Here is a 115,343-nt window from a genome sequence, read left to right on the forward strand (position 1 = left end):
GAACCGTTAAAAGAGCCAAACAACACCGCTCTTTCAACTCCTTCGGGCTTCGACGAACTGAAGCGTAACCGCTGTCGAAAACTGCGTAACTCTTTGTTTACCAAGGAGTTTTCCGTTTCGACTGCGCCGGAAGTGGGGCGAATTATAGACAGATATAATTCGCCGTCAACACCTATTTTCAGCTTTACTCGGATTTAAGCGTAATACGCGCAAATGCCTTCTTTCCGGCCTGGCAAACATGGGTCGCGCCCAGTGCGTATATAAAGCTGCGATCAACCACTTCACCATCAATACGCACACCACCCGAACCGAGCAGATCACGCGCGACCGCTGAGTTCTTCACCAGCCCCGCCTTATTAAGCACAGCTGCAATCGGCATATCCTCAGTCGCAGTCAGCTCGATCTCTGGCAAATCATCCGGCAACTCGCCTTCCTTCATACGGTTACCCGCAGCACGGTGAGCATTCGCCGCAGCTTCTTCACCATGGAAACGCGCAACAATCTCTTCAGCCAGCTGGATCTTGATATCCCGCGGATTGGCGCCAGCTTCAACATCTGCACGCAGCGCATCGATCTCATCCATGGAGCGGAAGCTGAGCAGCTCGAAGTAACGCCACATCAGCACGTCCGGAATCGAAACCAGCTTGCCGTACATGACACCCGGCGCTTCCTGGATACCGACGTAGTTGCCCAACGACTTGGACATCTTCTTCACGCCATCCAACCCTTCGAGCAATGGCATAGTCAGAATGCACTGAGCCTCCTGACCATAACTGCGCTGCAGCTCTCGCCCCATCAGCAGGTTGAACTTCTGATCGGTGCCACCCAGCTCGACGTCCGCGCGCAATGCAACCGAGTCATACCCCTGAACCAGCGGATACAGGAACTCGTGGATAGCGATTGGCTGATTGGTCGAATAACGCTTGTCGAAGTCGTCACGCTCAAGCATCCGCGCCACAGTGTATTGCGAGGTCAGACGAATGAAATCCGCAGGCCCCATCTGATCCATCCAGGTGGAGTTGAAAGCCACCTCGGTTTTCGCCGGATCAAGAATCTTGAACACCTGAGTCTTATAGGTCTCGGCATTTTCGAGAACCTGCTCACGCGTCAACGGAGGACGGGTAGCACTCTTGCCACTCGGATCACCGATCATCCCGGTGAAGTCACCTATAAGGAAGATCACCTGGTGACCCAGATCCTGGAACTGGCGCAGCTTATTAATAAGCACCGTGTGGCCCAGGTGCAAATCCGGCGCAGTCGGATCGAAGCCAGCCTTAATACGCAGCGGCTGGCCGCGCTTGAGCTTCTCGATCAGCTCGGACTCGACCAACAGTTCTTCCGCACCACGTTTGATCAGCGCTAGCTGCTCTTCAACCGACTTCATAACAGACCCGCAAGGCTCAGATTCAAAGGGAACCAACCATACAAGATCGCGCACCAAATACAAGTTTTGCCCGGCGCACGGACGCCAATCCGCGAACAGAGCATTCGCGACTTGCTTAAGAGATGATTTGGTTATATTTTATACAGTTATTTCATCTTCATCATGTCATTCATCTTTTCCAATTCATCTTTTCCAAAGTCAAATTACCTATGACCACAGAACCGTCTAAAGCGCCGCCGCTTTATCCGAAGACCCACCTGCTCGCGGCAAGTGGCATTGCCGCCCTCCTCAGCCTGGCGCTCCTGGTATTCCCTTCCAGTGACGTTGAAGCCAAAAAGACAACCCTGAGTCTTGAACTGGAACGTCCCGCAGAACAACTGACACAAGATCAAGACGCTGCTGACGCCGTTCAAGCCACAAACGAGCCGGCCGAATCTCCATTCGCCCAGATCGAAGACAGTACCGACGATAGCAAGGAAACGGCCAAAGCAGCCCCGGCACCGGTGGTTGAAGAGAAGAAAGCGCCAGGCCACCGGGAAGTGATCGTTGCCAAAGGCGACACGCTCTCCACATTGTTCGAGAAAGTCGGGCTTCCAGCGGCTTCGGTGCACGACGTATTGGCCAGCGACAAGCAAGCCAAGCAGTTCACCCAGCTCAAACACGGCCAGAAACTCGAATTCGAACTGGGCCGCGACGGCCAGTTGACCAATCTGCACAGCAAGATCAACGACGTTGAAAGCATCAGCCTGAGCAAAAACGCCAAGGGCTATACCTTTAACCGCATTACAGCCAAGCCAACCGTGCGCTCCGCCTATGTTCACGGCGTGATCAACAGCTCGCTTTCGCAATCCGCAGCGCGTGCCGGCCTGTCCCACAGCCTCACCATGGACATGGCCAGCGTGTTTGGCTACGACGTCGACTTCGCCCAGGATATTCGCCAGGGTGACGAGTTCGATGTGATCTACGAACAGAAAGTCGTCAACGGCAAAGCTGTCGGCAATGGCCCCATTCTTTCCGCCCGCTTCACCAACCGCGGCAAGACGTACACCGCCGTGCGTTACACCAACAAGCAAGGTAACAGCAGCTACTACACGGCCGAAGGTAACAGCATGCGCAAGGCGTTCATTCGTACGCCGGTGGACTTCGCCCGTATTAGCTCGCGTTTCTCCATGGGTCGCAAGCATCCAATTCTGAACAAAATTCGCGCGCACAAAGGCGTCGACTACGCAGCGCCTCGCGGTACGCCGATCAAGGCAGCCGGTGACGGTAAAGTACTACTGGCCGGTCGCCGCGGTGGTTACGGCAACACCGTTATCATTCAGCACGGCAACACCTACCGCACGCTGTACGGACACATGCAAGGCTTCGCCAAAGGCATCAAGACTGGCGGCAACGTCAAGCAGGGCCAGGTGATTGGCTATATCGGCACTACCGGACTCTCGACCGGCCCGCACTTGCACTACGAGTTCCAGGTCAACGGAGTTCACGTCGACCCGCTGGGTCAGAAACTGCCAATGGCCGATCCGATCGCCAAGTCTGAGCGCGCGCGCTTCCTGCAGCAGAGCCAGCCGCTGATGGCGCGCATGGAGCAAGAAAAAGCCACCCTGCTGGCTTCGAGCAAACGCTAAGCCATGGCGCTCTATATAGGTGTGATGTCCGGTACCAGCCTTGATGGCCTGGACATTGCGCTGATCGAGCAAGCACCGGCGATCAAACTGATCGCCACGCACTACATTCCCATGCCCGAATCCCTGCGCACCGAGCTGCTTGGCTTGTGCGCCAGCGGACCCGACGAGATAGCCCGCAGCGCCATCGCCCAGCAAAACTGGGTAAAGCTGGCCGCCCAGGGCATCAACACCCTGCTTGCAGATCAACACCTGAAACCTGACGACATCCGAGCGATTGGTAGCCACGGCCAGACCATTCGCCACGAGCCCGCACGCGGTTTCACCGTGCAGATCGGCAACCCCGCCCTGCTGACTGAACTGACCGGAATCACTGTCGTCAGTGACTTTCGTAGCCGCGACGTGGCTGCAGGCGGGCAAGGTGCGCCGCTGGTTCCAGCCTTCCATGAAGCCTTGTTTGACGAGCACAGCGGCAACCGTGCGGTCTTGAATGTTGGCGGTTTCAGCAATCTCAGCCTGATAGAGACCGGCAAACCCGTCTCGGGCTTTGACTGCGGCCCAGGCAATGTCCTGCTGGACGCCTGGATTCACCAGCAGCGCGGTGAGACCTTCGACCGTGACGGCCAGTGGGCTGCAAGCGGCACCGTAGAGCCTGTACTGCTGAAAGCCCTGTTGAGCGATCCGTTCTTCCTGACCAAGGGCCCCAAAAGCACCGGCCGCGAAGTGTTCAACCTGCAATGGCTGACACAACACCTGGCGTGCCTACCCACATTTGCTGCACAAGACGTGCAAGCCACGTTGCTTGAACTGACAGCGCTGACCATCGTCGAATCGCTACAAGCCGCACAAGCCGATACGCAAGAGCTGCTGGTCTGTGGTGGCGGCGCCCATAACGCGACGCTGATGGCCCGCCTCGCCAGCCTGCTGCCAGACGCCAAGGTCAGCAGCACTGCAGCCTACGGCGTAGACCCGGACTGGGTCGAAGCCATGGCCTTCGCCTGGTTGGCCCATTGCTGCCTCGAAAGTATCCCGGCCAATCGCCCAAGTGTCACCGGCGCTCGCGGTTTACGCGTCCTCGGCGCCATCTACCCCGCCTGAACACCAGACAGCAAAACGCCGCAAAGCCGTGAGGCCATGCGGCGCTTGGTGATGCGGTGAGGTGCGATCAGATCGAAAACGAAGAGCCGCAACCACAGGTCGTGGTGGCATTCGGATTCTTGATCACGAAACGCGAACCTTCCAGACCTTCCTGATAATCCACCTCGGCACCTGCCAGGTACTGGAAGCTCATTGGATCGACGACCAGGCTAACGCCTTCGCGCTCGACGATGGTGTCGTCATCGGCCACTTCTTCATCGAATGTGAAGCCGTACTGAAACCCTGAACAACCGCCGCCCGTAACGAATACGCGCAGCTTCAAGCGATCATTACCCTCTTCATCGACCAGGCTCTTCACCTTGTGCGCGGCACCGTGGGTGAATTGCAAAGCCGTGGGGGTGAAGGATTCGACGCTCATGCTGACTATCTCCCGGCGTTACGCCGCCATAATGCGTGATGACGCGCATTATCCGCTTCTCCCAGAAAATCGGTCAACTATTGTTACGGTATATCAATCAACACAATTGTCAGCCCGAATACAAAAAGGCCCGTTAAACGGGCCTTTCTGCTGAGCGGGATAAAGCCTTAAGGCAGCATGCCTGCATGGGACAGACCCAAGCGCTCGTCCAGACCAAACAGGATGTTCAGGTTCTGTACCGCCTGACCCGACGCGCCTTTGACCAAATTGTCGATCACCGACAGCACCACTACCAGATCGCCATCCTGCGGACGATGAACCGCAATACGGCAAACGTTGGCACCCCGCACGCTACGGGTTTCCGGATGACTGCCAGCCGGCATGACATCGACGAACGGTTCGTTGGCGTAGCGTTTTTCAAACAACGCCTGCAAGTCCACGGAGCGGTCGACCACGGTTGCATAGAGTGTGGAGTGAATACCGCGAATCATCGGCGTCAGGTGCGGCACGAAAGTCAGGCCAACGTCCTTGCCCGCTGCGCGACGCAGCCCCTGGCGAATCTCAGGCAAGTGACGATGCCCTTTAACGGCATAGGCTTTCATGCTCTCGGAGGTTTCGGAATACAGCGAACCGACGCTTGCACCACGACCCGCACCGCTGACACCCGACTTGCAGTCCGCAATCAGACGCGAAGTATCGGCAAGGCCAGCTTCGAGCAACGGCAGGAAGCCCAGTTGCGTGGCGGTTGGGTAGCAACCCGGAACCGCGATCAAACGTGCTTGCCTGATCTGCTCGCGATTGACTTCCGGCAAGCCGTAGACCGCTTCTTCCAGCAACTCTGGCGCACCGTGCGGCTGACCATACCACTTGGCCCATTCGTCCGCGTCCTGCAGGCGGAAGTCCGCCGACAGGTCGATGACCTTGGTCCCGGCTGCCAGCAATTCACCGGCCAGCGCATGCGCTACACCGTGCGGAGTGGCGAAGAACACCACATCGCAGGCACCGAGGGTTTTGATGTCCGGAATACTGAACGCCAGGCCGTCGTAGTGGCCTCGCAGGTTCGGGTACATGTCGGCAACGGCCAGGCCTGCCTCGGACCGGGAAGTGATCACTACCACTTCAGCTTGCGGATGTTGCGCCAACAGACGCAGCAATTCGACACCGGTGTAACCCGTGCCGCCGACGATACCGACCTTGACCATAAACCTGCCCTCAACGAACCCACTGGAAAGCCGTCGATAATAGGGCGCGCACCGCCCTGCGACAACCGTCAAGGTGACGTACGGAGGCCCAAGCCTCTACTATTCGGGCTACCGTGAACCTGGGAAAAATCAAAAATGCTTTATCTGTGGCTCAAATCGCTTCACATCGTCAGCATGGTCTGCTGGTTTGCCGGCCTGTTTTACCTGCCGCGCCTGTTCGTCTACCACGCTCAAAGTGAAGACAGCATCAGCAAGGAACGCTTCAGCATCATGGAGCGCAAACTGTACCGCGGGATCATGGGCCCGGCGATGATCGCCACGCTGGCCTTCGGGATCTGGTTGATCAGCCTCAACCCCAGCGCCTACTTCGGACAAGGTGCCTGGATGCATGCCAAATTGACCCTGGTAGTGATCCTGATCGGCTATCACCACATGTGCGGTGCACAGGTAAAACGATTTGCCCGTGGCGAAAACACCCGCAGCCATGTCTTTTATCGCTGGTTCAATGAAGTGCCAGTTCTGATATTGCTGGCTATTGTAATTCTGGTCGTCGTACGGCCGTTCTAATCATAATTAGCCGCAACTTATCGGGGTACTTCCAATGTCGCTGCCCGCTTTGCTCGAACAACGTTTGCGTCTGCCTGTCGTGGCAGCACCGATGTTCCTGATTTCCAATCCACAGTTGGTACTCGCCTGCTGCCGCAATGGTGTGGTCGGCAGCTTTCCAGCGCTGAACCAGCGTGAAAGCAGCGGCTTCAAAGCCTGGTTGGAGGAAATCGAAGCGGGTCTGGGGCTATTGGAAAATCCTGCGCCATATGCGGTGAACCTGATCGTTCACAACAGCAATCCGCGCCTGCAAGCGGACCTGGCAATCTGCATCGAACACAAGGTTCCGATCGTGATCACCAGCCTTGGGGCAGTGAAAGAGCTGGTCGATGCGGTGCACGGCTATGGTGGCCTGGTTTTCCACGACGTGACGACTCGACGCCATGCGGAAAAAGCTGCCGAGGCCGGCGTCGATGGCTTGATCGCCGTAGCGGCAGGCGCCGGTGGCCATGCCGGGACCTGGAGCCCGTTTTCGCTGATTGCCGAGATTCGTCAGTTCTTCGACAAAACACTGCTGCTGGCCGGCTGCCTGAACCACGGCCACGAGATTCTCGCCGCGCAACTGCTCGGTGCGGATCTGGCCTACTTCGGCACACGCTTTATCGGCACCACCGAAAGCCACGCCCCTGAAGCCTATAAAGAGATGCTGCTGAGCTCCAGGGCTGCCGACATTGTCCATACACCAGCGGTGTCCGGGGTGCCGGCAAGCTTCATGCGCCAAAGCCTGATAAACGCCGGTTTCGACGTAGACGCACTGCAAGGCAAAGGTGAAGTCAACTTCGGCGCCAAACTCAAACCTTTGAGCGATGAAGCCAAAGCCTGGAAAACCGTCTGGTCCGCAGGCCAAGGCGTGGGTGAAATCGATGACCTGCCAAGCGTCGATCAACTGGTCGCAAGGCTGGACGCCGAGTACCGCAAGGCGCAGGAATACGCAGCTCAACTACCCAAACGCTGGCCGCGCTAACGCACAAGGTTTGGCCAGCCGGTTCTGGCTGGCTTAAACTGCCGAGCACAGCCCCCAGACTCGCGACAAGGATGCCCCGGCATGAGCGAATACCGTTTCAAGATCGTCTTCGACGGAGCCCTGCTTCCGGGCGTTGACATCACTACCGCGAAACTCAATCTCGCCGAGCTGTTCAAAAGCGACGTCGCGGCCATCGAGCGCCTGTTCAGCGGAAAGCCTGTCGCGCTCAAGCACGACCTGTCCCACGCAGACGCACAAACCTATCTGAATGCCCTGTCGAAAACCGGCATCGATGCACGCATTGAAGCCGAGCCGTCGATCGAGCTCAATCTGACCGACGTTCACGATTCATCGTCCGCCACTTACACGGCGCCCACGCTCGGTGACAACGAATCACCCTATAGCCCTCCTCGCGCGCCCGTTGGTGAAGCGCTGCCAGAATTTTCGGAACTCAAGGTGTTTAGCGTACAGGGCCGAATCGGGCGCCTGCGTTATCTCGCGTGGTCATTGGTGGCGCTGCTGATCATGGGGGCTATCGCTGGCGTTTTTGGACTCAGCCTGCTGAGCGGCAATCAAATGCTGCTTAGCACGATTGTATGTGTCGTCGCGTTCGTGGCGTACCTCTACATAAACATCACCATCAGCGTGCAACGCCTGCACGATCTTGGCTGGTCCGGCTGGTTGTGGTTTCTGAACCTGGTGCCCTTTATCGGCAGCCTGTTTCCATTTGCACTCGCGGCGCTACCAGGAAACGTCGGGGCGAATCGCTATGGTGCGCCGCAGCCCCCCAACAGCACGGCCGTCAAAGTTCTGTGCGGGCTATGGCTGGTAGTGATTGCGGTGGTTTTTGTCGGCGCGCTTGCCGGTGGCCTCAGCACCCTGACCGAAGAATACGAAAGCACCTCGACCAGCAGTTATGGAAGCAGTGAGCCGGCTGATGCGGTTGAGGTAGACGATGCGGCGAAAGCAGCTCAGCCCCCTGTAGACTATGAGAAAGAATAAACGCGCTCGGTTCCTGTGACATCTCTGTCCACAGGCCGCAAGCCGTTGCGATGGAGAATTGCATGACCCGTTACGCTCTGATCACTGGCGCCTCCAGCGGCATCGGCCTGGCCATGGCCGAAGCGCTGGCGCGACGTGGCCGAAGCCTGATTCTGGTGGCCCGTCAACGTGATCAGCTGGAAAGTATTGCCATCGAACTGACCCAGCGTTTTGGCGTCGAGGTGCTGTTCCGCGCCTGTGACCTGGGTGAACCGCTGCGCCTGTCCGGTTTTCTGCTGGAACTCGAAGAGGGTGACCGACAGATCGACCTGCTGGTCAATTGCGCCGGCATCGGTACCTGCGGCCCGTTTCTGGCTCAGGACTGGATGACCGAACAAGACTTGATCGAAGTGAATATCCTCGCCCTGACTCGCCTGTGCCATGCCATTGGCAACAGCATGGCCTTGCAGGGCGGCGGGCAGATTCTGAACGTCGCCTCGATGGCCGCCTTCAATCCAGGCCCCTGGATGAGCACCTACTACGCCAGCAAGGCGTATGTACTGCACTTCTCCGAAGGCTTGCGGGTCGAGCTGAAGAAGTGCGCGGTCAAGGTCTCGGTCCTTTGTCCCGGCCCGACGCGCACGGCGTTTTTCCGCACCGCGCAACTGGATACCGACAAACTGGCCAACAGCAAAATGCTGATGAGCCCCGAGGAAGTAGCCCTCTACACGGTGCGCGCACTGGAGAAGAACCGCGCAATCATCATTCCCGGACGCCGCAATCGCTGGTTCGCGCTTTTGCCACGCTTCGGCTCGCGCTGGCTGACCCGAACCATCGTAGGCATGGTCAACAAGGCGCACTGTCCGCGCTGAGCATCACTAAAAGTAAAGGTAACAGGCTGGGCTCGGGCATCTCCCGTGAGTACACTCAGCCCGGACCAACACAATGGAGAAACAGCTGTGGATACTCTGTTCACCAAAATCATCAACAGAGAAATACCCGCCAAGATCATTTACGAGGATGACCAGGTCCTGGCCTTCCACGACATCGCCCCGCAGGCACCCGTGCATTTCCTGGTAGTCCCGAAAAAGCCGGTGCGCACGCTCAACGACCTCACCGAGGACGATAAAGCTCTAGCCGGGCACATTCTGTTCACCGCCCAGCGCCTGGCACTGGAGCTGGGCTGCGAAGAAGGCTTTCGCGTGGTCATGAACTGCAATGAACTGGGCGGCCAGACCGTCTACCACATTCATATGCACGTGCTGGGTCAGCGCCAGATGCACTGGCCGCCGGGCTGATTACCAGATAGCCAAAAGATCGCAGCCTGCGGCAGCTCCTACACTACCCATCTGTAGGAGCTGCCGCAGGCTGCGATCTTTTGCTTTTAGTGCAAACAGCCAACATGACCCAGCGCAAACCTAATCCGGCCGATTGCGGTAAACTGGCCGCCGAGATTCTTCCCGGAGGTCAGCATGACTACCCAACGTCACTACTCGCCGATTGACCGTCTTCTATTGCAAGCCGACACTGCCATGCGCACGTTGCTGCCCTTCAGTGGCCAGCCTTGCCGCCCGTCGCCGGCCATCGTGCAGCCAGAGGCGAAAATGAGCGACGAAGACACCCGGCACGTCGCCGGCCTGATGCGCATCAACCACACCGGTGAAGTCTGTGCCCAGGCGCTGTACCAAGGCCAGGCCCTGACTGCCAAGCTGCCGCAAGTGCGTGAGGCGATGGAGCACGCAGCCGAAGAAGAGATCGATCATCTGGTCTGGTGCGAACAGCGCATCCGCCAACTGGGCAGCCACACCAGCATCCTCAATCCATTGTTCTACGGTATGTCGTTCGGTATCGGCGCCGTCGCCGGGCTGATCAGCGACAAAGTCAGCCTGGGTTTCGTTGCGGCGACTGAAGATCAGGTGTGCAAACACTTGAACGAGCACCTTGAGCAACTGCCAGTCGAGGACGAGAAGTCCCGGGCCATTCTTGAGCAGATGCGCATTGATGAAGAGCAGCACGCCGAAAGCGCGCTGGACGCCGGAGGCTTCCGCTTCCCGGCGCCGGTAAAATTCGGCATGAGCCTGATGGCCAAGGTCATGACCAAAAGTACCTACCGGATCTGACCCACAAAATCATCGGACACAAAAAAGGGCGCTATCTCAGCGCCCTTTCTTTTGCCTTCGATCTTTATTTCAAAGATCAGTTCGACATGTTGCGGGCGTAGAAAATCTCGAGCATTTCGTGTTTCACACGCTCAGTCACCTGAGCTCGTTGCTCAGAGGACAAGTTGCTGGTGGCGTCGCCGAACAGGTAGTTATCCAGTTCGAAGTTCTTCAGCAGCATTTTGGTGTGGAACAGGTTTTCCTGGTACACGTTCACGTCGGTCATCTGATACGCGTCGCGAGTGTCGTCGGAGAGGTAGTTCTGAATCGAGTTGATCTCGTGATCGATGAAGTGCTTCTTGCCTTCGATGTCACGGGTGAAGCCGCGCACGCGGTAATCCACGGTCACGATATCCGAATCGAACTGGTGAATCAGAAAGTTGAGCGCCTTAAGCGGTGAAATGACGCCACAAGTCGACACATCAATATCCACACGGAAAGTTGCAATACCGTCCACCGGATGGATTTCCGGGTAGGTGTGCACCGTGATGTGGCTCTTGTCGAGGTGGGCCAGGATGATTTCGGGCAACGGGCCCGGCGACTCTTCAATCTGACTGTCGGTCGGGGTCACCGGCTCTTCAGAGATCAGAATCGTGACGCTGGCGCCCTGGGGTTCATAGTCCTGACTGGCGATGTTCAGGATGTTGGCACCAATGATATCGACAACTTCTGTGAGGATCTGCGTCAGGCGCTTGGCGTTGTACTCTTTATTGATGTACTCAACGTAAGCCTGCTGGTCTTGCGGAGTTTCCGCATAGCAGATGTCATAGATGTTGAAGCTCAAGGTCTTTGTCAGGTTATTGAACCCATGGAGCTTGAGTTTGCTTTTCACCGTTTAAGAACTCTCTATGTATGCGGCCCGGCCGCGTGATCAAGCATGCCCGTCAGATGCGAACAACGCACCAGCGTAGGACGGTTAACACCTCTTCGCGATGGCGATTTTGGTTGTCTGTTCGGGAGTGTGATCTGTCGGTTGACCGATCACGGCCCTGAAAAAAGTGGCGCATTATGCAGACCTGGGCCACTGATCGCCAGAGTCTGCACTGCATTTATGATAGTTGAATGTCGAATCAACCGAGTTCGATGATTTCGTAGTCGTGGGTGATGGCTACGCCTGCCGCACCGAGCATGATCGACGCTGAGCAATACTTCTCGGCCGACAGCTCAATGGCGCGTTTCACCTGGGCTTCTTTCAGCGCCCGGCCCTTGACCACGAAGTGCATGTGAATTTTGGTGAAGACCTTGGGATCTTCTGTCGCACGCTCGGCTTCGAGGAAGGCTTCGCAGCTCTCAACGGCCTGGCGGGACTTCTTCAGGATGCTGACCACGTCGAAATTGCTGCAACCGCCCACACCGAGCAGGAGCATTTCCATCGGACGTACACCCAGGTTCCGACCGCCGGCTTCAGGCGGACCGTCCATGACCACCACGTGACCGCTACCGGACTCACCGAGGAACATGGCTTCGCCAGCCCATTGGATGCGTGCCTTCATCGCCAAGACTCCACTGTTAAAAAAGGGTCGCCAGCTTAGCACAGGGCCTTCGGTTGACAGCGACTGGCATCAGCGCAAGCAACACACTTACAGTATTGATAAATTATCGAATAACGACGGAATGTGTCTGTTAAGCTGGCGCCAATTTCATGGCGCTTAATCTGCTGTTTTTTCGGCCGTCATCAGCGATTCATAAAAAAAACCACAACACACCGTGCAGTCTTTTCGGGATACAACCATGGTTGCTATTACCCCAACACACAAAATCAAGAACCTCGACAAGTTGTTGATGCATTGCCAGCGCCGTCGCTATCAGGCCAAGAGCAATATCATTTGCGCTGGCGATCGTTCGGATACGTTGTTTTTCATCATCAAGGGCTCGGTCACCATCCTCATCGAGGACGACGATGGCCGGGAAATGATCATCGCCTACCTCAATGCCGGGGACTTCTTCGGCGAACTGGGTCTGTTCGAACAAGCCGGGCAAGAACAGGAACGCAGCGCCTGGGTTCGCGCCAAGGTCGAATGCGAAGTGGCCGAGATCAGCTACAGCAAGTTCCGCGAGCTGTCCCAGCAAGACCCGGACATTCTCTACGTACTCAGTGGCCAGATTGCCCAGCGTTTGCGCAATACCACACGCAAGGTCGGCGACCTGGCGTTCTTCGACGTCACCGGCCGGGTTGCGCGCTGCTTGCTGGAGCTGTGCAAACAGCCCGACGCCATGACGCACCCGGACGGCATGCAGATTAAGGTTACCCGCCAGGAAATCGGCCGGATCGTCGGTTGCTCGCGGGAAATGGTCGGGCGCGTGCTCAAGGACCTGGAAGAACGCAACCTGGTCAACGTCAAAGGCAAGACCATGGTGGTATTCGGTACCCGCTAAGCCGACATCACCTCGGAGAGCATTTTCCGATACAGGGTGTCCAGCCGCGCGATGGCATCCGGGGCGGCAAATTGTTCATGCAGGGCGATATGGCTCTGCGCGCGAACCCGCTGCTCCAGCCTGCAAGCCTCGTTAAAACGGTTCACCGCCTCGACCATTGACTCGCGCTCATCGTCCAGCAACAGCGCACCATGCACCAAACCCACCGGGCGCTGACCACCCTTGCTCTGGCGCCAGCGCTGAGCGGTGCCGACCATTTTGCGGCCATCGAGATTGACGTTGAAACGCCCATCACAGAAAGCGCCCTCGACTTCACCCAATGAAGGCGTGCCGCCGAGCTCCGTCAGCAGCGCGCAAATAGGGTCACATAGACGCCGATAAGCGGTTTCGATCCGACCGTGGTCACCTTCGCTACGCGGCGGTGCATACACCAGCGCGATATTGACCGTCGCAGCCGACTGCGGCACCGGCTCACCACCGGTTTCACGTAACAGAACCGGCCAACCATTTGCCGCCGAGGCCTGGCAAGCGGTCTCGAACCCCGGTAAACGGCTCAAGCGCCGAGGCATGACCAGCGCGCGATCGCTCGGCTGCCAGAACAACAAACCAAACTCCTGGTCGCCGGCACATACCGTCGCCAACAAATCCTGCTCGGCACGCAGACCGGCTTCGACAGTCAAGGCAATGGGGTGAGTCATGGCAGTGCGAATCCTTTGCGGTGGATACAAAAAAGCCGGCAACGCCGGCTTCTTCATTGAATCAGGTTCAGTCGAGTGTAGAACCGCTGACCGCCACGCCACGCTCTGGAAAGAACAAGCGTTGCAGTTCAGTGCCCGGGTTCTCGGCGCGCATGAATGCTTCACCGACCAGGAACGAATACACCTCGCTGATTTCCATCAGCTCGACATCGGCGCGATTGAGGATGCCACTTTCAGTAATGACCAGGCGATCGCGCGGGATGCGCGGCAGCAGATCGAGTGTGGTTTCCAGGCTGACATCAAAGGTGTGCAGATTGCGATTATTCACGCCGACCAGCGGAGTATCGAGAACCTTCAAGGCCCGCTCCAGCTCATCGCCGTCGTGGACTTCGACCAGCACGTCGAGGCCAACGCCTTTAGCGACGGCTGCCAGTTCGGCCATTTTCACGTCATCCAGCGCAGCAACGATCAACAGCACACAATCGGCGCCCAGCGCACGGGCTTCGACGATCTGATAAGGATCGATCATGAAGTCTTTGCGAATCACCGGCAGCTTGCACGCCGCACGCGCCTGCTGCAGGTAAATGTCGGCACCCTGGAAGAAATCGATATCGGTCAGCACCGAGAGGCACGTTGCCCCGCCCTTCTCGTAGTCCCTGGCGATTTCGGCCGGCACGAAGTGCTCGCGAATCACACCCTTGCTCGGTGAAGCCTTCTTGATTTCCGCAATCACTGCCGGGTGTTTGAGCTTGGCCTGGGCGATCAGCGCCTCGGCAAAGCCACGCGGGGCATCGGCCACTCTGGCCAGCGCTTCCAGCTCGGCAAGTGTCACGCGAGCGCTACGCTCGGCCACTTCCTCGACTTTACGGGCGAGAATTTTCTCCAGAACCGTCGGTACACTCATGCCTCATTCTCCACTCTGAATACCGCGGTAAACGCACCCAATTCTTCAAGCTTTTCACGTGCAAGGCCGGTATGCAGCGCGTCATGAGCCAGGGCAATGCCCTCTTTCAGGCTGACCGCATGATCAGCGGCGTACAACGCAGCACCGGCATTGAGCACAATCATTTCTGCGGCTTTCTGACCGTTCTCGGTTTTGCGGCGCCCCAAGGCATCGCGAATCAGTTCAAGCGAGGCCGCCGGGCTTTCCACCGCCAGGCCGTGCAGGCTCTGGCTCTTCATGCCCAAGTCTTCAGGTTCGACCCAATATTCGCTGATCTGGTCATTCTTCAATTCCGCCACAAAGGTGGGCGCCGCCAGACTGAACTCGTCCAGGCCATCCTTCGAATGCACCACCAGCACATGTTTGCTGCCCATGCGCTGCAAGACTTCGGCTAACGGTCGGCACAACGCCTGACTGAACACGCCCACCACCTGATGCTTCACGCCGGCCGGATTCGTAAGCGGGCCGAGCATGTTGAACAGTGTACGCAAGCCAAGATCACGGCGCGGGCCGGCGGCGTGTTTCATCGCACCGTGATGCGATTGGGCGAACATGAAGCCGATGCCGACATTGTCGATGCAACGCGCCACTTGAACCGGCGTCAGGTTCAGGTAAATCCCGGCGGCCTCCAGCAAGTCGGCGCTGCCGCTTTTGCCCGATACCGCACGGTTACCGTGCTTGGCCACGGTGCAACCCGCCGCCGCCACCACGAACGAAGAAGCCGTCGAAACGTTGAAGATGTTCGCACCATCACCGCCGGTGCCGACTACATCGACAACACCGTCGAGGGTTTTCAGCTCGACCTTGTCCGCCAGCTCACGCATGACCGAGACGGCGCCGACGATCTCGTCGATGCTCTCGCTTTTCATGCGCATTGCCATCATGAACGCGCCAATCTGCGCGTCTGTGCATTGCCCGGTCATGATTTCGCGCATCACATCGCGCATTTCATCAGTGCTCAGGTCCAGATGGCCGACGATACGGCTCAAGGCAGTCTTGATATCCATGGAAAGTCCTTAGCGCGTGCCGCCGGTTTGTTTGAGGAAGTTGGCGAACAGCTCGTGGCCCTGCTCGGTCAAGATTGACTCGGGGTGAAATTGCACCCCTTCGATGTTCAATGTCTTGTGGCGCAACCCCATGATCTCATCGACCGAGCCGTCTTCGAGCTGAGTCCAGGCGGTCAGCTCCAGGCAATCGGGCAAAGTTTCACGCTTCACAATCAGCGAGTGATAGCGAGTGACCGTCAGCGGACGGTTCAGACCTTCGAACACACCCTTGTCCTCGTGGAATACCGGGCTAGTCTTACCATGCATAACCTGGCGGGCCCGCACGACATCACCACCGAACGCCTGGCCGATGGATTGATGACCCAGGCAAACGCCGAGAATCGGCAGCTTGCCGGCGAAGTACTTGATGGCCTCGATGGACACGCCGGCTTCGGTCGGGGTGCATGGACCGGGAGAGACGACGATACGCTCGGGTTTGAGCGCTTCGATTTCGGCGATGGTCAGCTCATCGTTGCGCACAACCTTGACCTCAGAGCCTAGCTCACCAAGGTACTGCACAACGTTGTAGGTAAAAGAGTCGTAGTTATCGATCATCAGCAACATGGTTTGAAACCTCTTGAATTCACTGACTTTTGAGACGGCCTTCGAATGATTTACCCGCGGTCTTGCAACGCTCGGTCAGTTGCTGGAACGGAACCGGCAAAAGCGGCATTTCATACGGGTAAAGAAGGCAAACAGGCACAGGTCCGGCCGGGCCGGCAGAGAAAGTTCAGGCGCGCCAACGCCAACGGGCGTGGGCCTTGATGACTTGATCCAAGAGTTTGCTGACGATCAACACGGGGAAGGTCTCATTCATACGTTCCCGCACAGTAACTTAGCTGAGCAGAGGGTGCAATATGGCGCAGAGCAAGCAATCGATGCAGCCTTTAGGGTCTGTTGACGTTTGGTGACGAACCGCGTTGCTGGGCCAACGTGTGCGAGGCAAGGCGCGGGATGCCGCTAATGGTTGTCCCTTGGCAAATCCCGCAACGCAGCCTCGCGCACGTTGGCACGCAACCCGAAGGGACGGGGCCCATTTGGCGCTGGGCTGCGTTGCTCGGAACTTATTTGGAACAACCAGACTGCGTTCCTCGCGCCTTGCCCAGCGCCAAATGGGCCCCGTCGCGGTCGTCACCAAACGTCAACAGACCCTAACCATAGCTAAAACGCGAAAGTTTTTGGTACTGTCGTTCCGTTCACTACAACAATAAATAAATGGACTTGCTCATGATCAAACAGACGATGTTTGTACCGCTCGCCAGTTGTGTTCTTGCAATGGCCTGCGCCCAGGCGATTGCGGCCCCCGCTCCCTATACGAAATTCATTGTCTTTGGCGACAGCCTGAACGACGCCGGGCAATTTACCGATACAGGCGGCCCCGCAGGCGCAACCGAGCGGTTCACCAACCGCGTCGGACCGACCTACAAGGATGGCAACGGCGAGGTTCGCGCCGCCAACTCGACGCAGTTACTGGGGGGGAAACTGGGGTTTTCACCCGATCAAACGGCCGCTTCGACCTCGGCGGTCCGCGCCAGTGAAGGCCTGCCAGACGGTAACAACTGGGCGGTAGGTGGATACCGTACCGATCAGATCCTCGACTCGATCACCACCACTTCGGACACCGGTGAGCGCAGTCGGCCCGGTTATCTGCCGAGCAACAACTTTCGCGCTGACCCGAACGCGCTCTACTACCTCTCCGGTGGGGGCAACGATTTCCTTCAGGGCCGGGTAACCAGCCTCGATCAGGCCAGTGCTGCGGCTGATCGACTGGTCACTAGCGTGCAAACCCTGCAACAAGCCGGCGCCAGATACATCATGGTCTGGTTACTCCCGGACATCGGCCTGACACCGGCGATCAATGGCAGCCCGTTCCAGGCCTTTACTTCCCAACTCAGCGCCCAGTTCAATACCGAACTGGTCAGCCAGCTGCAGCATGTCGACGCCGAAGTCATCCCGCTCAATATTCCGGTGCTGCTTAAAGAGACGTTCGCCAATCCGGCGCAATTCGGCCTGGCCACCGACCAGAACCTCACCGCGACCTGCTTCAGTGGTGACGGCTGTACCGAAAACGCCAAATACGGGATCAACAGCGCCACACCCGACCCGACCAAGCTGATCTACAACGACTCGGTGCACCCGACCGAAACCGGGCAACGCCTGATCGCCGATTACGCGTATTCCATACTGGCAGCCCCCTGGGAGCTGACGCTGTTACCGGAAATGGCCCATGCCACCCTGCGCGCGCATCAGGATGAACTGCGCAACCAATGGCAATCCGACTGGGAAAACTGGCAAAACGTCGGACAGTGGCGTGCGATTGTCGCCGGTGGCGGTCAGCACCTCAATTTTGACGATCAACGCAGTGCAGCCAGTGCCGATGGCAACGGCTACAACTTGAACATTGGCGGTAGCTACCGTCTCGACGAGTCCTGGCGTGTTGGCGTGGCTGCCGGTTTCTATCGTCAGAAGCTGGAAGCGGGCAACGACAACTCGCAGTACAAACTCAACACGTACATGGGTACGGCGTTCGCTCAATATCAGCAAAATCGCTGGTGGGCTGACGCGGCAATGACGGCTGGGCATCTGGACTACGACAGTCTCAAGCGCAAGTTCGACCTCGGCGTCAACGAACGCGGGGAGAAAGGCGATACCAGCGGCACTGTGCTGGCCATCACCGGTCGTCTGGGTTACGACATCGCGCAGCAGGCAAGCAGCCCGTGGCACTTGTCGCCATTTATCAGCGCCGACTACGCCAAGGTGCAAGTCGATGGTTACTCGGAGAACGGCAACGACTCCACGGCACTGACCTTCGGTGACCAGAAGCGCACCTCGAAGCGCCTCGGCGTCGGTTTGCAGGGCAAGTATCAGATCACCCCCCAGACTCAGGTGTTCGGCGAGTTCGCCCACGAACGCGAATATAAAGACGACACCCAGGACCTGACCATGAACCTCAACAGCCTGCCCGACAACCATTTCACCCTGCAAGGCTACACCCCGCAAACCAACCTGAACCGCCTGAACCTGGGCGTCAGCCAGAAGTTGACCGCCGACCTGGCGCTACGGGCCAGCTACAACATTCGCAAGGATGACGACTTCACCCAACAAGGCATCAACGTGGGTGTCAGCCTGGACTTCTAAACCGCAGGCCATAAAAAACGCGGCGCCCTCACAGGCGCCGCGTTTTTTATGGTGGTGAGTTCCTTGTGGGAGCGAGCCGGCTCCGGGCGGCGTTCCGACGAAAGCGGTGGGTCAGGCAACGTCAATGCTGGCTGTGATGCCCCCTTCGCGAGCAGGCTCGCTCCCACAGGTTTTGCATGACCTCAGGCGTCTGGGGTTTGCTCGGCCAGGGCCACGGCGCGGAACATCGCGCGGCGCTTGTTCAGGGTTTCTTCCCATTCGAGCGCAGGCACCGAATCAGCCACGATGCCACCACCAGCCTGCACATGCAGCTCGCCGTTCTTGATCACCGCGGTGCGGATCGCAATCGCGGTGTCCATGTTGCCGTTCCAGGCGAAGTAACCGACCGCACCACCGTAGACGCCACGTTTGACCGGCTCCAGTTCGTCGATGATTTCCATCGCGCGAATCTTCGGCGCACCCGACAGCGTACCTGCCGGCAGAATCGCCCGCAGTGCGTCCATAGCCGTCAGGCCGGCTTTCAACTGGCCGGTGACGTTGGAGACGATGTGCATCACGTTGGAATAACGCTCGATAACCATTTTCTCGGTGAGTTTCACCGAACCGATTTCCGACACGCGACCGGTGTCGTTGCGGCCGAGGTCGATCAGCATCAGGTGCTCGGCAATTTCCTTGTCGTCCGACAACAGGTCTTCTTCAAGCGCCCGGTCAGCTTCCTCGTTGGCACCGCGCGGGCGGGTGCCGGCAATCGGGCGCACGGTGATCAGGTTGTCTTCGACCCGCACCAGCACTTCCGGCGAACTGCCAACGACATGGAAGTCGCCAAAGTTGAAGAAGTACATATAAGGCGTCGGGTTGAAGCAGCGCAGCGCCCGGTACAGATCGATGGGTGCCGCCTTGAAGTCGATGGACATCCGTTGCGATGGCACTACCTGCATGCAGTCACCGGCGAGGATGTACTCCTTGATGGTATCCACCGCCCGCTCGTAATCGTCCTGGGTGAAACTGGAACGGAACACCGGATCAGCCGCTTGCTGCTTGCTGAAATCCAGGCCGCGGCGAGGGGTAATCGGCTGACGGAGCTTTTCCAGCAGCTCTTCCAGACGCGCCTGACCTTGCTCAAAGGCGTCTTCCTGCGACGGATCGGCCAGAACGATGGCGTGCATCTTGCCGGCCAGGTTGTCGAACACCACTACGGCATCGGAGACCATCAGCAGAATGTCCGGCACGCCCAGCGGATCCGGGTTCGGGCACTTGCCCAGACGCTTCTCGACGTAACGCACGCAGTCATAACCGAAGTAACCCACCAGACCGCCGTTGAAGCGTGGCAGACCGGCGATGGTCGGCACGTTGTAGCGCGCCTTGAAGGCTTCGACGAAAGCCAGAGGGTCTTCGACCTCGTGGCTTTCCACTTCGGCGCCATCGACGGTCACGCTGACGTGGTAATCATGCACCCGCAGCACCGTGCGACACGGCAGCCCGATGATCGAGTAACGGCCCCATTTCTCGCCGCCCTGCACCGACTCCAGCAAATAGGAGTTGGGCTCGTCGGCCAGTTTCAGGTAGATCGACAGCGGCGTGTCGAAGTCGGCAAGGGTTTCACAGGCAAGCGGGATGCGGTTGTAGCCGGCAGCGGCCAAACGCAGGAATTCTTCGCGGATCATGAGGTGCCTCGTGGCATGAGGGTCTAACAGTCAGGTGTGCAAACGCGCCGGATAGCCGGCCAGGATCGAGTCAGGCGCGCCAACGCCAGCGGGCCAGGGCCTTGATGACTTTCATCCAGAGTTTGCGAGTGACCACCACGATGGAGTTTCCAGGAGGGGATTGAACAGCGTCGGCCAACGTTATCTCAGCGGCTGGATCCAGGCAACCGGGAATTAGCTTGCGCAGATCGTCGATCACCAGCGCCGGGGACTCTTCGGCAATCGGCCGGCCATGGTTATAGCCGTAGCTCAGGGCTACGCACTTCACGCCGGCCGCCTTGGCCGCCAGCACGTCGCTGCGCGAGTCACCGACAAACAACGATTGCGAGGCCGGTATGTTGGCCATTTTCATCACGAAAAACAGCGCCGCCGGGTCAGGCTTTTTCTGTGGCAGGGTGTCGCCGCCGATGATCCAGCGGAAGTAGCGGCCGATCTTCATCTGATCCAGCAACGGTGCGACGAAGCGCTCAGGCTTGTTGGTGATCAGCGCCATTTCGACGCCCTGTTTGTGCAGCCACTTCAGGGTATCGCGTACGCCAGGGTAGATCACCGTCAGTTCATGGCCGCCCGCATAGGCTTCCATGAAGATCTCCAGCGCGTGCTCAGCCTCGACATCATCGACACTCGCGTGATCGATATTGCCCGCCAGTGCACGACGGACCAGCACCGGCGCACCGTTGCCCACCCATTCACGCACCGCATCGAGACCTGCCGGGGCACGCCCGAGTTTGAGCAGCATGTTATCCACAGCCACTGCGAGGTCCGGCACCGAATCGATCAACGTGCCATCCAGATCGAACATCACCAGCCGCGGCAGATGCCCCGGGAACAACTGCTCAAAACCACTCATGGGCGAGCCAGCGCCAGTTCGGAGCGCATCTTTTCAATCACTTCCTGGTAGTTCGGCGCATTGAAGATGGCCGAACCGGCGACGAAGGTGTCAGCGCCGGCGGCAGCGATTTCTCGAATGTTGTTCACGTTCACGCCACCGTCGATTTCCAGACGAATGTCACGACCCGAAGCATCGATCAGCGCGCGCGCTTCACGCAGCTTGTCGAGGGTACCGGGAATGAACTTCTGCCCGCCGAAGCCTGGGTTGACGCTCATCAGCAGGATCATGTCGACCTTGTCCATCACGTATTTGAGCACGTCCAGCGGGGTCGCCGGGTTGAACACCAGACCCGCCTTGCAACCGCCTTCACGGATCATTTGCAGGGAACGGTCGACATGCAGCGTGGCTTCCGGGTGGAAGGTGATGTAGGTCGCGCCGGCGTCGATGAAGTCGCCGATGATGCGGTCTACCGGGCTGACCATCAGGTGCGCGTCGATGGGCGCGGTGATGCCGTACTTGCGCAATGCCGAGCAGACCATCGGCCCGATCGTCAGGTTTGGTACGTAGTGGTTGTCCATGACATCGAAGTGAACGATGTCGGCGCCAGCGGCCAGAACGTTGTCTACTTCCTCGCCCAGACGGGCGAAATCAGCGGAGAGAATCGACGGAGCAATAGCGAAGGGCTGCATGACGCACCTTTTTTGAGCAGAATCACAATGGCGCGCATTGTATACCTCATGCTTTGGCGCGCGCACCGTGACTGCGATGATTGGGTCTGGCCCTAGTAGGCCGCTCGATAGATCTTCTCAATATCGGCGGTGCTCAACTTACGCGGGTTGTTGCGCATCAATCGCTCTATTCCCGCGGCCTCCACAGCCATCGCCGGGATTGCATCTTCCGGTATGCCAAGGCTGTGCAGGCCTTGAGGAATTTCCACTGCGGCACAGAGTCGCGCCATGGCCTCGACCGCTTTATCCGCCGCCTCTTCAGCGCTCAAGTGCGCGGTTCTCACCCCAAGCGCCTCGGCGATATCCTGCATGCGTTCGATGCACGCCATTTTGTTCCAGGCCATGACATACGGAAGCAGCAAGGCGTTACTGACACCGTGCGTAACGTTGAAACGTCCGCCTAGCGGATACGCCAAGGCATGCACCGCGCCGACCCCGGCGTTGCCAAATGCCATGCCGGCCATCAGGCTGGCGGTGGCCATGTCTTCACGGGCCTGCAGGTTCGAAGGATTGGTGTAGGCCTTGGGCAATGCCTTGACGATCAGCTTGATAGCACCGATGGCCAGTGCGTCGGTGATCGGCGAGGCGTTGAGCGACAGGTAGGATTCGACAGCATGCACCAGCGCATCGACGCCACTGGCGGCCGTCACGCTGCGCGGGCACGTCAGGGTCATTTGCGGACTGACCAGCGCCACGTCCGGCAGCAGATAATCGCTGATGATGCCTTTTTTCAGCTGCGCGACCTTATCGGACAGTATCGCCACGTTGGTGACTTCCGAACCGGTGCCGGCGGTGGTCGGAATCGCAATCAGCGGCGGGCCTTTGCGCGGTACCTGATCGATACCGAACAAGTCCTCGAGCGCGCCGTGGTAACCGGCATAGGCTGCAACACTTTTGGCAATGTCGATGGCGCTGCCGCCACCGAGACCGATCAGGCCGTCATGCCCGCCTTCGCGGTAGACGCGCATGCAGTCTTCAACGATGGCGATTTCCGGGTCGGGCAACACCCGATCGAAAATCTCGTAAGTACGTCCATCCAGTTGCGCCAGCGCCAGCTCCACCGTGCCGGACTTGACCAGCGCGGCATCGGTGACAATCAGTGGGTTGTCGACATCCAGACGGGTCAGCTCGGCGGCCAACTGCTCAATGGCGCCAGCACCGGTGAGCAATTTGTGAGCGATTTTGAAAGAGGAAATACTCATGTGCGCAGCCTCTTATAAATAGGGGAGCTGGGCACAATAGTAGCTGGGGATTGGGGTTTGTCTGTTATTGCGCGAATGAATGAGCAGACGTTCACAGAAATTCACCCTGTGGGAGCGAGCCTGCTCGCGATGAGGGACTGACATTCACTCTTGATGTCGACTGACAGTCCGCTATCGCGAGCAGGCTCGCTCCCACAGTTGGTCGAGGCGTAGCGTTAAACCTGCGCGGTACGCATTTTCTCGCTGCGGCCACGCAGCCATTCCAGGGTCAGCAGCAGGAACACCGAGAAGGCGATCAGTAGCGTTGCGGCGGCGGCGATGGTCGGGCTGAGGTTTTCGCGGATACCGCTGAACATCTGCCGTGGCAATGTCGCCTGTTGAGGGCCGGCCAGGAACAACGTGACCACCACCTCATCGAACGACGTCGCGAAGGCAAACAGCGCTCCGGAAATGACCCCCGGTGCGATCAACGGCAAGGTCACACGGCGAAACGCCGTCAATGGTGAAGCTCCGAGGCTGGCGGCCGCACGCACCAGGTTCTGGTTAAACCCCTGCAACGTCGCCGACACGGTAATGATCACGAACGGAACGCCCAACACCGCATGCACGACAATCAGCGAAACAAAGCTGTTGCCAAACCCCAGCGGAGCGAAGGCCAGGTAACTGGCCACCCCGATAATCACCACCGGCACCACCATCGGCGAGATCACCAGCGCCATTACCAGCGCCTTGCCGGGGAAGTCGCCACGGGTCAGGCCAATCGACGCCAGCGTGCCGAAAACCATCGCCAACACCGTCGCCGCCGGGGCGACGATCATGCTGTTCTTCAGCGAACGCATCCATTCGGCCGAGGCGAAGAAGTCCTGGTACCAGTGCAACGAGAACCCTTGCAGCGGGTAGACCAGAAAACTCCCCGAGTTGAACGACAGCGGGATGATCACCAGCACCGGCAGAATCAGGAACAACAGGATCAGCCCGCAGAGCGTGCGCAAGCTGTAGAACCACACCCGCTCGACGGGTGACATATAAGGACTCAGCATTTTGATTCTCCCTTAGCTCAGACGCAGGCGGCTCGCGCCTACCAGCCAGCTGTAAATCAGATAGAGCACGATGGTCGCCAACAGCAGCAGCCCACCCAGTGCGGTCGCCATGCCCCAGTTGATGCTGGTGTTGGTGTAGAAGGCAACGAAGTAACTGACCATCTGATCGTTCGGGCTACCGAGCAGCGCCGGAGTGATGTAGTAACCAATCGCCAGGATGAACACCAACAGGCAACCGGCGCCGACACCGGCATAGGTCTGCGGGAAATACACCCGCCAGAAGCTGGCGAACGGATGGCAGCCCAGGGAAATCGCCGCACGCATGTAGGTTGGCGAGATGCCTTTCATCACGCTGTAGATCGGCAGAATCATGAACGGCAGCAGGATGTGCACCATCGAGATGTAAACCCCGGTGCGGTTGAACACCAGTGCCAGCGGCTTATCGATGATGCCCATGGCCATTAACGCGCTGTTGATCAGCCCGCCCGATTGCAACAAGACAATCCACGCCGCCACCCGTACCAGAATCGAGGTCCAGAACGGCAACAACACCAGAATCATCAGCAGGTTGCTTTGACGTGACGGCAGGTTGGCCAGCAGATACGCCAACGGATAGGCCAGCACCAGGCAGATCGCGGTAATGACCAGGCCCATCCAGAAAGTCCGGGCAAAGATCTCGAGGTAGATCGCCTGATCAGGGGTCGCCGGGGCAATTTCGCCGAGGTCGTCGATCCGGTGGTCGACCGCCGCCAACAGGTAATACGGCGTGATGCTGCTGGTGTTGCGGCGTACCGCTTGCCAGTAGGCCGGGTCGCCCCAACGCTCATCCAGCGCTTCGAGTGCGTCTTTATAGGAGGCCGGTTCAGCTTTGAACGGCAGCGCTCGCGCGGTTTTGGTCAACAGGCTGCGATAGCCGGCCAACTCCATATTCAGTCGCTTGGACAGATCGCCCAGGGTTTGATTCTTGCGAGCCTCAAGGAGGTCTTCGCTGGCAGCCTTGAAGACCGGATCCGCCGGCAAGCCTCGGCCATCCCAGCTTGCAATGGCAGCGACGGTGCGCGGCATCCCGCCGACCACTTCCGGGTTACCGACACTTTTGTAGAGCAGCGCCACGATCGGCACCAGAAACACCAACAACAGAAACAGCACCAACGGCGCGATCAGGGCCTGGGCCTTCCAGCGGTTGACCCGTTCGGCATGCGCAAGGCGCTGCTTCAAGGTGCGATTGGTGCCCTCGTTCAGGGGAACGGCGATGGCCATGGCGAACTCCGAAATTCTTGGATCAATCGTTAATGTGGGAGTGGACTTGTGGTGAGGGGGCTTGCCCCCGTTCGGCTGCGAAGCAGTCGTAAAACCATTGCATGCGGTGCATCTGATGCACCGTGATTGCAGGTTTCAGGGCCGCTTCGCGACCCAACGGGGGCAAGCCCCCTCACCACATAAGCTCGCTCCCACATTTGGTGGGCGAGCCCACCAGCAAAGGGTTGTGGTTACTTCGCAGCCCACGAGTTGAAACGCTGTTCCAGTTGCTCGCCGTTGTCAGCCCAGAAGCTGACGTCAATCTGCACCTGGTTGGCGATGTTTTCCGGGGTGGTCGGCATGTCTTTCAGAATCTCTTTGGACAACAGCGGTACGGCTTGGATATTGGCCGGGCCGTAGGCGATGTTTTCCGAATAGGTTTTCTGCTGTTGCGGCATGACCGAGTACGCGATGAATTTCTTCGCGGCTGCGGCGCGGGTTTTATCCAGGCCTTTTGGAATCGCCCATGCATCGAAGTCGTAGATGCCGCCGTTCCATACCACTTTCAGGTTGCTTTCTTTCTGCACGGCAGCAATCCGGCCGTTATAGGCCGAGCTCATGACCACGTCGCCAGAAGCCAGATACTGCGGCGGCTGAGCGCCGGCTTCCCACCATTGAATGCTTGGCTTGAGCTCATCGAGTTTCTTGAAGGCTCGGTCCTGACCGTCCTTGCTGGCCAGCACTTTGTAGACGTCTTTCGGCGCAACGCCGTCGGCCATCAACGCGAATTCCAGGGTGTACTTGGCGCCTTTACGCAGGCCACGTTTGCCCGGGAATTTCTTGGTATCCCAGAAATCCACCCAACTGGTCGGTGCGCTTGCCAGTTTGTCGGCGTTGTAGGCCAAGACGGTCGACCACACGAAGAAGCCCACGCCGCATGGCTGGATGGCGCCCTTCACGTAGTCTTCGGACTTGCCGAACAGCGCCGGGTCGAGCGGCTCGAACATGTCTTCATCGCAACCACGGGACAGTTCTGGTGATTCAACCTCTACCAGATCCCAGGACACGCTCTTGGTGTCGACCATGGCTTTGACCTTGGCCATCTCACCGTTGTATTCACCGGCGACGATCTTGCCGTTGCCCGCGGCTTCCCACGGTGCGTAGAACGCCTTGACCTGCGCCGCCTTGTTCGCGCCGCCAAACGACACCACGGTCAGGTCGGGACCGGCCATTGCATGGGCCGCGCCCATCATGCCAAGTGCCAGTGCTGTGAGTTTCAGGGATCTCAACATTTATTGTTCTCTCCACGTGCAGGGTTGGTGTTGGTAAAGCCGGGGCGATCAGTTCGCCTCAGGGGACGCTCTCAATTGGTTTCCCCACCGCGTTGTCGCCTTAAAGCGGGCCAGGCAAGGCGCAGGCCGCTGGGAATGGTTGTTCCCTTCCCAAGGCCTGCAACGCAGCCTGGCCCGCTTTAAGGCACAACCCGAAGGGCCGGGCCTGCTGTTGTGCAGGGCTGCGTTGCTCGAAGCTTATTTGGAATGACCAAACCACGCTTCTCGCGCCTTGCCCTGCACAACAGCAGACCCGGCGCGGTGTGGAAACTAATTGGGAGCATCCCCTAGTGGGTCGAGCGCGCGAACGTGTTCGACCTGCCAGCCAAGCGGTACCACGTCTCCGACCGCCAGCGCCGGATCAAGCTCGGCGATCGGCTGTTTCACGAAGAAGTCGGTCTTGCCGCAGACTTCCAGGCGAACACGGACGTGATCGCCCAGATAGATGAATTCCGCCACCCTTCCCGAGAAGCGGTTGACGCACGATTCGCTGGACCCATTGAGGCTCACGCGCTCCGGACGAATGGACAGCGTCACTGGCTCGCCGGTCTTGCCGACATTCACCGCCAGCGCTTCGACCTTTTCACCACGCCCCAGCTCAACCACGCAGCGGTCGCCGGTGTGGCTGTGCAAACGGCCGTTGAGACGATTGTTCTCGCCAATGAAGTTGGCGACGAAGGTATTTTTCGGCTTTTCATAGAGCTCGCGCGGCGGCGCGATCTGCTGTATTTCGCCTTGATGGAAGACCGCCACGCGGTCGGACATGGTCAGGGCTTCACCCTGGTCGTGGGTCACGTAGACCACGGTCACGCCGAGGCGCTGGTGCAGGTGTTTGATCTCCATCTGCATGTGTTCACGCAGCTGTTTATCCAACGCACCCAGCGGTTCGTCCATCAGCACCAGTTGTGGTTCGAATACCAGCGCCCGGGCCAAGGCCACACGTTGTTGCTGACCACCGGAAAGCTGCGCCGGATAACGCTGGGCGAACGCGTCGAGCTGAACCATGCTCAGCACGCGCTTGACCCGGTCACTGACGTCACTTTTGTTCAGACCACGAACGGTCAGCGGGAACGCGAGGTTCTCGGCCACGGTCATGTGCGGGAACAATGCATAGTTCTGGAACACCATGCCGATGTCGCGCTTGTGCGGCGGCACGTTGTTGATCGCACGTCCGGCCAGCAGGATTTCGCCGGCGGTCGGCGTTTCGAAACCGGCGAGCATCATCAGACTGGTGGTCTTGCCGGAGCCGGACGGCCCGAGCAAGGTGAGGAATTCGCCTTTGCGAATCTCCAGGTTGAGGTCTTTGACGATCAGGTTCTCGCCGTCGTAGCTCTTTTGCACTCCACGAAAGCTGACCAGAACATCATTCGCTCCAGCGCTTGAATCGACCTCGCTCATACCTGCACCTTTGTATTCTTTATATGTAGGACTGCTGAGGACTAAGCCTAGTGGAGCCTGCAGACCGCGCAAATCGGGGTGCAGGAGAGAATCGCCTCAGCCGGATGGAAGGTTGGGTGTAGGGATTGCCCTACAAGGATGGCGAGATTGGGTATGTCGACAAGCAATAGTGGCCAGCGTCAGGCTGCAAGCCATAAGAACCGGCAAAAACAGTTTTGGAGGGATGTCGTAAATGGATATGCGTATGCGCTCCCACAGGGTATAGCGGTGTTCTTCAGAGGAGCTTGTGCTCCATCGCGTACTTCACCAGTTCGGCGAGGGAGGTTATGTTGAGTTTCTGCATTAGCCGCGCCTTATGGGTGCTTATGGTTTTGCTGCTCAACGCCAGTTGCTGGGCAATGTCATTGACATTGGCACCCTGGGCCAGGCGCTCGAACACCGAAAACTCGCGCTCCGAGAGCAACGAATGCAGCGGCCGCGAATCCGTCAGGCCGACCTCGAAGACCATTCGGTCTGCCAGCTCCGGATCGATGTAACGCCCGCCTGCCGCGACTTTGCGAATCGCCGTCAGCAGCAACGCCGGATCGCTGTCCTTGGTGGCATAACCGGCAGCGCCGACCTTCAGTGCACGAGCCGCCATTTGCGCCTCGTCGTGCATCGACAGCACCAGGATCGCCGGCGGATTGTTCAGTGCGCGAATCCGCGGAATCGCCTCCAGCCCGTTAACCCCGGGCATGGAGATATCCAGCAACACCACCTCGCAGGGAATGTGGCGCAAGGTCTCGAGCAGTTGCTCGCCATTGCTCGCCTCCCCCACCACCAGCAAATCCTTGGCGAGGCCGATCAACTGTTTGATGCCTTCACGGACGATGGTGTGGTCTTCGGCTACCAGTACACGGATCACGCTTTTCTCCTCATTGATGGGTTTAGCGCCTTAAAAGATCGCAGCCTGCGGCAGTTCCTGCAGGGGTACGCCCCGATCTTTCATCAATCCAGCGGCACACACACGCACAGGGTCGTGCCCTCGCCCGGCTCACTCTCCAGCGACAACTGGCCGCCCATGATCAGCACCCGCTCACGCATGCCGACCACCCCAAAGGACGTCGGCCTGCCCTCGGGGGCGACAAAACCTACGCCATCATCGCTGACCGTCAGGCACAACTCGTCGCCTTCCAGCACCAGTGTCAGTTCAACAGTATGCGCCTGCGCATGGCGCATGACATTGGTCAGCGCCTCCTGAAGAATCCGGAACAGACCGATAGCCTTGGCGTCGCTGAGGGTCGGCAGGTTATCCGGCACTTGCACCAGACACGGGATCTGCGTGCGCGCTTCGAAACGCCGGGCCTGCCACTCGATGGCAGACGCGATCCCGGCATCGAGAATCGGCGGGCGCAAGGCCGTGGCCACGTCCCGCACCAGCTGGAACAGTTGGGCGATCAGGCGCTTCATACTGTTGAGACGGTCACTCAAGCCCGGATCGAGTTCGGCGTAGGCCAATTCGCACATCGAGGTTTCCAGCTTCAGCACCGTCAGCATCTGACCCAATTCATCGTGGACTTCCCGGGCAATCCGGGCCTTTTCCTCTTCCCGCACGCTTTCCAGGTGCGCAGACAGTTCACGCAATTGCTCGCGGGAGCTGGCCAGCTCCAGCTCGATGCGTTTGCTCTCGCTGATGTCCCAGACAATTCCGTCCCAGACGAATGCGCCATCGTCGAGCCGGCGCGTGATGGCCTTGATCTCGGCCCAGCGCTGCTCGCCCTGGCGAGTGAGAATCCGGCCTTGCCACGACCAGTCACTGTCGGTGTCCAATGCGTGATCCTGGGTCTGGTGATAACTCGCCTTGTCATCCGGATGCACCAGACTGCGCAGCCCCATGTCGCGACGGCTCAAGGTTGCCGGTGAATACCCCACCAGACTCTCGCTGCCCTCGCTGATGTAGGCAAAGTCGATTTGCCCGGTCACCGGCGCCCGTTCCAGGCGAAAGACCAGACCCGGCACGTTGGCGGCAATCCCCTGCAACCGTGCTTCGCTTTCCTGCAAGGCAGCCAACGCCCGACGGCGCTCGGTAACGTCGTTGAGGTAAACGACCAGATATTCGCCATCGCGAAACCGCAGAAAACTCAATGACACGTCGGCCGGAAGAATGCTGCCATCGGCGCGCACGCAGTTGGTTTCGAAACTTTGTGGCGCGTCCTCGCTGCCCCGGGCACTCTTCCACAGGCTCAACCAACGGTCCATGTGCAACCCGGGCTCGAAGTCGATCAGTGGCCGATCAATGACGCCACCCGGTGCATAACCGAGCATCGCCTCCGCCGCACGGTTGGCGTAACGCACATGACTGTCCCAATTGACCCAGAGGATCCCGACCGTGCTTTGATCAATCGAAAACTGCGTCAGGCGCAACGCTTCTTCGCTGGCCTCGCGCAGGGCAATGTCTTCGCGGGCTGCCAGTAAACGCTGCTCAAGGGTATGTTGCTGACGGCGCTGCCACAGCACGATGGCCATGCTGCTGAGGAACAACACAGCCAACAACAGGCAAAGGTTTTGCCAGAACCCCGGCGACTCGGTCAGGCGCGGGTATTTGGGTTGCAGCCAGCTCGCGTGCAACTGCTCAAGATCTTTGGCGGGAATCGCATGCAAGGCGCTTTCGACGATGCCGGCCAACTCCGGCCAGTCGCGGCGGGTCGCCACCCGTAGCAATTGCGGCAGGCCGATATCGCCGACCACCACCAACCCGGAGAATTCGGGTTCGATCGACAAACGGCTGAGTTGAGCTTCATCAACGACAGCGTAGCGGGCCTGTTGAGCCAGCAGCAGTTGCAGTGCCTCACGCTCCGTCGGCACACCTTGCAAGTTGAGATTGCCGTAAGTGTTGCGTAGATAATCGGCAACCGCACCAGGCATGCGTACAGCGACCCGCGAATGGCTATCGAGTTTTTCCAGTTCGATGGCACCGGCGCCCTTCTGTTCGCCGACCACCAGTTGCGGCACACGCATGTATGGGTCGCTGAACTGCCACAGACGCAAGCCGGCGGGGGTTTGGGTCATACCCGGCGCGAGGTCGACTTCACCTTCGCGCACGGCTTCTTCCAGTTGCGCCACATCAGGAAAGTGGCGCCACGAGAACTCGATATTCAGCGAGCGGGCTACCCACTGCATCAATTCGATATTGGCTCCGGACAACCGCTGCAAGCGCCGGTCGTACTGTGCAAAAGGTGCTTGCAGCACCACACCCACGCGCAGTTCGTTGTGCTCGGCGAGCCACTGGCGCTGCTCGACGCTCAACGGCGCTCCACGCGCAGGCAACGCCGGTGCCGCCCATGCCATCAAGGGAAGCCAGCAACAGCCGATAACCAACAGGCAGCGAAAACGCATCATCCGAAGTCTCACACACTGACAAATACTGACCAACCCATTAGGCTGCCGGGATTACTTCTGGCCTGGAATATCCGATGCCCCCTGTCTACCGCTTGGCACTGCCAGCATTGTGCCTGTCGCTGATCCTGCCTTGTGCCTTTTCAGCTCAGGCTGCCGCCCCGGCATCCGCTACCGCGGAAAAACCCGCCGAAGCAAAACCAGCCGAACGCCAGCCTCTGCCAGAGCGTAGCCAGGAAAAAGCCGTCGCTCTCGAACGAACGGTTCCCACGCAAGAACAACAGTCGTTGCAGGCTGGCAGTGACAGCTTTCTCGCGCTGTGGAAGCCGGCCAATACCAGCACCCCAAAAGGTGCGGTGATTATCATCCCAGGCGCTGGAGAAACCGCTGATTGGCCTCAAGCTATCAGTCCCTTGCGGCAAAAACTGCCCGATGCCGACTGGGGCAGCCTGAGTCTTACTCTGCCAGACCTGCAAAGCAATGCCCCGCAAGCGCGCGTCGTGAACGTCGCACCCGCGCCCGCCAAAACCGAGACTGGCAGCAAAGACGCCAGCACTGCGGCCCCTATCGAGCAAGTGGCCGGCGGTGAAGGAGATATCGCCGATCGCGCGGTTGCCGAGACCAGCGAAGAGCAAGCCAAGGCTGACGCCGAGCGGATCTACGCACGGATCGACGCAGCCATTGCGTTCGCCGAACAACAAAATGCTCGCAGCATCGTCTTGCTCGGTCACGGTACGGGGGCTTATTGGGCCGCACGCTACCTGAGCGAAAAACAACCGTCGCAAGTCGCGAAATTCGTGATGGTCGCCGCGCAGGCACCCGTGACCGCCAAGCCCGGTCTGGCCGAACTGACCACCACCTTGAAACTGGCTACCTTCGACATCTACTACAAGGACAAGGCACTGGTGCAGAGTGCTGCCCTGGAGCGCTTGCAGGCCAGTAAACGCCTGAAGGCCTCGACGTTCAGTCAGCTTGCGCTCAAGACCTTGCCCGGTAACAGCGCTGCCGAACAGGAGCAATTGTTCCGGCGGGTGCGCGGTTGGTTGAATCCGCAGAAAGCAGACTAAGCAAAAGCAAAAGATCGCAGCCTGCGGCAGCTCCTACATTGGGTTATGCGTACACCTGTAGGAGCTGCCGCAGGCTGCGATCTTTTGACCTTCCAGGCCGTTAACGAAAATTCCGTCGCTCGCGAATCAACGTATAGGCGCTGTGCAACTCGCGAGTCTTGTCAGTCGCTTCGCGCACCTGAGCAGCAGTCGCCCCGCTGCCGGCAATCTTGTCCGGGTGATGGCGACTGAGCAAACGTCGATACGCACGCTTGATTTGCGACGGCTCACTGGTGGCAGACACCCCGAGCACCCGCAGCGCCTCCTGATAAGCTGCGGCACTGTTTACCAGTGTTTTTTTGTGCGGCTCGTAATCACTGGCCAGGGCCTGCACTTGCTCCGGCGTCCAGCCCAGCCACTTGCCCCACTGCGAAATCAGCTCACGCTCCGCGCTTCCGGCACGCCCGTCGGCCCAGACCATCCGCCAACAGGCGCGCAAGACACCTTCGGCGGCATGCGGCTGCGCGCTTAAACGGCGCAGGTAGCCGCGCAAGTGATCATGCCCCGACTTGCCACGGTTGAACGCCGCGATTGCGCGTTTCTGCGCCGATTCGCTCATGTCCAGCGAACGCATTTCCTGACGCGCCTGGTGGATATGACCATCCACCACCCGGCCATCGCTCTTGGCCAGACGCCCAAGCAATACAAACAACAATTCATCGTTACGCAACATCGGCCGGCCACCGAGTCGCTCACGCAAATGCCCGAGGCTTTGCAGTTGCAAGCGCCGGTCCAGCGCCTGCCCTAACAATGCGCCGAGCATGGCCCCCGGAATGCTGGCTATGGCAAAGCCCGCTCCGGCTCCGATCAGAGTCCCTGGCCACAACATATCAGTAGCTCGCTTCTATCAATTGTTCGACTTCGGCCAGACGTTCGTGAGTGCCGACATCGACCCAGTGCCCACGCAGGCGCTCGCCGCTCACCTGCCCTTGCGCCATGGCGTCGCGCAACAACGGAGCCAGTTTGAAGGCGCCGTCCGCGCATGCCGCGAAGAGCTTTGGATGCAGCACCGCGATGCCACTGTAGGTGAGCGTTTGCGCACCTGGCTGGCCGTCCCGCACTTGACCATCGACCAGACTGAAATCACCGCTCGGGTGATGGTCCGGGTTGTCGACCAGCACCAGATGGGCCAGGCCCGCCATCGGCTGACGCAATGCCGTGAAGTCGTAATCGGTCCAGATATCACCGTTGACCACCACAAAGGCGTCATTCCCCAGGAGCGGCAAGGCGCGGAAGATCCCGCCGCCCGTCTCCAGCGGTTCACCTTCCGGCGAGTACTGGATACTCAGGCCATAACGCGATCCATCGCCCAGGTAATCTTCGATCTGCTGTCCCAGCCAGGCGTGATTGATCACCACCTCGCTGAAACCTGCCGCCGCCAGCGCTCGCAGGTGGTACTCGATCAGCGGCACCCCGCCAACGCGCACCAGCGGCTTGGGTGTAGTCAGGGTCAGCGGACGCATGCGCTCGCCTTTACCAGCCGCCAGAATCATTGCCTTCATGCAGTCACTCCTACCGACTGGCGCAGACTGGCCAGCAACACATCCAGTTCCACCAGCTCAGGACGACGAGCAACCACTGCTTCTATATAAGCAAAGAAGCGCGGCACATCGCCGAGGTAACGCGGCTTGCCGTCGCGGTGGCAGATGCGGGCGAAAATGCCGATCACTTTCAGGTGACGCTGCACACCCATCAGGTCACTGGCACGCAGGAAGTCTTCGAAATCAGGCTGAACCGGAATACCGAGCGCAGCCGCTTGTTGCCAGTACTCCGCCAGCCAGCCGCGCACACGCTCCTCGGGCCAACTGAGGAAGGCGTCCTTGAACAGGCACGTCACGTCATAAGTCACCGGCCCGTACACCGCGTCCTGGAAATCCAGCACGCCGGGGTTAGGCTCACTGAGCATCAGGTTGCGTGGCATGTAGTCGCGATGCACCAGCACTTTCGGTTGGGCCAGGGCGCTATCGATCAGCTTGTCGCTGACTTGCTGCCAGAGCATTTGCTGCGCCGGATCGAACTCGATGCCCAGCTCGCGCTTCACGTACCACTCTGGGAACAGTTCCAGCTCGCGGCGCAACAGTGCCACGTCATAGCTGGGCAGTGGCGCATCCATCGGCAACTGCTGAAAAGCCAGCAACGCTTGCAAGGCATCCTTGAACAAATCGTCGGCGTTTTCGCTGTCGATCACGTCCAGATAGGTCTTGTTGCCCAGGTCATTGAGCAAAAGAAAACCGCGTTCAAGGTCTTCTGCGTAGATTTTTGGCACGTTAATTCCGGATTTCGCCAGTAAAAAGGCGATATCCACGAACGGTTTACAGTTTTCCTGGGGCGGCGGAGCGTCCATCACGACAAAGCTGCGGCCGGCGCCCTCCCAACGGAAGTAACGGCGGAAACTCGCGTCGCTGCTGGCCGCGGTCAACGTGGCCGGGGGCACGGCACCCCATCCTTGCGCGGCAAACAGCGTTGCCAATTGCTCATCGAGCCAAACTTTCAGGTGTTGCAAGCGTACATCTTGGTCAGGCATTACAAGGGTCTCCGACGGCGCTAGCCGTCAAGCGGGTCATGCTTTATTATCCAGCATCTTTTTCAGACCATCGAGAGGCGTGCGGCCCACACCGCGGGCAGATGGCACGCAGGAAGCCCGGACTAATAAGATGGCATTGAAATCCCCCGCGTTTCGTAAAAAATTTCCGTTGTTGGTCACCGGCAGTTTGCTGGCCCTGCAACCTCTAGCCACTTCGTTCGTGGTCGCCGCGGAACAGTATGACTGCTCAGTCTCTGCTTCGGGTGCCTGGGACTGCGCGCCAAAAGCCAACGCAGCCCAATTACCACCACGCCCTGTACATGAGGGCAGCGCGGTCAGTTCGGGCAACGAGTCAACGGCCGAGAGCAGCACTGCAGGTGGCGAAACCGCCAACAAGCCTGTGCTGGTCACCGAAGCCAAGGGCCGCGCCCTGAAGTCGCGCAGCGCCGACTACAGCCACCTCGACTGGGTCCCGCGTGAGAAGCTCACCGCTGCCCAATTGGCTGAAACAGGTCCTTATTGCTCTGGTTCCTATATCGAACCGATTCGTCCTGGCATGAATGACACGACGAATAAAAGTGATGCCCCGACGTTTATCGGCGCCAAAGCCTCCCGCTACCAGCAGGAAGAACAGGTGGCGACCCTCGCTGGTGACGTGGTCATGCGCCAGGGCAGCATGCAGGTCGAGGCCGATGAAGCCAACCTGTATCAAGCCGAAAACCGTGGCGATCTGAACGGTAACGTTCGCGTGCGCGACAACGGTGCGCTGATCGTCGGCGATCACGCTGAAGTGCAACTCGATACCGGTGAAGCCCAGGTCGACAACGCCGAATACGTGATGCACAAATCCCGTGTCCGCGGCAGCGCGCTGTATGCCAAACGTGCGGAAAACGCGATCATCCGCCTCAAGGATGGTACGTACACCACGTGCGAACCGAACAGCAACGCCTGGCAGCTCAAGGGCAACAACATCACCTTGAACCCGGCGACCGGTTTCGGTACCGGGACCAACGTGACACTGCGGGTCAAGGACATTCCGGTGTTCTACACCCCGTATATCTATTTCCCGATCGATAACCGTCGCCAGTCCGGCTTCCTGCCGCCAAGCTTCAGCACCAGCGGCAAAACCGGCTTCATGCTGGAAACACCGTATTACTTCAACCTGGCACCGAACTACGATGCCACGTTGTATCCGCGCTACATGAGCAAGCGCGGCATGTTGATGGAAGGCGAGTTACGCTACCTGACCAAGTCCAGCGAAGGTCAGTTCGGCGCCGCGTACCTCAACGACGATGACACCGAACGCAAGTTGCAGTCCGACTACGAAAAAACCCGCTACATGTACAACTGGCAACACAAGGGCGGGCTTGATTCGCGGATACTCACCCAGGTCGACTACACCAAGATCAGCGATCCGTACTACTTCCAGGATCTGCAGACCGGGCAACTGGGCGTCAAAAGTGTTTCCGACTACGTGAACCAGCAAGGTGCTGTCACCTACCGTGGCGACACCTTCAATGCACGCCTCAACGTGCAGGCCTACCAGCTGGCGTCGGTATCGAACATCACGCCTTACAATCGTCTGCCGCAGATCACCTTCAATGGTTTCCTGCCGCAAAAACCGGGCGGGCTGAACTTCGCTTACGAAACAGAAGCCGTGCGGTTTGAGCGGAGCCTGAAAACAGGCAACTATTTCGACGAGGATGGTGGTCCTTTTGATGCGAATGGCAATGCTGTAGGCACCCCTCGTCTGGACACCAACGTCTTCGGTGTGGCGCGCGCCAACGGCAATCGCTTCAATGCGGCGCCAAGTATCAGTCTTCCGCTCAACGCGACCTACGGCTTCCTGAAACCAACGCTCAAGTATCAGTACACTCAGTACGATCTTGACCTGGACAGTACCGGTAAAGGCCAGGTCGCCGGTCAGACCGCGGAACAGGATCGCCTCCTCGGCACCTACAGCCGAAATCAGAGTCGTGCGATCCCTATCGCGAGCATCGATAGCGGCCTGTACTTTGACCGTAACACCCAATGGTTCGGCAAGAACTATCGCCAGACCCTGGAACCTCGCCTGTACTATCTCTATGTTCCCGAGAAAGACCAGAGCAATATCCCTGTGTTCGACACCGGCGAGTACACGTTCAACTACGCATCGCTGTTCCGCGACAACCGCTTCTCGGGCTCCGACCGCGTCGGCGACGAAAACAAGTTGTCGCTGGGCGTGACCAACCGCTGGATTGAAGACAACGGGTTCGAACGTCAACGCATCAGCGTCGGCCAGGCCATGTATTTCAAGGACCGCAAAGTACAGCTGCCAGGTATCGATGCAACAACCCGTGCCGATGCACAGTCCAACGTTTCGCCGTACGCCCTGGAATACGAATATCGCTGGAACCGCGATTGGCGGACCACGGCTGACTACAACTGGGACCCGGACAGCCGCAAACCTCGCTCGGGTAGCGCGATGTTTCACTACCAGCCTGAAGACAACCCGAACAAGGTCATCAACGCCGGTTACCGCTATCGCAATGACATGGTTCGCTACGACCAGACGACGGGTAAGTGGACTGTGGGTGGCGGTGACTATGGCACCCCTGGCACACCTGGCTACGTGAAGGATTACTACAAGATCAAACAGCACGACTTCTCGGTTATCTGGCCAGTCGTGCCGCAATGGAATGCCATCAGCCGTTGGCAGTACGACTACAACCGCAATCGTACCCTGGAAGCCTTCGGTGGTTTCGAGTACGACAACTGCTGCTGGAAACTGCGCCTGATCAACCGTTACTGGGTGTCGTATGACGAATTCAGTCAAGCAGCCCCGCAAAACGAAAAAGGCGACCATGGCGTCTTCCTCCAAATTGTTCTGAAAGGTCTCGGTGGCGTTGTTGGCACCAAGGTAGAGAGCTTCCTCGACAAAGGCATTCAAGGTTATCGTGAACGTGAAGACCAAGCTTTCTGATTGTCTGCGCCCGCTGCTGCTGGGCGCGCTGTTCCTGGGTACCGCGGCTAGCGCCGCGGTACAGTCCATCGACAAAGTGGTGGCCATCGTCGACAACGACGTGGTCATGCAGAGTCAGTTGGACCAGCGGGTCCATGAAGTTCAGCAAACCATCGCCAAGCGCGGTGGCGGTACACCACCAACCAGCGTGCTGGAACAGCAGGTGCTCGAGCGCCTGATCGTCGAAAACCTGCAACTGCAGATCGGCGAGCGTTCCGGCATCCGCATTACCGATGAAGAACTGAACCAGGCCGTCGGCACCATTGCCCAGCGCAACAACATGACGGTGGATCAGTTCCGTGCGGCACTGACTCACGACGGCCTGTCTTACGACGACGCTCGTGACCAGATCCGTCGCGAGATGATCATCAGCCGTGTTCGTCAGCGTCGTGTGGCCGAGCGGATTCAGGTGTCCGAGCAGGAAGTGAAAAACTTCCTCGCCTCCGACCTCGGTAAAGTGCAACTCTCTGAAGAACTGCACCTGGCCAACATCCTGATCCCGACCCCGGAAAGCGCTAATTCGGAAGCAATCCAGAACGCTGCGCGCCAGGCCATGGATATCTATCAGCAGCTCAAGAAGGGTGCTGACTTCTCTCAACTGGCCATTGCCAAATCCGCGAGCGACAACGCACTGGAAGGCGGCGACATGGGCTGGCGTAAAGCGGCTCAACTGCCACCTCCGTTCGACCGTGAGCTAAGCGCGATGTCAGTGGGCGAAATCACCCAACCGGCACGTACACCGGGCGGTTTCATCATCCTCAAAGTGCTGGGAAAGCGCGGCGGCGGCAATCAGGTGCGTGACGAAGTACACGTTCGCCACATCCTGATCAAACCAAGCGAAATCCGCAGCGAAGAAGAAACCAAGCGTCTGGCGCAGAAACTCTACGATCGTATTTCTGCGGGCGAAGACTTCGCTGAACTGGCGAAAAGCTACTCGGAAGACCCGGGTTCTGCCCTTAACGGCGGCGACCTCAACTGGATCGACCCGAACGCGCTGGTGCCGGAATTCCGCGAAGTAATGGCCAAGACCCAACAAGGTCAGCTGTCCAAGCCGTTCAAGACTCAATATGGCTGGCACGTTCTGGAAGTCCTTGGCCGCCGCGCCACCGACAGCACCAACCAGGCCCGTGAACAGCAGGCCATGACCGTACTGCGTAACCGCAAATACGACGAAGAGCTGCAAACCTGGTTGCGTCAGATCCGTGACGAAGCCTACGTTGAAATCAAGCTCCCTGGCGTCGACCAGGCGGCGAAGTGAACCCCAAGCGTTTTGCGCTGACACCCGGCGAGCCGGCCGGCATAGGTCCTGACCTGTGCCTGCTACTCGCCTCGCAAGCCCAGCCACATCCCCTGATTGCCATTACCAGCCGCGACCTGCTCCTTGAGCGGGCCGCGCAGCTTGGCGTGGTCGTTGATCTGCTGCCGGTAACACCGGACAGCTGGCCGGACGTTCCTGCGCCGGCCAACAGCCTGTACGTCTGGGATACTCCGCTCAGTGCACCGGTTACCGCCGGACAACTGGACAAGGCCAATGCCGCCTTTGTCCTGGAAACCCTGACCCGCGCAGGCCAGGGCTGCCTGGACGGGCACTTCGCCGGAATGATTACCGCCCCTGTGCACAAGGGCGTGATCAATGAGTCGGGCATCGCCTTCTCCGGCCACACCGAGTTTCTCGCAGACCTGACCCACACCCCTCAAGTGGTGATGATGCTCGCCACACACGGCTTGCGGGTCGCGCTGGTTACCACGCACCTGCCGTTGCGGGAGATTGCCGATGCAATCACCCCTGAACGCCTGGAGCGGGTCACACGGATTCTGCACACCGACCTGCAACAGAAGTTCGGCATCGCCCAGCCACGCATCCTCGTTTGCGGACTCAACCCGCATGCCGGCGAAGGCGGACACCTGGGCCACGAAGAAATCGACATCATTGAACCAACCCTGGAGCGTCTGCGCGCTGAAGGCATGGACCTGCGTGGTCCCCTGCCCGCCGACACTCTGTTTACCCCCAAATATCTGGAGCACTGCGATGCGGTGCTGGCGATGTACCACGACCAGGGCCTGCCTGTGCTGAAATACAAAGGCTTCGGCGCGGCAGTCAACGTGACCCTCGGCTTGCCGATCATCCGCACTTCAGTCGACCACGGCACCGCCCTGGACCTGGCTGGCAGCGGAAAAATCGACACCGGCAGCCTGCAAGTCGCCCTGGAAACCGCCTACCAGATGGCCGAGACCCGTTTATGACCGAGCATTATCAACACCGGGCGCGCAAGCGTTTCGGCCAGAACTTCCTGCACGATGCCGGCGTTATCGACCGCATCCTGCGCTCCATTCACGCCAAGCCCGAAGACCGTCTGCTGGAAATCGGCCCGGGCCAGGGCGCGCTCACCGAAGGCCTGCTCAACAGCGGCGCCCAACTGGACGTGGTTGAGCTGGACAAGGACCTGATCCCGATCCTCAACCAGCAATTCGCCGGCAAGAGCAATTTCAACCTGCACCAGGGCGATGCACTGAAGTTCGACTTCAACAGCTTGAATGCCGCACCCAACAGCCTGCGCGTGGTCGGCAACTTGCCGTACAACATCTCCACGCCGCTGATTTTCCACCTGCTGAACAACGCAGGCATCATTCGCGACATGCACTTCATGCTGCAAAAGGAAGTGGTCGAGCGTCTGGCGGCAGGTCCTGGCGGTGGCGATTGGGGTCGTCTGTCAATCATGGTTCAGTACCACTGCCGGGTCGAACACCTGTTCAACGTCGGCCCTGGTGCGTTCAACCCACCACCGAAAGTCGACTCGGCGATCGTCCGCCTGGTGCCGCACGCCGTGCTGCCGCACCCGGCCAAAGACCATCGTTTACTGGAACGCGTGGTTCGCGAAGCCTTCAACCAGCGCCGCAAAACCCTGCGCAACACCCTCAAGGCCCTGCTGAGCAACGCCGAAATCGAAGCCGCCGGCGTCGATGGTAGCCTGCGTCCCGAGCAGCTCGATCTGGCAGCCTTCGTCCGCCTGGCTGACAAGCTCAGCGAACAAGTCGCCGAGCAGCCTGCCGACATCTGACAGGCCAGAAGCGTTATCGGGTAGGACACCAGCGCCCATGTCTGGTTTACTATCCGATACCTGGCCTAGACTGACCTCAATCAGTTACGCCCCGCGTCCCGCTTTGCTTTTAAGGCCTCTTGCATGTCCGATCCTCGTTATCAGGTCGACGTCAGCGTCGTCACCCGCTATCTGGCAGAACAATCGCAACCCGAGCAAGACCGCTTTGCCTTCGCCTACACCATTACCGTACAGAACAACGGCCTGCTACCGGCCAAGTTGCTCTCGCGGCACTGGGTGATCACCGATGGCGACGGCCATGTCGAAGAGGTGCGCGGTGCAGGCGTGGTTGGCCTGCAACCGCTGATCGGTGTCGGCCAGAGCCACACCTACAGCAGCGGCACCGTGATGACCACCCGCGTTGGCAACATGCAGGGGACTTATCAAATGCTCGCCGAAGACGGTAAACACTTCGACGCCATCATCGCGCCATTTCGCCTGGCGGTGCCCGGAGCCCTGCACTGATGGCGACGTACGCCATCGGCGACCTGCAAGGCTGCCTCGAACCACTGCAATGCCTGCTCAAGCGGGTTGCCTTTGACCCTGCAGAGGATTATCTGTGGCTGGTTGGCGACCTGGTCAACCGGGGCCCGCAATCGCTGGAAACCCTGCGTTTCCTCTATAGCATCCGTGAATCGCTGGTGTGTGTCTTGGGCAACCATGACCTGCACCTGCTGGCCGCCGGCTACAACATCGAGCGCCTGAGGAAAGCCGACACCCTGCGCGAGATCCTCGACGCGCCGGATCGCAAAAAACTGCTTGAGTGGCTGCGCCAGCAAAAGCTCATGCACTACGACGAACAGCGCGGCATTGCGTTGGTCCATGCCGGCATACCGCCGCAGTGGTCCCTGCGCAAAGCCTTGAAGTGCGCCGCCGAAGTCGAAGAAGCATTGCGTGACGACAACCGCATCACGCCCTACCTCGATGGCATGTATGGCAACGAACCGCTTAAGTGGGACGGCGACCTTAAAGGTGTAGCCCGCCTGCGGGTGATTACCAACTACTTCACCCGCATGCGTTTCTGTACCAGCGACGGCAAGCTTGATCTCAAAAGCAAGGAAGGCCTCGATAGCGCGCTACCGGGTTACGCCCCCTGGTTTTCACACCAGCAACGCAAGACCCGCGGCAAGAAGATCATTTTCGGCCATTGGGCCGCGCTCGAAGGTAAATGTAACGAACCCGGCATCTTCGCCCTGGACACCGGTTGCGTCTGGGGCGGTTCGATGACCTTGATGAACGTCGACACCGGCGAGCGCCTGCATTGCAAATGCGATGCTCAGGGCCGCGCCGCGCCGCACGCCACCTCAACTACCCCCGAACTATTGTCGGCCAGCGCCAAGCGCTAGGCTGCGCTTTCAGCCAGGCCACAGGAGCCCGCCATGAGCGAATTCAAACGTATCCCCCCAGAACAGGCCCAGGCCCTGCGCGAACAAGGCGCGGTGGTGGTCGATGTCCGCGACCCGGCAACTTTTGCCGCACTGCACATCAGCGGATCGAAGCATCTGGATAATCATTCCCTGCACGCATTCATTACCGCCGCCGACCTCGACGCACCGACCGTAGTGGTTTGCTATCACGGTAATTCCAGCCAGGGCGCCGCGGCGTATCTGGTCAGCCAGGGCTTTTCCGACGTCTACAGCATGGACGGCGGATTCGAGCTGTGGCGTACGATTTACCCTTCGGAAACAACGCAAGGCACTGCCGAATAATTTTTTTCACACGCTCCAGCCCACGCCCGCCGTGGGCTGACGAACGGTAGTCATAACAAAACTACGCATTGCCCCCCTTACCTTGCAGATTCCGAACTATCCTTAGCCTCAGGCCATCCAAAACAGGGGAGAGCCGGTACACCGGCGCACGGATCATCGGGAGTAGCTTTCAGGGTTGATAGCTTTGAAGGTGTTCAGGGGGGGTAAAAGGCAACTGCACTTCAGTTGCTTGCCAGCATCCACTGATTGATCCGACGTCGGCTCCACGTATCGAGCGAGGTGACGTCATGAGTATCTTTAGCCACTTCCAACAACGCTTCGAGTCCACACGGCAGGAAGAGCTCACTCTGCAGGAGTATCTCGAACTGTGCAAAAAGGACCGTAGTGCCTACGCGTCCGCCGCCGAGCGACTACTGCTGGCCATCGGCGAACCGGAGCTGCTGGACACCTCGACCAATTCGAGACTGTCGCGCATCTTTTCCAACAAGGTGATCCGTCGGTATCCGGCCTTTGAAGACTTCCACGGGATGGAAGAATGCATCGACCAGATCGTCTCCTACTTCCGCCACGCTGCTCAGGGCCTGGAAGAGAAGAAACAGATCCTCTACCTGCTCGGCCCCGTCGGTGGCGGTAAGTCATCCCTGGCCGAGAAACTGAAACAGCTGATCGAAAAAGTGCCCTTCTATGCCATCAAGGGCTCTCCGGTGTTCGAGTCTCCGCTGGGGCTGTTCAACGCCACCGAAGATGGTGCAATCCTCGAAGAGGATTTCGGCATTCCGCGGCGCTACCTGAACACCATCATGTCGCCTTGGGCAACCAAACGGCTGGCCGAATTCGGTGGTGATATCAGCCAGTTCCGGGTGGTCAAACTCTATCCGTCGATCCTCAACCAGATCGCTGTGGCCAAGACCGAACCGGGTGACGAAAACAACCAGGACATCTCGGCGCTGGTGGGCAAGGTCGATATTCGCAAACTGGAAGAGTTCCCGCAGAACGACGCCGACGCCTATAGCTACTCGGGTGCACTTTGCCGCTCCAACCAGGGCCTGATGGAATTCGTCGAAATGTTCAAGGCGCCGATCAAGGTGCTGCACCCATTGCTGACCGCCACCCAGGAAGGCAACTACAACAGTACTGAAGGCCTGGGCGCGATTCCGTTCACCGGGATCCTGCTGGCGCACTCCAACGAATCGGAGTGGCACACCTTCCGCAACAACAAGAACAACGAAGCCTTCATCGACCGGATCTACATCGTCAAAGTACCGTATTGCCTGCGGGTCAGTGACGAAGTGAAGATCTACGACAAGCTGCTGTTCAACAGCTCTCTGGCCAAGGCCCACTGCGCACCCGACACGTTGAAGATGCTCGCTCAGTTCACTGTGCTCTCGCGCCTCAAAGAACCGGAAAACTCGAACATCTACTCGAAAATGCGTGTGTATGACGGTGAAAACCTCAAGGACACCGATCCGAAGGCCAAATCGATCCAGGAATACCGCGACAATGCGGGTGTCGACGAAGGCATGAACGGTCTTTCGACCCGGTTTGCCTTCAAGATCCTGTCGAAAGTCTTCAACTTCGACCCGCATGAAATCGCCGCCAACCCGGTGCATCTGCTCTATGTGCTGGAACAACAGATCGAACAGGAACAGTTCCAGGCGGAAACCCGCGAGCGTTATCTGCGCTTCCTGAAAGAGTACCTGGCGCCGCGTTATATCGAGTTCATCGGCAAGGAAATCCAGACCGCCTACCTGGAGTCCTACAGCGAATACGGGCAAAACATCTTCGACCGCTATGTGCTCTACGCGGACTTCTGGATTCAGGATCAGGAATACCGCGATCCGGAAACCGGCGAGATCCTCAACCGCGTAGCCCTCAACGAAGAGCTGGAGAAAATCGAAAAACCGGCGGGCATCAGCAATCCGAAGGATTTCCGCAACGAAATCGTCAACTTCGTCCTGCGTGCCCGGGCCAACAACAACGGCAAGAATCCGACCTGGCTCAGCTACGAGAAGCTGCGGGTGGTCATCGAGAAGAAAATGTTCTCGAACACCGAGGATCTGCTGCCGGTCATCAGCTTCAACGCCAAGGCCAGCAAAGAGGATCAACAGAAACACAACGACTTTGTTACACGGATGGTCGAGCGCGGCTACACCGACAAACAGGTACGACTGCTCTCCGAGTGGTACCTGCGGGTCAGGAAATCGCAGTAACACGCTGCCGGTCAGACCGGTTGTCGTTAGCCCGGAGCCTGCATGACAAATTTCTGTTACACAGGTTTCAGGAAGGTGTTTGGAAATCGGCAGCGAAGTCCAGGCAACGCGCAGGTGGTACGGGAGGCGAAAATCACACCTCCTGCCCCGCGCCCATTACCGCCAGACTTGCTCGCGATTTCTCAAGACAGCTTCTAAGGAGCAGTCATGAGCTATGTGATCGACCGACGTCTCAATGGCAAGAACAAGAGCACGGTAAACCGTCAGCGGTTTCTGCGGCGTTACCGTGATCACATCAAGAAGGCCGTCGAAGAGGCGGTCAGCCGGCGTTCCATTACCGATATGGAGCACGGTGAGCAAATCAGCATTCCTGGCCGCGATATCGACGAGCCAGTGCTTCACCATGGTCGCGGTGGCAAGCAGACCATCGTGCATCCCGGCAACAAGGAGTTCACCAGCGGTGAGCATATTGCTCGTCCGCCGGGAGGTGGCGGCGGCAGAGGCCCCGGCAAAGCCGGAAACTCTGGCGAGGGCATGGACGAGTTTGTGTTCCAGATCACCCAGGAAGAATTTCTCGAATTCATGTTCGAGGACCTGGAGCTGCCAAACCTGGTCAAGCGCAACCTGAGCGGCACTGATACTTTCAAGACCGTGCGTGCCGGCATCAGCAACGAAGGCAACCCTTCACGGATCAACATCATCCGCACCCTGCGCTCGGCCCATGCACGGCGCATCGCACTGTCAGGCAGCAGCCGGGAGAAACTGCGGGTAGCAAAAGAGGAACTGGCACGACTTAAACAGGAAGAACCAGACAATTTCGGCGATATTCAGGAAATCGAGGCAGAAATCGAGCGCTTGAGCGCGCGCATCAACCGTGTGCCGTTTCTCGACACCTTCGACCTCAAGTACAACCTCCTGATCAAGCAGCCCAACCCCAGCTCCAAGGCGGTAATGTTCTGCCTGATGGACGTTTCCGGCTCCATGACCCAAGCCACCAAGGACATCGCCAAACGATTCTTCATCCTGCTGTACCTGTTCCTCAAGCGTAACTACGAGAAAATCGATGTGGTGTTCATCCGCCACCACACCAGCGCCCGGGAAGTCGACGAGGAAGAGTTCTTCTACTCTCGCGAAACCGGCGGCACCATCGTTTCCAGCGCCCTGAAACTGATGCAGGAGATCATGGCCGAACGGTATCCGAGCAACGACTGGAACATTTACGCCGCGCAAGCTTCCGACGGCGACAACTGGAACGATGACTCGCCGATCTGCCGAGACATCCTGATCAACCAGATCATGCCATTCGTGCAGTACTACACTTATGTGGAGATCACCCCCCGCGAACACCAGGCCCTGTGGTACGAATATGAACGTATCAGCGAAGCCTTTTCCGATACATTTGCCCAGCAACAGCTGGTTTCGGCCGGGGATATCTATCCGGTCTTCCGTGAACTCTTCCAGCGCAGGTTAGTGACATGACCGCCAAAGAGCAGAAGCGCCAACCCATATCCACCGGCTCCGAATGGACGTTCGAGCTGATCCAGGCCTACGACCGGGAAATCAGCCGTCTTGCGGCCCGCTATGCGCTGGATACCTACCCCAACCAGATTGAGGTGATTACCGCCGAGCAGATGATGGACGCCTACGCCTCTGTCGGCATGCCGCTGGGCTATCACCACTGGTCCTATGGCAAACACTTCCTCAGTACCGAGAAGTCCTACAGTCGCGGCCAGATGGGACTGGCCTACGAGATCGTGATCAACTCGGACCCGTGCATCGCCTACCTGATGGAAGAAAACACCATCTGCATGCAGGCGCTGGTGGTGGCCCACGCCTGCTACGGCCACAACAGCTTTTTCAAGGGTAATTACCTGTTCCGCACCTGGACCGATGCCAGTTCGATCATCGACTACCTGGTGTTTGCCAAGCAGTACATCATGCAATGCGAGGAACGCCATGGCATCGATGCCGTGGAAGACCTGCTCGACTCCTGTCATGCCCTGATGAACTACGGTGTCGACCGCTACAAACGTCCTTATCCGATTTCCGCGGAAGAAGAGCGACGCCGGCAAAAGGATCGTGAAGAACACCTGCAAAAGCAGATCAACGACCTGTGGCGCACCATTCCAAAAGGCGCAGACAAGTTCAACGAGAAAGACAACGCACGCTTTCCGGCAGAACCGCAGGAGAACATCCTCTACTTCATCGAAAAGCACGCCCCGCTGCTGGAGCCATGGCAACGGGAAATCGTACGGATCGTGCGCAAGATCGCGCAGTACTTTTATCCACAGCGTCAGACTCAGGTCATGAACGAGGGCTGGGCGACTTTCTGGCACTACACCCTGATGAACGACTTGTACGATGAGGGCCTGGTGACCGACGGCTTCATGATGGAGTTCCTGGCCTCTCACACCAGCGTAGTCTTCCAGCCCGGGTTCGATAGCCCTTACTACAACGGCATCAACCCCTATACCCTGGGTTTTTCCATGTACCGCGACATTCGGCGCATGTGCGAAGCCCCTACTGAAGAGGATTACCGCTGGTTCCCCGAAATCGCCGGGACCGACTGGCTGTCGAGCATCAAGTTCGCCATGAGCAGCTTCAAGGACGAAAGCTTCATCCTGCAGTACCTGTCACCCAAAGTGATTCGTGACCTGAAACTGTTCAGCATTCTCGATGACGACCAGAAAGACGACCTGCTGGTGCCAGCCATTCATGACGAAGAAGGCTATCGGACCATTCGTGAAACCCTGGCAGCACAGTACAACCTGGGTAACCGCGAACCGAACATTCAGATCTACAGCATCGACCGGCGCGGCGACCGCTCGCTGACACTGCGCCATCAACAACATGATCGTAAACCACTCGGGGACTCCACCGAGGAAGTGCTCAAGCACCTGCACCGCCTCTGGGGCTTCGATATTCACCTGGAAACCCTGCAAGGCGACCAGGTAATGAAAACCCATCATGTCCCGCCCAAAGGCGAGCATAGCGAGGGCGAATACGGCCGGATGGACCTCGCCGTCATTCATCTTTGATGTCAGCCGGACCTCCGGAAGTTCGACGCAAGGGTTATCCTGTCGGGCTAACGGAGGTTTTTTATGCAGATTTATAAAGTCGGCGGTGCGGTCCGTGATCGCCTGCTCGGCAAGCCTGTTACCGACATCGACTGGGTGGTGGTGGGCGCCAGCACCGAAGAAATGCTCGCCAAGGGCTATCGCCCGGTAGGCGCCGATTTTCCGGTATTCCTTCACCCCAAAAGCGGCGAGGAATATGCGCTTGCCCGCACCGAACGCAAAAGCGGACGCGGCTACGGCGGCTTCACCTTCCATGCCAGCCCGGAAGTCACCCTGGAAGAAGACCTGATTCGTCGCGATCTGACGATCAATGCCATGGCCGAAGACGATCACGGTCAATTGACCGATCCGTATCATGGCCAGCGCGACCTTGAAGCGCGCCTGCTTCGCCACGTTTCCCCCGCGTTCGCCGAAGATCCTCTCCGCGTGCTGCGTGTTGCCCGTTTCGCCGCACGTTATGCCGGGCTCGGCTTCACGGTAGCCCCCGAGACCCTGGAGCTGATGCGCCAGCTCAGCGAATCAGGTGAGCTTGAAGCGCTGACCGCAGAACGCAGCTGGAAAGAAATATCCCGCGCCCTGATGGAAGATCAGCCACAAGTATTCATCCAGGTTCTGCGCGACTGCGGCGCCCTGAAAGTCTTGATCCCCGAGATTGACGCGCTGTTTGGCGTGCCACAACCCGAAGCCCACCACCCGGAAATCGACAGCGGCGTGCACACCCTGAGCGTTCTCGAACAGGCCGCGCTGCACAAGCAGCCGCTGACCGTGCGCTGGGCCTGCCTGCTGCATGATCTGGGCAAAGGCCTGACACCTGAGAGCCAGTGGCCCAGACACATCGCTCACGAGCACAAAGGCCTGAAGCTGATCAAAGCGGTCAACGAGCGCTTCAAGGCCCCGCGCGACTGCCAGGAACTGGCGTTGCTGGTAGGCGAATTCCACACCCACGGCCACCGTGCACTGGAACTGAAGCCGTCGACATTGCTGGAGTTGCTGCAGAGCTTCGACGTTTACCGACGGCCGCAGCGCTTTGAAGAGTTCATCAAAGCCTGCGAAATGGACGCCCGGGGCCGGAAGGGCCTTGAACAGAGAAGTTATCCACAAGCGGATTATTTGCGAGGCGCAGCGACCGCCGCACGCACCGTGGCGGTTCAGCCATTGCTGGAGCAGGGATTCAAAGGCCCGGAGCTGGGCGAGGCCTTGAAGCGTGAACGCCTCACGGCGCTGAAGGCCTACAAAGAACGCACATAAGCAAGATCAAAGGATCGCAGCCTGCGGCAGCTCCTACGAGGCTAATGCGGGTGTACACCACCCGCGGAGCTGCCGCAGGCTGCGATCTTTTGATTTACAGAAGATTGGCAGGGGTCAACTGCTCACCGCGCCACTCAAACGCCACCGGCGCTAGAACCTGATCAATCTGCGCTTCGCTCCACAGCGTCGCAAAACTTTTACCCACGCCAGGATGCACCCTGTCCGGCGCTATCAGCGACAACGGCCACAGCACAAAGGCATTTTTCAGGATTTCCGCTCGAGGCAGGATCAATCCGTCGAAATTACCCACCAGATCGCCATACAGCAGCACGTCGATATCCAACGGCAAGCCCTTGCGATCGGGGGCATAACGACCGTTGTCGGCCTCGATAAACTTCAACCGACGGTCCAGCTCCATCAACGGCAGATCGGTAAACGCCGATACCACGAAATTGAAAAAAGGCCCGCTCTTGATCCCCACCGGCTGACTTTCGAACACCGCCGAACAGCGTATATCCACCAGAAAACCGGCAAGCGCTTCCAGCCCCGCCTGCAAATGAGCTTCGCGCTCGACATTGCTGCCGAGCCCAAGAAATACCTGAGTTAGCGACATCCGCGCTCGATCTCCACGCCCACGCCCGTTGCAGCCGGGATAGCCCCCGGCTTGGTCAGCTTGAGGCGCAGCCAGGTAATCTTGAATTCGCTCATCAAGACTTCGGCCAGACGCTCGGCAAAGGTTTCAACCAGTTGGTACTGCGCCTGCTCGGCGAACGCCTGAATACGTGCTGTCACGCTGGCGTAGTCGAGCGCCAGGGTCAGGTCATCACCCGCCGCTGCCGGGCGATTGTCCCAGGCGAAATTCAGATCAAGACGCAGGCACTGACGGATGCCGCGCTCCCAGTCGTAAGCACCGATCACCGTGTCGACTTCCAGGCCCTCGATAAACACTCTGTCCAAGCACTCTTCTCCGCAGCACGACAAGGGCGCAATGCGCCGTTAGAATCAGGGCGTCCTCGCCCGGAATAGTTAGCATGTTTTGGTTACTGGCGATCCTCGCCTACCTGCTTGGCTCTCTGTCCTTTGCCATTTTGCTCAGCCGCCTGACCGGTAACCCCGATCCGCGAATGAGTGGCTCGGGTAATGCCGGCGCCACCAACATGTTACGCCTGGCCGGCAAAAAACTCGCCGTCCTGACCTTGCTCGGCGACCTCTGCAAAGGCCTGCTACCCGTGTTGGTTGCAGGGCTTGCGGGCCTCTCGATACAGCAACAGGCCTGGATCGGCGTCTATGCCGTGATCGGCCATCTGTATCCGCTGTACTTCCGTTTTCGCGGTGGCAAAGGTGTAGCAACGGCTGCCGGCATGCTGCTGGGGCTTTACCCTCCGGCAGCACTTCTGGCTATCGGCGCATGGCTATTGACCTTCTACCTCACACGTACCAGCTCGCTGGCCGCCCTGATCGCCACGCCCCTGACCCTGCCACTGCTGGCCTGGCAGGAGCCGGGAGCATTGCTGCCCATGAGCGCACTGACAGCACTGATCGTCTGGCGCCATCGCGGCAATCTACGCGACCTGTTTGCCGGGCGCGAACGGCATTTTTAATTACTCTCGCCGAGTACGACCCTGGCTGACCCGTTTTTACACAGGCGACAACTGCTCCATCGGCCAACGCGCCTGCACGCTGATCGCCAGACTTTCCTGCTGACCGGCCTGTAACCGCTGACACCCGGCAAAAGCGATCATTGCGCCGTTATCGGTGCAGAACTCCGGACGTGCGTAGTAAACGTCGCCCTTCATGTCGCCAAGCATTTTCTCCAGGGACGCACGCAAAGCCTTGTTTGCACTGACGCCGCCAGCGATCACCAGACGCTTGAGGCCCGCCTGCTTCAGGGCACGCTTGCACTTGATGGTCAGAGTCTCCACCACTGCCTGCTGGAAGGCCAGCGAGATGTCGCTGCGTGTTTGCTCGCCGTCGTCCCCAGCGCTGACGCACTGCTGCCACGTGTTCAAGGCAAAAGTTTTCAAGCCGCTGAAACTGAAGTCCAGACCCGGCCGATCACACATCGGACGCGGGAACACGAAACGTCCGGCGACGCCTTGCGCGGCCAATCGTGCGATTTCCGGACCACCAGGGTAATTGAGGCCCATCATCTTCGCCGTCTTGTCGAACGCCTCACCGGCAGCATCATCCAGCGTCTCGCCCAACAACTCGTATTGACCGATGCCATCGACTCGAACCAGCTGGGTATGACCACCGGACACCAACAAAGCGACGAACGGAAATTCGGGCGGTTGCGGCTCCAGCATCGGCGCCAGCAAGTGGCCTTCCATGTGGTGCACGCCCAAGGCTGGAATGCCCCAGGCAAACGCCAGCGCCTGAGCGCAGGAAGCCCCCACCAGCAGGGCTCCAACCAGGCCAGGACCCGCGGTGTAGGCGATGGCATCGATCTCGGTCGGCACGCAGTCGGCTTCAGCCAACACCTGACGAATCAAGGGCAGCATACGTTTGACGTGGTCACGCGAAGCCAGTTCCGGCACCACGCCACCATAGGCGCGATGCAGGTCGATCTGGCTGAACAGCGCATCGGCCAGCAGGCCTTTTTCACTGTCGTAAAGTGCGACTCCGGTTTCGTCGCAGGAGGTTTCTAATCCCAGTACTAGCATGGGTTTGCGCCTTGTTTAGGCTAAATTCGAAGGCGCGCATAATAGTCGCCACGTGATGCCCCGACCAGCGGTTTTCGATCAGAGGCTTTGCATTCCGAGCGATGAGGGGTTAACATCCGCAACCCTTAAAAACCGACGTCTTCAAGTGCACTTTTGCCGCGAGGATGTTGACCCCGGTAATGAATGAAGGTAGCTCTGGATGCCAGCCGTCAAAGTTAAAGAGAACGAACCCTTCGACGTAGCTCTGCGTCGTTTCAAGCGCTCCTGCGAAAAAGCCGGTGTTCTGGCTGAAGTTCGTAGCCGCGAATTTTACGAGAAGCCGACTTCTGAGCGTAAGCGTAAAGCAGCAGCCGCTGTTAAGCGTCACGCCAAGAAAGTTCAGCGCGAACAGCGCCGCGCCGTTCGTCTGTACTAATACGCAGACGTTCGTAGCAAGCTTCTGCCAAGCCCGGCCCTCAGCCGGGCTTATGGCATTTGCGGATATCGCTTGATGCTTCACTGTCAAAGCCGCAGACGCGACTAAGACAAACCTGCTTCACACGTCAGACCTGGCTCTTTTGCCAGCGGTGCACGTCTCTTCTGACGAGCCTTCCAAGGCTACTGACGAGCACAACCTTTTACTGATTCCTCTCACGACGATCAGCCCAAGGCACGATTTTGCGTGCCCACTTATTGAGCTATCCGAGGCCTCCCTTTGGCCAATGCGGACTCAGCGCAACACTTTCAAACAGTCGAATACCGATGAGCACTAACGCCAGCGGATTTTCGGCAGATACACTTCCCGACAGCGAATACGCAGACGATACCTGGTCGAGCCGCACATCCTCCGCGCCTCAACATAATGACCAGCATCAGGCCGCCTTTCGCGCGGGTTAGATTTTCAGCGCAGTGATGACGAGAACGCCATGGCCGGGCTAATTCCCCAGAGCTTTATTGACGACCTTCTGAACCGCACCGACATCGTCGATGTGGTCAGCTCGCGCCTGCAAATGAAAAAAGCCGGCAAGAACTACACCGCCTGCTGCCCGTTTCACAAAGAAAAAACCCCCTCCTTCAGCGTCAGCCCGGACAAACAGTTCTATTACTGCTTTGGCTGCGGCGCTGGTGGCAATGCCCTCGGCTTCATCATGGACCACGACAACCTGGATTTTCCCCAGGCTGTCGAAGAACTGGCCAAAGCCGCTGGCATGGAAATACCCCGCGAGGAAAGCGGTCGCCCGCATAAACCACGACAACCGACCGACTCGCCGCTCTACCCACTGCTGACCGCCGCTGCTGATTTCTACCGCCAGGCACTGAAAAGCCATCCGGCGCGAAAAGCAGCTGTCGACTACTTGAAGGGTCGCGGCCTGACCGGCGAGATCGCCCGCGATTTCGGCCTTGGCTTCGCACCTCCAGGCTGGGACAACCTGTTCAAGCATCTGAGCAGCGATACCCTGCAACAAAAAGCCATGATCGACGCCGGCCTGCTGATCGAGAACGCCGAAACCGGCAAACGCTATGATCGCTTTCGCGACCGCGTAATGTTCCCGATTCGCGACAGCCGCGGGCGCATCATCGCGTTTGGCGGCCGAGTACTGGGCGACGACAAACCGAAATACCTGAACTCACCGGAAACCCCGGTATTTCACAAAGGCCAGGAACTCTACGGCCTGTATGAAGCACGCAAGAACAACCGCAATCTCGACGAGATCATCGTCGTCGAAGGCTACATGGACGTCATCGCCCTGGCCCAGCAAGGCCTGCGCAATGCCGTCGCCACACTCGGCACCGCCACCAGCGAAGAACACTTGAAACGGCTGTTTCGCGTGGTGCCCAACGTACTGTTCTGCTTCGACGGCGACCAGGCTGGCCGCAATGCCGCGTGGCGCGCCCTGGAGTCAACGCTTTCGAGCCTGCAAGACGGACGGCGTGCACGCTTCCTGTTCCTGCCCGAAGGCGAAGACCCGGACACGCTGATCCGCTCCGAAGGCACCGACGCCTTTCGCGCGCGGATCAATCAACACGCCCAGCCATTGGCAGACTATTTTTTTCAGCAGTTGATCGAGGAGTCCGATCCGCGCTCGCTCGAAGGCAAGGCCCACATGGCCACCCTCGCCTCGCCGCTGATCGACAAAGTCCCGGGGGCCAACCTGCGCACTCTGATGCGCCAGCGCCTGACCGAAATTACCGGCCTGAACAGCGAGGCCGTCAGTCAGCTGGTGCACAGCGCACCACAGGATGCACCCCCCGCCTACGACCCCGGCATCGATTACGACGCCATGCCGGACTATTCCGACTACCACCAACCGCAAGAGGCCTATGCACCTGCGCAGGAGTGGACGCCGAAAAAACCGGGCAGCGGCGGCAAGAAGTGGGATAACAAACCCTGGGACAAAAAAGGCAAACGCGATGAGCGGAGCCCACCCCGCATCCCGATTGCTGTCGAGGCCCCCACCTTGATTGCGCTGCGCACACTAATCCATCACCCGCAACTGGCCGGCAAAGTTGAGACCGCCGACCACTTCGCAAATGAAAGCAACACTTATGCGCAACTGCTAATAGCCCTGATCGAGGCTGTGCAAAAAAATCCTAAGCTAAACTCTATCCAGCTAATGGCCCGCTGGCATGGAACCGAGCAAGGACGCCTGCTTAAAGCACTCGCGGAAAAGGAGTGGTTAATTGAAGGTGACAACCTTGAACAACAGTTTTTAGACACCATTACTAGGTTATCAGCGGGTCAGCACACGCAGACCCTCGACGACCTCATCAAGAAAGCACGGCAACCAGGATTGACTGCCGAGGAAGCGAATCAAATAGCAAATCAGATGCGCGACCTACTAAAACGGAATGTTTCCGCATCAAACCCGACCTCAAGTGGCGCGTGAGGTCATAGCTAAGGTATAATCCTCGGCTTGTTTTTTGCCCGCCAAGACCTTCAGTGGATAGGGTGTTATGTCCGGAAAAGCGCAACAGCAGTCTCGTATCAAAGAGTTGATCACCCTTGGTCGTGAGCAGGGTTACCTGACTTACGCGGAGGTCAACGACCACCTGCCGGAGGATATTTCAGATCCGGAACAGGTGGAAGACATCATCCGCATGATCAATGACATGGGGATCAACGTATTCGAGGTTGCGCCAGATAAGGATTCCCTTATGCTGGCCGACGCCGATACCGACGAAGCAGCCGCAGAAGAAGCGGCGGCAGCGTTGGCAGCGGTTGAGACCGACATTGGTCGCACTACCGACCCGGTGCGCATGTATATGCGCGAAATGGGTACCGTAGAGCTCCTCACACGTGAAGGCGAAATCGAAATCGCCAAACGTATTGAAGAGGGCATCCGTGAAGTGATGGGCGCAATTGCGCACTTCCCTGGCACGGTTGACCACATTCTCTCCGAATACACTCGCGTCACCACCGAAGGTGGCCGCCTGTCCGACGTCCTGAGCGGTTATATCGACCCGGACGACGGCATTGCGCCGCCTGCTGCAGAAGTGCCGCCGCCTGTCGACCCGAAAGCCGTGAAAGCGGACGACGATGCCGATGACGACGATGCTGAAGCCAGTGACGACGAAGAAGAAGCCGAAAGCGGTCCGGATCCGGTCATCGCAGCACAGCGTTTTGGCGCTGTGGCCGATCAGATGGAAATCACCCGCAAGGCGCTGAAAAAGCACGGTCGTGAAAACAAGCAGGCCATTGCCGAGATGTTGGCGCTGGCTGAACTGTTCATGCCGATCAAACTGGTTCCGAAGCAATTCGAAGGCCTGGTTGAGCGTGTGCGTAGCGCCCTGGATCGCCTGCGTCAGCAAGAGCGCGCGATCATGCAGCTTTGCGTTCGTGATGCACGCATGCCGCGTGCCGACTTCCTGCGCCAGTTCCCGGGCAATGAAGTTGACGAAAGCTGGACCGAAGCACTGGCCAAAGGCAAAAGCAAATACGCTGAAGCCATTGGTCGCCTGCAGGCCGACATCGTTCGCTGCCAGCAGAAGCTGACTGCACTTGAAGCCGAAACCGGCTTGAAGATTGCCGAGATCAAGGACATCAACCGTCGTATGTCGATCGGTGAGGCCAAAGCCCGCCGCGCGAAGAAAGAGATGGTCGAAGCCAACTTGCGTCTGGTGATCTCGATCGCCAAGAAGTACACCAACCGCGGCCTGCAATTCCTCGATCTGATCCAGGAAGGCAACATCGGTTTGATGAAAGCGGTAGACAAGTTCGAATACCGCCGCGGCTACAAATTCTCGACTTATGCCACCTGGTGGATCCGTCAGGCGATCACTCGCTCGATCGCCGACCAGGCCCGCACCATCCGTATTCCGGTGCACATGATCGAGACGATCAACAAGCTCAACCGCATTTCCCGTCAGATGCTGCAGGAAATGGGTCGCGAACCGACCCCGGAAGAGCTGGGCGAACGCATGGAAATGCCTGAGGACAAGATCCGCAAGGTATTGAAGATCGCTAAAGAGCCGATCTCCATGGAAACCCCGATCGGTGATGACGAAGACTCCCATCTGGGCGACTTCATCGAAGACTCGACCATGCAGTCGCCAATCGATGTTGCTACCGTTGAGAGCCTTAAAGAAGCGACTCGCGAAGTTCTCTCCGGCCTCACTGCCCGTGAAGCCAAGGTTCTGCGCATGCGCTTCGGTATCGACATGAATACCGACCACACCCTCGAGGAGGTTGGTAAACAGTTCGACGTTACCCGTGAGCGGATTCGTCAGATCGAAGCCAAGGCGCTACGCAAGCTGCGCCACCCGACGAGAAGCGAGCATTTGCGCTCCTTCCTCGACGAGTGATCACAAAACCCCCGGCCCTGCCGGGGGTTTTGCTTTCTGTAGATTAAATCCCCTTCGCTTCGCTCCCGCCGCCTAGCCCGTCTACACTCGAAACATTCCCCCCCAAGCCATAACGAGACCGTTATGCCCAGACTGCCGGCCGTGCTTTTGCTATTGCTGATGACCTGGACCACAACGGCTGGCGCGCTGACTCTGAGCGACGAAGAACGTGTTTGGCTTGCGGCTCACCCGGAACTGCGCCTGGGTGTCGACGCTTCCTGGCCACCGTTTGAATTTCGCGATGAACAAGGCCGATACCAAGGCCTTGCCGCTGACTACATCAACATCGTGCGTGATCGCCTGGCAATCAAGGTCACACCCATTGAGCCTGTGAGCTGGACCGAAGTCCTGAAACAGGCAAAACAGGGCAAGCTGGACCTCTTGCCCGGCGTCATGTCGACGCCCGAACGGCAGAGTTACCTCGCGTTCACGCGGCCCTATCTGGACTTTCCGATCGTCATCCTGGCCCACGTGAAAGGCGCGCAGCCGCACAAACTGGAAGACCTTTACGGCCTGAAAGTTGCCGTCGTGGAAAACTACGCCCCCCATGAACTGCTGCGCACCCACCATCCTGACCTCAATCTGGTCCCCATGCCCAATGTCAGCTCGACCTTGCAGGCGCTGGCCACCGACGAGGTCGACGCGGTAGTCGGCGATCTGGCCTCAAGCGTCTGGAGCCTTCGCCAACTCAAACTCGACGGGCTCTACGTCAGCGGCGAAACGCCGTATCGCTACCAATTGGCGATGGGCGTACCGCGAGACGACAAAATGCTGGTCGGCATTCTGGATAAAGTACTGGCGGACATGAGCCCCGGTGAAATCAGCGCCATCCAGGAGCATTGGGTCGGGAATGTCCTCGACCACCGCACCTTCTGGTCCGACCTGCTGATGTACGGTTTGCCCGGCGTACTGCTGCTGGTCACCGTTCTGGCCGTGGTGATCCGCATCAATCGCCGCTTGAGCTCGGAAATTTCCCGCCGGGTAGCCCTGGAACAGGAGCTGCGCACCAGCGAATACCATTACCGCGGCCTGGTGGAGAGCCTTTCGGCGATAGCCTGGGAAGCGCGAATCAGCGATTTTACGTACAGCTACGTGTCTCCCCATGCCGAAGGCCTGCTCGGTTACCCCTTGTCCCATTGGCTGATTCCGGGCTTCTGGCGCAACATCATCCACCCCGCCGACCTCACGCGCGCCCAGGCATTTTGTGATCACGAAGTGCTTGCCGGACGCGATTACAGCCTCGATTACCGGGTGATCACTGCCGACGGACGCTGCCTCTGGGTACGCGACATCGTCAGCCTGATAGAGCACTGCCATGAGCCGATACTGCGCGGGCTGATGATCGACATCAGCGAAGCCAAAAGAACCGAAGAAGCCTTGCGCCTCTCCGAGCAGAAGTTTGCCTCGGTATTCCAGCAATGCCCGGACATTCTGGTCATTGCACGCCTGTCCGACGGTTGCCTGCTGGAGGTCAACAAGGCGTTCGAAGAGCAAATCGGCCTCACTGCTGAAGAAGTGATCGGACGGACCGCCACGGAGCTGAACATATGGGGCATCGCCGGTGTCGGCCCCGGGCTCTTGCAGCGCTTGCAAGCCGGCAGTATTCGCAATCTGGAGATGCCCTTTCGTCGTAGCAATGGCCAGGTGTTCACCGGCCTGATCTCCGCCGAACCCTTCGAACTCGACACCACTCCGGCACTGGTCGTGGTAGTGCGTGACATCAGCCAGCTCAAGGAAACCCAACAACAGCTGCAAACCTCTGAAGAGAAATTTGCCAAAGCCTTCCATGCGTCCCCTGACGGCTTGTTGCTGTCACGCGTGAACGACGGCCTGCTGATCGAGGTCAACGAAGGCTTCAGCCGCATCACCGGCTTCAACAGTTCAATGTCGCTGGACCGCTCGACCTTCGACCTCGGCATCTGGGTCAACCTGAATGAACGCAAGCAGATGCTCAACCTGTTGAAACGCGACGGCTTCGTGCGTGACTTCAGTTGCCACATACGCCGCAATGATGGACAGATCCGTCTCTGCGAGATGTCCAGCCGGCCACTGCCGATTGGCGATGACGATTGCATGCTGACCATCGTCCGGGATATCACCGAGCGGCATCTGATGCAGGAAAAACTGCAACAGGCCGCCACGGTATTCGAGAGCACCGCTGAAGGTGTATTGATCACCGACACCCAACAGCACATCAGTGCCGTCAACCGCGCGTTTACCGAGATCACTGGCTACAGCGAAACCGAAGCCCTGGGCCATACGCCAAGGCTGCTCGCTTCAGGCCTGCATGACAGCGCCTTTTACGCGGCAATGTGGCATCAACTGACCGCCGAAGGGCATTGGCAAGGCGAAATTTCCAACCGCCGCAAGAATGGCGAGCTGTACCCCAGTTGGCTGACAATCAGCGCGGTACGCAATAAAGACCGGTTCATCACTCACTTCGTCGCGGTATTTGCCGACATCTCCAGCCTCAAGCACGCCCAAGCCAAACTCGACTATCAGGCCCACCACGACCCATTGACAGGGCTGCCGAACCGGACGCTGTTTGAAAGCCGGCTGCTGACCGCACTCAACAACCAGCAAGAAAACGGTGGTCAGGGCGCCGTACTGTTTCTGGACCTCGATCGCTTCAAGCACATCAACGACAGTCTGGGTCATCCGGTTGGCGACCTGCTGCTCAAAGGCATCGCAGTGCGGCTCAAAGAGCAACTTCGGGACATCGATACCGTGGCGCGGCTGGGCGGTGACGAGTTCATCATCCTGCTGCCGGGCCTGCAGCAAGCCAGCGACGCCGACCATATTGCCAACAAGCTGCTGAACTGCTTCACAGCGCCCTTCCAAGCTGGCGAGCATGAGTTCTTCATCAGCGCCAGCATTGGTACCAGCCTCTACCCCAATGACGGCAGCGACGTCGCCACGCTGGTCAAAAACGCCGATGCCGCGATGTACCGCTCCAAAGCCAAAGGTCGCAACAGGGTTGAAAGCTATACCCGCGACCTGACCGCACAGGCCAGCGAACGCGTGGCACTGGAACATGAACTGCGCCGCGCTATCGAGCGCAATGAGCTGACGCTGTTCTATCAACCCAAAGTGAGTCTCAACCATCCGCGCCTGGTAGGCGCCGAAGCCCTGATCCGCTGGCGGCATCCAGCTTTCGGCGATGTGCCGCCCGAGCACTTCATCCCGCTGGCCGAAGAAAACGGCATGATCCTGCAAATCGGTGACTGGGTACTGGAACAGGCCTGCCTGCAGATGCACGAGTGGAACCAGCGTTATGAAGGTTTCGGCCCACTATCAGTCAACCTGGCCGGGGCGCAACTACGCCAGCCGAACCTGCTGGTCCGCATCGAACAGCTGCTCAAGGACAACCGCCTCAAACCGGGCTTCCTGCAACTGGAAATCACCGAAAACTTCATCATGAGCCAGGCCGAAGAGGCACTTGAAGTCCTGCATCAACTCAAACGTCTGGGCGTGCAGTTGGCCATCGACGACTTCGGCACCGGTTATTCCTCGTTGAGCTACCTCAAACGCTTGCCGCTGGATTTCCTGAAAATTGACCAGTCCTTTGTCCGCGGACTGCCGGACGACCCACACGATGCCGCCATCGTCCGCGCAATCATTGCCCTGGGCCGCAGCATGCAATTCACGATCATAGCCGAAGGCGTTGAAACTCACGCGCAGCAGCAATTCCTGGCTGCCGAGGGTTGCGAACAGATCCAGGGCTACATCGTCAGCCTGCCTCTGCCCGCCAACGAATTCGCCGCAACCTTTCTTCGTATCGCAGTTTCAGACTTTTCGGATAGCACAGCCGAGAAACCGTCGCTATAATCCGCGGCCTACTGAGGGCCTATAGCTCAGTTGGTTAGAGCAGAGGACTCATAATCCTTTGGTCCACGGTTCAAGTCCGTGTGGGCCCACCAAACTCAAAAGCCGCGCATTGCGCGGCTTTTTTGTACCCGCGAGAAGTCCGGTACGCCAAGCCCATGGCATTTACGCCATGCATTTGGCGAAAAAAACGTCTACAGTTCATGCTTGCATGACCCCATGCATACCCAGCGCAATGTCTTGTGCATTTTTGAGTTCGCGCGCCTTGGAGCAAGTAGCAGGTCATCGGTCGGTTCGATAGAAAACCCACGTCGCACGAGCCTGTCGGGCTTGGTATTCGAGACCCTTTCCTGACCCACATTCGATATCGAACGCTCATCAGGCCACATCGAAGCCCCATGACGAATGACGTGCTATCAGATATCTTGAAATTCGGTATCGACTCCAACCACCGACAAGAATAAACAATCGATGCCATTGGCATGACCAACGGACACCTGATGAACGCAAGCGAAAAATATTTCATGATCGATAACAAACTTAGTCATGTGAACGGGTTCAATGAGTGTCACAACATCGAAACAGGAACTGTTTTCATTATTGCCTCCGGCAGTTCCGCCAAAGACTTTCCCATTGAAGAGTTCGCTCATGTTCCGATGATCACAATGAACGGGGCGGTCGCACTTTTCGAGGGTACCGCGATCCAGCCGTTTTTCTACGTTTGTACGGACATGAGCTTCCCGACTCAGCAGCCCGAATTATTTTCGCACGCGATGCAGATTAGCCAGCGAGTCGCCTTGTGGGAGGAGTACATCCGGCGAAACAGCATTCGACCTCATGGCAAGCTATACGCTCTAAAGCCGGCAGCTAAACAATCCTGGGTCGATTCGATCTTCAAAAAGAACAACGACCTCGTGCGCAGTCGTTCTATTTTCGGCCACCGAAGAAAGAGTATCGGGTTTAGCAAAAATCTCAGCGATGGCTTTTTCGATTCCCGCACCGTGGCTTATCTTGCTCTACAACTTGCCTACCATGCCGGTTTCACCAAGGTGATCCTGGTCGGGGTTGACTTGCAACAATCCAGTGGTCGGTTCTATGAAACGGCTGACAGCCGCATATCCCCGTGTGAACTCGATCAACATTTCCACACCCGAATTCTTCCGTCATTGAAGTTGATGTCGAAAAAGGTCATGAACAAGAACTTCTCGGTCTACAACCTCTCTGGCAACTCTCGAATCCCCGACAGCGTGATACCCAATATAAAAATTCAAGAGGTCAGGGCCTTGGTCAAATGACCTGCATCATGCAGGCGTTTCGCGTGTAAACCGATCCACCGCACAGCCCTTTACGGCTCACCAGTCGGTAACATGCTCGCCCACCGATATGTGCCGCCGGAGATGACCTTGCCTGATACCCGCCGTCCCGTCCTCGACGAAATCGACCGCCAACTGATCGCGGCCTTGCAGATCAATGCCCGTGAAAGCGTGGCCATGCTCGCCCGGCAATTGGGGATTGCGCGCACTACGGTAACGTCACGCCTGGCGCGGCTGGAAAAGGCCCGGGTCATTACCGGCTACGGCGTGCGACTCGGGCAGCGAGTGGTCGATGGCGGTTTGCAGGCTTATGTCGGGATCACCGTGCAACCGCGCTCCGGCAAGGAAGTGCTGCGTCGGCTCAGCGCCATGGCGCAGGTTCAGCAGTTGTGTGCGGTCAGCGGCGAATTCGATTACGTGGCCTGGCTGCGTACCGATTCACCGGAACAACTCGACCAGTTGCTCGACCAGATCGGCAGTGTCGACGGCGTAGAAAAAACCACCACGTCGATCATCCTCAGCAGCAAGATTGACCGCGGCCAGCCAGTTTGATCGATCAGCTCGTCATATTGCACAAACAATATGCAGAATGACGACACATTGCGTCTTATTAACGTGCTCTACGCTCCCTAGAATGGCGACAGTCTTTTCCTATACTCAGCACCGAGTGCGAGTCGCCAGTAAGGTCAGCCATGAACAAGAACAATCGCCATCCTGCAGACGGTAAAAAACCAGTCACCATTTTCGGCCCGGACTTTCCATTCGCCTTTGACGACTGGATCGAGCACCCGGCTGGCTTAGGCAGTATTCCTGTGCATAACCACGGCGCGGAAGTGGCGATTGTCGGCGCAGGTATCGCGGGGCTGGTGGCCGCTTATGAGCTGATGAAACTGGGCCTCAAGCCGGTCGTCTATGAAGCCTCGAAAATGGGCGGCCGCTTGCGCTCCCAGGCCTTCGAAGGCGCTGAAGGGATCATCGCCGAGTTGGGCGGCATGCGCTTCCCGGTGTCGTCCACTGCGTTCTATCACTACGTCGACAAACTCGGTCTTGAGACCAAGCCTTTCCCCAACCCGCTGACCCCTGCCTCCGGCAGCACCGTCATCGACCTGGAAGGCCAGACCCATTACGCACAGAAACTCGCCGACCTTCCTGCACTGTTCCAGGAAGTGGCTGACGCCTGGGCGGATGCACTGGAAGACGGCTCACGCTTTGGCGAGATCCAGCAAGCGATCCGCGATCGCGATGTGCCGCGCCTCAAAGAGCTGTGGAATACCCTCGTTCCGCTGTGGGATGACCGGACCTTCTACGACTTCGTCGCCACCTCCAAAGCCTTCGCCAAGCTGTCGTTCCATCACCGCGAAGTGTTCGGCCAGGTCGGCTTCGGCACCGGCGGTTGGGACTCGGACTTCCCGAACTCGATGCTGGAAATCTTCCGCGTAGTCATGACCAACTGCGACGATCACCAACACCTGGTGGTCGGCGGTGTAGAGCAGGTGCCGTTGGGCATCTGGCGCCATGTGCCGGAGCGCTGTGCTCACTGGCCGGCAGGCACCAGCCTGAGTTCGCTGCACAACGGTGCACCGCGCACCGGAGTCAAACGCATCGCGCGCGCCGCCGACGGCCGTTTCAGCGTGACCGACAACTGGGGTGACACCCGCGAATACGCCGCTGTGCTGACCACTTGCCAGAGCTGGTTGCTGACCACTCAGATCGAGTGCGAAGAGTCGCTGTTCTCGCAAAAAATGTGGATGGCCCTGGACCGCACTCGCTACATGCAATCGTCGAAAACCTTCGTGATGGTCGACCGGCCATTCTGGAAAGACAAAGACCCGGAAACCGGTCGCGACCTGATGAGCATGACCCTCACCGATCGCCTGACCCGTGGCACCTACCTCTTCGATAACGGCGACGACAAGCCAGGCGTGATTTGCCTGTCGTATTCGTGGATGAGCGATGCGCTGAAAATGCTTCCGCAACCGATCGAAAAACGCGTGAAGCTGGCATTGGATGCACTGAAGAAGATCTATCCAAAAGTCGACATCGCTGCGCGCATCATCGGCGACCCGATTACTGTGTCCTGGGAAGCCGACCCGCATTTCCTCGGTGCATTCAAAGGCGCCCTGCCCGGCCACTATCGCTACAACCAGCGGATGTATGCACACTTCATGCAACAAGACATGCCCGCCGAACAGCGTGGGATTTTTATCGCTGGCGACGATGTTTCGTGGACACCGGCCTGGGTCGAAGGCGCCGTACAGACTTCGCTCAACGCGGTATGGGGCATCATGAATCACTTCGGTGGTGAAACCCACGCCGAAAACCCTGGCCCGGGCGATGTGTTTCATGAAATCGGCCCGATTGCCCTGCCCGAGTAAGAGGACTCCGAAATGCGCGTAGCTCTCTACCAATGCCCGCCGCTGCCGCTCGACGTTGCCGGCAATCTGCAACGCCTGCAAAAGCTCACGGCAGAGGCCAAAGGCGCCGATCTGCTAGTGTTCCCGGAGATGTTCCTGACCGGCTACAACATCGGCGCCGAAGCGGTTGGCGCATTGGCCGAGGCGCAAGACGGCGCCTCAGCGCAGTACATTGCGAGCATCGCCAAGGCCTCCGGTATCGCCATTGTGTATGGCTACCCGGAGCGCGCCGAGGACGGGCAGATCTACAACGCCGTGCAACTGATCGACAGCCGAGGCCAGCGCCTGGCCAACTACCGCAAGACTCACTTATTCGGCGAGCTCGATCATTCGATGTTCAGCGCTGGGCCGGATGAGTTTCCATTGGTGGAACTCAATGGCTGGAAGCTGGGCTTTTTGATCTGCTACGACCTGGAGTTTCCGGAAAACGCCCGGCGCCTGGCGCTGGCCGGTGCCGAGCTGATTCTGGTGCCGACGGCGAACATGACTCCCTACGACTTCATCGCCGATGTCACCGTGCGCTCGCGGGCCTTCGAGAACCAGTGTTACGTGGCGTACGCCAATTACTGTGGGCACGAGGGTGAAATTCACTACTGCGGTCAAAGCAGCATCGCTGCGCCGGATGGCAGTCGCATCGCCCAGGCCGGCCTGGATGAAGCGCTGATCGTTGGTACGCTGGATCGGCAGTTGATGCTCAACTCTCGCGCCGTCAATCGCTACTTTCTCGATCGTCGGCCAGACCTCTACGGCGACCTGAACAAGCACTGATCCCATGTTTTCGCTAGCATGAGCACTTCTCAAGTAGCGGAAGTGCTCATGCCTGCGCCGACCCACCTTCACCCTCATGCCGAAACCCTGGCCAACGGCCTGCAGGTTTCACTTCGTCATGCGCCCGGTTTGAAACGCTGCGCCGCTGTTTTACGGGTTGCCGCCGGCAGCCACGATGCGCCACTGGCCTGGCCTGGGCTGGCGCACTTTCTTGAACACTTGTTCTTTCTCGGCACCGAACGCTTTCCTGCTGACGATGGCTTGATGGCCTACGTGCAACGTCATGGCGGGCAACTTAACGCCAGCACCCGCGAACGCACCACCGACTTCTTCTTCGAATTACCGCCCCAGGCCTTCGCCGGAGGGCTTGAGCGTTTGTGCGACATGCTCGCCCACCCGCGTCTGAATCCGGACGATCAGTTGCGTGAACGGGAAGTACTGGAAGCCGAATTCATTGCCTGGTCTCAAGATGCTGAGGCGCAGCGACACCTCGCATTGTTTGACGGGCTTGCGCCAGATCATCCATTGCGTGGTTTCCATGCTGGCAATCGCGACAGCCTGGCGGTACAGCAGCCCGAGTTTCAACAGGCCTTAAGCGCGTTCTATCAGCGTTTCTACCAGACCGGTCAAATAACTCTGAGCCTTGCCGGTCCGCAGTCTGTGGATGAGTTGCGTAGCCTGGCCGAGCGCTTGAGCACCAACTTCGCCGTCGGTAAACAGCAACCGCAAAGCGCCCCGCCCGCGTTGATGGCAACCGCAAATAACAGTTATCAACAGGCTGACGAACGCCGACTCAACCTGCTGTTTGCATTCGAAGCCTTGCCGAACGCATCCCGTGAAGCGCTGGATTTTCTCTGCACCTGGCTGAACGCGTCGAAACCGAGAGGCGTCTTCGCCGAGTTACGCCATCGCCAACTGATCGACAGCCTGAAGGCAACGCCGCTGTACCAATTCGCCGGGCAAGCGCTGCTGCAGGTCGAGTTCAACCTGACGGCCAGTGCCGCAACGCAGGCCGGTATAATCCGTGAGCTGCTGGGTGATTGGTTAAACTTCTTCGCCGACGCTGCCGACGGATCCGAACTGCGCGAAGAATATGCCCTGCTGCAACAGCGCAAGCTTCAAACCGGCAACGCCTTGGCACTTGCCCGACTGGACAGTGAGAATTTGGAGCTGGGATTGTCGGAGTCGGGTGTCATTGCCCTTGAGTCCCTATTGCAGCAAATGAACCCGACACCTGTGGATAACCTGGATGTCGCCTGGCAACTGCCACCCTCCAATCCGTTCCTGCGCTCGGCCGAGGCGCCAGCACCCGCCGGTTTGATCCGTGGACAAACCAGCGCCCATCGCGGCTTGCGCACGTTTGCCCAGGATCGCACTCGCGGTCGCCGTGAGCGCTCGCCGATGCAGTTCAGCCAAGCTTTCGCCGACGATAATGGCGAAGCGGCGATTTGCCTGCGTTGGCGTCTCGACTCCGCACCGCCAGCCAATCTGCAGCCGACACTGGTCCACAGCCTGCAAGGCCTGTGCAATGATGCCTGTCAGGCAGGCGTCGATCTGTCCTTCAGCGAAACGGGCAATCAATGGTTGCTGAAAATGAGCGGACGGCATGAGCCGATGCAGGCAATTCTCGAACAGGCGCTGCTGTGTCTGACGAAACCCGTCGCCGCTGCCTGGCTCAATACCGAATCGCCAGCGCCGCTGATTGCGATCCGGCAGTTGCTTAAGGTGTTGCCGACACATTGCCTGGAACAAGACTCGCAGCCGACATCGCAGCCGGCCAGTGCTGATGACCTACAGAAAATCTGGGCCACTGCACGTTGGGATGGATTGGCCGCAGGTCTGCCGGCAACCGTTCAAACAGCGATCACCCGCGCCTTGAGTCGCATGCCTGGTATTCCCGACAGCGAGTTGACCGTGCCCGTCTCCATTGCCGGCCAACACCTCTGGAGCAAAGTACCGAGTAACACCAACGAAAATGCGCTCTTGCTGTTTTGCCCGACGCCCACTCAGGAGCTGGCCGACGAAGCCGCGTGGCGCCTGCTCGCGCAACTCTGCCAAACGCCGTTCTATCAACGCCTGCGGGTCGAACTGCAATTGGGCTACGCAGTGTTCAGTGGTGTCCGTCAGATCAATGGACAGACCGGACTGCTGTTCGGCGTGCAATCGCCGAGCGCGTCGGTGAAAGAGATCCTCGAACACATCGAAGCCTTCCTGAAGCAACTGCCCGAACTCATCTCGACGCTCGATGAAGCGTCCTTGATCAATCAACGCCAGACCCTGGCCGAACAACTCGACGGCAACGCCATGCCACTTGCCCAGGCCTTTGAACTGCTGTGGCAGGGCAAACTGGGCGGCCATTCGTCGGATTACCTGCCGCAATTGCAACAGGCCGTTTTGCTGCTGGATCGCGCAGCTTTGCTCGACGCGGCAAGGCGCTTGATACATGCAGCAGGTGGCCGCCGATGCTTGGCCACCGATGCCTGCCCGAATGGCACCTGGCAACCGACAGTCCGATCATTACCGGGGCTGTAATGGGCTTTCTTCAAGAGATGTCTCCAATTTGCGGAACCGTTTCAGTAACATAGCCCGGCAAGCCTTTGAACATCTCCTGCAGGAGGTGGGCTATAGGTATAGAGTGAATTTTTCTTACGAGCCTGAAGGAACGTTTTTATGACTTGGTCCAAACCTGCTTACACCGACCTGCGTATCGGCTTTGAAGTCACCATGTACTTCGCCAGCCGTTGATACTGCCCTTGGGTAGAACATGCGGTACAACGCCTCGGCCCGTCCGGGGCGTTTTTATTTTTAGCGTTGAAGTGATGGAGCGACCATGTTTGTCCAGATTCTAGGTTCCGCCGCCGGCGGTGGTTTTCCGCAGTGGAACTGCAACTGCGTTAACTGCGCAGGTTTTCGCGACGGTAGCCTGCGGGCCGAGGCGCGCACCCAGTCGTCTATTGCGATTTCCGATGACGGCGTGAACTGGGTCCTGTGCAACGCCTCGCCGGACATTCGCGCGCAACTCCAGAACTTCGCCCCGATGCAACCAGGCCGCGCCCTGCGTGACACCGGCATCAGCGCAATCATCCTGATGGACAGCCAGATCGACCACACCACCGGCCTGCTGAGCCTGCGCGAAGGCTGCCCGCATCAGGTCTGGTGCACTGACATGGTCCATGAAGACCTCAGCACCGGCTTCCCGCTGTTCACCATGCTTACCCACTGGAACGGCGGGTTGAACTGGAACCGCATCGAGCTCGACCAGAGCTTCACCGTCCCGGCCTGCCCGAACCTGCGCTTTACCCCGCTGCCGCTGCGTAGCGCCGCACCGCCCTACTCGCCACATCGCTTCGACCCACACCCGGGCGACAACATCGGGTTGATCGTCGAAGACCTGCGTACCGGCGGCAAGTTGTTCTACGCGCCAGGGCTGGGCAAGGTCGATGCGCCGTTGCTGGAGATCATGGCGGGCAGCGATTGCCTGCTGGTGGACGGCACGCTGTGGGACGACGATGAAATGCAGCGCCGCGGCGTCGGCACCCGCACTGGCCGGGAGATGGGTCACCTGGCACAGAACGGCCCCGGCGGCATGCTCGAAGTGTTGGAGCAACTGCCACAGCAGCGCAAAGTACTTATCCACATCAACAACACCAACCCGATCCTTGATGAGGACTCGGCCGAGCGCGCCGAGTTGGTTCGACGCAATGTTGAAGTGGCCTACGACGGCATGAGTATCGAGTTGTAAGAAATGGCCCCTTCGCGAGCAAGCCCGCCTCCATATGAGACAGCGCTATCCTGTGGGAGCGGATTTGCTCGCGAAGACGCCAGACCAGACAACGCAGAATTCCAACGGTTATTCCCCGGAGAACCGAAATGACTGACACACCACTCTCCCCCGCCGAGTTCGAACAGGCGCTTCGGGCGAAGGGCGCCTACTACCACATCCATCATCCCTATCACGTGGCGATGTACGAAGGCCGGGCGACTCGCGAGCAGATCCAGGGCTGGGTCGCCAACCGCTTCTACTATCAGGTGAACATCCCGCTCAAGGACGCTGCGATTCTGGCCAACTGCCCGGACCGTGAGATCCGTCGCGAGTGGATTCAGCGCCTGCTCGACCACGACGGCGCGCCTGGTGAAGACGGCGGCATCGAAGCCTGGCTACGCCTCGGCCAAGCCGTTGGCCTGGACCCGGAGCAACTGCGTTCCCAGGAGCTGGTGTTGCCCGGCGTGCGTTTCGCGGTGGATGCCTACGTCAACTTCGCCCGCCGGGCCAGCTGGCAGGAAGCCGCCAGCAGCTCACTGACCGAACTGTTCGCCCCGCAAATCCACCAGTCACGTCTGGACAGCTGGCCGCAGCATTACCCGTGGATCGATCCGGCCGGTTATGAGTATTTCCGCACCCGGCTGGGCCAGGCGCGGCGCGATGTCGAGCACGGTCTGGCGATCACCCTGCAGCACTACACCACGTATGAAGGCCAGCAACGCATGCTGGAAATTCTCCAGTTCAAACTGGACATCCTTTGGAGCATGCTTGATGCCATGAGCATGGCTTATGAACTGAACCGCCCGCCTTATCACAGCGTGACCGAGCAACGGGTCTGGCATAAAGGGATCGCCTTATGAGTTTCGACCGCAGCAAGACCCCGAGCTGGCGTCCCGGCTACCGCTTCCAGTACGAACCGGCGCAAAAAGGCCATGTGCTGCTGTACCCGGAAGGCATGATCAAACTCAACGAAAGCGCCGCGCTGATTGGTGGCCTGATCGACGGTGAGCGTGACGTCGCGGCGATCATTGCCGAACTGGACGCGAAGTTTCCGGGCGTACCCGAGCTCGGTGACGACATCGAGCAATTCATGGAGGTCGCCCGTGCAGAGCACTGGATCGAGCTTGCCTGAATCAGCGGCCCTGCCATTGCCGCCCAAACCCGAGATCGGCCTGCCGCTATGGCTGCTCGCCGAGTTGACCTACCGCTGCCCACTGCAATGCCCCTACTGCTCGAACCCACTGGACTTCGCCGAGCAAGGCAAAGAGCTCAGCACCGAGCAGTGGCTCAAGGTGTTTCGCGAGGCGCGGGAAATGGGCGCGGCGCAGTTGGGCTTCTCTGGCGGCGAACCGCTCGTACGCCAGGACCTCGCAGAGCTGATCGCCGAGGCTCGAAAACTGGGCTTCTACACCAACCTGATCACCTCGGGGATTGGCCTCACCGAGCAGAAAATCAGCGACTTCAAGAAGGCCGGTCTCGATCACATCCAGATCAGTTTCCAGGCCAGCGATGAACAGGTGAACAACCTTCTGGCGGGTTCGAAAAAAGCCTTCGCGCAGAAGCTCGAGATGGCCCGTGCGGTGAAAGCCCACGGCTACCCGATGGTGCTGAACTTCGTCACCCATCGACACAATATCGACAAGATCGACCGCATCATTGAGCTGTGCATTGCCCTGGAAGCCGACTTCGTCGAGCTCGCCACCTGCCAGTTCTACGGCTGGGCCCAGCTCAACCGCGTCGGTTTGCTGCCGACCAGGGAACAGCTGGTGCGCGCCGAGCGCATCACCAACGAATATCGCACCAAACTCGAAGCCGAAGGTAACCCGTGCAAGCTGATCTTCGTCACCCCGGACTACTACGAAGAGCGCCCCAAAGCCTGCATGAACGGTTGGGGCAGCATTTTCCTGACCGTGACCCCAGACGGCACCGCCCTGCCGTGCCACGGTGCACGACAGATGCCGGTGCAATTCCCGAACGTGCGCGATCACAGCATGCAGCACATCTGGTACGACTCGTTCGGCTTCAACCGCTTCCGCGGTTACAACTGGATGCCCGAGCCGTGCCGCTCCTGTGACGAGAAAGAAAAGGACTTCGGCGGCTGCCGTTGCCAGGCCTTCATGCTCACGGGTGACGCGAGCAATGCCGACCCGGTGTGCAGCAAGTCGGAACATCACGGCGTGATCCTCAAGGCCCGCGAAGAAGCCGAACACGCCACCCAGACCATCGAACAGTTGGCATTTCGCAATGAACGAAACTCACGTCTCATCGTTAAAGGTTGAACCTGTCAGCGCCCTCAAAGCCGTAGCGGCCGGTGTCGATTTCACTGACTTGCGCGTCGGCGCTCAGGGTGTGTTCTGGAATGAGTACCGCCCCGAAGATGGCGCCTGCCGAATCTGGCAGTGGCGCGACAACACCGCCCATTGCCTGACCCCGCCGGGGTTCAGTGCGCGCAGTCGGGTTTATGAATACGGTGGCGGATCCTTTTGCCTGAGCGATGACGGCGTGGTCTTCGTCAACGAGACGGATCAGCAGTTGTATCGGCAATCGTTGGCCGGTGAAATACCACAGGCGCTGACCGTGGGTGAATGCCGTTACGGCGATCTGCAATTTGCCGGCGGGCAGGTACTCGCCGTCGAAGAACAAGGCAATCAGCATCGCCTGGTGGCCATTGATCCGGCAGACGGCAAACGTCAGCTGTTGGCCGAAGGCGCAGACTTTTACTCGGCGCCGACCCTGAGTCCGGATGCCGGGCGGTTGGCCTGGATCGAATGGAGCCGGCCGCATCAACCCTGGACCGCGACACGCTTGATGGTCGCCGAACGTGACACCAACGGAGCTTTCTGCAAGCCGCATTGTGTGGCCGGTGACACCTCTGAAGAGTCATTACAACAGCCTCGCTTCGATGATGCCGGCCGCCTGTATTGCCTGACTGATCGCGCCGGATTCTGGCAGCCGTGGGTCGAAACCGGATCAGGCTTGCAGCCGCTGCCCAGCAGCGACGCCGATCATGCGCCGGCGCCGTGGCAGCTTGGTGGTTGCACCTGGTTGCCGCTTGGTGAAAAGAGTTACCTGGCGAGCTGGACCGTGGGAGGGTTTGGACGCTTGGGGCTGCGCTCTGGCGATTCCACCGAGGATTTCACCGGTGACTACAGTCGCTTCCGAAATCTGGCGCTGGACCAGGAATCTGTTTACTGCATCGCGGCTTCGCCAGTCAGTCCTTCTGCGGTGATTGCCATCAACCGTAAAAGCCATCAAGTCCGGGTGTTGGCGGGCGGAGTGGCCCCTCTGCCCGCCGAGCACATCAGCCAGCCGCAGACACTGCGCTACCCAAGCGGTGCCGGCGAGGCCCATGGTTTCTTTTATCCAGCCATGACCGATGTCGCCAAACCACCGTTGCTGGTGTTCATTCATGGCGGGCCAACGTCGGCGTGCTACCCGATACTCGATCCGCGAATCCAGTACTGGGCGCAACGCGGCTTCGCGGTCGCCGACCTTAACTATCGCGGCAGTAGCGGTTACGGTCGCGCCTATCGGCAGGCGCTGCACCTGAGCTGGGGCGAAGTGGATGTCGAAGACGCCTGCGCCGTGGTCGCCTACCTCGCCGGGCAAGGTTTGATCGACGGCGATCACGCGTTCATTCGTGGTGGCAGTGCTGGCGGTTACACCACACTCTGCGCGCTGGCATTTCGGGACGTCTTCAGCGCGGGCGCCAGTTTGTACGGCGTCAGCGACCCGGCGGCCCTGGGCCGCACCACCCACAAATTCGAAGGTGACTATCTGGACTGGCTGATCGGCGATCCGCAGCAGGATGCCGAGCGCTACGTAGCCCGCACACCGCTGCTGCACGCGAGTGAGATCCACGTGCCAGTGATCTTCTTTCAAGGCGAACTTGACGCTGTGGTGGTGCCACAACAGACCCGCGATATGGTCACGGCCCTGCAGGCCAAGGGCATTCCCGCCCAGGCCCATTACTACCCTGAGGAGCGCCACGGTTTTCGCAAGGCAAATAATCAGGCCCATGTACTGGAGCAGGAATGGCTGTTTTATCGCGCGGTGATGGAGCAGAAGAACGCGTGAAAAAAAAACGCCCCATGCCAAAAGAATCAGGCATGGGGCGACGCGTTATACCGCGAGACGGTTAGGGAATTAGAGAAGTGCTGGTCTGTTCAGACCGCGATGCCTTTGCGACATTGAAGTTGGGCCGTGCGCACCCGGGAAAAAGCTCGGGCCAGGCGCAGGAGCATTTCGTCGATATTGGTCTTGCTGACTGTCAGCGCCGGCGTAAACCGCAGGCAATCGGGTTTCGGGGCGCTCAACAGCAAACCTTCGTACAGCGCCGCATTCACCACGGCGTCAGCCGAATCGTCACTCAGTGTCAGCCCCCAGAGCAGCCCTTGGCCACGCAGTTCACCGTGCCCGTAACGGTTGGCCAATCGGCTCAAGCCTTCGCGCAGGTGTTGAGCGCTTTCCCGAACGTGCTCGAGGAAGCCGTGATCCAGCACGCTGTCCAGAACCGCCAGCGCCGCCGAGGCCATCAATGCGTTGCCATGATGGGTGCCATCCAGCTCGCCCGACTCGAGGCAGCAGGCTTTACCGCGCGCCAGAAGCGCCGCCACTGGCACCCCGCCGCCCAGCCCTTTGCCCAGCACAACAATGTCGGCGCGTACGCCGTAAAACTGTTCGGCGAGCAGACTGCCGCAACGGCCAATCCCGGTTTGCACTTCGTCGAGTATCAGCAAAATCCCCAACTCACGGCATAGGCGCTCGACACCTTTGAGGTAATGCTCGGTCGCCGGAACCACCCCGGCGGCGCTTTGGATCGGCTCAAGCAGGATAGCTACGGTTTGTGCATCTACCGCCGCATGTAACGCAGGTAAATCATTGAACGGAACGTGGCTGAAACCCGGAAGCTGCGGCTCAAAGCGATTGTTCTGACAGTCCGACGCGGACACGGCCGCAAAGCCGTGACCATGGCAGCTACCACTCGCGGTGATAATTCGCGAAGCACCGCCACGATGCAGTTGCCCCCATTTGCGCGCCAGCTTGATCGCTGCTTCGCACGCTTCACTGCCACTGTTGAGCAGGTAAACCTTGTCGCTGCCGGTACTGGCGCACAACCGTTCAGCCAGATTGAGTTGGCCACGGTTAAGCAGACCCGAACCCGGATTGATCAGCGTTTGCGCTTGAGCGCAGATGGCTTTGATCAGCACCGATGGGCTGTGACCGAGGCTGTTGGCCGCGCCACCTTGGGTGAAATCCAGATACGCGCGATCATCACTGTCCCAGAGCCAGGAACCCTGGCCACGAACGAAAACTTGCCGGGGTCGCTCGACACTGGGCATCAGGCACTCGCGGGAAAGGTTGTCGTGCCTGGAAGGCCGAAAATGCTCCACCACCAGATCATCCAGGCTCAGCTGTTGGCGACGCAGGTTGAACAGGTTCATGCGCGCATTCCCTCAAGCGGCGAACCCAGCAGACGCGAAGACCAATCCTCGACTCGCCCGGTGCGCAAGCGTTTGAGTGCAATATCACGCCAGCGCGAAGACAGCGCCGGGCAGTCGACGAGTTTTTTCAAACCGGCATGCTCAAGCGGCTCTTGATAAAAACAGCGCAACGCCCAGGCCACAGTCAGGCCGGGGTAGCTGCGCTGGATCAGCTCGAACGGCTGATCGGCGCTAACGAAACCGGGTTTGAGAACGCGGTAGAACCAGCCGCAGCGCCCTGTATCCTGCGCCAGTTGCGGCAAGATCGGCACACCCCAGCGGTGGCTCAACCGATAACACGGCGAGCGCGGCTGGCTGACCTGCAACAACGCACCGCCCCAGCGAAACATATCGCCGAGGCATACCTGCTCTTCAGTCAGGCCACGGGTTGAAAGGTTTTCACCGAAGGCCGGCGCGTTCCAGTCGATCTGTGGATAACGTTTACGCCAGTAAGCGTAGTGTTCGGACGGGTAATGATGCAGGGCGCGTTCGGGGCCAGTATGAAAACGCGGATCGCCGTGTTCATCGCTGCCCAGGCCTTGCGGCCACAACCAGAGTCGATTGGCAATCCGCTGTTTGTCGGTATCGCAGATCAAACCCTGTCCGAGATTTTTTGCCTTGCCTATGTAAACACCATCAACGTAAACGGTATTCATCGCGCTTTCTGGCCCTGTAAGCCTTGTGAATGCGGTTAGACTAGGCTTCTGTCAGGCGCTGAGCCATTTCGATTTTCCAGCTTTTTCGATAAGAATTACTTATGGATTTTAAGCAACTGCGTTATTTCGTCGCGGTGTATGAAGAAGGCCATGTCGGACGGGCTGCCGAACGCCTGTCGATCTCCCAGCCGGCGCTGTCGCAGCAGATCCGCCAACTGGAACAGAACCTCGACGTGGGCCTGTTCGAACGCAGCAGTAAACGCCTTCTGCCCACCCTGGCCGCGCATACCTTGTACAATCACGCCCTGCCCTTGCTCGACGGTCTGCAGCGTGCGCGCGAGGCCTTGGGCAACTTCAAGGGCCAGGCATTGCGCACCTTGGCCATCGGTGTGCTGCAAACCGTTCACACCAGCCTGGTGCCCAAAATGCTGGAGCGTGTGCGCAAGGCGCAACCGCACCTGGTGGTACAGATCTACGAACTCACGGGGCTGGAAATCGAACGTCGATTGCTCAATGGCTCACTCGACATCGGTATCAGCTATCTGCCGCCGCGCCAACCCGGGCTGCATGGCGTTTTGCTGTATGAAGATGAACTGACCCTGGTCATCCCTGCCGATCATCCGTTGCGTGAATTCAAGAAAGTCTCCATGAGTCAGGCAGCGGAGTTGCCGATGCTGTTGCTGGGGGAAGAGTTTCAGGTCCGGCAGATCTGGCAGGGACAACTGGCCAATCTCGGACGCCGCCCGCAAGTACAGGCGGAACTGAACAACATGGCGGGGATCCTCGACAGTTTGCCCCACACCAGACTGGCCACTGTCCTACCCGGCCGCTCACAGCAGGAACACGGAAACAAGGCACTCTTGTGGAAACCCTTGAGTGAGCCGCGGGTTCCCCTGAAAGTAGGATTGGTCTGTCGCGACGTTCAACGTCAGCAAGCGACACTGGAGTTGCTGCGCAACCTGCTGGAAGACGTGATAAACAGCCCGGCCGGGCGGATGACGAGCCCGACGGTACTGGATGTTCAGGGCTGAACGGCAAAAACATAAATCGCAGGCAAAAGAAAACCCCGCCGAAGCGGGGCTTTGCAGACTGTTTCCCTGACATCCATTTCACTCCGCCGTCCTGGCAGAATCCTACGTGTCCGTGTTATTGCTTTGCGCTTCCTGCGCGACGTCCATGTGAAGTAGATTAGCTCTGGATCCAATCCTGGAACAGGGGAAAACAGCAGCACGTCACGTAAGCAAATGCTTACATGACGTTACACTTCTCAGAATTGCGCCGCATCCAACAGAAACAGCGACTCACTACCGGCCTTGACCGAAGCGCTCAGCGAATGAATTCGTGGCAGCAGGCGAGCGAAGTAAAAGCGTGCGGTGCCCAGTTTGCTGGCGTAGAAGTCGTCCTGCGCCTCTTTACCAAAGGCTGCCTTGGCCATCAGTGCCCACATGTAGGCGTAGGACACATAGCCAAACACTTGCAGATACTCGACCGAGGCCGCGCCGATTTCGTTCGGGTTATTTTTCACGCGGTCCAACAACCAGGCGGTCAGCTCGTCCAGCGTATCGACAGCGTCGTTCAATGGTTTGGTGAACTCGGCCAGATCAGCGCTCGCGGTGGCGGTGAAATGACGAATCTCATCAGCAAACAACTTGTAGTACGCCCCGCCGCTGCCGACGATCTTGCGCCCGACCAGGTCAAGCGCCTGAATGCCGTTGGTGCCTTCGTAGATCTGGGTGATCCGCACGTCACGCACCAGTTGTTCCTGGCCCCACTCGCGGATGTAGCCGTGGCCACCGAAGACCTGCTGGCCGTGGACGGTGGTTTCCAGGCCCAGATCCGTGAGGAATGCTTTGGCGACCGGCGTCAGCAAGGCCACCAGATCTTCGGCGCGTTTGCGGGTAGTCACGTCTTCGCTGAACTTGGCGGTATCCAGTTGCATGGCCACGTAGGTTGAGAATGCACGACCACCCTCGTTCGAGGCCTTCATGGTCAGCAGCATGCGACGTACGTCCGGGTGAACGATGATCGGGTCGGCGACCTTGTCTTTGTTCTGCGCGCCCGTCGGTGAACGGCTTTGCAGGCGATCACGAGCGTATTCAACCGCGTTCTGGTAAGAGCGCTCGCCGCTGGCCAGGCCCTGGATACCGACACCCAGACGCTCGTAGTTCATCATGGTGAACATGGCCGCCAGGCCTTTGTTCGGCTCACCCACGAGGTAACCCACGGCTTCGTCGAAGTTCATCACGCAGGTAGCGGATGCCTGGATGCCCATTTTGTGTTCGATCGAACCGCAGTTAGCCGGGTTACGCGCACCGAGACTGCCATCGGCGTTGACCATGAACTTCGGAACCAGGAACAGCGAAATACCTTTCGGACCCGCAGGGGCATCCGGCAGTTTGGCCAGCACCAGATGAATGATATTTTCGGTCAGGTCATGTTCACCGCCGGTGATGAAGATCTTGGTTCCGCTGACCTTGTAGGAGCCGTCTGCTTGCGGTTCGGCCTTGGTACGGATAATCCCCAAGTCAGTCCCCGCGTGCGGTTCAGTCAGGCACATGGAGCCCGCCCAGACACCGGCGTACATGTTTGGCAGGTAAGCGGCTTTCAGTTCTTCGCTGGCGTGAGCGTTAATCGACAGGCAAGCCCCGGCAGTCAGCATCGGGTACAGACCGAACGACAGGCTGGCGGAGTTGACCATTTCTTCGACCTGAGCCGAAACCGCTTTCGGCATGCCCATGCCACCGTAGGACGGATCGCCACCGACGCCAACCCAACCGCCTTCAGCATAAGTCTGATAAGCCTGTGGGAAACCTGCTGGTGTGGTGACGGCACCGTCGCTCCAGTGGCAGCCTTCTTCGTCGGCAGCACGGCTCAGCGGTGCGATGCTTTTGCTGGTGACTTTGCCGGCTTCCTCAAGGATTGCCTCGACTGTCTCAGCATCGACGGTATCAGCCAGGGCGGGCAGTTCAGCCCACAGTTTGGCAACCTCGAAAACTTCATTGAGGACGAAGCGCATATCGCGCAAGGGCGCTTTGTAGTCAGCCATGGCAAACCTCGTGAGAACTTGGAAAGTGATTCATAGGATCGGGTTTCAGCAAGGTCTTGAGTGTACCTGAACAACTTTTGCGACACATAGGGTCAACTAGTGACCTATTTGTAATTTTTAGTCACCAACAAAAAGATCGCAGCCTGCGGCAACTCCTACAGACCCATCTGTATTGTAGGAGCTGCCGCAGGCTGCGATCTTTCAGAGGCAGCGCTGTCGCGCAGGGAGAGACTTGTACTTGGGCATGGTCGTTTCTCCGTCAGCAGATCATTCAAACCTACTGCCGCGAATCGCCTCGAACAATCACCGTCCAGACGCTGAGTGCGCGATCATCACTCAGCCCGTAGCGCCGTCCATACGTACGGCGCCACGGCGGCTTTGCCCGAATGCGATCACGCAGTTTCGCCCCGCGCCCTTGGCGCTGTAGAGCGCCTGGTCTGCGGATTTCAGGACTTCTTCCGGGGTCCGCTGCTCTAGTCGCTCGGCGACACCGATGCTCACCGTGACCGAAACACTTGAGGCGCCAGAACCCGCACGGCGTTGCCGACCTTGCTGATCGTCTTGCGGACGGCTGTCCTGATTGCGCAACTGAATGTTGTAGGTGGCAATCGACTCACGGATGACTTCCAGGTGCGGCATGCACTCTTCGAGCGTTTTGGCGGCGAACACCAAGGCGAACTCCTCGCCCCCGTAACGATACGCCCGGCCACCGCCGCCGATCTTCGACAACTTGCTGGCCACCAGCCGCAACACCTGGTCGCCGACATCGTGCCCGTGGGTGTCGTTGAATTTCTTGAAGTGGTCGACGTCGCTCATGGCCAACACATAGTTGCGGCCCAGACGCTGCATGCGCTCGTTCAAGGCGCGACGCCCCGGCAGGCCCGTCAGCTCATCACGAAAAGCCATTTGATAGGCTTCGTGGGCGACCGCCGCGGCAATCATCAACATCACCTGGCTGCACATGATGTTCAGGGTGAACGGCAGGATGAAGGTCTTGGGCAACATCCAGAACAGTCCGAGCAGGCCCACCAGTTGCGCCGCATGCAGCGGGCGTGGGTTGCGCCAGTATTGATAGGCCAACAATAGAAAGGATGCGAGGAACACTGGATAGGACAACTGGATCAAACTCATCCAGGCACCATGCAATGCCGGCCAGCGTATTTCCGACAGCCACATCAGCAACGCTTGCGGGTAACTCTGCTCAAGCCCGAGTGCAACACTGCCGAATGCCAGCAGTACGGCGAAGCGCGCAACCATGTCCTGAAACAGGTGGGTGCGTTCCTGCCAGGCAGCAAACAGCCCGTACAACAAAGGCAGCAGTAAACAGCAGAGATGGAAAACCACCGCCGCGTCGTCACGCACCTTGCCGTAATCACGGTAGTAATCGGTTTGGGTATCGAGCAGAAAGTAGGCGATGTACACCGTGACCATCAGAAACAGTTCACGTTGACGTCGGTAAACCGCGCAGTACGAACCACCGAGCAACAGCACCAGGGTTGGCAGCACGTTGAACAGTGAGGTGAAAAAGACGTTGAGATCCTTGACGTAGGCAGCCGCGAGCCCCGCAAGCAATAACAGTAATGAGGGTAAAAAGTGACTGAGACGTACAGCGGAAGAACGCGGCAAGGGTAGAGCTCCGGCCCGGCAAATCAATGGATGGCATTGTGCCTGCATTCCTGACAATTAAGCACATGCAATGTGACGTACATCACGCCGCACACTCTTTAACGGCAGCAAAAGCGTTCTACTTAGCGTTTTAGTCGGGAATATTTGCAGCCGTTTTGCAGCAGGCAGAAAAAAGCCGCTGCTCCCGAAGAAGCAGCGGCTGTTTGAAGCTCTCGCGGGACTTAGTAGCCCAGTGCGAAGTCTTCTTCTTTCATGTCCATCAGGTTGTTAGCACCCGACAGCATGGTTGCAACGTGCGTGCGGGTACGCGGCAGGATGCGCTGGAAGTAGAAGCGCGCTGTCTGCAGCTTGGCAGTGTAGAACGCCTCTTCGGTGGTGCCGGCAGCCAGTTTCTCGGCAGCCAGGCGCGCCATGTCAGCCCAGAAGTAGGCCAGGCAGGCGTAACCGGAGTACATCAGGTAATCCACCGACGCGGCGCCGACTTCCTCGCGATCTTTCATCGCGGCCATACCGACCTTCATGGTCAGTTCGCCCCATTCCTTGTTCAGTGCAGCCAACGGCTCGACGAACTCTTTGACCGCTTCGTTGCCTTCGTTGGTCTGGCAGAACTTGTGGACGATCTTGGTGAAGCCTTTCAGAGCCTCGCCTTGAGTCATCAGCACTTTACGGCCCAGCAAGTCGAGCGCCTGGATACCGGTGGTGCCTTCGTACAACATCGAAATGCGGCTGTCGCGAACGTTCTGCTCCATGCCCCACTCGGCGATAAAGCCGTGGCCGCCATAGATCTGCACACCATGGTTGGCGGATTCAAAGCCGACTTCAGTCATGAAGGCCTTGGCGATCGGCGTCATGAAAGCCAGCAGTGCATCGGCCTTCTTCTTTTCTTCTTCATCCACGCCGTACTTGACGATGTCGACCTGCTTGGCCGTGAAGTAAACCATCGCACGGTTGCCTTCGGCGAATGCCTTCATGGTCAACAGCATACGACGTACATCAGGGTGAACGATGATCGGGTCAGCGGCTTTGTCTGGCGCTTTCGGGCCAGTCAGGGAGCGCATTTGCAGACGATCGCGAGCGTATTTCAGACCACCCTGGAAGCCGATTTCGGCGTGAGCCAGACCTTGCAGAGCCGTACCCAGACGCGCGGTGTTCATAAAGGTGAACATGCAGTTCAGGCCTTTGTTCGCCGGGCCGATCAGAAAACCGGTGGCCGCGTCGAAGTTCATCACGCAGGTGGCGTTACCGTGGATGCCCATTTTGTGTTCCAGGGAACCACAGGTCACGGCGTTACGTGCACCGATGCTGCCGTCTGCGTTCGGCAGGAACTTTGGAACGATGAACAGCGAAATGCCCTTGGTGCCAGCAGGCGCATCCGGCAGACGAGCCAGAACGATGTGGACGATGTTGTCGGCCATATCGTGTTCACCGGCCGAGATGAAGATCTTGGTACCGGAAACTTTGTAGGAACCATCAGCCTGAGGCTCGGCCTTGGTGCGCAGCATGCCGAGATCAGTACCGCAGTGCGGTTCGGTCAGGCACATGGTGCCGGTCCATTCGCCGGACACCAGTTTGGTCAGGTAAGCCTCTTGCTGCTCAGGCGTACCGTGCTCGGAAATGGTGTTCATCGCGCCATGAGACAGGCCTGGGTACATGCCCCACGACCAGTTGGCTTCGCCGACCATTTCGCTCACAGCCAGACCCAGAGACTCCGGCAAGCCTTGGCCACCGTGCTCTACGTCGTGAGCCAGGCTTGGCCAGCCGCCTTCGACGAATTGTTTGTAGGCTTCTTTGAAGCCAGTCGGGGTCTTAACGCCAGACTCGCTCCAGGTGCAGCCTTCGGTGTCACCCACGCGGTTCAGCGGAGCCAGCACCTGCTCACAAAACTTGGCGCCTTCCTCGAGAATGGCGTCAACCATGTCCGGGGTAGCGTCCTGGCAAGCCGGAAGGCTCTGATAGTGCGCTTCGTAGCCGAGCAGTTCGTCACGAACGAAGCGAATATCACGCAAGGGGGCCTTGTAGTCAGGCATAGCGATAAACCTCTGCTGATGTAACCGGGAATGAACGACCGCAATGATTTGTTGTGACGGTCAAACAGTTGTTTGAAACATACGTTTACGCCGAAATCTTGTCAAGCGTCGATCTTTTGCCGTTCGTCATGACCCACGTGAATAGCACGCACGCAAAGGCCCGCAGCCGGTGCGCAAGACAACAAACCGTGTAGGAAAGATTAGTTGAGCGAGAAGGACATGCCTGACAGAACACCGCGCCAAGGCCGGTGTTCAGGCAAATAGGTTCAGCGAGGGTTCAAGCGAAAGTATTGATCAACGTACCAAGCATTTCGTCAGAAGCCTTGGCGACTTTGACGCCCAGCTCCGCCTGGATTTTGCCTTGGGACATATCAACCAAATTACTGGCCAGATTCGATTGCTGGCTGCGATCGACCGAGCGCAATCGGTCGATCTGAGCGTCGGAGGACTGGCTGGAGGCCGAAGGATCGACAGTGGTGCCGGCGATCTGGCTGGCAGCCTGATCGACACGATTCTGCCCAGTCTGAATAGAACTCAGACCAGCATAAAACGCGGTGCTTCCCGAAATGTCCATGGCACAACTCCATCCTGCAAAGGATAAACAGCGCTCATTGAACCAGAGACACCGACAAAAGGCCCGACAAAAACACTAATGGCACAGTGCCTTGTCATAGGCAAAACCTAGTCAAGCAAATCCAGCTGAAGATACTCCGCCACCGCTTCTGCCGTGACCAGTTTGAGTTTCGGCACCCGCCCCAGACACGGTGCCGGCAGCCGTTCTGCCAACGTGGCGAGGTTCTCTTCCAGCCGCGACGTCTTGGGGTCAATGATGTTGGCCACCCAACCCGCCAGTTGCAAACCGTCCCGGGCAATCGCCTCGGCCGTCAGCAACGCGTGATTGATGCAGCCCAGACGCACACCCACCACCAGAATCACCGGCAACCCCAGCGCCATTGCCAGATCCGAGAGATTGTCCTGATCAGCCAACGGCACCCGCCAGCCACCCGCACCTTCGATCAAGGTGAAATCGGCCTGCTTGTCCACTATGTGCCGCATCGGCACCAGCAACGACTGGACCGTCAGCGCGAAACCCGCCTCACGTGCAGCCAGATGCGGTGCAATGGCCGGCTCGAAGGCCACCGGATTGACCTCGCCATAGGTCAGCGGCAACGAACATTGCGCCAACAGCGCCAACGCGTCGGCATTGCGCAATCCTTTGGGTGTCACCTCGCAGCCAGAGGCCACGGGTTTCCCGGCCGCCGTACTCAACCCCGCCAACTGCGCGGCGTGTAACAAGCCGGCGGCGATGGTGGTCTTGCCGACGTCGGTATCGGTACCAGTGATGAAATAGGCTGCGCTCATAGTGGCTTCTCCAACACGGCGTAAACCACCTGATAAGTCGCGGGCAGCCCTTGCGCCTGACGAAATTGCTCATAGGCGTCGATCAACCCCATGATCCGCGCCCGCCCTGTCAGCCCGCCCGGCCGACCAGGATTGAGATTATGCGCACCCAAGGCCTTGAGTTCGTGAGTCAGGCTACGCACATCCGGATAATGCAGCACGTGCGGGCAACTTTGCAGACTGATCACGTTCATGCCGCTGGCCGCACACAGTTGTTGATACGTGCTGAACTCGCGGAAGCGATTGACGTGCACCAGGCCATCGACCTGACGCCAACTGTCGCGCAACTCATACAGCGTACCCACGCAAAGACTGGCAAACGCCAACACACCGCCAGGTTTCAGAACCCGATTGGCCTCGCTCAGCACCGCCCTGAAATCGGCGCACCACTGCACCGCCAGGCTGGAAAACACCAGGTCGCAGCTTGCGTCCTGCAACGGCAAGCGCTCGGCATCGCCGGCAATGAAATGTGTCGCACCGCCCAAGGGCCGTGCGTGCTTGAGCATGCCTTGCGCGATATCCAGCGCCAGCCCTTCGCTGGCGTTGAATCGCTCACCCAGCACACGACTGAAATACCCTGTGCCACAACCCAGATCCAGCCAGCGAGCGGGTGATCTATCAGCCGGCAAACGCCCCAGCAATTCACTGCCGACAGCCCGCTGCAATTCGGCAACGCTGTCATAGCTGGCCGCTGCACGGGAAAAGGATGCCGCGACCTGACGCTTGTCGGGCAAGCCTCCGGGCAGGTTGGGAAGGGCTAAATCAGTCATCACCGGACTCATGCAAAAAGGCCTGGATGGCCCCCGCCACACCGTGGGGGTCTTCCAGAAGAAACGCGTGACTGGCCTGTTCAATCAGACCAATTTCGACATCGGGGAGTAACGCCAGCAGCTCACCGGCGGCTTCGGCCGGAACCAACCCGTCAAGCCCGGCGAACAAATGCAACTGCGGACCTCGAAAGGCCTGCAAGGCTTGCCGGTTGTCCAGTTGTGCGAGCACTTCCAACCCGCTCATCAACTGTGCCTGCGGGGTATTCGGCGCACCCGCCAGCAACAGGCGCGACAACCCGCGCGGGTCTTCGGCACCTTGGGCGCAGAGCAGGCTGAAGCGCTTGAGGGTCATGCGCGGGTCCGCGCTGCACCCGGCCAGAAACGCATCGAAGGTCTCGCCCGGCATGGCGCTCGACCACTCGGCATGCGCCACAAAAGAAGGGTTGCTCGCCAGCGTCAGCAAACCGCAGCAGCGCTCGCCACGTCGAGCCGCAAGCTCTGAGGCGAGCATCCCGCCGAGTGACCAGCCGCCGAGCCAGGCATCTTTCGGCAAGGTCGAATCCAGTTCGTCTAGCCATTCTTCGAGGTCGCTCGACTCCAGTTCCGGCAGCGGTTCGATCTCGACGTGCAGGTGTTCGTCCAATCCCTGCAAGGCCGCTGCCAAAGGCTCCAGCGGCGAAATACCGAGTCCCCAACCGGGTAACAGGATCAGACGATCACGCATGGTTCGGCTCCGCTCCCAGTTGCTGAAGACAATCGGCCAGACCTTCTAACAATAGCTGCACCTGCGCTTCGCTGTGCGCCGCTGTCAGGGTCACGCGCAAACGTGCGCTGCCGGCTGGCACGGTGGGTGGGCGGATCGCGGTCACCATCAGCCCGCGCTGACGCAGCATCTGCGAAAAAAGCACTGCGCGCCCGGCGTCGCCAATCATGATCGGCTGGATCGGCGTAGCGCTGTCCATCAACTCCAGACCAATCTGCTCGGCGCCCTTTCGGAATTGGCGGATCAGCACGTTCAAGTGCTCGCGTCGCCAATGTTCGCTGCGCAGCAACTCAAGACTTTTCAGAGTCGCGCACGCCAGGGCCGGTGGCTGACTGGTGGTGTAAATGTACGGTCGGGCGAATTGGATCAGGCTTTCGATCAGGTCATCGCTGCCCGCGACAAACGCGCCCGCGGTGCCGAACGCTTTACCCAAGGTGCCGACCAATACCGGCACATCCTCCAGACTCAAACCGAAGTGCTCGACGATCCCGCCGCCATTGGCGCCCAAGGGACCAAAGCCGTGGGCATCATCGACCATCAGCCACGCGCCTTTGGCCTTGGCCTCGCGAGCCAGCGCCGGCAGGTCGGCAATGTCGCCGTCCATGCTGAACACCCCGTCGGTCACCACCAGCGTATTGCCGGTAGCCTTCTCCAGACGTTTGGCGAGGCTGACCGCGTCGTTGTGCAAATAGCGATTGAAGCGCGCGCCCGACAACAGCCCGGCATCCAGTAGCGATGCATGATTGAGCCGGTCTTCGAGCACCGTGTCGCCCTGCCCGACCAGCGCGGTGACCGCGCCCAGGTTAGCCATATAACCGGTGGTAAACAGCAACGCGCGCGGGCGCCCCGTCAGATCGGCCAAGGCTTCCTCGAGTGCGTGATGCGGACTGCTATGGCCGATCACCAGGTGCGAAGCACCGCCACCGACACCCCAGCGGGCGGCACCGGCACGCAAGGCTTCGATCACTTGGGGATGACTGGCCAGGCCCAGGTAGTCGTTATTACAGAACGCCAGCAATGGCTGGCCATCGACCACCACTTGCGGACCTTGCGGGGTTTCCAGCAAGGGACGCTGGCGATAGAGGTTTTCGGCACGACGGGCAGCAAGGCGTGCGGCGAGATCGAAAGACATGCAGGCCTCGCGGGGTCAGAATTCAGAAGCGATGTCGCATTACCTTGTGGGAGCGAGCCTGCTCGCGATGAGGTCATAACATTCAACATCGATGCTGGCTGTTACATCGCAATCGCGAGCAGGCTCGCTCCCACAGTGTTTTTGCATTCCTTCAGAAGGATCGGTGGAGACTTCAAACAGCGGCGTTGTAGAACTGCTCGCTGCTTTTCTGCTCGACCAGCGCTTGCTCGATGGCCGCCTGATGCACTTCGTCCGCATGCTCTTCGCGGGCTTCCGGCAGGATCCCCAGGCGCCCGAACAGTTGCATGTCCTTGTCAGCCTGCGGGTTGGCGGTGGTCAGCAGTTTGTCACCGTAGAAAATCGAGTTGGCACCGGCGAAGAATGCCAGGGCCTGCATCTGATCGTTCATGGCTTCGCGGCCGGCAGAGAGGCGCACGTGGGATTTCGGCATCAGGATACGTGCGACAGCGAGCATGCGGATGAAATCGAACGGATCGACATCGTCGGCATTTTCCAGCGGCGTACCGGCGACTTTCACCAGCATGTTGATCGGCACCGACTCCGGATGCTCCGGCAGGTTGGCCAGCTGGATCAGCAGGTTGGCGCGGTCGTCAAGGGACTCGCCCATGCCGAGAATACCGCCCGAGCAGATCTTCATCCCCGAATCACGAACATACGCCAGGGTTTGCAGGCGCTCGCTGTAGGTGCGGGTGGTGATGATGCTGCCGTAGAACTCCGGCGAGGTATCAAGGTTGTGGTTGTAATAATCGAGGCCGGCTTCGGCCAGGGCTACGGTCTGGTCCTGATCGAGACGGCCGAGGGTCATGCAGGTTTCCAGGCCCATGGCCTTCACGCCCTTGACCATTTCCAGCACATACGGCATGTCTTTGGCCGATGGATGCTTCCAGGCGGCGCCCATGCAGAAACGGGTCGAACCGATGGCCTTGGCGCGAGCAGCCTCTTCGAGGACCTTCTGCACTTCCATCAGTTTTTCTTTTTCCAGACCGGTGTTGTAGTGACCGGACTGCGGACAATATTTGCAATCTTCCGGGCAAGCGCCGGTTTTGATCGACAGCAATGTCGACACCTGGACGCGATTGGCGTCGAAGTGCGCGCGGTGCACCGTCTGCGCCTGGAACAACAGGTCGTTGAATGGCTGAACGAAGAGTGCTTTGACTTCGGCCAAAGACCAGTCATGACGCAGGTTTGCAGTGGTGCTGGCGCTCATGGGCGTTTCCTTGTTTATGCTTGGCAAGCGGCTGTGGAACGGAATATCCACAAACGCGACACGGATGTTCGGCATATTTAAGGAAGAGCCATGCGCTGTCAACCACGATACAAAGGGTCGGTTTACATCTGGTCAAAAAACAAACAGAGCTGTTTGCTTTGCGATGAACTGTCTGACACCCCTCAACCGATTTGTACTTCCTGTGAAACCGAGTTGCCCTGGCTCGGCGATCATTGCCAGACCTGCGCCCTGCCGTTGCCCGTGGCCGGCCTCACCTGCGGCCAGTGCTTGAAGGACCCACCGGCCTTCGAGCAGGTGATCGCACCCTGGACCTACAGCTTCCCGCTCGACAGTTTGATCACCCGTTTCAAGCACGCGGCAAAGTGGCCGTATGGTCGCCTGCTTGCCGAACTTCTTGCTCAATACCTGCAACATCGCTTCGATGAAGGCCTCAAACGCCCCGACGCATTGGTAGCGGTGCCCTTGGCCCGCAAACGGCTGCGCGAGCGGGGTTACAACCAGGCAGCGATGCTCGCCCGCTGGCTCAGCGACAGCCTGAAGATCGACTGCGACGCAAACCTGCTGCTACGCATCCAGGACACCACTGCGCAACAGGATCTGGACGCCAAGGCGCGCAAACAGAACCTGCTCAGCGCTTTCGCACTGATGCCGGGTGCGCAAATCAAGGGCCGCCACCTGGCGCTGGTCGACGACGTGCTGACCACCGGAGCCACCGCGCAAAGCCTGGCACGCTTGCTGATCGGGGCGGGCGCGGCACGGGTCGACATTTATTGCCTGGCGCGCACGCCAAAACCCGGGGAGCTGACTTGACTCTCACGCGCCAAGCCGCCAACGTCCAAATCCATCAATATTCGTTCGCAGCCCTATGCCATGTCCTTGCCTACTTTGTTGTCCCAACACATCGTCCGTCGTCCGCAGCGCATTGCCTTGCTGCAACACATCGCCGAACAAGGCTCGATCACCCGCGCCGCGAAAAGCGCCGGGCTGAGCTACAAAGCAGCGTGGGATGCGATCGACGAGTTGAACAATCTGGCACAGAAACCGCTAGTGGAGCGCAGCGTCGGCGGCAAGGGCGGTGGTGGCGCAAAACTGTCCAGTGAAGGTGAACGGGTGCTGCGGCTCTATCAGCGCTTGCAAGCCTTACAGGCACAGGTGCTGGAAGCCGCCGAAGACGCCAGTGACCTCGACTTGCTTGGGCGCCTGATGCTCAGGACCAGTGCGCGCAATCAGCTGCATGGCACCGTTGCGGCCATCAACACTCACGGTCGTAACGATTTGATCAGCCTGGAACTGGCTGCCGGGTTGACCATTCAGGCTCAGATCACCCACGACAGCACCCTGCGTCTGGAACTGGAAACGGGCACTGAAGTGGTGGCGTTGATCAAGGCTGGCTGGCTCGATTTACTCGGTGTCGAGCAACGCGCAACACCCGGACACAATTGTCTGAAGGGCACTGTCGAGGAGATTCTCGACGCCGAAGATGGCCCCAGCGAAGTCCGAATCGCCCTGCGCAATGGTCAGACTCTATGCGCGCTGGCCGAGCCGCAGCACCTCAAAACCCTGGGTTTGAGCGTCGAAAAAGCCGTTCAGGTGCAGTTCTCGCCCTCCAACGTTTTGCTCGGCACCCCGCTCTGACTCGGGCCTGCTGCTACGGATTGGCAGCGTTCCTCAGACGTGCAACTGCAACATTTGTGTCATAGACGCTCCTTATGGTGGCTGCAAAAACCAGCAGGGAGCCTGATGTGAGCCTATTAGAAGAAAACCAAGCCACCGACCTCGAAAAAATCGTCGGCCTCAGTCGTCGTGGTTTTATCAGCGCCGGCGCCCTCTGCGGTGCGGCAATGTTCCTCGGAGGCAACCTGCTGAGCCGTAGCGCACTGGCCGCCAGTGTCAACGCAGCTTCGAGCAAATTGCTGGGTTTCGACAGCATTGCGGCCGCCACCAGTGACACCATCACTCTGCCGCCCGGTTACACCTCTTCGGTGTTGATCAGTTGGGGCCAACCGCTGCACAAGAACGGCCCGGCCTTTGACCCGAGTGGCAATGGCAGCGCCCAAGCCCAGGAAGTCCAGTTCGGAGACAACAACGACGGCATGAGCCTGTTCGCTTTCCCCGGCGACGACAATCGCGCGCTGATGGCGATCAACAACGAATACACCAACTATCGCTACCTCTACGCCCATGGCGGCATACCGCAGTCTGCCGAAGAAGTGCGCAAAGCGCTGGCCTGCGAAGGCGTGTCGGTGATCGAAGTGCAGCGCAAGAACGGCCAATGGCAATTCGTTCAGGGCTCGCGCTACAACCGCCGAATCCACGGCAATGCACCGTTGCAATTGAGCGGCCCGGCTGCTGGCCATGAGCTGATGAAAACCGGCGCCGACAAGGCCGGCAAGAATGTGCTCGGAACCTTCCAGAACTGCGCCAATGGCAAGACGCCGTGGGGCACTTATCTGACCTGTGAAGAGAACTTCACCGACTGTTTTGGCAGCAGCAATCCCGAGCACAAGTTCGACGCCGCACAAAAGCGCTATGGCGCATCGGTCGCCAGCAAAGAGATCAACTGGCACCAACACGACCCGCGTTTTGACCTGGCGAAAAACCCCAACGAACTCAATCGTCACGGCTGGGTAGTAGAAATCGACCCGTTCGACCCGCAATCGACTCCGGTCAAGCGCACTGCGCTGGGCCGTTTCAAACACGAAAACGCGGCCCTGGCCGAGACCCACGACGGTCGCGCGGTGGTCTACATGGGCGACGATGAGCGCGGTGAGTTCATCTACAAATTCGTCAGCCGCGACAAGATCAATCACACAACTCCCAAAGCCAACCATGACCTGCTGGATCACGGCACGTTGTACGTCGCACGATTCGATGCCGGCGACAGCAACCCCGACCATCCAAAAGGTCAGGGCCAGTGGATCGAGCTGACTCACGGCAAGAACGGTATCGACGCCGGCAGTGGCTTTGCCGATCAGGCCGAGGTGCTGATTCACGCACGTTTGGCCGCCAGCGTCGTCGGTGCCACGCGCATGGACCGTCCGGAGTGGATCGTGGTTAGCCCGCAAGACGGCCAGGTCTATTGCACCCTGACCAACAACGCCAAGCGTGGCGAAGACGGGCAGCCGGTGGGCGGGCCGAACCCACGGGAGAAAAACGTCTATGGGCAAATTCTGCGCTGGCGCACTGATCACGACGACCACGCATCGCTGACGTTCGGCTGGGATCTGTTCGTGGTGGCGGGCAACCCAAGCGTGCACGCCGGTACAGCGAAAGCCGGCTCGTCAAACATCACACCAGACAACATGTTTAACAGCCCGGATGGCTTGGGCTTCGACAAGGCCGGTCGGCTGTGGATTCTCAGCGACGGGGACTACAGCAACGCCGGCGACTTCGCGGGCATGGGCAACAACCAGATGCTCTGCGCTGATCCTGCGACCGGTGAAATCCGCCGATTCATGGTCGGCCCGGTGGGTTGCGAGGTGACCGGCATCAGCTTTTCGCCGGACCAGAAGACCTTGTTTGTCGGCATTCAGCATCCGGGGGAAAACGGTGGGTCAACCTTCCCCGAGCATTTGCCGAACGGCAAGCCGCGCTCCTCGGTGATGGCGATTTCCCGAGTAGACGGCGGAATCGTCGGCGCCTGATCCGCCCTCTTCGCGAGCAAGCCCGCTCCCACATTGGTTATCCGGTGTGCACAAGATCACCTGTGGGAGCGGGCTTGCTCGCGAATGCGTCAGCACTGTCACCACCTATCTGTGCCAGTCTGCGCTACCATGTTTGGCCGGACGCGGCAGCCTGCTGCGCGCAGGAGTCAGCATGTCTCACCCGTTTGAAACACTTACCCCCGATCTGGTGCTCGACGCCGTAGAAAGCATCGGCTTTCTCAGCGACGCCCGTGTCCTTGCGCTCAACAGCTATGAAAACCGCGTCTATCAGGTTGGCATCGAAGATGGCGAACCGCTGATTGCCAAGTTCTACCGTCCGCAACGCTGGACCAACGCTGCCATTCTCGAAGAGCACCGCTTCACCTTCGAACTTGCCGAGTGCGAGGTGCCGGTGGTTGCGCCGATGATTCACAACGGTGAAAGCCTGCACGAACACGCCGGTTTCCGCTTCACCCTGTTCCCGCGCCGGGGCGGTCGTGCGCCGGAGCCGGGCAATCTCGATCAGCTCTACCGTTTGGGGCAATTGCTTGGTCGTTTGCACGCAGTGGGCGCCACCCGCCCCTTCGAACACCGCGAAGCGCTGGGCGTCAAAAACTTCGGCCATGATTCGCTGACCACCCTGCTCGAAGGCAATTTCATACCACGCAGCTTGCTACCAGCCTACGAGTCGGTCGCCCGCGACCTGCTCAAGCGCGTGGAAGAGGTCTACAAAGACACGCCGCACCAGAACATCCGCATGCACGGCGATTGCCACCCCGGCAACATGATGTGCCGTGACGAGATGTTCCACATCGTCGACCTTGATGACTGTCGCATGGGGCCGGCGGTACAGGATCTGTGGATGATGCTCGCCGGCGATCGTCAGGAATGTCTCGGTCAGTTGTCGGAACTGATGGACGGCTACAGCGAATTCCACGACTTCAACCCACGCGAACTGGCGCTGATCGAACCGCTGCGGGCCTTGCGCCTGATGCACTACAGCGCGTGGCTGGCCCGTCGTTGGGATGACCCGGCGTTCCCCCACAGCTTTCCGTGGTTTGGCACCGAACGTTATTGGGGTAACCAAGTGCTGGCATTGCGTGAGCAACTGGCGGCGCTCAACGAAGAACCGTTGAAGCTTTTTTGATTCACCACTATCCCCCTTGTGGGAGCGAGCTTGCTCGCGATGGCGGCTGCGCATTCAGCACATCAGTTGCTGACCAACCGCTATCGCGAGCAAGCTCGCTCCCACAGGATTTGGTGTTCACAAATGCCCTACCAATTCAGATACGACATCCGCTGACAAATCTCCTTACAATCCCCCCCTTTGTTAGCTGCCTAAGCAAGGATTCTGCATGCAAGCCGCCAACCTGCGTCGCGGGTACATATTGGGCCTGAGTGCCTACATCATCTGGGGATTGTTCCCGCTCTACTTCAAAGCCATCGCTGACGTACCTGCCGTGGAAATCATCATCCACCGGATACTCTGGTCGGCGCTATTCGGCGCGTTGCTGCTGATGGTCTGGAAGCATCCGGGCTGGTGGCGTGAACTGCGCGAGAACCCACGGCGGCTGGCAGTCCTTGCGCTGAGCGGCACATTGATTGCGGCCAACTGGCTGACCTACGTCTGGTCGGTGAACAACGGACGCATGCTCGAGGCCAGCCTCGGTTACTACATCAACCCGCTGGTGAACGTGCTGCTGGGCATGCTGATCCTTGGCGAACGCTTGAGACGCCTGCAATGGGTCGCTGTCGCGCTGGCCACCGTTGGCGTCGCGCAGCAAGTCTGGCAAGTCGGCAGCCTGCCGTGGGTGTCGCTGGTATTGGCGCTGACCTTTGGCTTCTACGGGTTGATCCGCAAACAGGCTCCGGTCAAAGCATTACCCGGGCTGGTGGTGGAAACCTGGATGCTGGTGCCGATCGCCCCTGCCTGGTTGCTCTTCAATCCCACAGCCAGCAGCGCACAAGCGGCATTCTGGAGCACTTCCGAAGCATGGTGGCTGGTCGCCGCCGGCCCGGTAACGCTGGTGCCGCTGGTCTGTTTCAACGCTGCTGCTCGGCATCTGCCCTACACCACTCTCGGCTTCCTGCAATACCTGGCGCCGACGCTGGTGCTGCTGCAAGCCGTTCTGCTGTTTGGCGAACACCTGTCGTCCACCACGCTGGTGGCCTTCATGTTTATCTGGGCAGGCCTGGCGGTTTACAGCATCGACGCCTGGCTGAGTTTGCGTCGCCGCCACTGATCAAAAAACGTACAAACCATTGCAGACCACGACCGACGTGGCCTGCAAGCATCCTTCCCAAGGTTATCCACAGCGTGATCCCCGCCGTTTGTGCACAAGCCCTTGAAACTGCTGGTTTTTTGATCAACTCCTGATAAGCCCCGGCCGACGTGGGCTGGCGACGTATCTCTACAGGTTATCCACAGGCAGGTGCACGCTTTACTTGGATAACCTTTCCTCCCGCTTTACGGCTCGCTGCGCAGTACCAACTCCACCATCAAATCATCGGCCAGAGTCTCCAGCCGCGACTGCAGCACGTCCAGGGAAAGGGTCAGCGGCACCGCAAGAATCGCTTCGGCATGGAACAGCGGCTCGCTGCTCATCGGCGCCGGGCGTACATCGGTTACCAAGCGTTCAAGGTTAACCCCCTGCTCACTCAGCAAACGCGTGATGTCACGGACGATTCCCGGTCGATCGTTACCGACCAGCTCCATGGCAATCGGCTTCCAGGTGCAGGATTGCTCGATACCACTTTCGGCGATCAACACCCGAATCCCTTGAGCAGACAACGCCTGAAGTGCATCGACCAGTTCGTCATAGCCCTCGGCTGGCACGCCCACCCGAAGGATCCCGGCAAACTGCCCGGCCATCCGTGACATGCGGCTCTCTAGCCAGTTACCACCATGCTCGGCAATACATTGGGCGATACGCTCGACCTGGCCGGGCTTGTCCGGGGCGAATACGGTGAGTACGAGGTGGTCCATGGCGCAGCCCTCTTGTCATGACTTTTGTTATAGAAAGGCAAGTATAGGCAAGAGGCCCAATTCAGCGCGGCAGCAAAAAAATCAAAGCCCCATAGCAGTGAATCCAATATCATGTGTACAAGTTTTTAGATTTATCTGGAACAATCCAATAGTTTTTTGAGAACATCCTGCTCCCCGGCGTGACCGGACAGCCTGGACGGGTCGCTAAACGACGTAATTAGTCTAATTTTCACAACCGCAATTCATCATGTAGTATGCCGCAGCGCGCACTACATAACGTTGGATCGATGTCTGCCCAGGCGCCATCGCAACCCTCAAAGCCCCTTCAGCAAGGCGTTACGCCGTTGATTGGAACCACCCAGCCGCCAGCAATGGCATGTACTGGTAGAGGGGTTTGTGGTTTAAATGGCCAAAGGCTTCATTGTCAAATTGAAGAGCTGAAAAGCGAAATAGCTGAGCAGAGTGAGGCAAGCAATGACTGAACACGTTCAAGTCGGTGGCCTGCAGGTCGCCAAAGTCCTGTTCGACTTCGTGAACAACGAAGCCATTCCCGGTTCCGGCCTCACCGCCGACAAGTTCTGGGCCGGTGCCGACAAGGTCATTCACGACCTGGCGCCGAAGAACAAAGCCCTACTCGCCAAACGCGACGATCTCCAGGCGAAAATCGATGCCTGGCACCAGTCCCGTGCAGGTCTTGCGCATGACGCTGTGGCCTACAAAGCCTTCCTGCAAGACATCGGTTATCTGCTGCCAGAAGCGGCCGATTTTCAGGCAACGACGCAAAACGTCGACGACGAAATCGCCCGTATGGCCGGCCCACAACTGGTGGTTCCGGTCATGAACGCCCGCTTCGCCCTCAACGCTTCGAACGCCCGTTGGGGTTCGTTGTACGACGCGTTGTATGGCACTGACGCCATCAGCTCCGCCTGCGGCGCGGAAAAAGGTAAAGGCTACAACAAGGTTCGCGGCGACAAGGTCATCGCCTTCGCCCGCGCCTTCCTCGACGAAGCCGCGCCATTGGCTGCTGGTTCCCACGTCGATTCCACTGGCTACAAGATCGTTGACGGCAAACTGGTTGTCAGCCTCAAGGGGGGCAGCAACAGCGGCCTGCGCAACGACGCACAGCTGATCGGCTTCCACGGCGATGCCGCAGCGCCGACCGCGATCCTGCTGAAAAACAATGGCCTGCATTTCGAAATCCAGATCGACGCCAGCACACCGGTCGGCCAGACCGACGCCGCCGGCGTCAAAGACCTGCTGATGGAAGCAGCGCTGACCACCATCATGGACTGCGAAGACTCCGTTGCCGCCGTCGATGCCGATGACAAAGTGGTGATCTACCGCAACTGGCTCGGCCTGATGAAAGGCGATCTGTCGGAAGAAGTCGCCAAGGGTGGCAAGACCTTTACCCGCACCATGAACGCCGACCGCACCTACACCGCACCCGACGGTAGCGAACTGAGCCTGCACGGCCGCTCGCTGTTGTTCGTGCGCAATGTGGGCCACTTGATGACCATCGACGCGATCCTCGACAAGAACGGCAACGAAGTGCCGGAAGGCATCCTCGACGGTCTGGTCACCAACCTCGCGGCGCTGCACAGCCTTAACGGCAACACCACCCGCAAGAACAGCCGTACCGGTTCGGTCTACATCGTTAAACCGAAAATGCATGGCCCGGAAGAGGCAGCATTCACCAATGAGCTGTTCGGGCGCATCGAAGACGTGCTCGAGTTGCCGCGCAACACCCTCAAAGTCGGCATCATGGACGAAGAGCGGCGTACAACGATCAACCTCAAGGCCTGTATCAAGGCTGCCAGCGAGCGCGTGGTCTTCATCAACACCGGCTTCCTCGACCGTACCGGCGATGAAATCCACACGTCCATGGAAGCCGGCGCGATGGTGCGCAAGGCCGACATGAAGGCTGAGAAGTGGATCGGCGCCTACGAAAACTGGAACGTCGACATCGGTTTGAGCACCGGCCTGCAAGGTCGCGCGCAAATCGGTAAAGGCATGTGGGCGATGCCCGACCTGATGGCCGCCATGCTCGAGCAGAAAATCGCTCACCCGCTGGCCGGTGCCAATACCGCCTGGGTCCCTTCGCCGACCGCTGCTGCCCTGCACGCGCTGCATTACCACAAGGTTGATGTGTTCGCCCGCCAGGTCGAACTGGCCAAGCGCCCGCGAGCATCGGTGGACGATATCCTGACCATCCCGCTGGCAAGCAACCCTAACTGGACCGCGGAACAGATCCAGAATGAACTGGACAACAATGCCCAGGGCATCCTCGGTTATGTGGTGCGCTGGATCGACCAGGGCGTGGGCTGTTCGAAAGTGCCGGACATCAATGACGTCGGCCTGATGGAAGACCGTGCAACGCTGCGTATCTCCAGCCAGCACATCGCCAACTGGCTGCGTCATGGCATCGTCAGCGAAGCCCAGGTGCTGGAAACCCTCAAGCGCATGGCGCCGGTGGTTGACCGCCAGAATGCCAACGACCCGCTGTACCGTCCGTTGGCACCGAACTTCGACAGCAACATCGCCTTCCAGGCAGCGGTCGAACTGGTGATCGAAGGCACCAAGCAGCCAAACGGCTACACCGAGCCGGTCCTGCACCGCCGCCGCCGCGAGTTCAAGGCTGCCAATGGCCTGTGAATGAGCGTTAGCGCCATGAAAAAGCCCTGATCGAGAGATCAGGGCTTTTTCATTTGAAACAGACTCACACGTCCATCCCCAGCTGATGCTTGACCAATGCCAGCAGCTCTTTGCTATCGATGGGCTTGAGCAGGAAATCCACCACGTTCAAGTGCATGGCATCGATGACATCCCGGGCTCTGGCGTCACCGGAAACGATGATGATCGGCAATGCTGCCCGTTCCGACTCACGCACTTCACGAACCAGTTCCAGACCATCGATGTGACGCATCCGCAAATCGGTGATGAGCAATCCGATGGACTTGTTCGACTCCAACAGTTTGAGTGCGCTTTCGCCACTGGCTGCCGTCACGCTACGGATGCCATCAAGCGCAAGAATTTCCGAAAGCAACTCGCGCGTATCCTTGTCGTCATCGACGATCAGCACACGTTGCGCTGGCAAGTCCGGTTCGTGCATGACTGCACTCAACGCTTCACGCTCTGCATCGCTCAAAATATCGTGGTCGGACATAAATCTCTCTACATATTCAGATTAATCCCCTAGCACCATAGTCGGACATCGCTAAGCAGAACTTAAATGTGCGCTTCGCCGAATAGTTTTCCAAGTGGGCTAACCAGCGGTTTAGCGCATTAATAGCGTAGGGTATTTCCGAAATTTCGCTTCCTGCATCGCTACCTAGACTTACGTCCAATGGGCACTCTTCGCGCAGGGGCCGACCATGGCAGTGACTCCGACAACAACAAATCGAAAAAGACTGCGGTAATGGTTATGAGTAAAGCGGATGCCTTCACCCAGGCAGGGAAAACAGCGGTGCTGCAGAACATCCAGGGCACCTTGCAGTTCCTTCAGCGTTTCCCGCCGTTCAACCAGATGGAACACGCGCACCTGGCCTACCTGGTCGAACAATGCCAACTGCGCTTCTACGGCCCGGGCGACAGCATCATCAAGCCCGCGGACGGACCGGTTGAGCATTTTTACATCGTCAAACAAGGTCGGGTGGTCGGCGAACGGCCGCACACGGCCAAGGGTGGCACCGAAACCACCTTCGAGATCACCACCGGCGAGTGTTTCCCCCTCGCCGCACTGCTGGGTGAGCGTGCGACCCGTACCGAACACCTGGCCGCCGAAGACACCTTTTGCCTACAGCTGAACAAGCAGGCCTTCATCAAGCTGTTCGCCCTTTCCAGCCCGTTTCGCGACTTTGCCCTACGCGGCGTCAGCAGTCTGCTCGATCAGGTCAATCAGCAGGTCCAGCAAAAAGCCGTGGAAACCCTCGGCACCCAGTATTCGCTCAATACCCGTCTCGGCGAATTGGCCATGCGCCATCCCGTGACCTGTAGCCCTGTGACCCCACTGCGCGAAGCCGTGACCCTGATGCACGAGCAGCAGGTCGGCAGCATCGTGGTGGTCGATGAGCAGAAAGCCCCGCTGGGAATTTTCACCCTGCGCGACTTGCGTCAGGTGGTCGCCGATGGCACCCATGATTTCAATCAGCCCATCGACCGGCACATGATCCACGCGCCGTTCTTCCTGACGCCGGACCACAGCGCGTTCGATGCGGCCATTGCCATGACCGAGCGGCACATCGCTCACGTCTGCCTGGTCAAGGACCAACGCTTGTGCGGCGTGGTCTCTGAGCGCGACCTGTTTTCCCTGCAGCGCGTCGATCTGGTGCACTTGGCACGCACTATTCGCAGCGCACCACGAGTGGAAAACCTGGTGGCGATGCGCGGCGAAATCGGCCAACTGGTCGAGCGCATGCTCGCCCACGGCGCGTCCTCGACCCAAATCACCCACATCATCACCTTGCTCAACGATCACACCGTCTGCCGGGTCATCGAGCTGACGCTGGCCGATAAAGGCGACCCTGGCATACCGTTCAGCTGGTTGTGTTTCGGCAGCGAAGGCCGCCGCGAGCAAACGCTGTACACCGATCAGGACAACGGCATTCTCTTCGAAGCTCGCGATGCAGTGCAGGCGGCCGAGATTCGTAGCAAGCTGTTGCCGATCGCCCAGCAGATCAATCAGAGCCTGGCGCTCTGCGGCTTTACGCTGTGCAAGGGCAATATCATGGCTGGCAACCCGCAGCTGTGTTTGTCCCGTGCCGAATGGGCGCGGCGTTTCGCGGCATTTATCCGCGAAGCAACGCCCGAGAATTTGCTCGGGTCAAGTATTTACTTCGACCTGCGGGTGGTCTGGGGCGATGAGCAAGGCTGCGAGCAATTGCGCCGCGCGATTCTCGATCAGGTGGCAGACAATCGGCTGTTCCAGCGCATGTTGGCCATGAACGCCCTGCGCCAACGACCGCCTGTCGGGCGTTTCCGCGAGTTCGTGCTGGAGAAAAAGAACGGTGAAAAAGCCACTCTCGACCTGAAAGTCCAAGGGCTGACCCCGTTTGTCGACGGTGCCCGGCTATTGGCGCTGGCCCATGGCATTGGGGTCAACAATACCCTGGAGCGCTTTCGTCAACTGGTGGCCAAAGAAGTCATCGACCCGCTGGACGGTGCGGCCTATGAAGAGGCCTATCACTTCATCCAGCAAACCCGCATGCAGCAGCATCAGCGACAGACCCGTGAGAACTTGCCCTATTCCAATCGGGTCGATCCCGACAGCTTGAATCATCTGGACCGGCGAATCCTGCGTGAGTCCCTGCGCCAGGCTCAACGCCTGCAAAGCAGCCTGACCCTGCGGTATCAGCTATGAAGCTGTTTTCCTGGCTGCGCCCCGCCGGGCCGATATTGACCGTTGCGCAGCAACAACGCCTGGACCAACTGCCAAGCGCCCCGACGCTGGGCGAATGCAGCCTGCGCGAACAACGCTGGGTGGTGGTCGATCTGGAAACCACCGGGCTGAACCTGAACAAGGACGTGGTGCTGTCGATCGGTGCCGTGGTGATCGAAGACGGCGCGATCGATTTCAGTCAGCAGTTCGAGCGAACCTTGCAGCGCAGCGACCATAAACTTGGACCTAGCGTATTGCTTCATGGTTTGGGCCCAAGCGCGATTGCCGCTGGCAGCGATCCGCGGGACGCGTTGCTGGATTTCATGGAGTTTGTCGGTGACAGTCCGTTGCTGGCGTTTCATGCGCCATTCGACCAGCACATGCTCGGTCGCGCCTTGAAGGACAGCCTGGGTTATCGCTTGCAGCATCCTTTCCTTGATGTGGCCGATATGGCGCCGCTGCTGTGCCCACAGGCGAACATCCGCGAAGCCGGGCTGGACGACTGGATCAACTGGTTCAAACTGCAAGTCTTCGAGCGCCATAACGCCAGCGCCGACGCCATGGCCACGGCTGAATTGGTATTGATCCTGTTCAACCGCGCGCGAATGCAGCAGATTCACAGCCCACTGAATCTGCAACAGCGATTGAGCCAATGGAAACGTCGGCAGCAAAGCCATTCCTTCTAGGTGTTCAGCGTCTGGTCTGGCGTCAGCACACCGTCAAACCCCTCGCCAGCCGCACCGGAACTTACTAGGCTAGACCTCTGCCCCATGCTCCCTGAATACAGCCGAGGAATATCCATGTCCGCCCCCAGCATGACCTTGTTCCACAACCCTGCTTCGCCTTACGTGCGCAAAGTGATGGTGCTGCTGCATGAAACCGGTCAACTGGACCGCGTGGCGTTGCAACACAGCCAACTGACCCCGGTCAGCCCCGACGCCGCGTTGAACCAGGACAACCCGCTGGGCAAGATCCCGGCGCTGCGCCTGGACGACGGTAACGTGTTCTACGACAGCCGGGTGATCCTCGATTACCTCGATCAGCAACATGTCGGCAACCCCCTGATCCCTCGCGAAGGCACGGCACGCTGGCGGCGCCTGACCCTGGCCGCGCTGGCCGACGGGATCATGGACGCCGCGGTGCTGATCCGTTACGAACTCGCCCTGCGCGCCCCGGAGAAACACTGGGACCAATGGCTCGACGCCCAGCGCGACAAGATCCGCCGTGCGTTGACGGTGCTGGAAGCCGACGCCATCGCCGAGCTGACCAGCCATTTCGACGTCGCGGCCATCAGCGTTGCGTGCGCCTTGGGTTATCTGGATTTGCGTCACCCCGATCTCAACTGGCGTGACGCCCACCCGAAACTCAGCGCCTGGTATGCAGAAGTCAGCCAGCGGCCGTCGATGCTCGCGACCGTGCCGAAGGTTTAACCCACGTTAAAAACGCTCGAAAGATCGCAGGCTTCGCCAGCTCCTACAGGTGACCGCATCCGACGTAGGAACTGCCGCAGGCTGCGATCTTTTACGCTCCCTAGGAAACAGCCCGGCAATCAGCGTCGCCAGCACCTCACCCAACTGCTGATCCTCGCGCAACCCCAGCGACCTACTCATACACCACCTCTGGCTTGGCGATCCTGCCCTGGCCAATCCCGTACCAGTCGAGTTTACGGGTCAGCACCATAAACACGCCCAGCAAGCCGAACAACAGCAGCGAGCCCATCAACAGCGCGTAATCCTCGGCACTCAACAAGCCGTAAAGCAAACCGTAGAGCGCCGCCAATCCCGCCGAAAAACTCAACCCGTGGCGCGCACTGCGCAGCACATGGCAAACATAGAAACCGATCAACAACACGCAGGCACCGGCCGACAGCAGATACGCCAGGGCAAAGCCGATGTGCTCGGAGAGTGACAACAACAGCAGGTAGAAGAACGCCAGCGCCACGCCCACCAAGGCGTATTGAACCGGGTGTACCGCGAGGCTTTTCAGCACTTCGAAGAGAAAGAACCCGGCAAAGGTCAGCACGATAAACAGCAGCGCGTATTTGATCGCCCGATCGCTTTTGAGGTACTGATCCACCGGGTCGATGAAGCTGACGCCGAAACTGCGGCTTTTGAACTCTTCACAGCTGGAATGGGACAAGCAGCTATTGAGTGCCTCTTCCAGATTGGTGGAAAAGAACGAGGTCTGCCAACTAGCGCTGAAACCTTCAGCACTTATCTCACGCTGGGCCGGCAGGTAGTTGCCGATAAAGCTCGGATGCGGCCAGTTGGCTTTCAAACTGACTTTGCTGGTTTTACCCACCGGGGTGATCTGCAACTGACCGGTGCCTTGCAGACGCAGGTCAAAACCGAAGGCCAGTTCTGTGGCTTTGTTCGCATCCAGCACCGGCAGCCTGGCGTGCACGCCCTCGCCCAGCCAGTCCACTTGCGTACCCGGAACAAAGTCCAGGCTTTGGCCATCGAGTTCAAGCTTCAAGGCGTTTTCGATGCCACGAATATCGCTGATGCCCACGGTCAGGAACGGCTGGTCGAACTGGTAGTCGGAAAAGTCCTCCTTGATGCCCAAGTGCTCCGGGATAGAGAAGTGCCCGCTGATCCGGTTATCCGCGTGAAACAGCCGCGCCTCGTAAATGCCACGGGCGCGCAGTTCGGTTTGAACCTGACCATCGAGTTCGAAACGTTCAGGAAGGAAATACAGTCGCCCTCGTTCCTGAGTCGTTTCCTGATAACGCTCGCTGGTTTTTTCGTTGGTTTTCCAGGTCCTGACCACCTTGCGATACGGCACCACCATCAGCGGCCCGCTCAATTGCTGGCTGTAGCTGGAACTACGGGCGATGTCCTCAAGGACACCGTTGCGCAGTTGCTGGCGGTCAAAAATCACCCCGCTGATCATCAGCAACGGGATCATCAACAGCACAATCAGAAGGGCAATTGCCCCAAGTTTTATGGCCAAGCTGCGGTTCATGGGCTCTCTCCCTGTTCGAATGAGGGAGAGTCTGGAAGCTGGGTGTGAGGGTTTTATGGGGGAAATGTGGAGAGTGTGTGGAGAAAAGCCCTACTGACTGATCATTCCCACGCTCTGCGTGGGAATGCAGCCCGTGACGCTCTGCGTCACTGGACGCGGAGCGTCCCTAGAGGCGTTACCACGCAGAGCGTGGGAACGATCATCTGGGCAGACGCAACGTCACCTCGACGCCGCCCGGCACATTGCCGACATGCAATTCACCCCCATGCAACTTGACTACTTCTTCAACGAAGTTAAGCCCAAGGCCGGTACTTTTACGTCCACTGTCCGGGCGTGGCAATGAATAGAAGCGTTCGCTCAAACGCCCCAGGGCGTAATCCGGAATCGGTTCGGCCTGATTGAACAGTTTGAATTCGACCTGCTCGGCATGCCGTTCGGCGGTGAAGCGCAAGACGCCGTGGGACGGGGAGAAATCCAGAGCGTTCTCCAGCAGATTGCCCAGCGCCTGACGCAGTAAGAACGGCTCGCCCAGCACATCCAGATCCGTTGAAATCTGCTTCTCGATCTTCAACTGCTTGCGCTCGATGCGCGCATGCTGACCGCTGAGCAACTCATCGACCAATGCTGCCAACGGCACCGGCACACGCTCTTCCAGCCCTTGACGCTGTTCGACCTGCGCCAGGTTCAGCAAGCGCTCGATCAACTGCTGCATCCGCGCACTTTCGCTGTCGATATTGCGGACAAAGCGCTGTTGTTGTGTTGCCGGCATCTCGCCTTGCAGCAACTCGGCAGCACCGCGAATCGCCGCCAATGGACTCTTCAGTTCATGGGTCAGGGTATGCACATATCGTTCGACGTAAGCCTTGCCTTCCAGTTGCGTGCGCATGCGCTCCACCGCCGTGGCCAGTTGCTCCAGCTCTGCGCCGCGATAGTGCGGCAGCTCGGCCCGTCGACCTTCGCTGACCGCTTGGGCGTAAGCGGTCAACTGCCGTAATGCGACACTCAGCCACCAAGACAACACCGCACCGAACAACAAGCCGAGGCCGATCAACCCGGCGCCGTACCAAAGCAATCGACGTTCGGTGCGGTCGACGTAAGGCTGCAATGAGCTGTTGGGCTTGGCCACGGTGACCACGCCGATGATCTGCCCGTTATCGCGGATCGGTGCGCCAACGTGCATCACCGAAGAAGTGGCATCGTCAGCGATGCTGCGGGTCGAACGTGCGCCGTATTCGCCGCGCAAGGTCAGGTACACATCGTTCCAGCGCGAATATTCCTGGCCCACTGCTACACCGCTGGAGTCCAGCACCACGATGCCCTTGGCATCCGTGACGTAGATACGGTGGTTGACCGAATTTTTTGGCAACCCCCAGATTGTCGCCGCTGGCTGCCGCTCGCCGTAAGCCTTGAGCAACTCGGGCCAGCGATTCTGATTGAGAGTGCCAGCCTTGAAGTCATCACGCAGGATTTCGGCCATCAGATTGGCCGTGTCTACCAGCGTTTCTTCGGTGGACTGTCGAACGCCTGGGCGGATTTCCTCCATCACCGTGTTGAGCACGAAGTAACCGGTCAGGCCGATGAACAGTACATAGACCAGGAAAATCCGGATTCCCAACGGCATCAGCTATTCCCCGGGCTGTAGCTGTAACCGAGGCCACGGTGAGTCTGGATCGGCTCCGCACTGGCAGCCACCAGACGCAACTTGGCGCGCAGGCTTTTGATGTGGCTGTCGATGCTGCGCTCATAACCCGCATCGGCGGCAACCCCCAGCGCATCGAGCAATTGCTCGCGGCTGAAGACCCGCTCGGGTTGCTCCAGCAAACACTGCAGCAAACGAAATTCGTGGCGAGTCAGGCTCAGGGGTTGACCGCGATAGCTGATCTGCACGCGATCGATGTCGACCTGGAACACTGCGCTCGACGACTCGTTCACCGCGCGCGGCGCCATGCGCTTGAGAATCGCCCGGACTCGCGCCGCCACTTCCCGAGGGCTGAATGGCTTGACTACGTAATCGTCGGCGCCGATCTCCAGCCCCACGACCCGATCGATCTCGCCGTCGCGGGCACTGAGGAACATCACCGGCACTTCGCTGAAGCGCCGCAACTGCTTGCAGGTCTCGAAGCCGCTGATATCCGGAAGGCCGATATCCAGAATGATCAAGTCTGCAGGTGTCATGCACTGATGCTCGAGCGCCGCCGCGCCGAGGCTCAACCACGTGGTGGTGAAGCCTTCGCCCTGCAAGGCAAAAATCAGCGTATCGGCAATTGCCGCTTCGTCTTCGACAATCAGGATATGAGGCATGGCATCCAAGCCCGGCAATTAAGTGGGCGAACGGTGCCCCAAGGCTGATTCGGCGTCAATCAGCAGTCAGGCTTATCCGCGACAAAGCGTCTGGCCGGGTTCACCGCTGCACCAAACTCACGTAATGCCTTGGCACCGATCAACAGCGGGTAATTGAAACTGCTGCGGTCGGTCAGGTTGACCTCGACCGTGCGCTTGATGCTGCCCAGGCACAGTTCCAGTTCGACGACCGGACGCTTGGCGACGTCCGCCGTGTCCTTTTCATCTTCCTCGTCGGCGCGGCTTTTGATTTTGCTGATCCGCAAGACTTTGTGTTCGAAAACCTTGTTGCTCGCATCCTTGGTACCCAGACGGAAGCGCACCCAATCTTGGCCATCGCGGGTGAAGGTTTCGATGTCCTTGGCCGACAGGGAAGCCGTCAGCGCGCCGGTATCCATTTTGGCCTTGAGGACCTGGCCACCGATTTCCGGCAGCTTGATGTATTCGTAACGACCATAAAGGGTCGGCTCGGCTGCCATGACTGGCAGGGCCACAAGGGCTAACAATGCGAGGATGGATTTCACGTAATAGATTCCCTGGGAGTAGGACGACGGGATTTTAGACCGCAGTTGTAATGATCGTTCGAGCATACCCAGACAAAAGTGAAACATTCGTCAGCCACCCGGATTTGGCCTCTGGGCCGAAGCTGCTTATCATTGCGCGCCCAAACGCTTCCAAGAGTTATTTATGCGCCGCCTGCTCATCGGCTGTTTCGTCACCTTGCTGCTGTTACTCAACACCCTGGTCCTGTTCGGCCCGTTGATGGTGTTTGCCCTGCTCAAACTACTCCTGCCCGGGCGCTTTCGTGATGATGCCAGTGCGGCGGTGATGTGGATTGCCGAAACCTGGGCCGAAATCGACAAGCTGATTTTCTCGCTGTGCATCCCCACACAATGGGACATTCGCGGCGGCGAAGGCCTGCGGGTCGACACCTCGTATCTGGTGATCAGCAATCACCTGTCCTGGGTCGACATCCCGGCGCTGATCCAGACCCTCAACCGGCGCACGCCGTTCTTCAAGTTCTTCCTGAAGAAAGAGCTGATCTGGGTGCCGTTTCTGGGCCTGGCCTGGTGGGCGCTGGATTACCCGTTCATGAAGCGCTACAGCAAAGCCTTTCTGGCCCGGCACCCGGAGTTGCACGGCAAGGATTTGGAGATCACCAAAACCGCCTGCGAGCTGTTCAAGTGCCAACCGGTGAGCGTGGTCAATTATCTGGAAGGCACTCGCTTCACCCCGGTCAAACGCACCGAACAGCAATCGCCCTTCAAGCATTTGCTCAAGCCCAAGGCGGGCGGCGTGGCGTTTGTATTGGCGGCGCTGGGTGAACAGCTGGATGCGGTGCTCGATGTGACCGTGGTGTATCCACAGGAAAAGATTCCGGGTTTCTGGGATCTGATCAGTGGCGCGGTGCCAAGGGTGATCATCGACATCAAGACCCGCGAGCTGGATCCGACGTTGTGGCAGGGTGATTACGAAAACGATCCGGTGTTTCGCCAGAGCGTCCAGAACTGGGTCAACCAGCTCTGGACCGAGAAGGACTCACGCATCGACGCCTTGCGCGCCGAGCGGGTTGAATCAGCCGCCGGCGCCCCAGATCCCGCCGAGGCTATTGAGTAGCGAACCGCCAACACCCTGCTGACCGAGGTATTCCAGCAGGATCGGGGCAAACTGGCCGATCATGCCGCCGTCCATGCCCAGCGCGCTGAAGGCACTGTTCAGGTCATTGGTGTTCTTCACGTTGTCCAGGTTGCCCAAGGCGCTGTCCAGAGGCGACGACTTGCCGGACGAGCCACCGAGCAGTCCGCCAAGCATACCCAGACCACCGTTACCCGACAGCATCCCCAGCCCCGGCGCGTCTTTGGTCAACTGTGAATAGTCGGTCGAGCTCAACTGGTTCTTCGCCAGACCCAGCATGGCACCCGTGCCACCGATGGCCTGTTCCGGGGTCACGTCCAGCGCACTCAGCGCGCTCAGCAAGCCGGCTGTTTGTGAAGTCGGTGCTGCAGCAGCCGTATTGTCGCCACCCTGCATGCCGGAAACGGCACCCGCCACATCGTTCAGGCTGAAGCCGGCAGCGAAGACCGGGCTGGTCGCCAGGGTCATGAGCGAAGCCAAAGCAAAACCGCGTGAAATCTTCATCGAAACGAACTCCTGAACCCTGAAAGCCACCCGAATGCGGGCGGAAAACTGGAGGTTTGACCGGAACGGGTCAGGCATTGTTCCGTGGCCACGCCAGCCTTTTTTGCACTGCAACGATCCGGCGTTTCGCCAGAGCGTCCAGAACTGGGTCAACCTGGACCGAGAAGGACTCACGCATCGACGCCTTGCGCGCCGAGCGGGTTGAATCAGCCGCCGGCGCCCCAGATCCCGCCGAGGCTGTTGAGTAGCGAACCGCCAACGCCCTGCTGACCGAGGTATTGCAGCAGGAGCGGGGCAAACTGGCCGATCATGCCGCTGTCCATGCCCAACGCGGTGAAGGCGTTGTTCAGGTCACTGGTGTTCTTGACGTTGTCCAAGGCGCTGTCCAGGCCTGCCGACTTACCAGGCGAACCACTGAGCAAACCGCTCAAGCCCCCCAGGCTGCCCAATGCATTGCTGCCCGACAGCTGATCAAGACCCGGCACTTTATTGGTCAACTGGGAATAATCGGCCGCGCCCAACTGATTCTTCGCCAGCCCCAACATGGCTCCCGTGCCACCAATTGCCTGCTCCGGCGTGACGTTCAGCGAACTCAGCGCACTCAACAAGCCTGCTGCCTGCGGGGTCGGTGCGGCGGCAGCCGTCTTGTCGCTGCCCTGCATACCGGACACGGCACCGGCCACATCGTTCAGGCTGAAGCCTGCGGCGAAGACCGGGCTGGTCGCCAGCGTCATGAGCGAAACCAAAGCAAAACCGCGGGAAATCTTCATCGAAACCAACTCCTGAACCCTGAAAACCACCTGCGATCAGGTGGTGGAAACCAGCCGTTTAACTGGTCGCGAGATTAATTGCTCCCGGCCATTGTGCGCCGCACCGGTTTGCGTGAAATCTAGCCGAAAAACAATTTTCCTGCGCTGCATCCGATCTCTGACCCACTGCGTATATCAAGCACGGACAGACATTCCTGGCCGATTCCTCACCAAGGACAATCACCATGAAGCGCACTACGATTAAAACCCCGCTGATCGCCAGCCTGCTGAGCCTGGCCGTGACCTGCGGTTTGACCCTTAACAGCGTGCACGCGGCAGACATGAGCCACGACTCTGTAATGGTCGGCGGACAAGCCATGATGCCGGGCAAGGACATCATCGATAACGCGGTAAACTCGGCGGATCACACCACTCTGGTCGCCGCGGTGAAAGCCGCCGGCCTGGTCGATACCCTCAAGGGTAAAGGCCCGTTCACCGTGTTCGCACCGGTCAACTCGGCGTTCGCCGCCCTGCCCGCCGGCACCGTCGATACCCTGCTCAAACCCGCGAACAAAGCCACGCTGAGCCACATCCTTACCTACCACGTGGTCGCGGGCAAACTCGACATGGCGACGTTGGCCCAGCAGATCAAGGCCGGCGGCGGTAAAGCCGAACTCACCACCGTCAGCGGTGGCAAGCTGTGGGTGACGATGAACGGCCCGCACAACATCACCCTCAAGGACGAAAAAGGCGCCACCGCCGACATCACGACCTATGACGTGTACCAATCCAACGGCGTGATTCAAGTCATCGACAAAGTGCTGATGCCGAAAAGCTAAGCGCTGACGCCGGCCCTGTGCTTCAGGGCCGGCGTTGCCTTGAGGGCTGTCGCCGTGAATGGAACAACACCGCGCTGTGAACTAACCTCAGCCTGCAACCGGCGCCGCATGCCGACTGACATTCACCGGAGAACAGTCATTTCCACCACCGACGCCGAACCGCTCAGACAGCTGCTCGCCCAATGTTCACTGGGCGACCGCCGTGCCTTCGAGACGCTCTACCGCAGCGTTGCACCGCGCCTGCATGGTGTAGCGCTGCGCTTCATGGGGCGCAGCGACCTGGCCGAAGAAGTGCTGCAGGAAAGCTTCGTGCGCATCTGGAACAACGCCTCGCGCTACCAGGCGCATTTGTCGGCGCCGATGACCTGGATGATCAACATCACCCGCAACCAGGCCATCGACCAGTTACGCAAACACCGCGACCGCCGCCTCAGCGAACTGGAAGAACAGGCGTTGGTCGACGAAGCTCCCTCGGCCCAGGAATTACTCAGCAGCGACCGTGAAGCCAGCGCGCTGAAGCGCTGCCTGGAGACCCTTGAAGGCATGCAACGTCAATCGATCACCGTGGCCTACTTTCAGGGCTTGTCCTGCTCTGAACTGGCCGATCATCTGGCGGCACCCTTGGGCTCGGTCAAGTCCTGGATTCGCCGTGGCATGGAGCGCCTGCGCAGGTGCCTTGAATCATGAACTATCAATCCAGAAGCCTGCGCCGTGCCCTCGCCGCCGACTACGCGATTGGCCTGATGCCCGCCGCCGCGCGCCGCCGCTTCGAACAGCTACTGCTGGACGACTCCGAACTGCGCGTTGAACTGGCCAAGTGGCAAGAAAGCCTGGCCAGCCTCAACGACCCCTTGGTCGAAGTGCCCGTGCCCAACCGGGTGTGGACCGCCATCAATGCGCGAATCGAGCCGCAGGAACTGCACGTGCCCGCCAAACGTCCTTTCTGGAACTGGTTGCGCGTGACAGTGGCGGTCTGCTCGCTGCTGGTGGCAGTGACGCTGGGCATTCTCTACAACCGCGACAGCAGCCAATACAGCGCCACCTTGCTCAGCGCCAGCGCGCAGCCTGCCTTGCGAATCAAGGCCCACCAAGATTACCTGCAAGTCGAACCGCTGGCCCTGGCCGCCGTAGCCCCCGGACACAGTCTCGAATTGTGGGCGGTTCCAGCCGATGGCAAACCGATTTCCCTGGGCGTAATCCCGGCCGGCGGCAAAGGCCGGGTCGCGTTGAGCGAGAAACAGCATGCGCTGCTCGGTAAACCGATAGCGCTGGCAGTCAGCCTTGAGCCTGAAGGCGGTTCGCCGACTGGGCAGCCGACAGGGCCGGTGTTGTATCAGGGGGCGTTGGCGGGGTTGTAAGCCAGATCAAAAGATCGCAGCCTTCGGCAGCTCCCACAGGGTATGGCGTAGGAGCTGCCGAAGGCTGCGATCTTTTGATCTGGCCGTAGACCATTCCAATGAGTCCGTCGTCTTCCAGGCTTTATTCCCCTCGATTCGGCCAAATGAAACATTGATCTCTAATTCGTATAAACAACTGTCAGATATGACAGTTGGCACCCCTCCATGATGGTCCCACGCTGTGTTTCGTAACAACGGGAACGGGGAGTGAGCAGGCAAACAGTTGCTCACTCCCCTTTGGTTATTGAGCACATGGGAAGCATCAAAATGAGTAACAGACAAACCGGTACGGTCAAATGGTTCAACGATAATAAGGGCTTTGGGTTCATCACACCGCAAGATGGAGGTAATGACCTTTTCGTGCACTTTAAGGATATAGAGAGCCAAGGTTCTGTAAGTCTTAAAGAGGGCCAGGCAGTGACTTTCGTGGCAGGGAGGGGGCAGAAGGGAATGGAGGCGAAACAGGTGAGACCCGAATGAAACTGAACCCTCCGGGTTCCTGATGTTCGACGAGGCCTGCGCGGCCTGATAGTGAGCGTGGGCCATTCTTATGGGAGATGCCGGTAAAAAGGTCGTGCAGCAGGAACACTGTCACACATAGATCCCCTTTCGCTATTCTTGGCAGCTTATTCCACAACAATCTAACTATATGCAAAATATATTCAAAACAAACATAAAAAACTGTCAACTCTGACAGTAGGCACAAAAACGAAAACCCATCAGCATTGGGGCTCCAACTACGTAATGGAGTACACAATGATGCAAAGCAAAATTGCGGTGGGTGTGTTTGCAATGATGGCGCTGATGGGCAATGTTTACGCTGCTGAGGCAACCTGTCCACCAATTGAAAAAATCACGCAGAAACCACTTGCCGGGGGAGGCTTCGAATACTTTGCGGCTGGCCCCAATGGTTCGCCTCTGCAGTGGACCGGCGAGAATCAGGAAGCAAAAGAGCACTTTCTCAAAGATTCAAAGTTCACCGACGCGAGCAATAAAACCAGCACCAAGGCTGTCATTTGCACTTACGAGGGGGCAGGTGATGCAGGTGTAAGGGTAGTCCTGAAGGCATTCAATGACGTGAAACCACTCCCTGACACCGCGTGGAAGGATGATTTCTGTAAGAACCCGAACATTTCCAAGTGTGCATTCAAGTACTCCACGCTGACAGAACCAGCAAAGTCGTAAGCTGCCGCTTCCCATAAAAAAGGGCGACATCACTGTCGCCCTTTTTTCCGTCTTGCCCTAAGCCTTACGCCGCACTAAACAACTTGTGCGGATCAATCACAAACTTCTTCGGTACACCGGCATCAAATTCGCCGTAACCACGTGGTGCGTCGTCGAGGCTGATGACTTCAACACCCACGATGTCGGCAATCTTGATGCGATCCCACATGATCGCCTGCATCAGCTGGCGGTTGTACTTCATCACCGGGGTCTGGCCGGTGTGGAAGCTGTGGGATTTTGCCCAGCCCAGGCCGAAGCGGATGCTCAGGCTGCCCATTTTCGCGGCGGCATCGACTGCACCTGGATCTTCGGTGACGTACAGGCCAGGGATACCGATTTTGCCGGCAACCCGAACCACGCCCATCAGCGAGTTGAGTACGGTGGCCGGTGCTTCGTGTTTCACGCCGGCATGGCCGTGACCACGGGCTTCGAAGCCCACCGCATCGACGGCGCAATCCACTTCCGGTTCGCCCAACAGTGCAGCGATCTGTTCGTGCAGCGGGGTGTCCTGGGACAGGTCGGCGATTTCGAAACCCTGGGCCTTGGCGTGAGCCAGGCGGATCGGGTTGACGTCACCGATGATCACCACTGCCGCGCCCAGCAGGCGAGCGGAAGCGGCAGCCGCCAGACCCACCGGGCCTGCGCCCGCGATGTACACGGTGCTGCCAGGGCCAACGCCGGCAGTCACTGCGCCGTGGTAACCGGTTGGCAGGATGTCGGAGAGGCAGGTCAGGTCACGGATTTTTTCCATGGCGCGGTCGCGATCCGGCAGTTTCAGCAGGTTGAAGTCGGCATACGGCACCATCGCGTATTCGGCCTGGCCGCCGGTCCAGTCACCCATGTCGACATAACCATAGGCACCGCCCGGACGGGCCGGGTTAACGCTCAGGCAGACACCGGTGTGCATCTCTTTGCAGGAACGGCAACGGCCGCACGCCACGTTGAACGGCACCGATACCAGGTCGCCGATTTTCAGGTTCTCGACGTCGCTGCCCTTCTCGATCACTTCACCGGTGATCTCGTGGCCCAGTACCAGACCGGTTTGAGCCGTGGTGCGACCACGCACCATGTGCTGGTCGGAACCACAGATATTGGTGGATACCACGCGCAGGATGACGCCGTGCTCGATCTTCCTGCCACGCGGGTCCTGCATTTTTGGATAGTCGATTTTCTGTACTTCGACCTTGCCATTGCCGAGATACACCACACCACGATTACCAGACATGCTTTCACCTCGCTGTTGTTTTTATGTAGCGGTCGCGTCGCCAGAAATCGGCGGCGCGTTGATTGCTCGGGTTATTGCCTGTGAGTCTTGTGTTGTTTGTAAGGGCCTCATCGCGAGCAAGCTCGCTCCCACATTGGATCTTTGGTGCGACTAAGATCTGTGTACTCACACAATCCCCTGTGGGAGCGAGCTTGCTCGCGATGGCGATCTAAAGAACTACTGTTCTGTTGGCGTTGAGAAACACCCGCCGTTCAATGTGATAACCCACCGCCCGGGCCAATGTCAGCCCCTCGATATCCCGGCCTTTGGCTATCAGGTCTTCGGGGTAATGGCTGTGATCCACCGCTTCCACGCCCTGGGCGATGATCGGGCCTTCGTCGAGGTCGTTGTTGATGTAGTGCGCCGTGGCGCCCACCAGTTTCACGCCCTTGTTGTAGGCCTGGTGATACGGCTTGGCGCCTTTGAAACCGGGCAGCAACGAGTGGTGAATGTTGATCGCTTTACCATCGAGCTTGCGGCACAGCTCCGGCGACAGCACTTGCATGTAGCGCGCAAGCACCACCAGTTCTGCACCGGATTCTTCGATCACCTGCCAGACCTGCCGCTCTTGCGAGGGCTTGTCGTTGGGGTCGAGCGGGAAGTGGTAATAAGGAATCCCGTGCCAGTCTGCCAGCGGCTTGAGGTCCGGGTGGTTGGACACCACCGCAACTACATCCATCGCCAGTTGGCCGATGCGCTGGCGATAGAGCAAATCGTTGAGGCAGTGATCGGCCTTGGAAACCATGATCACCACTTTGGGCCGGTGGTGCGGCGGAGTCAGTTCGAACACCATGCCGAACGCGTCGGTCCGTTCGGCCAGGCCTGCGCGAAATGCCTGTTCGTCGAAACTCGACGGCTGACGGAACTCCACGCGAATGAAGAAACGCGCGGACAGCCGATCATCGAAGGAGTGGTGCTCGGTGACGTAGCAACCCTGTTCGAACAAAAAGCGGGTCACCGCATCTACCGTGCCCAGGACGCTTGGGCAATGGGCAGTCAAAATCCATGTGTCTGGGGCGCGGCTCATAATGCGGTGACTCCTCGTTTACTGATCGTTCCCACGCTCTGCGTGGGAATGCCGCCAGTGACGCTCTGCGTCACCGCCGTAGAGCTGGACGCAGAGCGTCCGGGGATGCATTCCCACGCAGAGCGTGGGAACGATCATCAGCTCCCTCGCCACAGATCAGGCCTGGACGCTCAGGCCATACTCAGCAGCCGCATCCTGCAACCACAGCCACCAGTAATCCGAGAAGCTGCGACGGATCAGCAGTTCCCAGGTGTCTACGGCGGTATGGCGGATCACCAGTTGCGACTTGGCGAACACAGTGCCCACCGCTTTGCCCACCGGGAAGTTGTTGGGGTGCACGTCGTAGCTGGTGGACTTCATCAGCACTTCGCGGACTTTCGGGCCGCTCAGTTCAAGAATCTGTTGGCCACCGCTGACGTTGACGATGGCGATATGCAGATCGCCCAGGGCTTCACGCAGTTTCTTTTCGGCGGCGAATTCTTCACCGCTCGGCACGATCAGCAGCCACTCATCCGGGCCCATCCATTGCAGGCTGGTTTCGCCTTTGACGACCACGGTCAGCGCGGCCGGCAGCTCAAGGCCCAGGGCCTTGTGCACGCCAGCGGCGAATGCCGGGTTATGGGCATCGCCACGAAGGGTCAGGTGACCCAGGAGTTTTTTCTCACGCACGGTGACACCGGCGTTTTTACGGCCCTTGCCCACCAGGCTTTGCAGGCCCGCGTGGTGCAGCGACGACTCGGCCTTTGCCCCAGTGGTTGGGCGCTGTTGGTAAACGTTGGCTGTGGTCATAAAGCACCTGTCTTGAATTCGTACGTCGCCCCCGAAGGGGCGAGCGTTGGTATCACACGTTCTGGCGATCGCCTTTCGGATCGAAGAACACCGAAGAAACGATTTCCGCTTCGATCACGCTGCCGTCGGCCAACGGCGCGAACACGCGCTCGCCGAGGCGCTTCAAGCCGCCTTTGACCACACCCATCGCAAACGAATAGCCGAGGGAGTTGTGGGCGTAGCTGGAGGTCACGTGACCGACCATGCTCATCGGAATCGCTTGCTTGGTGTTGAACACCAGTTGCGCACCTTCCGGCAGCCATTTGGTCGGGTCGATCGGCTTGAGGCCGACCAACTGTTTGCGTTGATCACGCACACAGTCTTCACGGTTCATGCCACGCCAGCCGATCCACGAGAACGGTTTGGTACGACCGACGCACCAGCCCATGTTCAGGTCGTCCGGGGTCATAGAGCTGTCAGTGTCCTGGCCGACGATGATGAAACCCTTCTCGGCCCGCAGGACGTGCATGGTTTCAGTGCCGTATGGCGTCAGGTTGTACTTCTTGCCCGCCTCGACGATTTTTTCCAGGACGCCCATGGCGTAGTCGGCCTGTACGTTGACTTCGTACGACAGCTCACCGGTAAACGAGATCCGGAATACCCGCGCCGGCACACCGCCTACCAAACCTTCTTTCCAGGTCATGAACGGGAAGCCGTCCCTGTCCAGATCGATGTCGGTCACTTCGCTGAGCAGCTTGCGGCTGTTCGGCCCGGACAGGGTCATGGTCGCCCAGTGGTCGGTAACCGAGGTGAAGTACACCTTCAGGTCTGGCCATTCGGTCTGGTGATAGATTTCCAGCCATTGCAGCACGCGTGCAGCGCCGCCGGTGGTGGTGGTCATCACGAAGTGGTTGTCGGCGAGGCAAGCGGTGACGCCGTCGTCGAAAACCATCCCGTCTTCTTTACACATCAGGCCGTAGCGGGCCTTGCCCACGTCGAGCTTGGTCCAGGCGTTGGTGTAGACGCGGTTGAGGAACTCACGCGCGTCCGGGCCTTGAATGTCGATCTTGCCGAGTGTCGAGGCATCCAGCAGGCCAACGCTTTCACGCACCGCCAGGCATTCGCGTTTCACTGCGGCATGCAGGTCTTCACCGTTTTTCGGGAAGTACCAAGGACGTTTCCACTGACCGACGTCTTCGAACTCGGCGCCGTTTTTCACGTGCCAGGCGTGCAGTGCGGTGTAACGCACTGGCTCGAAGATGTGCCCACAGTGACGACCGGCTACCGCGCCGAAAGTCACCGGCGTGTAGTTCGGGCGGAACATGGTGGTACCCATCTGTGGGATGGTCACGTTCAGCGAACGGGCGGCGATGGCCAGACCGTTGACGTTGCCGAGCTTGCCCTGGTCAGTACCGAAGCCCAGTGCGGTGTAGCGTTTGACGTGCTCGA

The 115,343-nt window shown here is 58.9% G+C and carries 103 protein-coding genes and 1 tRNA gene (1 of these 104 running past the window's edge); 56 read left to right on the top strand and 48 right to left on the bottom strand.

Annotated features, from left to right (window positions below; all coding sequences use genetic code 11):
- A partial coding sequence (locus BK658_RS30115) for a hypothetical protein (RefSeq protein ID WP_221178590.1) occupies positions 1-198 on the top strand: 198 nt, incomplete at its 5' end.
- On the opposite strand, the gene tyrS is transcribed toward BK658_RS30115, so the two are convergent.
- Positions 185-1,384 (bottom strand): tyrosine--tRNA ligase, encoded by a 1,200-nt coding sequence (tyrS, locus tag BK658_RS04025; RefSeq protein ID WP_123581165.1) that lies wholly within the window; start codon positions 1,382-1,384, stop codon positions 185-187. The genes BK658_RS30115 and tyrS overlap by 14 nt on opposite strands.
- Before the next feature lie 209 nt (positions 1,385-1,593).
- On the opposite strand from tyrS, the gene BK658_RS04035 reads away from it, so the two are divergent.
- Complete coding sequence (locus BK658_RS04035) at positions 1,594-3,012, top strand: peptidoglycan DD-metalloendopeptidase family protein (protein WP_123581166.1); 1,419 nt, start codon at positions 1,594-1,596, stop codon at positions 3,010-3,012.
- A gap of 3 nt (positions 3,013-3,015) precedes the next feature.
- Positions 3,016-4,107 carry an anhydro-N-acetylmuramic acid kinase gene (locus BK658_RS04040; protein ID WP_123581167.1) on the top strand — a complete coding sequence of 364 codons (1,092 nt, stop codon included), beginning with the start codon at positions 3,016-3,018 and terminating at the stop codon, positions 4,105-4,107.
- Between the two features lie 67 nt (positions 4,108-4,174).
- Here the strand turns inward: BK658_RS04040 and erpA are convergent, their stop codons facing one another.
- Together erpA and argC are read right to left on the bottom strand one after the other, a co-directional pair.
- Entirely contained in the window at positions 4,175-4,525 is a 351-nt protein-coding gene (gene erpA, locus BK658_RS04045) for an iron-sulfur cluster insertion protein ErpA (protein ID WP_007906865.1), read from the bottom strand.
- A gap of 167 nt (positions 4,526-4,692) precedes the next feature.
- Positions 4,693-5,727 carry an N-acetyl-gamma-glutamyl-phosphate reductase gene (gene argC, locus BK658_RS04050; protein ID WP_123581168.1) on the bottom strand — a complete coding sequence of 345 codons (1,035 nt, stop codon included), beginning with the start codon at positions 5,725-5,727 and terminating at the stop codon, positions 4,693-4,695.
- A gap of 135 nt (positions 5,728-5,862) precedes the next feature.
- Here argC and hemJ point away from each other — a divergent pair, with 135 nt between their 5' ends.
- The 6 genes from hemJ to coq7 all read left to right on the top strand — a co-directional run bounded on the left by hemJ (position 5,863) and on the right by coq7 (position 10,398).
- Positions 5,863-6,294, top strand: coding sequence for a protoporphyrinogen oxidase HemJ (hemJ, locus tag BK658_RS04055; RefSeq protein ID WP_123581169.1), 432 nt, complete (start codon positions 5,863-5,865; stop codon positions 6,292-6,294).
- Positions 6,295-6,328: 34 nt separating this feature from the next.
- A complete protein-coding gene (locus BK658_RS04060; RefSeq protein WP_123581170.1) occupies positions 6,329-7,297 on the top strand; it encodes an NAD(P)H-dependent flavin oxidoreductase in 969 nt (322 codons plus the stop codon).
- Between the two features lie 81 nt (positions 7,298-7,378).
- Entirely contained in the window at positions 7,379-8,299 is a 921-nt protein-coding gene (locus BK658_RS04065; protein ID WP_123581171.1) for a DUF805 domain-containing protein, read from the top strand.
- 62 nt (positions 8,300-8,361) lie between these two features.
- The gene (locus tag BK658_RS04070) at positions 8,362-9,150 is read left to right on the top strand and encodes an SDR family NAD(P)-dependent oxidoreductase (RefSeq protein ID WP_123581172.1); all 789 of its coding nucleotides are present in this window, start codon (positions 8,362-8,364) and stop codon (positions 9,148-9,150) included.
- Between the two features lie 87 nt (positions 9,151-9,237).
- The gene (locus tag BK658_RS04075) at positions 9,238-9,576 is read left to right on the top strand and encodes a histidine triad nucleotide-binding protein (protein WP_007906873.1); all 339 of its coding nucleotides are present in this window, start codon (positions 9,238-9,240) and stop codon (positions 9,574-9,576) included.
- Between the two features lie 174 nt (positions 9,577-9,750).
- Complete coding sequence (gene coq7, locus BK658_RS04080) at positions 9,751-10,398, top strand: 2-polyprenyl-3-methyl-6-methoxy-1,4-benzoquinone monooxygenase (RefSeq protein ID WP_103320447.1); 648 nt, start codon at positions 9,751-9,753, stop codon at positions 10,396-10,398.
- Between the two features lie 76 nt (positions 10,399-10,474).
- Here coq7 and speD read toward each other — a convergent pair whose 3' ends face one another.
- Positions 10,475-11,269, bottom strand: a complete 795-nt coding sequence (gene speD / locus BK658_RS04085) for an adenosylmethionine decarboxylase (RefSeq protein ID WP_123581173.1) — start codon at positions 11,267-11,269, stop codon at positions 10,475-10,477.
- Between the two features lie 238 nt (positions 11,270-11,507).
- On the bottom strand, positions 11,508-11,930 hold the full coding sequence (locus BK658_RS04090) for an OsmC family protein (RefSeq protein WP_005792019.1): 423 nt from the start codon (positions 11,928-11,930) through the stop codon (positions 11,508-11,510).
- A gap of 238 nt (positions 11,931-12,168) precedes the next feature.
- Between BK658_RS04090 and crp the strand changes: the two genes are divergently transcribed.
- Positions 12,169-12,813, top strand: a complete 645-nt coding sequence (crp, locus tag BK658_RS04095; protein ID WP_123581174.1) for a cAMP-activated global transcriptional regulator CRP — start codon at positions 12,169-12,171, stop codon at positions 12,811-12,813.
- Here crp and BK658_RS04100 read toward each other — a convergent pair.
- The 4 genes from BK658_RS04100 to BK658_RS04115 form a co-directional block, all read right to left on the bottom strand.
- Positions 12,810-13,511: a lipoate--protein ligase family protein gene (locus BK658_RS04100; protein ID WP_123581390.1), complete on the bottom strand. Its 702-nt coding sequence runs from the start codon at positions 13,509-13,511 to the stop codon at positions 12,810-12,812. The two genes, crp and BK658_RS04100, sit on opposite strands and share 4 nt — an antisense overlap.
- 67 nt (positions 13,512-13,578) lie before the next feature.
- A complete protein-coding gene (gene trpC, locus BK658_RS04105; protein ID WP_123581175.1) occupies positions 13,579-14,415 on the bottom strand; it encodes an indole-3-glycerol phosphate synthase TrpC in 837 nt (278 codons plus the stop codon).
- Positions 14,412-15,461 carry an anthranilate phosphoribosyltransferase gene (trpD, locus tag BK658_RS04110; protein ID WP_123581176.1) on the bottom strand — a complete coding sequence of 350 codons (1,050 nt, stop codon included), beginning with the start codon at positions 15,459-15,461 and terminating at the stop codon, positions 14,412-14,414. The genes trpC and trpD overlap by 4 nt, the downstream gene beginning before the upstream one ends.
- Positions 15,462-15,470: 9 nt before the next feature.
- Positions 15,471-16,064 (bottom strand): aminodeoxychorismate/anthranilate synthase component II, encoded by a 594-nt coding sequence (locus BK658_RS04115; RefSeq protein ID WP_019693903.1) that lies wholly within the window; start codon positions 16,062-16,064, stop codon positions 15,471-15,473.
- Between the two features lie 663 nt (positions 16,065-16,727).
- Here BK658_RS04115 and estP point away from each other — a divergent pair.
- Positions 16,728-18,638, top strand: coding sequence for an esterase EstP (gene estP / locus BK658_RS04125; RefSeq protein ID WP_123581178.1), 1,911 nt, complete (start codon positions 16,728-16,730; stop codon positions 18,636-18,638).
- 182 nt (positions 18,639-18,820) lie between these two features.
- On the opposite strand, the gene trpE is transcribed toward estP, so the two are convergent.
- From trpE to BK658_RS04175, 10 genes are all read right to left on the bottom strand, one after another.
- Positions 18,821-20,302: an anthranilate synthase component I gene (trpE, locus tag BK658_RS04130; protein ID WP_123581179.1), complete on the bottom strand. Its 1,482-nt coding sequence runs from the start codon at positions 20,300-20,302 to the stop codon at positions 18,821-18,823.
- Between the two features lie 70 nt (positions 20,303-20,372).
- On the bottom strand, positions 20,373-21,191 hold the full coding sequence (locus BK658_RS04135) for a phosphoglycolate phosphatase (protein WP_123581180.1): 819 nt from the start codon (positions 21,189-21,191) through the stop codon (positions 20,373-20,375).
- The gene (rpe, locus tag BK658_RS04140; RefSeq protein ID WP_019693907.1) at positions 21,188-21,862 is read right to left on the bottom strand and encodes a ribulose-phosphate 3-epimerase; all 675 of its coding nucleotides are present in this window, start codon (positions 21,860-21,862) and stop codon (positions 21,188-21,190) included. Before rpe ends, BK658_RS04135 begins: the two co-directional genes overlap by 4 nt.
- 92 nt (positions 21,863-21,954) lie before the next feature.
- Positions 21,955-23,103 carry an iron-containing alcohol dehydrogenase gene (locus tag BK658_RS04145; protein ID WP_123581181.1) on the bottom strand — a complete coding sequence of 383 codons (1,149 nt, stop codon included), beginning with the start codon at positions 23,101-23,103 and terminating at the stop codon, positions 21,955-21,957.
- 215 nt (positions 23,104-23,318) lie between these two features.
- Complete coding sequence (locus tag BK658_RS04150) at positions 23,319-24,143, bottom strand: ABC transporter permease (RefSeq protein WP_123581182.1); 825 nt, start codon at positions 24,141-24,143, stop codon at positions 23,319-23,321.
- A gap of 12 nt (positions 24,144-24,155) precedes the next feature.
- The gene (locus BK658_RS04155) at positions 24,156-25,403 is read right to left on the bottom strand and encodes an ABC transporter permease (protein ID WP_123581183.1); all 1,248 of its coding nucleotides are present in this window, start codon (positions 25,401-25,403) and stop codon (positions 24,156-24,158) included.
- A gap of 230 nt (positions 25,404-25,633) precedes the next feature.
- A complete protein-coding gene (locus tag BK658_RS04160; protein WP_123581184.1) occupies positions 25,634-26,674 on the bottom strand; it encodes an ABC transporter substrate-binding protein in 1,041 nt (346 codons plus the stop codon).
- 309 nt (positions 26,675-26,983) lie between these two features.
- Positions 26,984-28,111, bottom strand: coding sequence for an ABC transporter ATP-binding protein (locus BK658_RS04165; RefSeq protein ID WP_123581185.1), 1,128 nt, complete (start codon positions 28,109-28,111; stop codon positions 26,984-26,986).
- Between the two features lie 274 nt (positions 28,112-28,385).
- Complete coding sequence (locus BK658_RS04170) at positions 28,386-29,015, bottom strand: response regulator (RefSeq protein WP_024265168.1); 630 nt, start codon at positions 29,013-29,015, stop codon at positions 28,386-28,388.
- Between the two features lie 83 nt (positions 29,016-29,098).
- Positions 29,099-31,489: a PAS domain-containing sensor histidine kinase gene (locus BK658_RS04175; RefSeq protein ID WP_123581186.1), complete on the bottom strand. Its 2,391-nt coding sequence runs from the start codon at positions 31,487-31,489 to the stop codon at positions 29,099-29,101.
- Between the two features lie 74 nt (positions 31,490-31,563).
- Between BK658_RS04175 and BK658_RS04180 the strand changes: the two genes are divergently transcribed.
- Positions 31,564-32,553: an alpha/beta hydrolase family protein gene (locus BK658_RS04180; protein WP_123581187.1), complete on the top strand. Its 990-nt coding sequence runs from the start codon at positions 31,564-31,566 to the stop codon at positions 32,551-32,553.
- 100 nt (positions 32,554-32,653) lie between these two features.
- Here the strand turns inward: BK658_RS04180 and BK658_RS04185 are convergent, their stop codons facing one another.
- Genes BK658_RS04185 through BK658_RS04195 form a run of 3 tightly spaced genes read right to left on the bottom strand, consistent with a single transcriptional unit; the run spans position 32,654 to position 35,116 of the window.
- Positions 32,654-33,421, bottom strand: a complete 768-nt coding sequence (locus BK658_RS04185) for a TerB family tellurite resistance protein (protein WP_123581188.1) — start codon at positions 33,419-33,421, stop codon at positions 32,654-32,656.
- Position 33,422: 1 nt separating this feature from the next.
- Complete coding sequence (gene murU, locus BK658_RS04190; RefSeq protein ID WP_123581189.1) at positions 33,423-34,094, bottom strand: N-acetylmuramate alpha-1-phosphate uridylyltransferase MurU; 672 nt, start codon at positions 34,092-34,094, stop codon at positions 33,423-33,425.
- Positions 34,091-35,116, bottom strand: a complete 1,026-nt coding sequence (locus BK658_RS04195) for an aminoglycoside phosphotransferase family protein (RefSeq protein ID WP_123581190.1) — start codon at positions 35,114-35,116, stop codon at positions 34,091-34,093. Before BK658_RS04195 ends, murU begins: the two co-directional genes overlap by 4 nt.
- 130 nt (positions 35,117-35,246) lie before the next feature.
- On the opposite strand from BK658_RS04195, the gene BK658_RS04200 reads away from it, so the two are divergent.
- From BK658_RS04200 to BK658_RS04250, 11 genes are all read left to right on the top strand, one after another.
- Positions 35,247-38,078, top strand: a complete 2,832-nt coding sequence (locus BK658_RS04200; RefSeq protein WP_123581191.1) for an LPS-assembly protein LptD — start codon at positions 35,247-35,249, stop codon at positions 38,076-38,078.
- Positions 38,053-39,375 (top strand): peptidylprolyl isomerase SurA, encoded by a 1,323-nt coding sequence (surA, locus tag BK658_RS04205; RefSeq protein ID WP_185019774.1) that lies wholly within the window; start codon positions 38,053-38,055, stop codon positions 39,373-39,375. Before BK658_RS04200 ends, surA begins: the two co-directional genes overlap by 26 nt.
- Entirely contained in the window at positions 39,372-40,361 is a 990-nt protein-coding gene (pdxA, locus tag BK658_RS04210; protein WP_123581192.1) for a 4-hydroxythreonine-4-phosphate dehydrogenase PdxA, read from the top strand. Before surA ends, pdxA begins: the two co-directional genes overlap by 4 nt.
- Complete coding sequence (gene rsmA, locus BK658_RS04215) at positions 40,358-41,176, top strand: 16S rRNA (adenine(1518)-N(6)/adenine(1519)-N(6))-dimethyltransferase RsmA (RefSeq protein WP_123581193.1); 819 nt, start codon at positions 40,358-40,360, stop codon at positions 41,174-41,176. Before pdxA ends, rsmA begins: the two co-directional genes overlap by 4 nt.
- 123 nt (positions 41,177-41,299) lie before the next feature.
- Positions 41,300-41,680: a Co2+/Mg2+ efflux protein ApaG gene (gene apaG, locus BK658_RS04220; protein WP_123424095.1), complete on the top strand. Its 381-nt coding sequence runs from the start codon at positions 41,300-41,302 to the stop codon at positions 41,678-41,680.
- Positions 41,680-42,561: a symmetrical bis(5'-nucleosyl)-tetraphosphatase gene (locus BK658_RS04225; protein WP_123581194.1), complete on the top strand. Its 882-nt coding sequence runs from the start codon at positions 41,680-41,682 to the stop codon at positions 42,559-42,561. Before apaG ends, BK658_RS04225 begins: the two co-directional genes overlap by 1 nt.
- Positions 42,562-42,594: 33 nt before the next feature.
- Complete coding sequence (gene glpE / locus BK658_RS04230; RefSeq protein ID WP_123581195.1) at positions 42,595-42,924, top strand: thiosulfate sulfurtransferase GlpE; 330 nt, start codon at positions 42,595-42,597, stop codon at positions 42,922-42,924.
- A gap of 287 nt (positions 42,925-43,211) precedes the next feature.
- On the top strand, positions 43,212-45,134 hold the full coding sequence (locus BK658_RS04235) for a PrkA family serine protein kinase (RefSeq protein ID WP_019693927.1): 1,923 nt from the start codon (positions 43,212-43,214) through the stop codon (positions 45,132-45,134).
- Between the two features lie 207 nt (positions 45,135-45,341).
- Positions 45,342-46,613, top strand: coding sequence for a YeaH/YhbH family protein (locus BK658_RS04240; RefSeq protein ID WP_054594316.1), 1,272 nt, complete (start codon positions 45,342-45,344; stop codon positions 46,611-46,613).
- Positions 46,610-48,172, top strand: coding sequence for a SpoVR family protein (locus BK658_RS04245; protein WP_103319633.1), 1,563 nt, complete (start codon positions 46,610-46,612; stop codon positions 48,170-48,172). Before BK658_RS04240 ends, BK658_RS04245 begins: the two co-directional genes overlap by 4 nt.
- Before the next feature lie 63 nt (positions 48,173-48,235).
- Positions 48,236-49,459: a multifunctional CCA addition/repair protein gene (locus tag BK658_RS04250; RefSeq protein ID WP_123581196.1), complete on the top strand. Its 1,224-nt coding sequence runs from the start codon at positions 48,236-48,238 to the stop codon at positions 49,457-49,459.
- A gap of 94 nt (positions 49,460-49,553) precedes the next feature.
- Here BK658_RS04250 and folK read toward each other — a convergent pair whose 3' ends face one another.
- Complete coding sequence (gene folK, locus BK658_RS04255) at positions 49,554-50,072, bottom strand: 2-amino-4-hydroxy-6-hydroxymethyldihydropteridine diphosphokinase (protein ID WP_123581197.1); 519 nt, start codon at positions 50,070-50,072, stop codon at positions 49,554-49,556.
- Entirely contained in the window at positions 50,063-50,416 is a 354-nt protein-coding gene (gene folB, locus BK658_RS04260) for a dihydroneopterin aldolase (protein ID WP_123581198.1), read from the bottom strand. Before folB ends, folK begins: the two co-directional genes overlap by 10 nt.
- Before the next feature lie 74 nt (positions 50,417-50,490).
- Between folB and plsY the strand changes: the two genes are divergently transcribed.
- Positions 50,491-51,060, top strand: a complete 570-nt coding sequence (gene plsY / locus BK658_RS04265; RefSeq protein ID WP_123581199.1) for a glycerol-3-phosphate 1-O-acyltransferase PlsY — start codon at positions 50,491-50,493, stop codon at positions 51,058-51,060.
- 36 nt (positions 51,061-51,096) lie between these two features.
- Here the strand turns inward: plsY and tsaD are convergent, their stop codons facing one another.
- Complete coding sequence (gene tsaD / locus BK658_RS04270) at positions 51,097-52,122, bottom strand: tRNA (adenosine(37)-N6)-threonylcarbamoyltransferase complex transferase subunit TsaD (RefSeq protein WP_123581200.1); 1,026 nt, start codon at positions 52,120-52,122, stop codon at positions 51,097-51,099.
- Positions 52,123-52,321: 199 nt separating this feature from the next.
- On the opposite strand from tsaD, the gene rpsU reads away from it, so the two are divergent.
- The 16 genes from rpsU to BK658_RS04350 all read left to right on the top strand — a co-directional run bounded on the left by rpsU (position 52,322) and on the right by BK658_RS04350 (position 73,103).
- Positions 52,322-52,537 (top strand): 30S ribosomal protein S21, encoded by a 216-nt coding sequence (gene rpsU / locus BK658_RS04275; RefSeq protein WP_002551877.1) that lies wholly within the window; start codon positions 52,322-52,324, stop codon positions 52,535-52,537.
- 490 nt (positions 52,538-53,027) lie between these two features.
- Complete coding sequence (gene dnaG / locus BK658_RS04280; RefSeq protein WP_123581201.1) at positions 53,028-54,989, top strand: DNA primase; 1,962 nt, start codon at positions 53,028-53,030, stop codon at positions 54,987-54,989.
- Between the two features lie 67 nt (positions 54,990-55,056).
- Entirely contained in the window at positions 55,057-56,904 is a 1,848-nt protein-coding gene (gene rpoD, locus BK658_RS04285; RefSeq protein WP_123581202.1) for an RNA polymerase sigma factor RpoD, read from the top strand.
- Positions 56,905-57,027: 123 nt separating this feature from the next.
- A complete protein-coding gene (locus tag BK658_RS04290) occupies positions 57,028-60,771 on the top strand; it encodes an EAL domain-containing protein (RefSeq protein WP_123581203.1) in 3,744 nt (1,247 codons plus the stop codon).
- Between the two features lie 15 nt (positions 60,772-60,786).
- Positions 60,787-60,863 (top strand) — tRNA-Ile (locus BK658_RS04295).
- 405 nt (positions 60,864-61,268) lie between these two features.
- Entirely contained in the window at positions 61,269-62,063 is a 795-nt protein-coding gene (locus BK658_RS04300) for a lipopolysaccharide biosynthesis protein (RefSeq protein ID WP_123581392.1), read from the top strand.
- A gap of 108 nt (positions 62,064-62,171) precedes the next feature.
- Positions 62,172-62,633 carry an Lrp/AsnC family transcriptional regulator gene (locus BK658_RS04305; RefSeq protein WP_123581393.1) on the top strand — a complete coding sequence of 154 codons (462 nt, stop codon included), beginning with the start codon at positions 62,172-62,174 and terminating at the stop codon, positions 62,631-62,633.
- Between the two features lie 140 nt (positions 62,634-62,773).
- Complete coding sequence (locus BK658_RS04310) at positions 62,774-64,456, top strand: flavin monoamine oxidase family protein (protein ID WP_123581204.1); 1,683 nt, start codon at positions 62,774-62,776, stop codon at positions 64,454-64,456.
- A gap of 12 nt (positions 64,457-64,468) precedes the next feature.
- Positions 64,469-65,263: a carbon-nitrogen hydrolase family protein gene (locus tag BK658_RS04315; protein WP_123581205.1), complete on the top strand. Its 795-nt coding sequence runs from the start codon at positions 64,469-64,471 to the stop codon at positions 65,261-65,263.
- A gap of 48 nt (positions 65,264-65,311) precedes the next feature.
- Positions 65,312-67,795, top strand: a complete 2,484-nt coding sequence (gene pqqF, locus BK658_RS04320; RefSeq protein WP_123581206.1) for a pyrroloquinoline quinone biosynthesis protein PqqF — start codon at positions 65,312-65,314, stop codon at positions 67,793-67,795.
- A 138-nt stretch (positions 67,796-67,933) separates the two neighbouring features.
- On the top strand, positions 67,934-68,008 hold the full coding sequence (gene pqqA, locus BK658_RS04325) for a pyrroloquinoline quinone precursor peptide PqqA (RefSeq protein WP_003194766.1): 75 nt from the start codon (positions 67,934-67,936) through the stop codon (positions 68,006-68,008).
- A gap of 85 nt (positions 68,009-68,093) precedes the next feature.
- Positions 68,094-69,005, top strand: a complete 912-nt coding sequence (gene pqqB / locus BK658_RS04330; protein WP_123581207.1) for a pyrroloquinoline quinone biosynthesis protein PqqB — start codon at positions 68,094-68,096, stop codon at positions 69,003-69,005.
- Between the two features lie 128 nt (positions 69,006-69,133).
- Positions 69,134-69,886 carry a pyrroloquinoline-quinone synthase PqqC gene (pqqC, locus tag BK658_RS04335; protein ID WP_123581208.1) on the top strand — a complete coding sequence of 251 codons (753 nt, stop codon included), beginning with the start codon at positions 69,134-69,136 and terminating at the stop codon, positions 69,884-69,886.
- Entirely contained in the window at positions 69,883-70,158 is a 276-nt protein-coding gene (pqqD, locus tag BK658_RS04340) for a pyrroloquinoline quinone biosynthesis peptide chaperone PqqD (protein WP_123581209.1), read from the top strand. Before pqqC ends, pqqD begins: the two co-directional genes overlap by 4 nt.
- Positions 70,130-71,305, top strand: coding sequence for a pyrroloquinoline quinone biosynthesis protein PqqE (gene pqqE / locus BK658_RS04345; protein ID WP_123581210.1), 1,176 nt, complete (start codon positions 70,130-70,132; stop codon positions 71,303-71,305). Before pqqD ends, pqqE begins: the two co-directional genes overlap by 29 nt.
- Positions 71,271-73,103, top strand: a complete 1,833-nt coding sequence (locus BK658_RS04350) for an alpha/beta hydrolase family protein (RefSeq protein ID WP_123581211.1) — start codon at positions 71,271-71,273, stop codon at positions 73,101-73,103. Before pqqE ends, BK658_RS04350 begins: the two co-directional genes overlap by 35 nt.
- Positions 73,104-73,192: 89 nt before the next feature.
- Here the strand turns inward: BK658_RS04350 and BK658_RS04355 are convergent, their stop codons facing one another.
- A complete protein-coding gene (locus BK658_RS04355) occupies positions 73,193-74,470 on the bottom strand; it encodes an aspartate aminotransferase family protein (protein ID WP_123581212.1) in 1,278 nt (425 codons plus the stop codon).
- A complete protein-coding gene (locus BK658_RS04360) occupies positions 74,467-75,165 on the bottom strand; it encodes an MOSC domain-containing protein (RefSeq protein ID WP_123581213.1) in 699 nt (232 codons plus the stop codon). The genes BK658_RS04355 and BK658_RS04360 overlap by 4 nt, the downstream gene beginning before the upstream one ends.
- 101 nt (positions 75,166-75,266) lie before the next feature.
- Here BK658_RS04360 and BK658_RS04365 point away from each other — a divergent pair, with 101 nt between their 5' ends.
- On the top strand, positions 75,267-76,196 hold the full coding sequence (locus BK658_RS04365; RefSeq protein WP_103315894.1) for a LysR family transcriptional regulator: 930 nt from the start codon (positions 75,267-75,269) through the stop codon (positions 76,194-76,196).
- Between the two features lie 236 nt (positions 76,197-76,432).
- On the opposite strand, the gene BK658_RS04370 is transcribed toward BK658_RS04365, so the two are convergent.
- From BK658_RS04370 to bioB, 9 genes are all read right to left on the bottom strand, one after another.
- On the bottom strand, positions 76,433-78,211 hold the full coding sequence (locus BK658_RS04370) for an acyl-CoA dehydrogenase C-terminal domain-containing protein (RefSeq protein WP_123581214.1): 1,779 nt from the start codon (positions 78,209-78,211) through the stop codon (positions 76,433-76,435).
- Between the two features lie 336 nt (positions 78,212-78,547).
- The gene (locus BK658_RS04375) at positions 78,548-79,837 is read right to left on the bottom strand and encodes a GGDEF domain-containing protein (RefSeq protein WP_123581215.1); all 1,290 of its coding nucleotides are present in this window, start codon (positions 79,835-79,837) and stop codon (positions 78,548-78,550) included.
- A gap of 221 nt (positions 79,838-80,058) precedes the next feature.
- The gene (locus tag BK658_RS04380; RefSeq protein WP_123581216.1) at positions 80,059-81,864 is read right to left on the bottom strand and encodes a phenylacyl-CoA dehydrogenase; all 1,806 of its coding nucleotides are present in this window, start codon (positions 81,862-81,864) and stop codon (positions 80,059-80,061) included.
- A gap of 277 nt (positions 81,865-82,141) precedes the next feature.
- Positions 82,142-82,438 carry a pyrroloquinoline quinone biosynthesis protein PqqE gene (locus BK658_RS04385; RefSeq protein WP_123581217.1) on the bottom strand — a complete coding sequence of 99 codons (297 nt, stop codon included), beginning with the start codon at positions 82,436-82,438 and terminating at the stop codon, positions 82,142-82,144.
- A gap of 107 nt (positions 82,439-82,545) precedes the next feature.
- A complete protein-coding gene (gene bioD, locus BK658_RS04390; protein WP_123581218.1) occupies positions 82,546-83,226 on the bottom strand; it encodes a dethiobiotin synthase in 681 nt (226 codons plus the stop codon).
- The gene (gene bioC / locus BK658_RS04395) at positions 83,223-84,035 is read right to left on the bottom strand and encodes a malonyl-ACP O-methyltransferase BioC (RefSeq protein ID WP_123581219.1); all 813 of its coding nucleotides are present in this window, start codon (positions 84,033-84,035) and stop codon (positions 83,223-83,225) included. Before bioC ends, bioD begins: the two co-directional genes overlap by 4 nt.
- Entirely contained in the window at positions 84,028-84,759 is a 732-nt protein-coding gene (locus BK658_RS04400) for an alpha/beta fold hydrolase (RefSeq protein WP_123581220.1), read from the bottom strand. Before BK658_RS04400 ends, bioC begins: the two co-directional genes overlap by 8 nt.
- A complete protein-coding gene (bioF, locus tag BK658_RS04405) occupies positions 84,752-85,930 on the bottom strand; it encodes an 8-amino-7-oxononanoate synthase (protein WP_123581221.1) in 1,179 nt (392 codons plus the stop codon). Before bioF ends, BK658_RS04400 begins: the two co-directional genes overlap by 8 nt.
- 172 nt (positions 85,931-86,102) lie before the next feature.
- Complete coding sequence (bioB, locus tag BK658_RS04410) at positions 86,103-87,158, bottom strand: biotin synthase BioB (protein ID WP_123581222.1); 1,056 nt, start codon at positions 87,156-87,158, stop codon at positions 86,103-86,105.
- Between the two features lie 90 nt (positions 87,159-87,248).
- Here bioB and BK658_RS04415 point away from each other — a divergent pair, with 90 nt between their 5' ends.
- The 5 genes from BK658_RS04415 (at position 87,249) to rarD (ending at position 93,066) form a co-directional block, all read left to right on the top strand.
- Positions 87,249-87,989 (top strand): ComF family protein, encoded by a 741-nt coding sequence (locus BK658_RS04415; protein ID WP_123581223.1) that lies wholly within the window; start codon positions 87,249-87,251, stop codon positions 87,987-87,989.
- Between the two features lie 60 nt (positions 87,990-88,049).
- Positions 88,050-88,814 carry a TOBE domain-containing protein gene (locus BK658_RS04420; RefSeq protein WP_123581224.1) on the top strand — a complete coding sequence of 255 codons (765 nt, stop codon included), beginning with the start codon at positions 88,050-88,052 and terminating at the stop codon, positions 88,812-88,814.
- Positions 88,815-88,921: 107 nt separating this feature from the next.
- Complete coding sequence (locus BK658_RS04425; protein ID WP_123581394.1) at positions 88,922-90,823, top strand: PhoX family protein; 1,902 nt, start codon at positions 88,922-88,924, stop codon at positions 90,821-90,823.
- A 172-nt stretch (positions 90,824-90,995) separates the two neighbouring features.
- Positions 90,996-91,970, top strand: a complete 975-nt coding sequence (locus BK658_RS04430; RefSeq protein ID WP_123581225.1) for a serine/threonine protein kinase — start codon at positions 90,996-90,998, stop codon at positions 91,968-91,970.
- A gap of 208 nt (positions 91,971-92,178) precedes the next feature.
- Positions 92,179-93,066, top strand: a complete 888-nt coding sequence (gene rarD, locus BK658_RS04435) for an EamA family transporter RarD (RefSeq protein ID WP_123581226.1) — start codon at positions 92,179-92,181, stop codon at positions 93,064-93,066.
- Positions 93,067-93,290: 224 nt separating this feature from the next.
- On the opposite strand, the gene BK658_RS04440 is transcribed toward rarD, so the two are convergent.
- Positions 93,291-93,809 carry a glycine cleavage system transcriptional repressor gene (locus BK658_RS04440; RefSeq protein ID WP_071553071.1) on the bottom strand — a complete coding sequence of 173 codons (519 nt, stop codon included), beginning with the start codon at positions 93,807-93,809 and terminating at the stop codon, positions 93,291-93,293.
- A 474-nt stretch (positions 93,810-94,283) separates the two neighbouring features.
- Between BK658_RS04440 and BK658_RS04445 the strand changes: the two genes are divergently transcribed.
- Entirely contained in the window at positions 94,284-96,461 is a 2,178-nt protein-coding gene (locus tag BK658_RS04445) for a malate synthase G (RefSeq protein ID WP_123581227.1), read from the top strand.
- A gap of 64 nt (positions 96,462-96,525) precedes the next feature.
- Here BK658_RS04445 and BK658_RS04450 read toward each other — a convergent pair whose 3' ends face one another.
- Positions 96,526-96,972 carry a response regulator gene (locus BK658_RS04450; protein WP_123581228.1) on the bottom strand — a complete coding sequence of 149 codons (447 nt, stop codon included), beginning with the start codon at positions 96,970-96,972 and terminating at the stop codon, positions 96,526-96,528.
- Positions 96,973-97,224: 252 nt separating this feature from the next.
- Here BK658_RS04450 and BK658_RS04455 point away from each other — a divergent pair, with 252 nt between their 5' ends.
- From BK658_RS04455 to BK658_RS04465, 3 genes are all read left to right on the top strand, one after another.
- Positions 97,225-99,165 carry a putative nucleotidyltransferase substrate binding domain-containing protein gene (locus BK658_RS04455; protein ID WP_123581395.1) on the top strand — a complete coding sequence of 647 codons (1,941 nt, stop codon included), beginning with the start codon at positions 97,225-97,227 and terminating at the stop codon, positions 99,163-99,165.
- Positions 99,162-99,869: a 3'-5' exonuclease gene (locus BK658_RS04460; RefSeq protein ID WP_123581229.1), complete on the top strand. Its 708-nt coding sequence runs from the start codon at positions 99,162-99,164 to the stop codon at positions 99,867-99,869. Before BK658_RS04455 ends, BK658_RS04460 begins: the two co-directional genes overlap by 4 nt.
- Before the next feature lie 114 nt (positions 99,870-99,983).
- Positions 99,984-100,613, top strand: coding sequence for a glutathione S-transferase (locus BK658_RS04465; RefSeq protein WP_123581230.1), 630 nt, complete (start codon positions 99,984-99,986; stop codon positions 100,611-100,613).
- A gap of 172 nt (positions 100,614-100,785) precedes the next feature.
- Here BK658_RS04465 and creD read toward each other — a convergent pair whose 3' ends face one another.
- The 4 genes from creD to rloA2 all read right to left on the bottom strand — a co-directional run bounded on the left by creD (position 100,786) and on the right by rloA2 (position 105,011).
- Positions 100,786-102,147, bottom strand: coding sequence for a cell envelope integrity protein CreD (gene creD, locus BK658_RS04475; protein ID WP_123581231.1), 1,362 nt, complete (start codon positions 102,145-102,147; stop codon positions 100,786-100,788).
- A 199-nt stretch (positions 102,148-102,346) separates the two neighbouring features.
- The gene (creC, locus tag BK658_RS04480) at positions 102,347-103,768 is read right to left on the bottom strand and encodes a two-component system sensor histidine kinase CreC (protein ID WP_123581232.1); all 1,422 of its coding nucleotides are present in this window, start codon (positions 103,766-103,768) and stop codon (positions 102,347-102,349) included.
- A complete protein-coding gene (gene creB, locus BK658_RS04485) occupies positions 103,768-104,448 on the bottom strand; it encodes a two-component system response regulator CreB (protein ID WP_123581233.1) in 681 nt (226 codons plus the stop codon). Before creB ends, creC begins: the two co-directional genes overlap by 1 nt.
- Before the next feature lie 59 nt (positions 104,449-104,507).
- Positions 104,508-105,011, bottom strand: coding sequence for a retropepsin-like aspartic peptidase RloA2 (gene rloA2, locus BK658_RS04490; RefSeq protein WP_123581234.1), 504 nt, complete (start codon positions 105,009-105,011; stop codon positions 104,508-104,510).
- A gap of 163 nt (positions 105,012-105,174) precedes the next feature.
- Between rloA2 and BK658_RS04495 the strand changes: the two genes are divergently transcribed.
- Positions 105,175-106,104: an acyltransferase gene (locus tag BK658_RS04495; protein ID WP_123581235.1), complete on the top strand. Its 930-nt coding sequence runs from the start codon at positions 105,175-105,177 to the stop codon at positions 106,102-106,104.
- Here the strand turns inward: BK658_RS04495 and BK658_RS04500 are convergent.
- Entirely contained in the window at positions 106,063-106,626 is a 564-nt protein-coding gene (locus BK658_RS04500; protein WP_123581236.1) for a DUF2780 domain-containing protein, read from the bottom strand. The genes BK658_RS04495 and BK658_RS04500 overlap by 42 nt on opposite strands.
- Positions 106,627-106,832: 206 nt before the next feature.
- Positions 106,833-107,396 carry a DUF2780 domain-containing protein gene (locus tag BK658_RS04505; protein ID WP_123581237.1) on the bottom strand — a complete coding sequence of 188 codons (564 nt, stop codon included), beginning with the start codon at positions 107,394-107,396 and terminating at the stop codon, positions 106,833-106,835.
- 224 nt (positions 107,397-107,620) lie between these two features.
- On the opposite strand from BK658_RS04505, the gene BK658_RS04510 reads away from it, so the two are divergent.
- The 5 genes from BK658_RS04510 (at position 107,621) to BK658_RS04530 (ending at position 110,796) form a co-directional block, all read left to right on the top strand.
- Positions 107,621-108,214, top strand: coding sequence for a fasciclin domain-containing protein (locus tag BK658_RS04510; protein WP_123581238.1), 594 nt, complete (start codon positions 107,621-107,623; stop codon positions 108,212-108,214).
- Positions 108,215-108,268: 54 nt separating this feature from the next.
- Positions 108,269-108,901: a sigma-70 family RNA polymerase sigma factor gene (locus tag BK658_RS04515; RefSeq protein ID WP_123581239.1), complete on the top strand. Its 633-nt coding sequence runs from the start codon at positions 108,269-108,271 to the stop codon at positions 108,899-108,901.
- Positions 108,898-109,572, top strand: a complete 675-nt coding sequence (locus BK658_RS04520) for an anti-sigma factor (protein WP_123581240.1) — start codon at positions 108,898-108,900, stop codon at positions 109,570-109,572. Before BK658_RS04515 ends, BK658_RS04520 begins: the two co-directional genes overlap by 4 nt.
- A 306-nt stretch (positions 109,573-109,878) precedes the next feature.
- Entirely contained in the window at positions 109,879-110,091 is a 213-nt protein-coding gene (locus BK658_RS04525; protein WP_123581396.1) for a cold-shock protein, read from the top strand.
- Between the two features lie 276 nt (positions 110,092-110,367).
- Positions 110,368-110,796 carry a DUF3757 domain-containing protein gene (locus BK658_RS04530; RefSeq protein ID WP_185019775.1) on the top strand — a complete coding sequence of 143 codons (429 nt, stop codon included), beginning with the start codon at positions 110,368-110,370 and terminating at the stop codon, positions 110,794-110,796.
- 64 nt (positions 110,797-110,860) lie between these two features.
- Here BK658_RS04530 and fdhA read toward each other — a convergent pair whose 3' ends face one another.
- The 4 genes from fdhA to BK658_RS04555 form a co-directional block, all read right to left on the bottom strand.
- Entirely contained in the window at positions 110,861-112,060 is a 1,200-nt protein-coding gene (gene fdhA, locus BK658_RS04535; protein WP_123581242.1) for a formaldehyde dehydrogenase, glutathione-independent, read from the bottom strand.
- A gap of 208 nt (positions 112,061-112,268) precedes the next feature.
- The gene (gene purU / locus BK658_RS04540) at positions 112,269-113,126 is read right to left on the bottom strand and encodes a formyltetrahydrofolate deformylase (RefSeq protein ID WP_123581243.1); all 858 of its coding nucleotides are present in this window, start codon (positions 113,124-113,126) and stop codon (positions 112,269-112,271) included.
- Positions 113,127-113,282: 156 nt separating this feature from the next.
- A complete protein-coding gene (locus BK658_RS04550) occupies positions 113,283-113,915 on the bottom strand; it encodes a sarcosine oxidase subunit gamma (protein WP_123581244.1) in 633 nt (210 codons plus the stop codon).
- Positions 113,916-113,967: 52 nt separating this feature from the next.
- Positions 113,968-115,343, bottom strand: the 3' portion of a protein-coding gene (locus BK658_RS04555; protein ID WP_123581245.1) for a sarcosine oxidase subunit alpha. 1,642 nt of this gene lie beyond the right edge of the window; 1,376 of the gene's 3,018 nt are visible here — the last part of the coding sequence; the start codon falls outside the window, past its right edge; the stop codon is at positions 113,968-113,970.

Origin of the sequence: Pseudomonas brassicacearum, from assembly GCF_003732175.1 — a bacterium.
GTDB lineage: Bacteria > Pseudomonadota > Gammaproteobacteria > Pseudomonadales > Pseudomonadaceae > Aquipseudomonas > Aquipseudomonas brassicacearum_G.

What these genes read in the sequence shown, in the direction of transcription:
- tyrS (WP_123581165.1), bottom strand. Translation starts at nt 1,384, where the DNA reads ATGAAGTCGGTTGAAGAGCAGCTAGCGCTGATCAAACGTGGTGCGGAA.
- BK658_RS04035 (WP_123581166.1), top strand. Translation starts at nt 1,594, where the DNA reads ATGACCACAGAACCGTCTAAAGCGCCGCCGCTTTATCCGAAGACCCAC.
- BK658_RS04040 (WP_123581167.1), top strand. Translation starts at nt 3,016, where the DNA reads ATGGCGCTCTATATAGGTGTGATGTCCGGTACCAGCCTTGATGGCCTG.
- erpA (WP_007906865.1), bottom strand. Translation starts at nt 4,525, where the DNA reads ATGAGCGTCGAATCCTTCACCCCCACGGCTTTGCAATTCACCCACGGT.
- argC (WP_123581168.1), bottom strand. Translation starts at nt 5,727, where the DNA reads ATGGTCAAGGTCGGTATCGTCGGCGGCACGGGTTACACCGGTGTCGAA.
- hemJ (WP_123581169.1), top strand. Translation starts at nt 5,863, where the DNA reads ATGCTTTATCTGTGGCTCAAATCGCTTCACATCGTCAGCATGGTCTGC.
- BK658_RS04060 (WP_123581170.1), top strand. Translation starts at nt 6,329, where the DNA reads ATGTCGCTGCCCGCTTTGCTCGAACAACGTTTGCGTCTGCCTGTCGTG.
- BK658_RS04065 (WP_123581171.1), top strand. Translation starts at nt 7,379, where the DNA reads ATGAGCGAATACCGTTTCAAGATCGTCTTCGACGGAGCCCTGCTTCCG.
- BK658_RS04070 (WP_123581172.1), top strand. Translation starts at nt 8,362, where the DNA reads ATGACCCGTTACGCTCTGATCACTGGCGCCTCCAGCGGCATCGGCCTG.
- coq7 (WP_103320447.1), top strand. Translation starts at nt 9,751, where the DNA reads ATGACTACCCAACGTCACTACTCGCCGATTGACCGTCTTCTATTGCAA.
- BK658_RS04090 (WP_005792019.1), bottom strand. Translation starts at nt 11,930, where the DNA reads ATGAAGGCACGCATCCAATGGGCTGGCGAAGCCATGTTCCTCGGTGAG.
- crp (WP_123581174.1), top strand. Translation starts at nt 12,169, where the DNA reads ATGGTTGCTATTACCCCAACACACAAAATCAAGAACCTCGACAAGTTG.
- BK658_RS04100 (WP_123581390.1), bottom strand. Translation starts at nt 13,511, where the DNA reads ATGACTCACCCCATTGCCTTGACTGTCGAAGCCGGTCTGCGTGCCGAG.
- trpC (WP_123581175.1), bottom strand. Translation starts at nt 14,415, where the DNA reads ATGAGTGTACCGACGGTTCTGGAGAAAATTCTCGCCCGTAAAGTCGAG.
- trpD (WP_123581176.1), bottom strand. Translation starts at nt 15,461, where the DNA reads ATGGATATCAAGACTGCCTTGAGCCGTATCGTCGGCCATCTGGACCTG.
- BK658_RS04115 (WP_019693903.1), bottom strand. Translation starts at nt 16,064, where the DNA reads ATGTTGCTGATGATCGATAACTACGACTCTTTTACCTACAACGTTGTG.
- estP (WP_123581178.1), top strand. Translation starts at nt 16,728, where the DNA reads ATGATCAAACAGACGATGTTTGTACCGCTCGCCAGTTGTGTTCTTGCA.
- trpE (WP_123581179.1), bottom strand. Translation starts at nt 20,302, where the DNA reads ATGATCCGCGAAGAATTCCTGCGTTTGGCCGCTGCCGGCTACAACCGC.
- BK658_RS04135 (WP_123581180.1), bottom strand. Translation starts at nt 21,191, where the DNA reads ATGAGTGGTTTTGAGCAGTTGTTCCCGGGGCATCTGCCGCGGCTGGTG.
- rpe (WP_019693907.1), bottom strand. Translation starts at nt 21,862, where the DNA reads ATGCAGCCCTTCGCTATTGCTCCGTCGATTCTCTCCGCTGATTTCGCC.
- BK658_RS04145 (WP_123581181.1), bottom strand. Translation starts at nt 23,103, where the DNA reads ATGAGTATTTCCTCTTTCAAAATCGCTCACAAATTGCTCACCGGTGCT.
- BK658_RS04150 (WP_123581182.1), bottom strand. Translation starts at nt 24,143, where the DNA reads ATGCTGAGTCCTTATATGTCACCCGTCGAGCGGGTGTGGTTCTACAGC.
- BK658_RS04155 (WP_123581183.1), bottom strand. Translation starts at nt 25,403, where the DNA reads ATGGCCATCGCCGTTCCCCTGAACGAGGGCACCAATCGCACCTTGAAG.
- BK658_RS04160 (WP_123581184.1), bottom strand. Translation starts at nt 26,674, where the DNA reads ATGTTGAGATCCCTGAAACTCACAGCACTGGCACTTGGCATGATGGGC.
- BK658_RS04165 (WP_123581185.1), bottom strand. Translation starts at nt 28,111, where the DNA reads ATGAGCGAGGTCGATTCAAGCGCTGGAGCGAATGATGTTCTGGTCAGC.
- BK658_RS04175 (WP_123581186.1), bottom strand. Translation starts at nt 31,489, where the DNA reads ATGATGCGTTTTCGCTGCCTGTTGGTTATCGGCTGTTGCTGGCTTCCC.
- BK658_RS04180 (WP_123581187.1), top strand. Translation starts at nt 31,564, where the DNA reads ATGCCCCCTGTCTACCGCTTGGCACTGCCAGCATTGTGCCTGTCGCTG.
- BK658_RS04185 (WP_123581188.1), bottom strand. Translation starts at nt 33,421, where the DNA reads ATGTTGTGGCCAGGGACTCTGATCGGAGCCGGAGCGGGCTTTGCCATA.
- murU (WP_123581189.1), bottom strand. Translation starts at nt 34,094, where the DNA reads ATGAAGGCAATGATTCTGGCGGCTGGTAAAGGCGAGCGCATGCGTCCG.
- BK658_RS04195 (WP_123581190.1), bottom strand. Translation starts at nt 35,116, where the DNA reads ATGCCTGACCAAGATGTACGCTTGCAACACCTGAAAGTTTGGCTCGAT.
- BK658_RS04200 (WP_123581191.1), top strand. Translation starts at nt 35,247, where the DNA reads ATGGCATTGAAATCCCCCGCGTTTCGTAAAAAATTTCCGTTGTTGGTC.
- rsmA (WP_123581193.1), top strand. Translation starts at nt 40,358, where the DNA reads ATGACCGAGCATTATCAACACCGGGCGCGCAAGCGTTTCGGCCAGAAC.
- apaG (WP_123424095.1), top strand. Translation starts at nt 41,300, where the DNA reads ATGTCCGATCCTCGTTATCAGGTCGACGTCAGCGTCGTCACCCGCTAT.
- BK658_RS04225 (WP_123581194.1), top strand. Translation starts at nt 41,680, where the DNA reads ATGGCGACGTACGCCATCGGCGACCTGCAAGGCTGCCTCGAACCACTG.
- glpE (WP_123581195.1), top strand. Translation starts at nt 42,595, where the DNA reads ATGAGCGAATTCAAACGTATCCCCCCAGAACAGGCCCAGGCCCTGCGC.
- BK658_RS04235 (WP_019693927.1), top strand. Translation starts at nt 43,212, where the DNA reads ATGAGTATCTTTAGCCACTTCCAACAACGCTTCGAGTCCACACGGCAG.
- BK658_RS04240 (WP_054594316.1), top strand. Translation starts at nt 45,342, where the DNA reads ATGAGCTATGTGATCGACCGACGTCTCAATGGCAAGAACAAGAGCACG.
- BK658_RS04245 (WP_103319633.1), top strand. Translation starts at nt 46,610, where the DNA reads ATGACCGCCAAAGAGCAGAAGCGCCAACCCATATCCACCGGCTCCGAA.
- BK658_RS04250 (WP_123581196.1), top strand. Translation starts at nt 48,236, where the DNA reads ATGCAGATTTATAAAGTCGGCGGTGCGGTCCGTGATCGCCTGCTCGGC.
- folK (WP_123581197.1), bottom strand. Translation starts at nt 50,072, where the DNA reads ATGTCGCTAACTCAGGTATTTCTTGGGCTCGGCAGCAATGTCGAGCGC.
- plsY (WP_123581199.1), top strand. Translation starts at nt 50,491, where the DNA reads ATGTTTTGGTTACTGGCGATCCTCGCCTACCTGCTTGGCTCTCTGTCC.
- tsaD (WP_123581200.1), bottom strand. Translation starts at nt 52,122, where the DNA reads ATGCTAGTACTGGGATTAGAAACCTCCTGCGACGAAACCGGAGTCGCA.
- rpsU (WP_002551877.1), top strand. Translation starts at nt 52,322, where the DNA reads ATGCCAGCCGTCAAAGTTAAAGAGAACGAACCCTTCGACGTAGCTCTG.
- dnaG (WP_123581201.1), top strand. Translation starts at nt 53,028, where the DNA reads ATGGCCGGGCTAATTCCCCAGAGCTTTATTGACGACCTTCTGAACCGC.
- rpoD (WP_123581202.1), top strand. Translation starts at nt 55,057, where the DNA reads ATGTCCGGAAAAGCGCAACAGCAGTCTCGTATCAAAGAGTTGATCACC.
- BK658_RS04290 (WP_123581203.1), top strand. Translation starts at nt 57,028, where the DNA reads ATGCCCAGACTGCCGGCCGTGCTTTTGCTATTGCTGATGACCTGGACC.
- BK658_RS04300 (WP_123581392.1), top strand. Translation starts at nt 61,269, where the DNA reads ATGAACGCAAGCGAAAAATATTTCATGATCGATAACAAACTTAGTCAT.
- BK658_RS04310 (WP_123581204.1), top strand. Translation starts at nt 62,774, where the DNA reads ATGAACAAGAACAATCGCCATCCTGCAGACGGTAAAAAACCAGTCACC.
- BK658_RS04315 (WP_123581205.1), top strand. Translation starts at nt 64,469, where the DNA reads ATGCGCGTAGCTCTCTACCAATGCCCGCCGCTGCCGCTCGACGTTGCC.
- pqqF (WP_123581206.1), top strand. Translation starts at nt 65,312, where the DNA reads ATGCCTGCGCCGACCCACCTTCACCCTCATGCCGAAACCCTGGCCAAC.
- pqqB (WP_123581207.1), top strand. Translation starts at nt 68,094, where the DNA reads ATGTTTGTCCAGATTCTAGGTTCCGCCGCCGGCGGTGGTTTTCCGCAG.
- pqqC (WP_123581208.1), top strand. Translation starts at nt 69,134, where the DNA reads ATGACTGACACACCACTCTCCCCCGCCGAGTTCGAACAGGCGCTTCGG.
- pqqD (WP_123581209.1), top strand. Translation starts at nt 69,883, where the DNA reads ATGAGTTTCGACCGCAGCAAGACCCCGAGCTGGCGTCCCGGCTACCGC.
- BK658_RS04350 (WP_123581211.1), top strand. Translation starts at nt 71,271, where the DNA reads ATGAACGAAACTCACGTCTCATCGTTAAAGGTTGAACCTGTCAGCGCC.
- BK658_RS04355 (WP_123581212.1), bottom strand. Translation starts at nt 74,470, where the DNA reads ATGAACCTGTTCAACCTGCGTCGCCAACAGCTGAGCCTGGATGATCTG.
- BK658_RS04360 (WP_123581213.1), bottom strand. Translation starts at nt 75,165, where the DNA reads ATGAATACCGTTTACGTTGATGGTGTTTACATAGGCAAGGCAAAAAAT.
- BK658_RS04365 (WP_103315894.1), top strand. Translation starts at nt 75,267, where the DNA reads ATGGATTTTAAGCAACTGCGTTATTTCGTCGCGGTGTATGAAGAAGGC.
- BK658_RS04370 (WP_123581214.1), bottom strand. Translation starts at nt 78,211, where the DNA reads ATGGCTGACTACAAAGCGCCCTTGCGCGATATGCGCTTCGTCCTCAAT.
- BK658_RS04380 (WP_123581216.1), bottom strand. Translation starts at nt 81,864, where the DNA reads ATGCCTGACTACAAGGCCCCCTTGCGTGATATTCGCTTCGTTCGTGAC.
- BK658_RS04385 (WP_123581217.1), bottom strand. Translation starts at nt 82,438, where the DNA reads ATGGACATTTCGGGAAGCACCGCGTTTTATGCTGGTCTGAGTTCTATT.
- bioD (WP_123581218.1), bottom strand. Translation starts at nt 83,226, where the DNA reads ATGAGCGCAGCCTATTTCATCACTGGTACCGATACCGACGTCGGCAAG.
- bioC (WP_123581219.1), bottom strand. Translation starts at nt 84,035, where the DNA reads ATGACTGATTTAGCCCTTCCCAACCTGCCCGGAGGCTTGCCCGACAAG.
- BK658_RS04400 (WP_123581220.1), bottom strand. Translation starts at nt 84,759, where the DNA reads ATGCGTGATCGTCTGATCCTGTTACCCGGTTGGGGACTCGGTATTTCG.
- bioF (WP_123581221.1), bottom strand. Translation starts at nt 85,930, where the DNA reads ATGTCTTTCGATCTCGCCGCACGCCTTGCTGCCCGTCGTGCCGAAAAC.
- bioB (WP_123581222.1), bottom strand. Translation starts at nt 87,158, where the DNA reads ATGAGCGCCAGCACCACTGCAAACCTGCGTCATGACTGGTCTTTGGCC.
- BK658_RS04415 (WP_123581223.1), top strand. Translation starts at nt 87,249, where the DNA reads ATGCGCTGTCAACCACGATACAAAGGGTCGGTTTACATCTGGTCAAAA.
- BK658_RS04420 (WP_123581224.1), top strand. Translation starts at nt 88,050, where the DNA reads ATGTCCTTGCCTACTTTGTTGTCCCAACACATCGTCCGTCGTCCGCAG.
- BK658_RS04430 (WP_123581225.1), top strand. Translation starts at nt 90,996, where the DNA reads ATGTCTCACCCGTTTGAAACACTTACCCCCGATCTGGTGCTCGACGCC.
- rarD (WP_123581226.1), top strand. Translation starts at nt 92,179, where the DNA reads ATGCAAGCCGCCAACCTGCGTCGCGGGTACATATTGGGCCTGAGTGCC.
- BK658_RS04440 (WP_071553071.1), bottom strand. Translation starts at nt 93,809, where the DNA reads ATGGACCACCTCGTACTCACCGTATTCGCCCCGGACAAGCCCGGCCAG.
- BK658_RS04445 (WP_123581227.1), top strand. Translation starts at nt 94,284, where the DNA reads ATGACTGAACACGTTCAAGTCGGTGGCCTGCAGGTCGCCAAAGTCCTG.
- BK658_RS04450 (WP_123581228.1), bottom strand. Translation starts at nt 96,972, where the DNA reads ATGTCCGACCACGATATTTTGAGCGATGCAGAGCGTGAAGCGTTGAGT.
- BK658_RS04455 (WP_123581395.1), top strand. Translation starts at nt 97,225, where the DNA reads ATGGTTATGAGTAAAGCGGATGCCTTCACCCAGGCAGGGAAAACAGCG.
- BK658_RS04460 (WP_123581229.1), top strand. Translation starts at nt 99,162, where the DNA reads ATGAAGCTGTTTTCCTGGCTGCGCCCCGCCGGGCCGATATTGACCGTT.
- BK658_RS04465 (WP_123581230.1), top strand. Translation starts at nt 99,984, where the DNA reads ATGTCCGCCCCCAGCATGACCTTGTTCCACAACCCTGCTTCGCCTTAC.
- creD (WP_123581231.1), bottom strand. Translation starts at nt 102,147, where the DNA reads ATGAACCGCAGCTTGGCCATAAAACTTGGGGCAATTGCCCTTCTGATT.
- creC (WP_123581232.1), bottom strand. Translation starts at nt 103,768, where the DNA reads ATGCCGTTGGGAATCCGGATTTTCCTGGTCTATGTACTGTTCATCGGC.
- creB (WP_123581233.1), bottom strand. Translation starts at nt 104,448, where the DNA reads ATGCCTCATATCCTGATTGTCGAAGACGAAGCGGCAATTGCCGATACG.
- BK658_RS04495 (WP_123581235.1), top strand. Translation starts at nt 105,175, where the DNA reads ATGCGCCGCCTGCTCATCGGCTGTTTCGTCACCTTGCTGCTGTTACTC.
- BK658_RS04500 (WP_123581236.1), bottom strand. Translation starts at nt 106,626, where the DNA reads ATGAAGATTTCACGCGGTTTTGCTTTGGCTTCGCTCATGACCCTGGCG.
- BK658_RS04505 (WP_123581237.1), bottom strand. Translation starts at nt 107,396, where the DNA reads ATGAAGATTTCCCGCGGTTTTGCTTTGGTTTCGCTCATGACGCTGGCG.
- BK658_RS04510 (WP_123581238.1), top strand. Translation starts at nt 107,621, where the DNA reads ATGAAGCGCACTACGATTAAAACCCCGCTGATCGCCAGCCTGCTGAGC.
- BK658_RS04520 (WP_123581240.1), top strand. Translation starts at nt 108,898, where the DNA reads ATGAACTATCAATCCAGAAGCCTGCGCCGTGCCCTCGCCGCCGACTAC.
- BK658_RS04525 (WP_123581396.1), top strand. Translation starts at nt 109,879, where the DNA reads ATGAGTAACAGACAAACCGGTACGGTCAAATGGTTCAACGATAATAAG.
- BK658_RS04530 (WP_185019775.1), top strand. Translation starts at nt 110,368, where the DNA reads ATGATGCAAAGCAAAATTGCGGTGGGTGTGTTTGCAATGATGGCGCTG.
- fdhA (WP_123581242.1), bottom strand. Translation starts at nt 112,060, where the DNA reads ATGTCTGGTAATCGTGGTGTGGTGTATCTCGGCAATGGCAAGGTCGAA.
- purU (WP_123581243.1), bottom strand. Translation starts at nt 113,126, where the DNA reads ATGAGCCGCGCCCCAGACACATGGATTTTGACTGCCCATTGCCCAAGC.
- BK658_RS04550 (WP_123581244.1), bottom strand. Translation starts at nt 113,915, where the DNA reads ATGACCACAGCCAACGTTTACCAACAGCGCCCAACCACTGGGGCAAAG.